At 72.2% G+C, this 112,836-nt stretch carries 102 protein-coding genes and 1 pseudogene (2 of these 103 running past the window's edge); 53 read left to right on the top strand and 50 right to left on the bottom strand.

Annotated features, from left to right (window positions below):
- From ACZ7CH_RS11585 to ACZ7CH_RS11565, 5 genes are all read left to right on the top strand, one after another.
- Window positions 1–619, top strand: partial view of a beta/alpha barrel domain-containing protein gene (locus ACZ7CH_RS11585; RefSeq protein ID WP_470373788.1) — the 3' portion only. Its footprint begins 236 nt before the window's first position; only the last 619 of its 855 coding nucleotides appear in the window; its start codon lies off the left edge, out of view; it ends in the stop codon at window positions 617–619.
- On the top strand, window positions 616–1,407 hold the full coding sequence (locus ACZ7CH_RS11580; RefSeq protein WP_470373787.1) for a creatininase family protein: 792 nt from the start codon (window positions 616–618) through the stop codon (window positions 1,405–1,407). Before ACZ7CH_RS11585 ends, ACZ7CH_RS11580 begins: the two co-directional genes overlap by 4 nt.
- A complete protein-coding gene (locus tag ACZ7CH_RS11575; RefSeq protein ID WP_470373786.1) occupies window positions 1,404–2,714 on the top strand; it encodes an ATP-grasp domain-containing protein in 1,311 nt (436 codons plus the stop codon). The genes ACZ7CH_RS11580 and ACZ7CH_RS11575 overlap by 4 nt, the downstream gene beginning before the upstream one ends.
- Window positions 2,711–4,129 carry an MFS transporter gene (locus tag ACZ7CH_RS11570; protein ID WP_470373785.1) on the top strand — a complete coding sequence of 473 codons (1,419 nt, stop codon included), beginning with the start codon at window positions 2,711–2,713 and terminating at the stop codon, window positions 4,127–4,129. Before ACZ7CH_RS11575 ends, ACZ7CH_RS11570 begins: the two co-directional genes overlap by 4 nt.
- 63 nt (window positions 4,130–4,192) lie before the next feature.
- Window positions 4,193–5,791 carry a PucR family transcriptional regulator gene (locus ACZ7CH_RS11565; protein ID WP_470373784.1) on the top strand — a complete coding sequence of 533 codons (1,599 nt, stop codon included), beginning with the start codon at window positions 4,193–4,195 and terminating at the stop codon, window positions 5,789–5,791.
- A gap of 13 nt (window positions 5,792–5,804) precedes the next feature.
- On the opposite strand, the gene ACZ7CH_RS11560 is transcribed toward ACZ7CH_RS11565, so the two are convergent.
- On the bottom strand, window positions 5,805–6,491 hold the full coding sequence (locus ACZ7CH_RS11560; RefSeq protein WP_360388849.1) for a metallophosphoesterase family protein: 687 nt from the start codon (window positions 6,489–6,491) through the stop codon (window positions 5,805–5,807).
- A gap of 48 nt (window positions 6,492–6,539) precedes the next feature.
- On the opposite strand from ACZ7CH_RS11560, the gene ACZ7CH_RS11555 reads away from it, so the two are divergent.
- From ACZ7CH_RS11555 to ACZ7CH_RS11545, 3 genes are all read left to right on the top strand, one after another.
- Window positions 6,540–7,112 (top strand): CGNR zinc finger domain-containing protein, encoded by a 573-nt coding sequence (locus ACZ7CH_RS11555; protein WP_470373783.1) that lies wholly within the window; start codon window positions 6,540–6,542, stop codon window positions 7,110–7,112.
- A gap of 9 nt (window positions 7,113–7,121) precedes the next feature.
- Complete coding sequence (locus ACZ7CH_RS11550; RefSeq protein ID WP_360388855.1) at window positions 7,122–8,150, top strand: alpha/beta hydrolase-fold protein; 1,029 nt, start codon at window positions 7,122–7,124, stop codon at window positions 8,148–8,150.
- 122 nt (window positions 8,151–8,272) lie between these two features.
- Window positions 8,273–9,988, top strand: a complete 1,716-nt coding sequence (locus ACZ7CH_RS11545) for a S8 family peptidase (RefSeq protein ID WP_470373782.1) — start codon at window positions 8,273–8,275, stop codon at window positions 9,986–9,988.
- 45 nt (window positions 9,989–10,033) lie between these two features.
- On the opposite strand, the gene ACZ7CH_RS11540 is transcribed toward ACZ7CH_RS11545, so the two are convergent.
- On the bottom strand, window positions 10,034–10,369 hold the full coding sequence (locus ACZ7CH_RS11540) for a hypothetical protein (protein ID WP_470373781.1): 336 nt from the start codon (window positions 10,367–10,369) through the stop codon (window positions 10,034–10,036).
- Between the two features lie 248 nt (window positions 10,370–10,617).
- Here ACZ7CH_RS11540 and ACZ7CH_RS11535 point away from each other — a divergent pair, with 248 nt between their 5' ends.
- A complete protein-coding gene (locus tag ACZ7CH_RS11535; protein ID WP_470373780.1) occupies window positions 10,618–11,475 on the top strand; it encodes a helix-turn-helix domain-containing protein in 858 nt (285 codons plus the stop codon).
- On the opposite strand, the gene ACZ7CH_RS11530 is transcribed toward ACZ7CH_RS11535, so the two are convergent.
- Complete coding sequence (locus ACZ7CH_RS11530) at window positions 11,468–12,313, bottom strand: MmyB family transcriptional regulator (protein WP_360388864.1); 846 nt, start codon at window positions 12,311–12,313, stop codon at window positions 11,468–11,470. The two genes, ACZ7CH_RS11535 and ACZ7CH_RS11530, sit on opposite strands and share 8 nt — an antisense overlap.
- A gap of 100 nt (window positions 12,314–12,413) precedes the next feature.
- Here ACZ7CH_RS11530 and ACZ7CH_RS11525 point away from each other — a divergent pair, with 100 nt between their 5' ends.
- Window positions 12,414–13,178 (top strand): SDR family oxidoreductase, encoded by a 765-nt coding sequence (locus ACZ7CH_RS11525; RefSeq protein ID WP_458431962.1) that lies wholly within the window; start codon window positions 12,414–12,416, stop codon window positions 13,176–13,178.
- A gap of 9 nt (window positions 13,179–13,187) precedes the next feature.
- Here ACZ7CH_RS11525 and ACZ7CH_RS11520 read toward each other — a convergent pair whose 3' ends face one another.
- The 3 genes from ACZ7CH_RS11520 to mptB are packed head-to-tail and all read right to left on the bottom strand — an operon-like array spanning window position 13,188 to window position 16,648.
- Window positions 13,188–13,703: a hypothetical protein gene (locus ACZ7CH_RS11520; RefSeq protein WP_458431961.1), complete on the bottom strand. Its 516-nt coding sequence runs from the start codon at window positions 13,701–13,703 to the stop codon at window positions 13,188–13,190.
- A gap of 49 nt (window positions 13,704–13,752) precedes the next feature.
- On the bottom strand, window positions 13,753–15,243 hold the full coding sequence (gene lnt, locus ACZ7CH_RS11515) for an apolipoprotein N-acyltransferase (protein WP_470373779.1): 1,491 nt from the start codon (window positions 15,241–15,243) through the stop codon (window positions 13,753–13,755).
- A complete protein-coding gene (gene mptB / locus ACZ7CH_RS11510; RefSeq protein ID WP_470373778.1) occupies window positions 15,230–16,648 on the bottom strand; it encodes a polyprenol phosphomannose-dependent alpha 1,6 mannosyltransferase MptB in 1,419 nt (472 codons plus the stop codon). The genes lnt and mptB overlap by 14 nt, the downstream gene beginning before the upstream one ends.
- A 421-nt stretch (window positions 16,649–17,069) precedes the next feature.
- On the opposite strand from mptB, the gene ACZ7CH_RS11505 reads away from it, so the two are divergent.
- The 9 genes from ACZ7CH_RS11505 to ACZ7CH_RS11465 all read left to right on the top strand — a co-directional run bounded on the left by ACZ7CH_RS11505 (window position 17,070) and on the right by ACZ7CH_RS11465 (window position 28,525).
- Window positions 17,070–17,870 (top strand): glycoside hydrolase family 20 zincin-like fold domain-containing protein, encoded by an 801-nt coding sequence (locus ACZ7CH_RS11505; RefSeq protein ID WP_470373777.1) that lies wholly within the window; start codon window positions 17,070–17,072, stop codon window positions 17,868–17,870.
- A 65-nt stretch (window positions 17,871–17,935) separates the two neighbouring features.
- Entirely contained in the window at window positions 17,936–18,337 is a 402-nt protein-coding gene (locus ACZ7CH_RS11500) for a hypothetical protein (RefSeq protein ID WP_360388884.1), read from the top strand.
- A 76-nt stretch (window positions 18,338–18,413) separates the two neighbouring features.
- Window positions 18,414–20,249 (top strand): HEAT repeat domain-containing protein, encoded by a 1,836-nt coding sequence (locus tag ACZ7CH_RS11495; protein WP_470373776.1) that lies wholly within the window; start codon window positions 18,414–18,416, stop codon window positions 20,247–20,249.
- A 17-nt stretch (window positions 20,250–20,266) separates the two neighbouring features.
- On the top strand, window positions 20,267–20,800 hold the full coding sequence (locus tag ACZ7CH_RS11490; RefSeq protein WP_360388891.1) for an SMI1/KNR4 family protein: 534 nt from the start codon (window positions 20,267–20,269) through the stop codon (window positions 20,798–20,800).
- 149 nt (window positions 20,801–20,949) lie between these two features.
- Window positions 20,950–21,441, top strand: coding sequence for a hypothetical protein (locus tag ACZ7CH_RS11485; protein ID WP_360388893.1), 492 nt, complete (start codon window positions 20,950–20,952; stop codon window positions 21,439–21,441).
- Window positions 21,441–22,823 (top strand): hypothetical protein, encoded by a 1,383-nt coding sequence (locus ACZ7CH_RS11480; protein WP_470373775.1) that lies wholly within the window; start codon window positions 21,441–21,443, stop codon window positions 22,821–22,823. The genes ACZ7CH_RS11485 and ACZ7CH_RS11480 overlap by 1 nt, the downstream gene beginning before the upstream one ends.
- Entirely contained in the window at window positions 22,820–24,190 is a 1,371-nt protein-coding gene (locus tag ACZ7CH_RS11475) for a VWA domain-containing protein (RefSeq protein WP_360388897.1), read from the top strand. The genes ACZ7CH_RS11480 and ACZ7CH_RS11475 overlap by 4 nt, the downstream gene beginning before the upstream one ends.
- Window positions 24,191–24,206: 16 nt before the next feature.
- Entirely contained in the window at window positions 24,207–25,328 is a 1,122-nt protein-coding gene (locus ACZ7CH_RS11470) for an ATP-binding protein (RefSeq protein WP_470373774.1), read from the top strand.
- Window positions 25,325–28,525, top strand: a complete 3,201-nt coding sequence (locus tag ACZ7CH_RS11465) for a DUF5682 family protein (RefSeq protein WP_470373773.1) — start codon at window positions 25,325–25,327, stop codon at window positions 28,523–28,525. The genes ACZ7CH_RS11470 and ACZ7CH_RS11465 overlap by 4 nt, the downstream gene beginning before the upstream one ends.
- 59 nt (window positions 28,526–28,584) lie before the next feature.
- Here the strand turns inward: ACZ7CH_RS11465 and ACZ7CH_RS11460 are convergent, their stop codons facing one another.
- The 9 genes from ACZ7CH_RS11460 to ACZ7CH_RS11420 form a co-directional block, all read right to left on the bottom strand.
- Window positions 28,585–30,357, bottom strand: coding sequence for a CocE/NonD family hydrolase (locus ACZ7CH_RS11460; RefSeq protein ID WP_470373772.1), 1,773 nt, complete (start codon window positions 30,355–30,357; stop codon window positions 28,585–28,587).
- A gap of 255 nt (window positions 30,358–30,612) precedes the next feature.
- A complete protein-coding gene (locus ACZ7CH_RS11455; protein ID WP_470373771.1) occupies window positions 30,613–32,175 on the bottom strand; it encodes a sigma-70 family RNA polymerase sigma factor in 1,563 nt (520 codons plus the stop codon).
- 108 nt (window positions 32,176–32,283) lie between these two features.
- Window positions 32,284–36,378 (bottom strand): CHAT domain-containing protein, encoded by a 4,095-nt coding sequence (locus tag ACZ7CH_RS11450; RefSeq protein WP_470373770.1) that lies wholly within the window; start codon window positions 36,376–36,378, stop codon window positions 32,284–32,286.
- Complete coding sequence (locus tag ACZ7CH_RS11445) at window positions 36,378–39,041, bottom strand: protein kinase domain-containing protein (protein WP_470373769.1); 2,664 nt, start codon at window positions 39,039–39,041, stop codon at window positions 36,378–36,380. The genes ACZ7CH_RS11450 and ACZ7CH_RS11445 overlap by 1 nt, the downstream gene beginning before the upstream one ends.
- Window positions 39,034–39,771, bottom strand: coding sequence for a PP2C family protein-serine/threonine phosphatase (locus tag ACZ7CH_RS11440; RefSeq protein ID WP_470373768.1), 738 nt, complete (start codon window positions 39,769–39,771; stop codon window positions 39,034–39,036). Before ACZ7CH_RS11440 ends, ACZ7CH_RS11445 begins: the two co-directional genes overlap by 8 nt.
- On the bottom strand, window positions 39,768–40,277 hold the full coding sequence (locus ACZ7CH_RS11435; RefSeq protein WP_360388918.1) for an FHA domain-containing protein: 510 nt from the start codon (window positions 40,275–40,277) through the stop codon (window positions 39,768–39,770). Before ACZ7CH_RS11435 ends, ACZ7CH_RS11440 begins: the two co-directional genes overlap by 4 nt.
- Entirely contained in the window at window positions 40,265–40,927 is a 663-nt protein-coding gene (locus ACZ7CH_RS11430; RefSeq protein ID WP_458431948.1) for a 4Fe-4S single cluster domain-containing protein, read from the bottom strand. The genes ACZ7CH_RS11435 and ACZ7CH_RS11430 overlap by 13 nt, the downstream gene beginning before the upstream one ends.
- Window positions 40,921–42,804: an AAA family ATPase gene (locus ACZ7CH_RS11425; protein WP_470373767.1), complete on the bottom strand. Its 1,884-nt coding sequence runs from the start codon at window positions 42,802–42,804 to the stop codon at window positions 40,921–40,923. The genes ACZ7CH_RS11430 and ACZ7CH_RS11425 overlap by 7 nt, the downstream gene beginning before the upstream one ends.
- Window positions 42,794–43,984: a hypothetical protein gene (locus tag ACZ7CH_RS11420; RefSeq protein WP_360388927.1), complete on the bottom strand. Its 1,191-nt coding sequence runs from the start codon at window positions 43,982–43,984 to the stop codon at window positions 42,794–42,796. Before ACZ7CH_RS11420 ends, ACZ7CH_RS11425 begins: the two co-directional genes overlap by 11 nt.
- A 156-nt stretch (window positions 43,985–44,140) precedes the next feature.
- On the opposite strand from ACZ7CH_RS11420, the gene ACZ7CH_RS11415 reads away from it, so the two are divergent.
- Window positions 44,141–44,773, top strand: coding sequence for a hypothetical protein (locus ACZ7CH_RS11415; RefSeq protein WP_360388930.1), 633 nt, complete (start codon window positions 44,141–44,143; stop codon window positions 44,771–44,773).
- 3 nt (window positions 44,774–44,776) lie between these two features.
- Window positions 44,777–45,880, top strand: coding sequence for an RES family NAD+ phosphorylase (locus ACZ7CH_RS11410; protein WP_470373766.1), 1,104 nt, complete (start codon window positions 44,777–44,779; stop codon window positions 45,878–45,880).
- Between the two features lie 37 nt (window positions 45,881–45,917).
- On the opposite strand, the gene ACZ7CH_RS11405 is transcribed toward ACZ7CH_RS11410, so the two are convergent.
- Entirely contained in the window at window positions 45,918–46,589 is a 672-nt protein-coding gene (locus ACZ7CH_RS11405; protein WP_470373765.1) for a response regulator, read from the bottom strand.
- Complete coding sequence (locus ACZ7CH_RS11400; protein WP_360388938.1) at window positions 46,586–48,157, bottom strand: sensor histidine kinase; 1,572 nt, start codon at window positions 48,155–48,157, stop codon at window positions 46,586–46,588. Before ACZ7CH_RS11400 ends, ACZ7CH_RS11405 begins: the two co-directional genes overlap by 4 nt.
- Before the next feature lie 143 nt (window positions 48,158–48,300).
- Between ACZ7CH_RS11400 and ACZ7CH_RS11395 the strand changes: the two genes are divergently transcribed.
- Genes ACZ7CH_RS11395 through ACZ7CH_RS11385 form a run of 3 tightly spaced genes read left to right on the top strand, consistent with a single transcriptional unit; the run spans window position 48,301 to window position 51,261 of the window.
- The gene (locus ACZ7CH_RS11395; protein ID WP_360388941.1) at window positions 48,301–49,275 is read left to right on the top strand and encodes a Bug family tripartite tricarboxylate transporter substrate binding protein; all 975 of its coding nucleotides are present in this window, start codon (window positions 48,301–48,303) and stop codon (window positions 49,273–49,275) included.
- Window positions 49,272–49,766 (top strand): tripartite tricarboxylate transporter TctB family protein, encoded by a 495-nt coding sequence (locus tag ACZ7CH_RS11390; protein ID WP_360388943.1) that lies wholly within the window; start codon window positions 49,272–49,274, stop codon window positions 49,764–49,766. Before ACZ7CH_RS11395 ends, ACZ7CH_RS11390 begins: the two co-directional genes overlap by 4 nt.
- Window positions 49,759–51,261, top strand: a complete 1,503-nt coding sequence (locus ACZ7CH_RS11385) for a tripartite tricarboxylate transporter permease (protein ID WP_470373764.1) — start codon at window positions 49,759–49,761, stop codon at window positions 51,259–51,261. The genes ACZ7CH_RS11390 and ACZ7CH_RS11385 overlap by 8 nt, the downstream gene beginning before the upstream one ends.
- A gap of 12 nt (window positions 51,262–51,273) precedes the next feature.
- Here ACZ7CH_RS11385 and ACZ7CH_RS11380 read toward each other — a convergent pair whose 3' ends face one another.
- The 3 genes from ACZ7CH_RS11380 to ACZ7CH_RS11370 are packed head-to-tail and all read right to left on the bottom strand — an operon-like array spanning window position 51,274 to window position 54,420.
- A complete protein-coding gene (locus ACZ7CH_RS11380) occupies window positions 51,274–52,038 on the bottom strand; it encodes an HTD2 family dehydratase (protein ID WP_470373763.1) in 765 nt (254 codons plus the stop codon).
- On the bottom strand, window positions 52,035–53,180 hold the full coding sequence (locus ACZ7CH_RS11375; protein ID WP_360388950.1) for an acyl-CoA dehydrogenase family protein: 1,146 nt from the start codon (window positions 53,178–53,180) through the stop codon (window positions 52,035–52,037). Before ACZ7CH_RS11375 ends, ACZ7CH_RS11380 begins: the two co-directional genes overlap by 4 nt.
- Before the next feature lie 10 nt (window positions 53,181–53,190).
- Window positions 53,191–54,420, bottom strand: coding sequence for an aspartate aminotransferase family protein (locus tag ACZ7CH_RS11370; protein WP_360388953.1), 1,230 nt, complete (start codon window positions 54,418–54,420; stop codon window positions 53,191–53,193).
- A 78-nt stretch (window positions 54,421–54,498) separates the two neighbouring features.
- Here ACZ7CH_RS11370 and ACZ7CH_RS11365 point away from each other — a divergent pair, with 78 nt between their 5' ends.
- From ACZ7CH_RS11365 to ACZ7CH_RS11330, 8 genes are all read left to right on the top strand, one after another.
- The gene (locus ACZ7CH_RS11365) at window positions 54,499–55,356 is read left to right on the top strand and encodes a LysR family transcriptional regulator (protein WP_360388956.1); all 858 of its coding nucleotides are present in this window, start codon (window positions 54,499–54,501) and stop codon (window positions 55,354–55,356) included.
- Window positions 55,357–55,379: 23 nt separating this feature from the next.
- On the top strand, window positions 55,380–56,297 hold the full coding sequence (locus tag ACZ7CH_RS11360) for a DUF6891 domain-containing protein (protein WP_470373762.1): 918 nt from the start codon (window positions 55,380–55,382) through the stop codon (window positions 56,295–56,297).
- 23 nt (window positions 56,298–56,320) lie between these two features.
- On the top strand, window positions 56,321–56,524 hold the full coding sequence (locus ACZ7CH_RS11355) for a LacI family DNA-binding transcriptional regulator (RefSeq protein ID WP_470373761.1): 204 nt from the start codon (window positions 56,321–56,323) through the stop codon (window positions 56,522–56,524).
- Window positions 56,490–56,876, top strand: coding sequence for a substrate-binding domain-containing protein (locus ACZ7CH_RS11350; RefSeq protein WP_470373760.1), 387 nt, complete (start codon window positions 56,490–56,492; stop codon window positions 56,874–56,876). Before ACZ7CH_RS11355 ends, ACZ7CH_RS11350 begins: the two co-directional genes overlap by 35 nt.
- Before the next feature lie 150 nt (window positions 56,877–57,026).
- Window positions 57,027–59,861, top strand: a complete 2,835-nt coding sequence (locus ACZ7CH_RS11345; RefSeq protein ID WP_470373759.1) for a glycoside hydrolase family 2 TIM barrel-domain containing protein — start codon at window positions 57,027–57,029, stop codon at window positions 59,859–59,861.
- A 106-nt stretch (window positions 59,862–59,967) separates the two neighbouring features.
- On the top strand, window positions 59,968–61,221 hold the full coding sequence (locus ACZ7CH_RS11340) for an SLC13 family permease (protein WP_470373839.1): 1,254 nt from the start codon (window positions 59,968–59,970) through the stop codon (window positions 61,219–61,221).
- Window positions 61,222–61,653, top strand: a complete 432-nt coding sequence (locus tag ACZ7CH_RS11335; RefSeq protein WP_470373758.1) for a universal stress protein — start codon at window positions 61,222–61,224, stop codon at window positions 61,651–61,653.
- 712 nt (window positions 61,654–62,365) lie between these two features.
- Window positions 62,366–64,192: a cation:proton antiporter gene (locus ACZ7CH_RS11330; protein ID WP_470373757.1), complete on the top strand. Its 1,827-nt coding sequence runs from the start codon at window positions 62,366–62,368 to the stop codon at window positions 64,190–64,192.
- Between the two features lie 176 nt (window positions 64,193–64,368).
- Here ACZ7CH_RS11330 and ACZ7CH_RS11325 read toward each other — a convergent pair whose 3' ends face one another.
- From ACZ7CH_RS11325 to ACZ7CH_RS11305, 5 genes are all read right to left on the bottom strand, one after another.
- Window positions 64,369–65,115 (bottom strand): glucose 1-dehydrogenase, encoded by a 747-nt coding sequence (locus ACZ7CH_RS11325; protein ID WP_360388980.1) that lies wholly within the window; start codon window positions 65,113–65,115, stop codon window positions 64,369–64,371.
- Window positions 65,115–66,620: an aldehyde dehydrogenase family protein gene (locus tag ACZ7CH_RS11320; protein ID WP_470373756.1), complete on the bottom strand. Its 1,506-nt coding sequence runs from the start codon at window positions 66,618–66,620 to the stop codon at window positions 65,115–65,117. The genes ACZ7CH_RS11325 and ACZ7CH_RS11320 overlap by 1 nt, the downstream gene beginning before the upstream one ends.
- A gap of 8 nt (window positions 66,621–66,628) precedes the next feature.
- A complete protein-coding gene (locus tag ACZ7CH_RS11315) occupies window positions 66,629–67,474 on the bottom strand; it encodes an SDR family NAD(P)-dependent oxidoreductase (RefSeq protein WP_470373755.1) in 846 nt (281 codons plus the stop codon).
- A 9-nt stretch (window positions 67,475–67,483) separates the two neighbouring features.
- The gene (locus ACZ7CH_RS11310; protein WP_470373754.1) at window positions 67,484–68,569 is read right to left on the bottom strand and encodes a Zn-dependent alcohol dehydrogenase; all 1,086 of its coding nucleotides are present in this window, start codon (window positions 68,567–68,569) and stop codon (window positions 67,484–67,486) included.
- 78 nt (window positions 68,570–68,647) lie between these two features.
- A complete protein-coding gene (locus ACZ7CH_RS11305) occupies window positions 68,648–68,839 on the bottom strand; it encodes a ferredoxin (protein ID WP_458431930.1) in 192 nt (63 codons plus the stop codon).
- A 45-nt stretch (window positions 68,840–68,884) separates the two neighbouring features.
- On the opposite strand from ACZ7CH_RS11305, the gene ACZ7CH_RS11300 reads away from it, so the two are divergent.
- Window positions 68,885–70,045: an acyl-CoA dehydrogenase family protein gene (locus ACZ7CH_RS11300; protein ID WP_470370534.1), complete on the top strand. Its 1,161-nt coding sequence runs from the start codon at window positions 68,885–68,887 to the stop codon at window positions 70,043–70,045.
- An 8-nt stretch (window positions 70,046–70,053) separates the two neighbouring features.
- Window positions 70,054–70,953, top strand: a complete 900-nt coding sequence (locus tag ACZ7CH_RS11295; RefSeq protein WP_458431929.1) for an acyl-CoA dehydrogenase family protein — start codon at window positions 70,054–70,056, stop codon at window positions 70,951–70,953.
- Between the two features lie 19 nt (window positions 70,954–70,972).
- On the opposite strand, the gene ACZ7CH_RS11290 is transcribed toward ACZ7CH_RS11295, so the two are convergent.
- Together ACZ7CH_RS11290 and ACZ7CH_RS11285 are read right to left on the bottom strand one after the other, a co-directional pair.
- Window positions 70,973–72,064 (bottom strand): NAD(P)H-dependent flavin oxidoreductase, encoded by a 1,092-nt coding sequence (locus ACZ7CH_RS11290; RefSeq protein ID WP_458431928.1) that lies wholly within the window; start codon window positions 72,062–72,064, stop codon window positions 70,973–70,975.
- Entirely contained in the window at window positions 72,045–73,631 is a 1,587-nt protein-coding gene (locus ACZ7CH_RS11285; RefSeq protein WP_470373753.1) for an acyl-CoA synthetase, read from the bottom strand. The genes ACZ7CH_RS11290 and ACZ7CH_RS11285 overlap by 20 nt, the downstream gene beginning before the upstream one ends.
- Window positions 73,632–73,706: 75 nt before the next feature.
- On the opposite strand from ACZ7CH_RS11285, the gene ACZ7CH_RS11280 reads away from it, so the two are divergent.
- Window positions 73,707–74,495: a crotonase/enoyl-CoA hydratase family protein gene (locus tag ACZ7CH_RS11280; protein ID WP_470373752.1), complete on the top strand. Its 789-nt coding sequence runs from the start codon at window positions 73,707–73,709 to the stop codon at window positions 74,493–74,495.
- Between the two features lie 83 nt (window positions 74,496–74,578).
- Here ACZ7CH_RS11280 and kstD read toward each other — a convergent pair whose 3' ends face one another.
- The 4 genes from kstD to ACZ7CH_RS11260 are packed head-to-tail and all read right to left on the bottom strand — an operon-like array spanning window position 74,579 to window position 79,292.
- Window positions 74,579–76,285 carry a 3-oxosteroid 1-dehydrogenase gene (kstD, locus tag ACZ7CH_RS11275; protein WP_470373751.1) on the bottom strand — a complete coding sequence of 569 codons (1,707 nt, stop codon included), beginning with the start codon at window positions 76,283–76,285 and terminating at the stop codon, window positions 74,579–74,581.
- The gene (locus ACZ7CH_RS11270; RefSeq protein ID WP_470373750.1) at window positions 76,282–76,737 is read right to left on the bottom strand and encodes a pyridoxamine 5'-phosphate oxidase family protein; all 456 of its coding nucleotides are present in this window, start codon (window positions 76,735–76,737) and stop codon (window positions 76,282–76,284) included. The genes kstD and ACZ7CH_RS11270 overlap by 4 nt, the downstream gene beginning before the upstream one ends.
- On the bottom strand, window positions 76,730–78,238 hold the full coding sequence (locus ACZ7CH_RS11265) for an acyl-CoA synthetase (protein WP_470373749.1): 1,509 nt from the start codon (window positions 78,236–78,238) through the stop codon (window positions 76,730–76,732). Before ACZ7CH_RS11265 ends, ACZ7CH_RS11270 begins: the two co-directional genes overlap by 8 nt.
- A 25-nt stretch (window positions 78,239–78,263) precedes the next feature.
- Window positions 78,264–79,292, bottom strand: a complete 1,029-nt coding sequence (locus ACZ7CH_RS11260; RefSeq protein WP_470373748.1) for an LLM class F420-dependent oxidoreductase — start codon at window positions 79,290–79,292, stop codon at window positions 78,264–78,266.
- A 45-nt stretch (window positions 79,293–79,337) separates the two neighbouring features.
- On the opposite strand from ACZ7CH_RS11260, the gene ACZ7CH_RS11255 reads away from it, so the two are divergent.
- The 5 genes from ACZ7CH_RS11255 to ACZ7CH_RS11235 are packed head-to-tail and all read left to right on the top strand — an operon-like array spanning window position 79,338 to window position 83,790.
- Window positions 79,338–80,282 carry a Zn-ribbon domain-containing OB-fold protein gene (locus tag ACZ7CH_RS11255; RefSeq protein WP_470373747.1) on the top strand — a complete coding sequence of 315 codons (945 nt, stop codon included), beginning with the start codon at window positions 79,338–79,340 and terminating at the stop codon, window positions 80,280–80,282.
- A gap of 9 nt (window positions 80,283–80,291) precedes the next feature.
- Complete coding sequence (locus ACZ7CH_RS11250) at window positions 80,292–81,344, top strand: thiolase domain-containing protein (RefSeq protein WP_458431920.1); 1,053 nt, start codon at window positions 80,292–80,294, stop codon at window positions 81,342–81,344.
- Window positions 81,345–82,490 carry a thiolase domain-containing protein gene (locus ACZ7CH_RS11245; RefSeq protein WP_360389024.1) on the top strand — a complete coding sequence of 382 codons (1,146 nt, stop codon included), beginning with the start codon at window positions 81,345–81,347 and terminating at the stop codon, window positions 82,488–82,490.
- A complete protein-coding gene (locus ACZ7CH_RS11240) occupies window positions 82,487–83,347 on the top strand; it encodes a TIGR03619 family F420-dependent LLM class oxidoreductase (RefSeq protein WP_470373746.1) in 861 nt (286 codons plus the stop codon). The genes ACZ7CH_RS11245 and ACZ7CH_RS11240 overlap by 4 nt, the downstream gene beginning before the upstream one ends.
- Entirely contained in the window at window positions 83,344–83,790 is a 447-nt protein-coding gene (locus ACZ7CH_RS11235) for a nuclear transport factor 2 family protein (protein ID WP_458431918.1), read from the top strand. The genes ACZ7CH_RS11240 and ACZ7CH_RS11235 overlap by 4 nt, the downstream gene beginning before the upstream one ends.
- On the opposite strand, the gene ACZ7CH_RS11230 is transcribed toward ACZ7CH_RS11235, so the two are convergent.
- From ACZ7CH_RS11230 to ACZ7CH_RS11220, 3 genes are read right to left on the bottom strand one after another with little or no spacing between them, the layout of a single operon-like run.
- Window positions 83,768–84,640: a fructosamine kinase family protein gene (locus ACZ7CH_RS11230; RefSeq protein ID WP_470373745.1), complete on the bottom strand. Its 873-nt coding sequence runs from the start codon at window positions 84,638–84,640 to the stop codon at window positions 83,768–83,770. The two genes, ACZ7CH_RS11235 and ACZ7CH_RS11230, sit on opposite strands and share 23 nt — an antisense overlap.
- Window positions 84,637–85,458 (bottom strand): SCO6745 family protein, encoded by an 822-nt coding sequence (locus ACZ7CH_RS11225; RefSeq protein ID WP_470373744.1) that lies wholly within the window; start codon window positions 85,456–85,458, stop codon window positions 84,637–84,639. Before ACZ7CH_RS11225 ends, ACZ7CH_RS11230 begins: the two co-directional genes overlap by 4 nt.
- 10 nt (window positions 85,459–85,468) lie before the next feature.
- On the bottom strand, window positions 85,469–86,596 hold the full coding sequence (locus ACZ7CH_RS11220) for a steroid 3-ketoacyl-CoA thiolase (RefSeq protein ID WP_470373743.1): 1,128 nt from the start codon (window positions 86,594–86,596) through the stop codon (window positions 85,469–85,471).
- A gap of 128 nt (window positions 86,597–86,724) precedes the next feature.
- Here ACZ7CH_RS11220 and ACZ7CH_RS11215 point away from each other — a divergent pair, with 128 nt between their 5' ends.
- Window positions 86,725–87,951, top strand: coding sequence for a cytochrome P450 (locus ACZ7CH_RS11215; RefSeq protein ID WP_360389039.1), 1,227 nt, complete (start codon window positions 86,725–86,727; stop codon window positions 87,949–87,951).
- Window positions 87,952–87,966: 15 nt separating this feature from the next.
- Here ACZ7CH_RS11215 and ACZ7CH_RS11210 read toward each other — a convergent pair whose 3' ends face one another.
- Genes ACZ7CH_RS11210 through ACZ7CH_RS11200 form a run of 3 tightly spaced genes read right to left on the bottom strand, consistent with a single transcriptional unit; the run spans window position 87,967 to window position 90,102 of the window.
- The gene (locus ACZ7CH_RS11210) at window positions 87,967–88,425 is read right to left on the bottom strand and encodes an Imm1 family immunity protein (protein ID WP_470373742.1); all 459 of its coding nucleotides are present in this window, start codon (window positions 88,423–88,425) and stop codon (window positions 87,967–87,969) included.
- A 58-nt stretch (window positions 88,426–88,483) separates the two neighbouring features.
- The gene (locus tag ACZ7CH_RS11205) at window positions 88,484–89,344 is read right to left on the bottom strand and encodes an SDR family oxidoreductase (protein ID WP_360389044.1); all 861 of its coding nucleotides are present in this window, start codon (window positions 89,342–89,344) and stop codon (window positions 88,484–88,486) included.
- Entirely contained in the window at window positions 89,341–90,102 is a 762-nt protein-coding gene (locus ACZ7CH_RS11200) for an SDR family oxidoreductase (protein ID WP_470370518.1), read from the bottom strand. The genes ACZ7CH_RS11205 and ACZ7CH_RS11200 overlap by 4 nt, the downstream gene beginning before the upstream one ends.
- Before the next feature lie 70 nt (window positions 90,103–90,172).
- Here ACZ7CH_RS11200 and ACZ7CH_RS11195 point away from each other — a divergent pair, with 70 nt between their 5' ends.
- From ACZ7CH_RS11195 to ACZ7CH_RS11180, 4 genes are read left to right on the top strand one after another with little or no spacing between them, the layout of a single operon-like run.
- Window positions 90,173–90,940: an enoyl-CoA hydratase family protein gene (locus tag ACZ7CH_RS11195; protein WP_470373741.1), complete on the top strand. Its 768-nt coding sequence runs from the start codon at window positions 90,173–90,175 to the stop codon at window positions 90,938–90,940.
- Window positions 90,915–91,712, top strand: coding sequence for a CoA transferase subunit A (locus ACZ7CH_RS11190; RefSeq protein WP_470373740.1), 798 nt, complete (start codon window positions 90,915–90,917; stop codon window positions 91,710–91,712). The genes ACZ7CH_RS11195 and ACZ7CH_RS11190 overlap by 26 nt, the downstream gene beginning before the upstream one ends.
- Window positions 91,709–92,419, top strand: coding sequence for a CoA-transferase subunit beta (locus ACZ7CH_RS11185; protein WP_470373739.1), 711 nt, complete (start codon window positions 91,709–91,711; stop codon window positions 92,417–92,419). Before ACZ7CH_RS11190 ends, ACZ7CH_RS11185 begins: the two co-directional genes overlap by 4 nt.
- Window positions 92,416–93,468 carry an NAD(P)H-dependent flavin oxidoreductase gene (locus tag ACZ7CH_RS11180; RefSeq protein ID WP_470373738.1) on the top strand — a complete coding sequence of 351 codons (1,053 nt, stop codon included), beginning with the start codon at window positions 92,416–92,418 and terminating at the stop codon, window positions 93,466–93,468. Before ACZ7CH_RS11185 ends, ACZ7CH_RS11180 begins: the two co-directional genes overlap by 4 nt.
- On the opposite strand, the gene ACZ7CH_RS11175 is transcribed toward ACZ7CH_RS11180, so the two are convergent.
- Genes ACZ7CH_RS11175 through ACZ7CH_RS11160 form a run of 4 tightly spaced genes read right to left on the bottom strand, consistent with a single transcriptional unit; the run spans window position 93,449 to window position 97,028 of the window.
- Window positions 93,449–94,582 (bottom strand): acetyl-CoA C-acetyltransferase, encoded by a 1,134-nt coding sequence (locus tag ACZ7CH_RS11175; RefSeq protein ID WP_470373737.1) that lies wholly within the window; start codon window positions 94,580–94,582, stop codon window positions 93,449–93,451. The genes ACZ7CH_RS11180 and ACZ7CH_RS11175 overlap by 20 nt on opposite strands.
- A 12-nt stretch (window positions 94,583–94,594) precedes the next feature.
- The gene (locus tag ACZ7CH_RS11170) at window positions 94,595–95,188 is read right to left on the bottom strand and encodes a TetR/AcrR family transcriptional regulator (RefSeq protein WP_360389064.1); all 594 of its coding nucleotides are present in this window, start codon (window positions 95,186–95,188) and stop codon (window positions 94,595–94,597) included.
- A 14-nt stretch (window positions 95,189–95,202) separates the two neighbouring features.
- Window positions 95,203–95,946, bottom strand: a complete 744-nt coding sequence (locus tag ACZ7CH_RS11165; RefSeq protein WP_360389067.1) for an SDR family oxidoreductase — start codon at window positions 95,944–95,946, stop codon at window positions 95,203–95,205.
- Entirely contained in the window at window positions 95,943–97,028 is a 1,086-nt protein-coding gene (locus tag ACZ7CH_RS11160) for an acyl-CoA dehydrogenase family protein (protein ID WP_470373736.1), read from the bottom strand. The genes ACZ7CH_RS11165 and ACZ7CH_RS11160 overlap by 4 nt, the downstream gene beginning before the upstream one ends.
- Window positions 97,029–97,070: 42 nt before the next feature.
- On the opposite strand from ACZ7CH_RS11160, the gene ACZ7CH_RS11155 reads away from it, so the two are divergent.
- From ACZ7CH_RS11155 to ACZ7CH_RS11135, 5 genes are read left to right on the top strand one after another with little or no spacing between them, the layout of a single operon-like run.
- Window positions 97,071–98,540 carry a FadD3 family acyl-CoA ligase gene (locus ACZ7CH_RS11155; protein WP_470373735.1) on the top strand — a complete coding sequence of 490 codons (1,470 nt, stop codon included), beginning with the start codon at window positions 97,071–97,073 and terminating at the stop codon, window positions 98,538–98,540.
- Window positions 98,537–99,367 carry an enoyl-CoA hydratase gene (locus tag ACZ7CH_RS11150; RefSeq protein WP_470373734.1) on the top strand — a complete coding sequence of 277 codons (831 nt, stop codon included), beginning with the start codon at window positions 98,537–98,539 and terminating at the stop codon, window positions 99,365–99,367. The genes ACZ7CH_RS11155 and ACZ7CH_RS11150 overlap by 4 nt, the downstream gene beginning before the upstream one ends.
- The gene (locus ACZ7CH_RS11145; RefSeq protein ID WP_470373733.1) at window positions 99,367–100,458 is read left to right on the top strand and encodes an acyl-CoA dehydrogenase family protein; all 1,092 of its coding nucleotides are present in this window, start codon (window positions 99,367–99,369) and stop codon (window positions 100,456–100,458) included. The genes ACZ7CH_RS11150 and ACZ7CH_RS11145 overlap by 1 nt, the downstream gene beginning before the upstream one ends.
- A complete protein-coding gene (locus tag ACZ7CH_RS11140) occupies window positions 100,455–101,255 on the top strand; it encodes an acyl-CoA dehydrogenase family protein (protein WP_470373732.1) in 801 nt (266 codons plus the stop codon). The genes ACZ7CH_RS11145 and ACZ7CH_RS11140 overlap by 4 nt, the downstream gene beginning before the upstream one ends.
- Entirely contained in the window at window positions 101,252–102,322 is a 1,071-nt protein-coding gene (locus ACZ7CH_RS11135; protein ID WP_470373731.1) for an acyl-CoA dehydrogenase family protein, read from the top strand. The genes ACZ7CH_RS11140 and ACZ7CH_RS11135 overlap by 4 nt, the downstream gene beginning before the upstream one ends.
- On the opposite strand, the gene ACZ7CH_RS11130 is transcribed toward ACZ7CH_RS11135, so the two are convergent.
- Window positions 102,204–102,596: a helix-turn-helix domain-containing protein gene (locus ACZ7CH_RS11130; protein WP_360389086.1), complete on the bottom strand. Its 393-nt coding sequence runs from the start codon at window positions 102,594–102,596 to the stop codon at window positions 102,204–102,206. The two genes, ACZ7CH_RS11135 and ACZ7CH_RS11130, sit on opposite strands and share 119 nt — an antisense overlap.
- A 42-nt stretch (window positions 102,597–102,638) precedes the next feature.
- On the opposite strand from ACZ7CH_RS11130, the gene ACZ7CH_RS11125 reads away from it, so the two are divergent.
- A complete protein-coding gene (locus tag ACZ7CH_RS11125) occupies window positions 102,639–103,445 on the top strand; it encodes a class I SAM-dependent methyltransferase (RefSeq protein WP_470373730.1) in 807 nt (268 codons plus the stop codon).
- On the opposite strand, the gene hsaB is transcribed toward ACZ7CH_RS11125, so the two are convergent.
- From hsaB to ACZ7CH_RS11085, 8 genes and pseudogenes are all read right to left on the bottom strand, one after another.
- Window positions 103,431–104,000 (bottom strand): 3-hydroxy-9,10-secoandrosta-1,3,5(10)-triene-9,17-dione monooxygenase reductase subunit, encoded by a 570-nt coding sequence (gene hsaB, locus ACZ7CH_RS11120; protein ID WP_470373729.1) that lies wholly within the window; start codon window positions 103,998–104,000, stop codon window positions 103,431–103,433. The two genes, ACZ7CH_RS11125 and hsaB, sit on opposite strands and share 15 nt — an antisense overlap.
- Window positions 103,964–104,866 (bottom strand): iron-dependent extradiol dioxygenase HsaC, encoded by a 903-nt coding sequence (hsaC, locus tag ACZ7CH_RS11115; protein WP_470373728.1) that lies wholly within the window; start codon window positions 104,864–104,866, stop codon window positions 103,964–103,966. The genes hsaB and hsaC overlap by 37 nt, the downstream gene beginning before the upstream one ends.
- Window positions 104,866–105,699, bottom strand: a pseudogene (gene hsaD, locus ACZ7CH_RS11110) (4,5:9,10-diseco-3-hydroxy-5,9,17-trioxoandrosta-1(10),2-diene-4-oate hydrolase); the annotation flags it as partial. The gene hsaC and the pseudogene hsaD, both read right to left, overlap by 1 nt.
- Window position 105,700: 1 nt before the next feature.
- Window positions 105,701–106,867: a 3-hydroxy-9,10-secoandrosta-1,3,5(10)-triene-9,17-dione monooxygenase oxygenase subunit gene (gene hsaA, locus ACZ7CH_RS11105; RefSeq protein WP_360389099.1), complete on the bottom strand. Its 1,167-nt coding sequence runs from the start codon at window positions 106,865–106,867 to the stop codon at window positions 105,701–105,703.
- Entirely contained in the window at window positions 106,864–107,874 is a 1,011-nt protein-coding gene (gene dmpG / locus ACZ7CH_RS11100) for a 4-hydroxy-2-oxovalerate aldolase (RefSeq protein WP_470373727.1), read from the bottom strand. The genes hsaA and dmpG overlap by 4 nt, the downstream gene beginning before the upstream one ends.
- Window positions 107,840–108,718: an acetaldehyde dehydrogenase (acetylating) gene (locus ACZ7CH_RS11095; RefSeq protein WP_470373726.1), complete on the bottom strand. Its 879-nt coding sequence runs from the start codon at window positions 108,716–108,718 to the stop codon at window positions 107,840–107,842. The genes dmpG and ACZ7CH_RS11095 overlap by 35 nt, the downstream gene beginning before the upstream one ends.
- Before the next feature lie 9 nt (window positions 108,719–108,727).
- Window positions 108,728–109,489 (bottom strand): 2-keto-4-pentenoate hydratase, encoded by a 762-nt coding sequence (locus tag ACZ7CH_RS11090; RefSeq protein ID WP_470373838.1) that lies wholly within the window; start codon window positions 109,487–109,489, stop codon window positions 108,728–108,730.
- A gap of 2 nt (window positions 109,490–109,491) precedes the next feature.
- Window positions 109,492–110,970, bottom strand: coding sequence for an FAD-binding protein (locus ACZ7CH_RS11085; protein WP_470373725.1), 1,479 nt, complete (start codon window positions 110,968–110,970; stop codon window positions 109,492–109,494).
- A gap of 113 nt (window positions 110,971–111,083) precedes the next feature.
- Here ACZ7CH_RS11085 and ACZ7CH_RS11080 point away from each other — a divergent pair, with 113 nt between their 5' ends.
- Together ACZ7CH_RS11080 and ACZ7CH_RS11075 are read left to right on the top strand one after the other, a co-directional pair.
- The gene (locus ACZ7CH_RS11080; protein ID WP_458431892.1) at window positions 111,084–112,661 is read left to right on the top strand and encodes an FAD-dependent oxidoreductase; all 1,578 of its coding nucleotides are present in this window, start codon (window positions 111,084–111,086) and stop codon (window positions 112,659–112,661) included.
- On the top strand, window positions 112,661–112,836 hold the 5' end (the start) of the coding sequence (locus ACZ7CH_RS11075; protein WP_458431891.1) for a Rieske 2Fe-2S domain-containing protein. 955 nt of this gene lie beyond the right edge of the window; the window shows 176 of its 1,131 coding nt (coding positions 1–176); it begins with the start codon at window positions 112,661–112,663; its stop codon lies beyond the right edge, outside the window. Before ACZ7CH_RS11080 ends, ACZ7CH_RS11075 begins: the two co-directional genes overlap by 1 nt.

The raw sequence follows: 112,836 nt of genomic DNA, 5'->3' as shown, positions 1-112,836 counted from the left end.
CGTGCTGCGCGGGATGGCGGCCGACGGCCTGCCGGTGATCGCCTCGCTGCACGCCAACAGCCCCGGGGAGCTCGCCGAGCTGGCCGCCGAGGTCGAGGGCACCGGCTGCCGCGCCCTGGAGCTGGGCATCTCGTGCCTCAACGAGGAGGACGGCCTGGAGGACACCCCGGAACGCGTCCACGCCTACACCGCGGCGGCCCGTGCCGCGACCACGATCCCGTTCGCCGTCAAGCTCGCCAGCGGCGAAGGGCTGCCGGCCAGGGCGGCGGCCGCCGAGGCCGCGGGCGCGGACGCGCTGACGCTCAGCGACACCCTGCCCGCCGCGGCCGTCGATCCCGACACCGGCCTGCTGCGCCTCGGTGGCACGTTCGGGTACTCCGGCCCCGGCATCAAACCGCTGGTGCTCGCCTCGATCTGGCGCCTGCGGCGTGCGGGTTTCACCCTGCCGGTGCTCGGTTCCGGCGGTGTCGAGTGCGGCCGGGACGTGCACGACTACCTGCGGGTCGGCGCGTGCGCCGCCCAGGTCTACACCGCGCTGCACACCGACCTCTACCCGACGCTGACCAGGATCGTCGCCGAGACCGAGGTGCTCGACCGGACCCGGCGGGTGCCGTCGTGACGCCCCGGTCGACCGGGCCCCGGCTCTGCGACGTCAGCAGCGCCGAGGTGGTCGAGGCCACCGCGGGGCGCACGGTCGTGTGGCCGATCGGCTCGATCGAGCAGCACGGGCCGCACCTGCCGCTGTCCGTCGACTTCGTGCTGGCAGAGGCGTTCGCCCAGCAGATCGCCTACGAGCTCACCGCGCTCACGCTGCCGGTGCAGTCCATCGCGGCCCGGTCGCTACCGCAGAGCGGTGGCGGGCTGTCCTTCCCCGGCACCGTCCACGTGCGCGGGCGGTCGTTGCTGGACTTCCTGGTGGACGCGCTGGAATCGCTGTGCGCGTTGCCGTTCAAGAGGTTGCTGGTCGTCAACGGGCACTTCGAGAACGAGCCCTTCGTGTTCGAGGCGCTCGACGACGTCGCCAGGCGCCCGGCCGCCCACGGCAAGGAGTTCATGGCGCTGAGCTGGTGGAGCCTGGTCGACGACAGCTGGCTGGCCGAGCGCTCCCCCGCCTTCCCCGGCTGGCACGCCGAGCACGCCGGGCTCACCGAGACCAGCCTGATGCTGTTCCTGCGCCCCGACCTCGTGTCCGGGCTGCGCCTGGACCACGACCACCCACCACGCGCAGGCGTCTACCTCCACCCCGCGGACGTGACCACCACGACCACCCGCGGCATCCTCTCCAGCACCTCCGGCGCCTCCGCGTCGTTCGGTGAGGAGCTGTTCTGGCACGTGGTGTCGTCCGCGGTCGACCTGGTGTCCCGAGGAGACGGACTGCTGCGCACAACGACCGAGGAGGAACCGTGACCGACCAGCACGTGCCCACCGTCTGCGTGTGCAACGCCGTGGACACCTTGCGCGACTTCGCGATCCGCGCGGACGACGTCGACGCGCTGCTCGCCGAGTGCTACGCCCAGCAGGACCAGGCACTGTTCTGGGGCCCGCTGGACAAGGTGCTCGTCACCTACGAACCGATCGGCGACCTGGCCTGGCACCAGGAGTTCCTGGAGCTCCCGGGGGTGGTGAACCTGTGGCCGTCGCGGTCGACGGGCTCGCTGTTCGCCGACATGATCGCCGACCCGGCGTTGATGGCCGCGCTCGCGGACCACGCCGGCCCCGGTCGCCGGATCCGGATCATCCCGCACACCACCACCGCCGACCTGTGGCTGTTCGCCGAGGTGCTGCGGGAACGGCACGGGGTCACCGCCGAGCTGCCGGAGAGCACTCCCGACCAGTCCCTGCGCGACCTGGCCGACACCAAGACCGGGCTGCGCGACCTCGCCGCGGACCTCGGCATGCTCGAAGGCCCGTTCCGCGTTCCGGCGGGTGAGCACCACGCCGGCCAGGAGGCGGTCACGGCCGCTGTGACGGCGATGCTCGCCGCGGGGACGCCGTGCATCGTGAAGGCCGACCGGGGCGAGGCGAGTCTCGGGCTGCTCATCTTCCAGCCGGGCGACACCGCCGAGCACGTGGCGCGCACGCTGGCCGGCAGCCAGTTCTACGCGGACGAACCGGTCGTGGTCGAGGAGTTCCTCGACGGCGACGTCGAGTTCCCGTCCGTGGAGTACGTGGTGCCCGAAACCGCGGAACCACGCCTTTGCTACACCACCGAGATGCTGTTCGAGGGTGCCACGCACCTGCGCGGCAACGTCACCTCGCGGGAGCTGCGCACGCGCTGGTGGTACCGGGCACTGGTCGACGGCGGGATGCGGCTGGCGCGGGAGCTCCAGCGGCGCGGTTACCGAGGCCACTTCGGCATCGACGCGATCGCCCGCGACGGCGTCGTGTACGCCCACGACCTCAACGCCCGCCGAACCGGGTCCACGCACGTGCACGAGTTCGGGTACGAGCTGATCGGGCCGGACTACCTGGAAACGACGACCATCGCGAACTACGACTTCTACGGTCTGCCGACCGGCTTGACGCTGCCGGAACTGCTGCGGCAGCTCGGAAATTTGGTCGCCTCGCCCAGGCACGCCGACCGCGGGGTGGTTCCGGCTGAGTTGACCGACCTCGGCTGCGGCAGACTGAGCTGCATGTTCTTCGCCCCCGGCATCGCCGAGCTGCACGACCTCATCGCGAAGACCAGGACGGCCCTGGGACTCTTCCGGTGACGTCGGCGACCGGTGTCGGCGCTGCCAGGCGGTGGCTGGTGCTCGCGGTGGTCCTGCTCTGCTTCCTCCCCGCCGCCGTCGACGTCACGATCCTGACCATCGCGGTGCCCACGCTCGCCGAGGCGCTCGACGCCTCCACCACCGAACTGCTGTGGGTGGTGGACGTCTACTCGTTGCTGATGATCGGCCTGGTCCTGGTCACCGGGCCGCTGGGAGACCGCATCGGTCATCGGCGGCTGCTGCTGATCGGGCTGGGTGTGTTCGGGGTGGCTTCCGCGTTCTCCTCACTGGCCGGCACGCCGCTCGCGCTCGTCGCCGGCCGGGCGTTGCTGGCGGTGGGAGCGGCGATGATCATCCCGGCGACGCTGGCGGTGATCCGGCAGACGTTCTCCGATCCGCGCGAGCACGCCGTCGCGATCGGCGGGTGGAGCGCGGTGGCGGCGGGGGCGTCGGCACTGGGGCCGGTGGCCGGCGGGTTCCTGCTGCACCACTTCTGGTGGGGCTCGACGTTCCTGGTCAACCTGCCGGTCGTGGCGGTGGCGGTACCGGCGGTGCTGCTGGTGCTGCGCAACAACCCGGAACCGGAGCCGCGGCCGTGGGAGGCGTTGTCGCCGGTGCTGGCGGTGATCGGTTCGGTGGGGACCGCCTACGCGGTCATCGCTCTCACCCACGACGGGGTGGGGGTGGCGGAGGTGGTCGTACCGGGCGCGGCCGGAGTCCTGGCGATCGTGGTGTTCCTGCGCCGGCAGCGCGTGCTGGAGCACCCTCTGCTCGACCTGTCGCTGTTCCGGCTGCCACCGTTGCGGGCCGGGGTCGTCATCTCGGTGCTGCCGGTGCTGGTGATGGTCGGGTTCGAGCTGCAACTGGTGCAGTACCTGCAACTGGCGCTCGGTCTGTCGCCGGCCGAGGCGGCGTGGCGGCTGCTGCCCATGCCGGTGGCGGCGGTGCTCGCGGGCCCGATCGGAGGATGGCTCCTGCCGCGGCTGGGCGCACGCCTGGCGGTACCGGGTGGCCTGGCCCTCGCCGCGGCGGGCTACGCGCTGGTGGCGTCGGACGTGGTGTTCGCGGGAGGACTCGTGCTTGTCGGGTTCGGCCACGGCCTGGTCCAGATGATCGCGTCCGACCTGGTCATGACGACCGCGCCGGAGCAGCAGGCCGGGGCGGCCGCGGGGATCGAGTCCGTGTCGTACGAGACCGGCGCGGCGGTGGGGATCGCCGTCCTCGGCACCGTGACCGCGGTGTTCTACCGCGAGCGGGCCGGAGGATCGGCCTCGTTGCTGGACGCCCGGAGCTCCACCGCCGCGGCCGAGGCGCTCACCGGGGCTTTTCGCGGCATCACCTGGGTCGCGGCCGCTCTGGTCCTGTCGACCACCGCCGTCGTCGCTCGCTGGAGTGCTGGGCGTGCCGTGCGGTGAGGCAGCGGACGTCGGGCGCGCAAGGGATTCCTCTGTAGACGGTTCCCGTGGCACGGTGGCGGGGTGAGCAACCGAACCGGCCTCGCCCGCGTGCTCGACGACCTCGGCACGACGCTGATCGACCTGGTCCGCGGCGACCCCGCGCGGGCCGGTGGCATCGGCGGCGTGGTGATCGACGACCCGCACGACGACCAGGTGCTGCCGCCGCGCGCGCTGGTGCTCGGCGTCGGCGTGCGGGAACCGGCGGACGTGCGGGCCCGCCTCGATGAGCTGGGCGCGCTCGGCGCGGCCGGGCTCGTCGTGCGCGGCCCGGTCGTGCTGACCGACGAGGTCGCCGCGGCGGCCGACCGCTCCGGTGTGGCGCTGCTCGGGCTCGCGCCGGGGGCGTCGTGGACGCAGCTGGCCGCGCTGCTGCGGTCGTTGCTGGCCGAGGGCGAGGTCACCGACTCGGAGACACTGGGCGGCACCCCGGCCGGTGACCTGTTCGCGCTGGCCAACGCCGTCGCGTCGCTGATCAGCGCGCCGGTGACGATCGAGGACCGCAGCTCGCGGGTGCTCGCGTTCTCCGGGCGGCAGGAGCAGGCGGACGCCTCGCGCGTGCAGACGATCCTGGGGCGGCAGGTGCCCGCGCGGTACTCGCAGCTGCTGGAGGCACGCGGGGTGTTCCGCCGGCTCTACCGCAGCGACCAGCCCGTCTACATCTCGGACCTGCCCGACGACGACGGGGGTGTGTGCCTGCCCAGGGTCGCGGTCGCGGTGCGGGCGGGCGACGAGGTGCTCGGCTCGATCTGGGCGGCCGTGCGGGCGCCGCTGCCCGCGGACCGCGAGCTGGCGTTCTGCGACGCGGCCAAGCTCGTGGCGCTGCACCTGATGCGGCAGCGTGCGGGTGCCGACGTCGAACGCCGGTTGCGCGCGGACCTGGTCAGCACCGCGGTCGAGGGCGGTGCGGGTGCGGCGGAGGCGGTGCGCCGGCTCGGGCTGACCGACCAGGAGTGCGTGGTGCTCGTCCTCGCGCTCGCCGACTCGCACGTGGACGACCCGGCGGAGCACGCCCGGCTGCTGGCCGAACGCCAGCAGGTCGCGGACGCGTTCGCCATGCACCTCACCGCCGTCCACCCGCGTGCGGCCGCCGCGCTCGTCGGTGACGTCGCCTACGCGATCCTGCCCACCGAGTCCGAGGACCGGGCGCTGCGGATCGCCACGGACTTCCGCACCCGCATCGGCGACCGGGTCGTCGTCGGCGTCGGGCCGGTGGCCGACGGGCTGACCCTCGCCCGGTCCAAGGCGGGCGCCGACCTGGCGTTGCGGGTGCTGCGCGCCGGCCGGTCGCAGCGCGCGGTCGCACGGGTGTCCGACGTGCACAGCGAGGGCCTGCTGCTGGAGCTGGCCGACCTGATCGCCGAACGCGGCGACACCCTCACCGGCCCGGTGGCGCGGCTGATCGACTACGACCTCCGGCACAACGGCAACCTCGTGGAGACGCTCAGCGCGTGGCTGGACGCCTTCGGCGACGTCGCCGCCGCCTCGGCCGCCGTCTTCGTGCACCCCAACACGTTCCGCTACCGGCTGCGGCGCCTGGCCGAGGTGGGCGAGCTCGACCTGACCGACCCGGACGCCCGGTTCGCGGCGATGCTGCAGCTGCGGCTGTGGCGTCCCGTGTGACGGACCGGGCCGGTCAGCACGCGTAGTGGAACGTCGTGACGATGCCGTGCCCGGTGAACTGGTGCAGTGCCATGCCCGGCGGGTGCTCGCGGTTCGCGGTCGGGTGGTCGCCGTCGAGGTTCGCCGCGGAGACGATGCCGGGCGCCACGAGCACGGGCACGCCCGCGAACTGCGCCACGCACGCGGTGTGGACGTGTCCGCAGAGGATCGCCGTGACGGTGCCGATGCGGTCGACGAGCGCTGCCAGCGCGTCCGCGTTCAGCAGCCGCATCGGGTCGACGTAGGTGTGGCCGATCTCCATCGGGGGCTGGTGGAACGCGAGCACCGTCCGCTCGGCGCCCGCGGCGAGCGCGGCCACCCGGTCGGCCTCCTCCTCGCGCAGCACGCCGTGGTTCTCCCCCGGCACGACCACGTCGACGCCGATCACCCGCAGCTCGCCCACGTCGAGCACCGGCACGGACGGCACCAGCGCGGGCACGTCGTGGTTGCCCGGCACCGCGAGCCACGGCAGCCGTCCCTCCATCACCGCGCTGAACTGCTCGTACTCGGGCTCGACGCCGTTGTCGGCGATGTCGCCGGTGAGCACGACCGCGTCCGGCTGCCGGTTCGCGGGCAGCAGGTCGAGCACCGCGCGGAGCCGGTCCGCCCGCTCCGGTGAACCGTCGAGGTGGCAGTCGCTGAGGTGCAGGAGAGTCGTCACCCGAGCTAGGCTAACGGTAAATCTGCATTTACCGTTAGCGGAGGCTTGGTGTTCACACTGCCGGACGGCACCGACGGCGTGACGGCGCTGGCGTTGGTCAGCACCATCGCCGACGACGGCAACAGCGGCGTGGCCGACCACCTCGCCACCGACGCGGAGGTGCACAACTGGGTCGCGAACCGCTTCCCCGGCGCACTCGTGGTGCCGGACCGCCTGCGCACCCTGCGGTTCGCCGCGCGTTCGGCGTTCGCCGCCTCCGTGTTCCCGCACCTGCCCAGCCGGGTCGAGCGGACGCGGCGGATGAGCGACACCGAGGCCGCCGTCGTCCTGCACAACGCCGTCAACGCGCTGCGAGCCGAGACCGTCGTGACGATCGAGGACGGCGTCCGGCGCCGGCTGCAGACCGCGGCACAGGGGCCCGCGCTCGTCGAGGGCGCACTGGCCCTCGCGGTCGTCGAGTTCCTCACCGGCCCGCTCGCACCCCGCCTGCGTTCGTGCCAGGCCCCCAGGTGCGTGCGGTACTTCGTGCAGCAGCACGGCCGCCAGCAGTGGTGCAAAGCGTCGTGCGGCAACCGTGCGCGCGTAGCGAGGTTCGCGAGCCAACAGCAAGATCGTGGTTGACTCGGTCGCATGCTTCCGTGGGAGGGCGAACTCGCCGGCCGGCTCGACCGGCACACCGTCGAATCCGAGCTGCTGCGCGGCAACCCGCTCGGCGACCCGCACGAGCGCCCGCTGTGGGTGTACGTGCCGCCGGGCTACGACTCGTCCGACGAGCGCTACCCGGCCGTGTACGTGATCCAGGGCTACACCGGCCACCTGGGCATGTGGGCCAACCGCACGCCGTTCCGCCAGCCGTTCGTCGAGACCGCGGACGCCGTGTTCGCGAACGGCGCCCCGCCGTGCGTCGTCGTCTACGTCGACGCCTGGACCACCTACGGCGGCTCGCAGTTCGTCGACTCCCCCGGCACCGGCCGTTACCACTCGTACCTGTGCGACGAGATCGTGCCGTGGGTCGACGCGCACTACCGCACGATCCCGGCCCCGCAGTCCCGTGCCATCGCCGGCAAGTCCTCCGGCGGCTTCGGCGCGATGATCACCCCGATGCTGCGCCCCGACCTGTTCGGCGCACTGGCCACGCACGCGGGCGACACGCTCTACGAGTACTGCTACCTGCCCGACTTCGCCAAGGCCGTGCGTTTCCTACGCGCCTATGACCACGACATCCGCGCGTGGTGGGCCGATTTCCAGGGTCGTCCGGCCTTCACCAAGCCCGCGGACGCCACCCTCCTGAGCACCCTCGGCGTCGCGGCCTGCTTCTCCGCCCTCGACGACGGCACCCCGGAGCTGCCGTTCGACCCGGTGACCGGCGTCCTGCGCCCCGACGTGTGGCAGCGCTGGCTCGACCGGGACCCGGTCCGCATGGTCGCGACCCACGCCGGCGCGGTGCGCTCGTTGCACGCGGTGTGGATCGACGCGGGCCGCAGCGACGAGTACCACCTCGACCTGGGCGCCGAGGCGTTCCGCGCCGAGCTGGCCGCGGTGGGCGTGCCGGACGAGCGCGTCCACTTCGAGCTGTTCGACGCCGGTCACGCCGCCATCGACTACCGCTACCCGCTCTCGCTGGCCTGGCTGGCTGACCGGCTGGCACGACTTTCGTAGGGTTTCTGAACTCCGCGCGTCCCTGACGCCTGCGATGCTCCTCTTCAGCTCGTGACGGGCCCCTGCGCCCCGCGCACACTGCGCGGGGACAGCCCGCGAGGAGTGTTGGAGGAATCGTGTTCGTGCGTACAAGAACACGCCTGCGTGCCGCGGTCATCGCTGCGGTCGTGGGCGCCGGGGTCCTGGCGGCGGCAACCCCGGCAGCGGCGGCACCCGCGGCGGGCAACCGGTCGTACCTGGTCATCACCGCACCCGGTGACACGGCGGGCGCCAAGTCCGCGGTCGCGAGCAACAGCGGCACGGTCTGGGCCTCCTACGACGCGATCGGCGTCGTCGTCGCCCACTCCGGTTCCGCGGACTTCGCGACCCGGATGCGGTCGGTGAGCGGCGTGCAGAAGGTCGGCGCGACCCGCACCTCCGACGTGCCCGCCGAGGCGGCGAACCCGGCCGTCCCGGCCGCCCCGGCGCAGGCCACACCCGCCGCCGGTGAGCCGGTGCGCACGGACATGAGCCAGATCGGCGCCGACCGCGCGTGGGCGGTCAACCAGGGCTCGCCCACCGTCACCGTCGGTGTGCTCGACACCGGTGTCGACGACCAGCACGCCGACCTCAAGGCCAACTTCGACGCGGCCAACTCGGCGTCGTGCGCCTACGGCAAGCTCGACACGCGCACGGGCTCGTGGCGTGACACGGACACGCACGGCACGCACGTCGCAGGCACGATCGCGGCCGCCAAGAATGGCGTGGGCATGGTCGGCGTGGCGCCGGGCGTGAAGATCGCGTCGGTGCGCATCGCGGAGAAGCCGAGCGGGTTGTTCTTCGCGGAGAACACCATCTGCGCCATGGTCTTCTCCGGTGACCGCGGCTTCGAGGTGACCAACAACAGCTACTACACCGATCCCTGGTTGTTCAACTGCCCGAGCAACGCCGACCAGGACGCGATCCTGGAGGGCGTGAAGCGCGCCGTCGCCTACGCCGAGGGCAAGGGCGTGCTCACCGTCGCCGCCGCCGGCAACGAGAACTACAACCTGGCGGCCAAGTCCACGGACACGACCAGCCCCAACGACTCCACGCCCGCGACCCGCACGATCAGCAACGCCTGCCTGAGCGTGCCCGGTGAGCTCTCCGGCGTCGTCAGCGTCTCGTCGATCACCTCCTCGAACGCCAAGTCGTCGTTCTCGAACTTCGGCACCGACAAGATCCACGTCGCCGCCCCCGGTGACAGCGTCTACTCGACCGTCCCCGGCGGCCGGTTCGGTTCGAAGTCCGGCACGTCGATGGCCTCCCCGCACGTCGCGGGCGTCGCCGCACTCCTGAAGTCGGTCAACCCGACGGCCACCCCCGCGCAGCTGCGCACGCTGCTCGCGACCCAGGCCGACGACCTGTCCTGCTCCGACACCCGGTGCAGCGGCACCACCGCCAAGAACAACTTCTTCGGCGAGGGCCGCGTCGACGCGTTCGCCGCGGTCGACACCGGCACCACCCCGCCCGGCCAGACCTTCGAGAACACCGCCGACGTCGCCATCCCCGACGCCGGCTCGGCCGTGACCAGCTCGATCACCGTCTCCGGCCTCACCGGCAACGCCCCGGCCACGCTCAAGGTCGGCGTCGACGTCGTGCACACCTACCGCGGCGACCTGGTGATCGACCTCATCGCCCCGGACGGCACGGCGTACCGCCTGAAGGACTCCAGCACCTCCGACTCCGCGGACAACGTGGTGGAGACCTACACGACCAACGCCTCCAGCGAGGTCGCGAACGGCGTGTGGAAGCTGCAGGTGCGGGACACGTACCGCAGCGACACCGGCTACATCAACGCCTGGAAGCTGACCTTCTAGGCACAGCCGGGGGTGGGCCCGCGGCCACGGGCCCACCTCTCGCCGTCAGAAGCAGCAGCTCGCCTGCCGCCAACCGACCGGGCCGTTGACCGGCTGGTAGGCGAGCCCCCCGTAGGCGCACACGACCTGGTTGGAGCTCCCGTTGAGCTGTCCGGAGAAGGCGGACGACGCGTAGTAGGGGCCGGGGTTGCAGGCGTGGCCCCACGTGCTGGTGCCGTCGCCGGGGCGCACCGCCCACACCCGGATGCCGAGCGAGGGCACGGCGTACGCGGCACCGGAGTTCATCCGCACCCTGGCCCAGTTGATCTGGCAGCCGGTGCTCCACCGCAGGTCCACCCAGCCGAGGACGTTGCCGCTGATCTCCGGGTGGAGGATCGGCACGGTGCTCGCCGTGCCGTTCGCGGGACCACCGCTGCCGGCACAGCCACACCGCGGACAAGACTTCTCATCGTCGGTCCTTTCCTCCGTCAGTGGAATCGCTGGCCCGTCCGGGTGTTGCGCGTAATGCGCCGTGCTGTCGGACATGTGGACCAGTGAAGGGAATCGCCATTCAGGTCTAAGCGCGGACCGGGTTGGCCAACACGCTGTCCAGGCGTGGACAACAGGTCCGGACAACCGGAGGGATGCGCATGCCTCGTCCCGAACGGCCGATCGACGGGTCCACCGGTCCGGCCCAGCTGTTCGCCGCCGAGCTCAGGAAGCTGAGGGACGCGGCCGGTGGCGAGTCCTACCGCTCCATGGCGGCCAGGGTCCACTTATCCAAAGCGACCCTGTCGTCCGCTGCCAGCGGTCACCGCCTCCCCACCTGGGACGTCACGAAGGCGTACGTCCAGGCGTGCGGCGGTGAGGTGGACGAGTGGCGGCGCCGCTGGGTCCAGGCCCGCGCGGACCTCGGCCTGCCGCCGGACGAACCGGCCCCGGCCGCTCCCCGCGAACCCGAGCGGGCCGCCGGGAAGGCCGGCGCCGGACCGGCCATCGTCGCGGTGGTCGCCGTCCTGGTCGCGGCGGCGTTCGGAACAGCCCGGTGGTGGGGCGCGAACCGCACTCCACCGGAGACCTCGCCCCCGTCGGCGGACACGACGCCGAGGTTCGCCGGAACCGCGGCTCCGGTCGCCGACGGCGCCGACCCGAAGGAGTCCGGGTGCGCCTACGACCCGGAGGTCACCACGCTGGACAGCGTCGAGATCAACACCGCCCAGCGCAACTTCCTGGGCACCGCCGAGCTGCGCTACTCCCCGCGCTGCCGGGTCGCGTGGGGCCGGTTCACGCCGAGCGACCGGGTCACGTTCCTGAGGAGCGCGACCGTCACGATCGCGGCCGAGCGTCCGCGGACGGCGACGAAGGGGCTTTCCTACAGCACCGAGTTCGACGGGCAGGCCGTGTTCGGCAACATCCTGCTGACCGCGGAGGGCTGCGTGCAGGTCACCGTCACCGTGGCCGCACCGTCCGGCGGTGGCACCAGCACGACCGGGTGCCGGCCTACCTGACGTCCTCGAACGTCTCGTGCCCCAGCACGCCCAGCAGCTGGATCTTGTCGAACGCCTCCGTGCGCGGCGGTGCGGTCAGCACCAGCAGCGCCTGCGACTGGTCCTCGGTGAACAGCGCCTGGCAGTCGACCTCGATCTCGCCCAGTTGCGGGTGCACCAGCACCTTGTGGTCCTCGAACCGCTTCGCGACCTCGTGGCGTTCCCACAGTTCCGCGAACTCGGCACTCTCTCGCGACAGCACACGCACCAGCTCGCCTGCACGTGAACGTGCGCCCATAGCGCCGTACGCAGCTCGTAGGTTCGCGACTTGGGCGCGGGACTGGCGGTCGCGGTCGTGCTCGGGGTAGATCAGGCGTTCGTCCGGGTCGGTGAACCAGCGGTAGATGCCGCTGCGCGCCAGGCCGGTGAACTTCGACGAGTCGCCGTAGAGCGCGGCCGCGTGCCGGTTCTGCAGCAGCACCTCGCCGAGGTTGGAGAGGATCAGCGCCGGGGTGTCGGTGAGGCGGTCCAGCACGCGTTGCAGCGCGGGGGCGACGTGGGTGCTGGTGACCGACGGGGACGGCGCGTTGCGGCCGGCGATGCGGAACAGGTAGTCGCGGGCGTCGTCGGTCAGGCGCAGCGCGCGGGCCAGTGCCGCCAGCATCTGCTCGCTCGGTTGCGGGCCGCGTTGTTGTTCAAGGCGCGTGTAGTAGTCCGTGGACATCGCAGCCAGCGCTGCGACCTCCTCGCGCCTGAGGCCTGCCGCTCGCCGACGTGCGCCCACGGGCAGACCGACGTCCTCCGGCCGGAGCTCTTCGCGTCGGCGGCGGAGGAAGGCTGCGAGTTCCACACGGTCCATGGCTTCAGTATCGGCGTGTGTGCGCCGTGAGCCAGGGATCGCCGATCCCCCGATAAGCGCTCTCTGCCGCGTGCGACGGCAACGGCAGAAGCTTTCACTCATGGACATCACCGGAAACACCGTCTTCATCCCCGGCGCCACCAGCGGCATCGGCCTGGCGCTCGCGCTGGCCCTGCACGAACGCGGCAACACCGTGGTCGTCGGTGGCCGCCGCACCGAGCTGCTGGAGCGCATCGCGGCCGAGCACCCCGGTGTCGAGACCGTGCGGATCGACACGGCCGACGCGGACAGCGTCAAGGACGCGGCCAAGGACGTGCTGGCGCGCTTCCCCGAGCTGAACGTCCTCATCACCATGGCGGGTGTCATGCGCGTGGAGGACTGGCGCCGGCCGGAGACCTTCCTGGAGTCGGCGGAGACGACCGTGACGACGAACCTCCTCGGGCCGATCCGCCTCATCGCGGCGTTCGTGGAGCACCTGCAGACGCGACCGGACGCCACCATCATGACCGTGTCGTCCGGGCTCGCGTTCGCGCCGCTCAAGGTGACGCCCAGCTACAACGCCACCAAGGCCGCGATCCACATGCTCAGCGAGACGCTGCGGCTGCAGCTGGCCGGCACCTCCGTGCAGGTGACCGAGCTGGAGCCGCCGTCGGTGCAGACGGACCTGCTGCCGGGCCAGGCCGACAACGACCACGCCATGCCGCTCGACGAGTACGTCGCCGAGGTCATGGGGATCATCGAGGCCCGGCCCGACGTGCGGGAGATCCAGGTGGAGCGGGTCAAGTTCCTGCGCTACGGCGAGGCCCGCGGCGACTACGACCAGGTCGTGGCCGCCCTCAACGCCGAGGACCCGCACGGCGACTGAACCAGGGGACTACCCGCGCAGGTAGGTGATGTAGGAGTCGGCGGCGGCGCGGGCCCGCTCGCGCAGTCCCTGCGGATCGGTCTTGGCCACCGCCTCGAACCCGTCGCAGGATTCCGAGAGCGTGGTCGCGCTCAGCGTCGCCGCCGCGATGTCGGGCAACTCGGACTTGATGCACCGCACGGCCCGGCCCACCGCGTCCGGGCTGCAGAAGTCCTGCGGCGAGTAGCACTTCTCCACCAGGCCGTCGAGGACCGGCTTGGACCGCTCGAAGATCAGCTTCATGCCGGCGAGGTTGTTGATCGCCTGCGGGATCACGACCTCCCGCAGCTGTGTCACGTCCTGGCGCTCTGCTCCCGGTTGCAGCTGCGCCTGGCAGACGGGCTTGATGAACTCGTCGCGCACGATCGTGGCCATGGTCCCGACCGAGCTGGAGAGGTTGTCGTAGCAGGCGATCGCACTCGACGCGGTGGGCGCGAGCATGAGGGGAACCGTCGCGAACACTGCGGCCAAAGCGGTCTTGTTCATCATCGCCGTCCTTTGTGGAGTGTGCAGACGGCCGTCAGGTACCCGTTTCTCAGGAGGGGACGCCGGTTTCCGGCAACGGCGACCTCATCGGGTGATCCTCGGTCACTCCGCGTCGACGACGGCGCTGCCACAGCCCGGCGAGACAGGCCACGAAAGCGGCACCGGTGAACACGACGTGCAACGCGCCGCCGAACCTGGTGGCGATCGTCAGGGACGAGCGCAACGGCACGGTGTCCACCATCAGGTCGTCGGTGAACATCCCGGTCGACCGCACGACGCTGCCGTCCGGGCGCACGACCGCGCTCACGCCGCTGATGGCCGCGACGACGACCGCGCGGCCGTGCTCGACCGCCCGCAGCCGGGCCATGCCGAGCTGCTGGTAGGTCATCTCGCCGCGGCCGTACCAGGCGTTGTTCGTCGGCACGACCAGCAGTTGCGCGCCCTCGGCCGCGGACTCGCGCAGCACGTAGTCGTAGGCCACCTCGTAGCAGATGCCGACGCCCACGCGGGTGCCCGCGACGTCCAGCAGTCCGGGTTCGCTGCCCGCCTTCAGGTCCTGCTGGTCGGCGAACGGCGTGACCAGCCGGGCGAGCGGGCGCAGCGGGATGTGCTCGGCGAACGGCACCAGCTCCTGCTTCGCGTAGGACTCCCCCTGCCCGCTGCCGGGACGCCACGCGATCACCGAGTTCTCGCCGTTCTTCAACGCGCTCACGAGCACCGGCACGCCGAGGTCGTCGACCATCCGGTCGAGCACCGGGTCGCGGTCGCCGGTGCGGGTCGCGCTCTCCGGCCACACCACCAGGTCGGGCTTCGGTCCCGGTCGTGCGGCCAGCTCCGCGGTCTTGCGCAGGTGGTTGGCGCGCAGCTCGGCGCCGGCGTCGAGCAGGCCGAGGCCGATGTCGGGTGCGTTGCCCTGCACGACGGCGACGGTGCGGGTGCCGTTCTCGGCGGCGACGGGCACGGTGACCAGCAGCGCGGCCAGCACCGGCAGCAGCGCCCACGACCGGCGCCACTCACGCGGCCGGCGCAGCCATGCGCCCAGCCCGAACCCGGTCACCACTACGGCGAACGTCACCAGCGGTGCGCCACCGAGGGACGCCAGCCGCCCGAACGGCCCGTCGACCTGCCCGAACGCGACCCGGCCCCACGGGAAGCCGTTGAACGGGATGAGCCCGCGCGCTGTCTCCTGGAGCACGAACAGCAGCGCCGCCCACACCGGTGCTCCCGGCAGCCGGGCGACCAGCGGGTACAGCGCGAACGCGGCCGAGACGAACAGCGCCATCAACGCCGAGAGCACGAGCCACGGCCACGGGCCGAACTCGGTGCCGAGGAAGTGCTGGATCCACCACAGGTGGGGCAGGAAGAACGCCAGCCCGAAGACGAAGCCCAGGCGGCCGGGACGCCCGTTCCGCAGGGTCAGCCACAGCACGAGGAACGCGGGCACCGCCAGCCACCACAGGGTGCGCGGCGGGAAGCTCGACGCCAGTGCGCCGCCGGCCAGTGCCGCGGCGCCGTACCGGCCCAGGTCAGCCCCGCGCACCGGGCACCCGGCTCGCGACGAGGCGGCGCAGGACGAGGAACGCGCAGGCCACGAGCGCGAGGCCGGCGCCGTAGCCGACCACCAGCTCGCCCACCCGGCCGGTGAAGTCCCCGGCCAGCGGCGGCACGAGCAGGGCGAACACCGTCACGGCCGCGGTGAGGCTGGTCCGCCACAACCCCGCGGCCGCGAGCGGCACCACCGCCCACAGCAGGTACCACGGCTGCACCACCGGGCCCAGCACCACGATCACGCCCATCACCAGCCCCAGCGCCCACACCTCGGAGATCCCGCCGCGCAGCTGGCGCGTCAGCACCACCGCGACGCCGCACAGGACCAGCACGAGCCCCGCGACCCGTCCCGCGGAGATCATCGCCTGACCACTCTCCGCACCGGACACCGCACCGGCCAGGAAGCCCGGCCAGTTGCTCGGCGCCATCCAGCTGGGCACCTTCGACGGCGTCCCGAGGGCCTGCACCCAGCCGAATCCGGCCCGACCGGCCAGTGAGGTCGCCACGGACACCAGGACGGCGGCGGCGACCATGGCGGCACCACTGAGCGTGAACCTCAGCAGCCCGCCGCCGAACCGGCGGGCCAGCGCCGTGCCGACGATCGCGAGTGCGGCCAGTGCCGGCAGCTTGACCTGCGCACCGAGCGCGATGAGCACGATCCCGGCCGTGACCGACCACCAGCGGGCGTCGTCAAGTGCGTCGAGCGCGACCACGGTGCCCGCGAGCATGAGACCGAGCATCAGGGCGTCGTTGTGCATGCCGCCGATGAGGTGCCACAGCACCAATGGGTTCAGCACGCCCAGCCACAACGCCGTGCGCTGCGACGCGCCCGCACGCGCGGCCAGCCGCGGCACCGCCCACACGACGAGCAGCAGGCCCAGCACCGCGGCGAGCCGGTGCAGGACGATGCCCGCGACCGGATCTCCGCCGGTGATCTCGGCGATGCCGCGCTCGACCGTGCCGAACAGCGGCCCGTACGGCGACGGCGTCTCCCGCCAGTGGCCGCTGACCCGTGCGACGGCCTCGGCGCTTGCACCGGCCGCGGGGCTGACGACGTTCGGGTCGAACCCGCGGGCAGCTACCTCACCCTGCGCGAGGTAGCTGTACACGTCGAGGCTGAACAGCGGCGGTGCCGGCACCAACGGGGCACACCACCACGCGAGCGTGCGGCGCAGCCACGTGGCCGGGCGCTTCGTGCGGCCGAGCAGCACCCACGCCAGCACGACCAGCCCCGCGCCCGCGATGGCGGCGGCCAGCCCGGCGGCGCCCGCTCCCGCCGTGACCGCCCACGCTCCGCCGGTCAGCAGCACCGCACCGCCGGCACCGGTCCAGCGCAGCAGCTCCGCCTCGGGAGCGGGTGCCAGTGAGCGGGGAAGGGCCGCCGTTGCCGTCTGCACGGAACAGACAGTGCTTTCCGGACAGATCGTCCCGCGTCACCCCGCGGTCGCTGCCGGGCGTACGACCTGAGGATGACGTTGATCATCCGGTGGTCGCGCAACCTCCTGCCGGGCCGCCGCCACCAGGGCCGACACCGGTTCACCCGGCGGCGCCTCGACGTCGACCCCGGAGATCAGTCAGCCCCCGCCGCTCAGGGGGCCGCCGAGCGGGTGATCTCGATCACCGACACCACCGTGGGCATCGCCGCGAGGGCCTGCCGTGCGCACACTGGAAGAGGTGCACCGCGGTTCCGTCGACGTGACCGCCGCACCTGGTCGAGGCACCACCGTGCGGCTGCCGGGTCACGTGGAACTCACCTGAGCCGTGCCGCGTTGAGCGGGTGCAGGCAGTCCGCCGGAGAGGAACGCGGTGATCGTCCCCATGCCCTCGAACGCACCCCGTCGCACGGGTGCGTTCGCACTGACCGAGGACGTCACGATCAGGGTGACCGGTCAGGCCCGCACGGCGGCCGCGCTGCTGCGCGAGCACATCTTCCGCCACACCGGCCACACGCTGGCCGAGTCGCCCGACGGCAGGCTCATGGTGACGCTCGACCCGGCCCTGCGCGGACTCGGTCCCGAGGGCTACGCGCTGCTGGTCAGCCCGAGCGCCGTGATGCTGCGGGCGCGGACCCAGGCCGGTCTGCGGCACGGCGTGCAGTCGTTCCGCCAGCTGATGACCCCGGACGGCACCGTGCGCGCCGCCGACGTGCAGGACTCCCCCGCGTTCGCGTGGCGCGGTGTGACCAGCCCGCTGCTGCCGGCCGCCGAGATGCGCGCGACCATCGACCGGATGGCCGCCTACAAGCTCAACGTCCTGCACCTGCGCCCGGACGGCGACCAGCACGAGCTGCGCGAGCTCGTGGAGTACGCGCTGGCCAACGGCGTGACGATCGTGCCCGAGATCGGCAGGTCGCTCGCCGAGGTGCTCGACGTGTTCCCCAGCCGCTGGGTGCACATCGGCCGGGCCAAGCTGACCAGCGGTCTTGCCGGTCTGCTGCAGAGCCACGACCGGGTGCCGGTGCGCTGGCACGAGGGTGACGCGCCCGCCGACGTCCTCGGCCCGCACGGCCAGCTCAGCGAGGGCGACGCAGGGCTGCGCGCCGTCGCGGTGGCCGGCTGGGTGGGCGGCCACGGGGTGCTGCAGCGGTCCGCCGCACTGGCCTCACCCGCACTGGGCTGACCGAACCAGGTTTAACCGGCCTTCTCCGGGGTACAGACGCGTCCCCGGGAAAGGAAGTTCCGACCATGCCCTCGTCCAGGCCCCTGCGCCGGATGGCCGCGCTGCCACTGGTCCTGCTCGTGGTGGCGGCCTGCCTCGACCTGCTGCACGTCCTGAGCGGCAGCACCACCGCGGCCGCGCTCGCGTGGCACCTGATCACCGCCGGTCTGCTGCTCGGCATCGCCGTCGCCGCCGCCCAGTGGCTCGACCGGATCTTCGCCGAGCCGGCCGAGCACACGTCCGCGCGCGACGTCGGGATCGCCTTCGTGCTCCTGCTCTTCGGCACCAGCTGGGCGTTGCGGCTCGGCGAGGTCGGCTGGCAGCCGAGCTGGGGCGCGACCCTCGCGGCGTGGGCGGGCGCGCTCGGGGTGCTCGCCGTGACCTACCGCGGCCCGCTCCGGCGGAACGCGGCTGTCAGCACGTCCTGAACACCTGCGCGGCGTACTGGCGATGACGTAGGGTTCGGGCACCTCGTCGGTTCTGATCCGAAAAGAAGTCGCCTGGATGTCCCAGGACCTCGTTCCCGCCGTCGCGTGGGACCGGCTGCACCACCACTACGGCACCGCGGAGGACGTTCCCGCCCTGCTGCGCGCCGCCGCCACCGACGCCCGCGCGTTCGGCGAGCTGGACAACAGGATCTCCCACCAGGGCGGCTGCGTCCTGTCCGCCGCGCCCCCGGTGCTGCCGGCACTTCTGCGCTGTGCCGCCGATCCGGCGGTCGGGCACCGTGCCGCCGTGGTCGACCTCGTCGGCCGGTTGGCGGAGGCCGGGCGGACGGCGGAACCCCGGTACGTCACACCGACCTGGCCGGCGGCGTGGGCGGCGGCCGTCCCGCGGTTGCTCGACCTGATCACCGACCCCGACCCGGTGGTCCGCCGGCGGGTCGCGTTCCCCCTCGCCCAGGCGCACGAGCACGCCTGCCTGGTGCTGCCCGCGCTGGTGAACGGCTGGCACCGCGACACCGACGAGGCCGCTCGGGTCGGGTTCGTGTGCGCGGCAGCGGAGTTGTTGCGCGACATGGCCACCGAGTGGCCGGCGCCGGTCGTCGACTGGCTCTCGGACCTCCGCTCGCACCCCGACGTGGTGCACCGCTTCGCCGGTGCGATGGCCCACCGCAGGTCCGGTCTCGGCGGACGCGACCCACGGCACGTCGATGAGGCCATCGCCTACCTGCCGACGGCCGATCCCTTGCTGTGGCACCACGTTTGGGCCGCGCGCCGACCGATCGCCCGGCTGGTGCGGTGGACCGCCGACGTGCTCGACGACGACCGGGACGGCCGGACCCGTCTGGCCGCGGCACTGCTGCGCCTCGGCCACGAGCAGGCTTTGACCGCGGCCTGGGACGTGCTGAGCCGCTGGCGCTCCCCGGCCGCCACCCTGCTGCCGCTCGTCGCGGAACGGCTGTCCGATCCGGACCCGGCTCGACGCGAGCAGGCCGCCGAGGTGCTCGGCGCCACCGGCCGCGCCGCCGAACCGTGGCATCCAGACCTCGTCGCCGCGGCCCGGGACGAGGTGCCCGCGGTGCGCAAGGCGGCCGTGCTGGCGCTGGCCGGAGCGCCGGAATCCGTTGCCCTGGTGGCAGATCTGCTCGACCACGGCCCGGTGGACCGCGACCTCCGCCGGTTGTTGCGCCCGCTGCGGCCCTTCGCCGCGACGCTGCTGCCGCTGCTGCGCCGCCGCCTTGCCGAGGCAGACGACTTCGCGGAACGGCGCGACTACCTCCTCGTGCTCGCACACTGGGGCCCCGACGCCGTGGAGGCGGCACCGGAGGTCACCGCCCAGATCGGCACGGACGTCGAGGAGTGGGCTCTCGACGCGCTGGTCTCGTTCGGGCTGAGCGACATCTGCGAACGGCCCGAACCAGACGCGCCGGTCAGGTCGGCCGTGCGGTACTGGCGCGCGACCGGCGACACCGAGCTCCTCCTCGACCGCCTCCGCGCCGACGACCCCACACTCGTCCGGCACCTCGACGTCCTGGCGGAGCTCGGCCCCGCGGCAGCCGATCTGGCCGCCGTGCTGCGCACCACCCGCACCTCCGGATGGGACGACGCACGCCGGCTGCGCACCCTGTGGCGCATCACCGGCGACCCGGCCGACGCCACCGGCGCGGCCATGGCGGTGTGGCGGGCGCTCACCACCGGCGGACCGTTCGGCCGGTACCTGATCGAGTGCATCGGCCGGCTGGCCGAACTCGGTCCGCTCGCGGAGCCCGCGGTGCCGGTGCTGCGCGAGCTGCTGGAGCAGGACACCCGGCCGGGACGACCCGACCGGCGGTGCGGCATCCGCGACGACGACCTGCTGTGCGACGCGATCAGGGCCGTGCTGGCCGGTGCGGCCTGAAGAAGTACCGTGCGCGCGTGGAGATCACCGACAGAACGTTCCCGCCCGCCCTCGTCGCCCTGTCGGGCATCGAGTTCCCCTGGAGCCACGACGAGGAGCCGGCGCCGACGAACATCGACTACGAGCCCTACGACGAGTTCGACCCCGCCGACGAGACCACCGACTGGATCCGCGCCTGGACGGGCAACGACGAGCTCGACGGCGCCGCATTCCGGGTGTTCGCGCAGGACGGCACCGGCGGCCTGGTCACCAGCTGGCTCGTGCGACCCGGCCGACCGCTGACCGAGCAACCGGTGGCGTTCTTCGGTTCCGAGGGCGAGGTCGGCGTGGTCGCCACGGACCTGGGCTCGTTCCTGTGGCTGCTGGCCGGCGGCGTCGGACCGCAGGAGGCGGTCGAGTTCGGCACGGACACCGGCGTGCCGCACCCGGAGCTGCGCGCGGTGGCCGAACAGCACTCCGGCACCGCACCGCGCACGCCCGCCGAGGTGCTGGCGGCGGCGCGGGCGGAGTTCCCGGACTTCGCCGAAACCGTCCAGTCCTGGTGCCGCTGAGCCCCTCCCCGACCGCCCACCCAGCGTGGTGATGTGCTCACCACCTGCAGGGTTGTGGTGATCGTCAGAAATTGTCAGTGGTCGTCGCTAACGTCTCCCCTGTCGGGCCGGACCGGTCGGATCGGGCCCCGGGGTGAGGAGATGACGCGTTGTCAGGTTGGGAAAGTTCGAGCACGGCGCGGGTGCTGTGGCCCGCGCGGCCGCGCAAGCTGGCCAAGGTCCCGTTCGTCGAACTGGCGGACGGGCGGCTGCAGGGCGTGGTCTCCAGCGGCTCGGACGTCGAGCGGGTGTACGTGTCGTCGGTCGCGGCCGGCTCGTACGACTTCTCCTGCAGCACCAACAACAATCGGCCGTGTGGTGGGGCGCGGGGCGGGTTCTGCAACCACGTCCTCGGGCTGATCGGCGAGGCCGTGCTGCAGTACGGAGCCGAGCGGGTCGCGCGGTACCTGCGCGTCGAGGGCGAGGACGGCCACCAGATCGCCGCGAACATGCGGGCGGCCGGACCGTCCCAGGGGGACAGTGCCGCGGCGGCCCAGGTGTTCAGCCGGTTCCTGCGTCATCTGGCCTATTTGGAGCTGTCGCCGACGACGGCGCCGTTGCCGGAGATGCAGTGGTTCCCGCCGACCAGGGCGGTGGTGTGATGCGCGCCGACCTGTTGGCGGACGAGGTCGAGGGCCTCGACGAGGCGCTGGCGGCCGTGGCCGGTGCCGACCAGGCGCTGGCGGCGGGGTTGCTGCGCCCGCAGGCCGCCCAGGTGGCCGGGGTGACCGCGCTGGCCGAGGCCGTGGCGGGGTCGCCGCTGGCGGAGCGGGTGGCGGAGGCGGCCGAGAAGGTCGCGGCCGGTGCGGCGGGCGAGGACCACTTCGTGTCCCTTGCCGCGGCACGGGTTGCGCTGTTCGGCTCGGTGCACGACGCGGTGGTGCACCGGCTCGACCAGGCGACCGGGCGGGCTCGTGCGGAGGAGTTGGTTCCCGCGGGCACCGCCGAGGTGCCGGTGAACCTGTTGCTGGCGGCGCGGTCCTGGCTGTCCGACCTCGCGCGGGCCGGGTGGCAGGGCATCGACCACGACCTCGTCGCCGGTGCCGCGCCGGTGGTGTCGGCGTTGCTGCCGGTGCCGGAGCTGCGCAGGCTGGCCGCGCTGCTGGACGGGTTCGCGGCGGAGCTGGCGGCGTCCTGCCCCGGCTCGGCGCTGGAGCGGGTTCCCGCGCGGCGCTGGGGAGACCTGTGGTCGCGGGCGATGCTGCTGACGTTGCCCGGCGCGCTGCGGACGGGGACGACGACGGTGAGCGGCCGCCTGCTGCCGCTCGGCGTGGACCTGCAGGAGCACGCCACGGCCGCGCAGGCGCAGGTGCACGCGGTGCTGGAGCCCGCGGACGGCGGCGCGCCGGTGCTGGTGCGGGCCAGCGTGTCCGCGCCGAAGCCGGACACCGTGGTGGGCGCGGGGATCTGGCAGCTGCTGCGGCCCCACCTGAGCCTGCTGAACGCCGTGAGCGAGGGCAGGGCGGTGGAGCTGACCGACATGCCGATGACCGGTGAGGGCGACCTGCTGTGGGTCGAGTCGTGCGCACGGCCGGCCGAGGCCGCAGACCCGTTCACGACCGCGCGGGTGGTCCTGCCGACCGCGGCCGCGCTGCCGACGGCGGCGCTGGACCGGCACCCGGCCCGCATCGCCGCGCCGGTGTTCCTGGAGGGGTACGGCGTGGAGCCCGACCCGTTGGCGTTCGTCGTGTCCGGGCAGCAGGTCGCGGTGGACGCCGACCGCATCCCGGCGGCCGGGCCGCTGACGCCGGAGGCGGTGGCCGCCTCCGCTGAGTGCATCGGCCTGGTGCGCTGGGACGACGGGGCGTTCCGCGTGCAGCCGCTGGCCGTGCTCACGGTGGCGCGCAAGAAGTCCGTGGCGCTGCACGCGGGTGCGTGGGCCGGTGGCGCGGGCACCGACAAGGCCGGGGTCAAGGCGGAGAAGGCCGCCACGGACGCCGTGGCCGTGTTGCGCGAGCGCGCTGGAAGGCTGCTGCGCAAATGACCGACGAGACCACGTCGGCGAACGACGAGAACCGCAGGCAGGTCCTGTACTGGCGGTTGCTGTCGCGCCTGTTCGACCACGAGGAGCAGTCCTCGCTGGAGGCCGCGAGCCTCGCCGTGCTGCAGGACGTCGGCCTGCCGCCCGCACTGCTGGACCCGCACACCGGTGTCGACAACGTGGTGCAGCGCCACCCCGGCCTGGAGGCGGAGTTCGACGGGCTGATGGCCCGCTCCCCCGACGAGGAAAGGGACTCCGCGGCCGAGGTGCGCCGCGCGGCCCTGGTGTCGAAGGTGCTGCTGAACGTCTTCGGCACCGGCTCCGGCACGGTCACGGCCGGGCAGCTGGCCCGCTGGCAGTCCGACGCCGGCTGGCTGGAACGCGCTCTGGGCTGCCGGCCTGGTGAGCTGCGCGGTGGCCGCAGCGGCCACGGCACCAGCGGCGGCGCGCCGACACCGGACCTGAGCACGCTGCTGCCCGGCATCGGGCCCGAGCTGGGTGCGCTCGAAGCGGACCTGGTGAAGCGCATGCACCTGCGCGAGGTGCTCGCCGACCCGGCGCTGGCCGCCCAGCTGACGCCGAGCATGTCGCTGATCGAGCAGCTGCTGCGGGACAAGAACAACCTGTCCGGGGTCGCGCTGGCCAACGCCAAGTCGCTGATCCGCCGGTACGTCGACGAGGTCGCCGAGGTGCTGCGCACCGAGGTCGAGAAGGCCTCGGTCGGCAGGATCGACCGGTCGGTGCCGCCCAAGCGGGTGTTCCGCAACCTCGACCTCGACCGCACCATCTGGAAGAACCTGACGAACTGGAGCCCGGAGGAGGAACGGCTCTACGTCGACCGCCTCTACTACCGGCAGACGGCGCGCAAGACCACGCCGCAGCGGTTGATCGCGGTGGTCGACCAGTCCGGTTCGATGGTCGACTCCATGGTCAACTGCGCGATCCTGGCGTCGATCTTCGCCGGGCTGCCCAAGGTGGACGTGCACCTCATCGCGTACGACACCCAGGCGCTGGACCTCACGCCGTGGGTGGGTGACCCGTTCGAGACGCTGCTGCGCACGAACCTGGGCGGCGGCAACGACGGCATGGTCGCCATGGCGCTGGCGCAGGCGAAGATCGCCGAGCCGGCGAACACCGTGGTGGTCTGGATCTCCGACTTCTACGAGACCCGCATCGAGCAGCTCTTCGACAACATGGCGGCCATCCACCGCTCCGGCGCGAAGTTCATCCCGGTCGGCTCCGTCACGAGCTCCGGGCGCGGCAGCGTGAACCCGTGGTTCCGCGAACGCTTCAAGGACCTCGGCACCCCGGTGATCTCGGGCCACGTCCGCAAGCTCGTCCACGAACTCAAGACCTTCCTGACCTTCTGAAAGGCACCACATCACCATGTCCGACCTGTTGCGCGCCCCCGCCGAGATCAAGTACGCCGAGGAGCTCGACTGGCTCGAGTCGATCGACGCGAACCCCAAGCCGTTCGCGTGGCGGTTGTCGCCCAAGATGATCCGGCTGTTCGTGCTCGGTGCCGAGCGGTCCGACGGCCTCGACCGCGAGGTGGTTCAGAAGTGGTTCGGCGACCGCAGCATCGTCGAGCGGGCCATCGTCACGCTCGCCTCCGACCGCGGTCTGCTGCTGATCGGCGACCCCGGCACCGGCAAGAGCTGGCTGGCCGAGCTGCTGGCCGCCGCGATCTCGCGCAACTCCACCCAGGTCGTGCAGGGCACGGCGGGCACGACCGAGGACCACATCAAGTACTCGTGGAACGTGTCGATGGTGATCGCGAAGGGGCAGTCGCGGCAGTCGATGATCCCGTCGCCGATCATGACGGCGATGGAGACCGGCACGATCGGCCGGTTCGAGGAGCTCACCCGCTCGACCAGCGACGTGCAGGACGCCCTCATCTCGATCCTGTCGGAGAAGTACATCTCGGTGCCGGAGCTCGACAGCGCCGGCGGCGAGAACATCGTGTTCGCCAAGCCCGGCTTCTCGATCATCGCCACCGCGAACAGCCGCGACCGGGGCGTCAACGACCTGTCGTCGGCGTTGAAGCGCCGGTTCAACTTCGTGCGCATCCCGGTGGTGACGAACAAGAAGAGCGAGACCGAGATCGTCCGCTTCCGCACCGAGGAGCTGCTGCACCGCCACCAGATCGAGCTGGACGTGCCGCCCACGCTGCTCGACGTGCTGCTGCGCAGCTTCGCCGACCTGCGCGCCGCCTCCGCCTCAGCAGCCAGCGAGGACGAGAAGCTCGAGTCCGCCCTGTCCACGGCCGAGCAGATCGGTGTGCTGGAGGACGCGATCCTGCACAGCAACTTCTTCGGCGAGCGCGCGCTCACCGCGCACACACTGGGGGCGTCGCTGGTCGGCTCGCTCTCCCGGCGGGCACCGGAGGACCTGGCGATCATGAACAAGTACCTGCACGGTGTCGTCGAGCCGCGCAGCAAGGACGAGGGCGGGCACTGGCCCGAGTTCCTGACCGGTGGCCGCGACACGATCGCCACCCTCTCGTGAGCGGCGCCCCCATGCCCGCGCCGGACACCCCGCCCGCGGCCCCTGCAATGGACAGCGCGCCCACCGGTCCCGCCGCGGCCAGCGCTCTCCCCCGCCCCGCACCGACGAGCGGCAGCCCGGAGGACCACGCACCCGTCAGCACTACCGCGGAGCGCACGCTCACCAGCCCCACCGCGGACAACGCCCCGACTACCGCCGGAGCGGCCCGCACGCCCGCCAACCCCGCCGGGGACAACGCGCCAGCGACCGTCAGGGCGGCCCGCACGTCCTCCAGCCCCACCCCGGCCAACGCGCTGGCCACCGCCGGAGCGGCCCACACGTCCGCCAGCCCCACCGCACACAACGCGCCAGCGACCGTCAGGGCGGAGCGCACGCTCACCAGTCCAACTGCGGACAATGCCCCGGCCACCGCCAGAGCGGCCCGCACGTCCGCGAGCCCCTCCACGACCAGCGCGCCCGCAAAGAGCGCCACCGCCGGCATCTTCGAAGCGCTGCGCACGCAGCTGCACGAGGCGGCGACGGAGTTCGCCGACGGGCCCGGCGCGTTGGAGGGCATCCTGCGCGGCATGGTCGACGACGTCGACCGCGCCGTGCGGGAGCCGCTGGAGATCTTCCCGGTGTGCCACCACTCCCCCGCCTCGGCCGTGGCGATGGCGCGGCGGCTGCGGGAGAAGCAGCCGAAGGTCGTGTACCTGGAGCTGTGCGAGGACATGGCGCCGTTGCTGACGGAGCTGCGCAACTGCCGCCTGCCCGTCGCGGTGCAGGCGTTCGCGAGCGAGGTCGATGGCTTCCCGGCGGAGTGGGCACCGCTGTCGGTGGTCGCGCCGATCACCGAGGCGTCCGCGGAGTACCAGGCGATCTCGTACGCGCTCGACACCCCCGGCGTCGAGCTGGTGCTGGTCGACCGGTCGTCCGACCACGTGTTCCAGTGGCAGGCACCGGTAGCGGGGCCGGCCGACGAGGAAGCGCTGCACGGCGACGCCGTGGGCGTGGAGATCGGCGACCTGCGCCCGCGCTTCGCCGAGCTGGAGGAGCACCTGCTGCACCACGGCAAGGTGCGGCACTGGTCGGAGTGGTGGCACCAGTACGTCGAGCAGCCGCTGGGCGGCAGCGACCACGACACCTACCGCCAGGTGATGTTCCTGATCGGCAGCCTCTTCCGGCGACTCGCACCCGGCGACCCGCACCGGGTCACCGTGGACGAGGACCGCGAGCGCTACATGTGGACCCGGATGCGCGAGCACCTGGCCGCCAGCGGCGCGGACCCGGCGGACTGCCTGTACGTCTGCGGTGCCTTCCACGCGGCGAGCCACGTCGCGGAGTTCGGCGTCGAGGGCTCCGGCGACTTCGAGATCAGCCCGCGCAGCGCGAGCAGGTGGCAGTACGGCCTGATCCCGTCCAGCCACGCCGCGATCGAGGCGCAGTTCGGCCTCGCGTCGGGCTCGGTGTCGATCGCGGCCACCGAGTGGGCGAAGAACCTCAAGCGCACCAAGGTGAAGCCGTTCGCGCTGGAGGGTCAGGCCGGCGCGAAGAAGCCGAGGAAACCGCTGCCGGAGCCGGTGGCCGAGCTGGCGGCGGCCGACCAGCTCTCCGGCTTCCTGCAGCGCCCGCCGGTCCTCGACCGGCTGGACGAGGCCGAGCTGCTGGGCTGGTCGGTGGAGGTGGTCCGCGCGGCCCGCCGCAACGGCTACCTGTCCTCCACCGCCGACGCGATCGCCGTGTTCGAGACGTCGATCCTGCTGGCCGGGATGCGCGACCGGGCCCGGCCCACGCCGTACGACTTCCAGGACGCGGCGGTCACGTGCATCGAGAAGGACGTCGTGCCCGGCCGCCGCGACGTGCGCCGCATCGTCGAGATCATGATGGGCGGCGACCGGATCGGCCAGGTCGGCTACGACGCGCTGCCGCCGCTGGCCCGCGACGTGCACGACCGGCTCGCGCCGCTCGACCTCAAGCTGGGTCAGCGCGGCGTGCAGCGGGCCCTGCTCGACATCGCCGGCCGGCCGGAGCTCGAAGCGTGCTCCGATCTGCTGTGGATGCTGCGCTACCTGATGCCGCACGGCGCCGCCCGCCCGATCATGGGCGAGCGCAGCCTCGGTGAACGCCCGATCCAGGAGTCCTGGGACCTCGCCCTCGGCACCCACCAGCGCTCGCTGATCGAGCTCGGCTACGAGGGCGTGAGCGTCGAACAGGTGGTGGAGCAACGCCTGCGCCGCGCCGCCCACGACCCGCAGGCCACGACGGCCCGCGTCCTCGAAGCCGTCGAGGACGCCATCCGCTACCTGCACAGCCCGCGCCTGGCCGCCGAGCTGGGCACCCGCGCCCTGGAGGTCCTGGCCGGCGAGCGCACGGTCGACAGCGCCCCCGAGGTCCTGCGCCGCGCCCGCCGCCTGCTCGCCTACTACCGCACCAACGACCCGGCCCTGCCGCCGTGGATCGAGTCGTTCGTCCGCACCGGCTACGCCCACTACTGCACGCTGCTGCCGACCGCGTTCACCGAGGAGGACGCCACCGTCGACCAGGTCGCCGCCACCCTGGGCTTCCTGTTCAGCATGGAGTCGCTGGCGCTGTCGCTGGGCTGCGACCGCACCCAGCTGGAGCTGGCCGTCGCCCAGTCCCACCCGGAGGAACCCGCCAAGGTCGCACTGCTGTGGGCCGCCCAGGTCCAGCTGGGCCGCCTGACCCGCGCCGACCTCCGCACCCGGTGCCACGACCTGCTCACCAACCCGCTGACCCTGCCGAGCTACCCCCGCTACCTCAGCGGTTTCGTCCACGCCCTGGAACCGGCCCCGTCGCTGGTGGACTTCGTGGTGGAGACCATCTCCACCGCCTTCGCCCACCTCCCCGACCACCTGCTCCTGCCGTGGCTGCCCAGCCTCATCACCACCCTGCGCACCAAGGGCGCGCAGCACGTCCCGACCCTGATCCGCGAGGCCGCCCGCCTCTTCCCGGCCCGCCTCCCGGCCCTCGACGCCTGGACCCCGCCCTGGCTCGCCGAGCCGACCCCCACCGCGCCCCGGCGCACGTCCGCACCCCGGGGCGTGGCGCTGCTGGCCGCCCACCCGGCGACCTGCGACGCGGTGGCGGACCTGCTGGGCTGCACGGGCTCCTGGCAGGCGGCCGCTCCGTCCGGCGTGGCCCTGCTGGCCAAGCACCCGGACACGGCGTTGGCACTGGAGGCGCTGTTGGTGCCCTGAAACGAGCGTTGCCCGTCCCCACCGCTCAGGGCGGCCGGGACGGGCAACGGTTCAGCCGGTCAGGTGCTGATCGTGCCGCCCACCACGGGCAGCACGACCTTGCTGACACCGAGCGACACGGCGATCGAGATGCCGCTCGACCCGGTGTCCGTGCCGATGTAGCCGCTGTGGTTGGTCACGAGCACGATCCCGATCCGGTGCCCGGCCGGGATGACCGCGTCGCGGGCGTGCAGCTTCCACGTCACGTCGACGGCGGTGCCGGTCGGCAACGGGGTCGCGGTCTCCAGCGAGTTGCGGTTCTTCGTGTCGATGGCGCCCTTGGTGAGCATGGTCGCGGAGACCGCCTGGGTCGACACGGCCGGCGGCTGGGCGCAGCCGGTGCGGTTGCGCAGGTCGTCGCGGGAGCACTTCTCGGTCGACAGCTGCAGCGGGGTGCGTTCGGTGAGGACGGCCTGGGTGGCCGGGCCGTAGTCGACGAGCAGTGCCGTGAGCGGGGTGGAGGTGCGGTTGGCCGCGATGCGGGCGGTCACCTGGACCTCGCCGGAGAGCCGGGCCTCGCGGGTCAGGGGTGCGGTGACGTAGGCGAGGCGGCGGGTGTCGGCGACCTCGGGGTTGGCCATCATGGCGGACTCGCTGAGGTTGGTGTTGTCCGCGAGGCGCTGGGTCTGGCCGGTGCCGGTCGGCGACGCGGTCAGCGAGCCGGTGAAGCCGCCGGCCGCGGGGCCGAGGTGGAGGGTGGTGGTCGCCGTGCCGGGCTGAGGCCAGGACGCGTGCTGCTCCCAGGAGCCGTCGGGGCGCTGGATGTCGGCCATCGGCTCGCTCATGATGCCGTTGTCGATCCCCTTGAGCCAGTGGTCCATCCACAGGCCCATGACCCGCTGCCACTCGGCCTGGCGGAACGAGATCGGGTCGAGGTGGCCGCCGCGGTGCAGCCACAGCTTGCGGGGCACGCCCTGTGCGGCGAGCGCGTCCCACCAGCGGCCGAACTGGGAGGGCTTGACGTTCCAGTCCGCCTGGCCGTGGACGACGAACACGGACGCGCTCACGTTGCCGGCCGAGGGCCGGTAGTCGCGGGTGCGCCAGAACGAGGTGTAGTCGTAGGACTCGTCGCCGTCGTTGCGGGCCATGGCGTCGAGCACCGCGCGGCACTTCGCCTTCTGCGCGGAGCTGATCACGTAGTTGGCGAGCACGGTCGGGTAGTCGGTGGTGTAGCCGCGGTAACCGATGCCCTGGTCACGCGCGTACTCGTACCAGCTGGAGATCGCGGCGATGGGCACGATCGTCTTGACGCCGGGGATGTTCGCGGCTGCGGCGGCGTTGGGCAGCGTGCCGTTGTAGGAGACGCCGAGCATGCCGACGTTGCCGGTGCTCCACGACGCGACGGCGGCACGGCCGTCGGCGTACCGCGCGGTGGCGCGGCCGTTCAGCCAGTCGACGACGGCACGCACGCTGGCGGTGTCCTCCGGCCCGCCGGTGGTCGGGCAGCCGGTCGAGCGCGAGGTGCCTTGCATCTCCACCTCGACCACGGCGTAACCGCGCGGCACGAAGTACTCGTCGTACCACCGCCCGAAACCGCGCGGTACGCCGGCCGCGGCGGTCGCGCCGAGCCCGTAGTAGGGGCTGGCCTCCATGACCACCGGGACCTTGCCCGCCTGGCCGGGGCGCTTGACGTCGGCGGCGATGCGGTCGCGCACACCGTCGCCATCACTGTCCACTGACGACTCGACGTAGACGGTCTCGGTGATGTCGGCCGCGACAGGGGCGGCGGCGACGCTCACGGGTACGCCGGCCGACAGCAGTGCTGCCAGCACGGCGGGGACAAGGGTTCGCATGGGTTCCTCCGGTGCGAGCCCGGCCGAGCAGGGGTGACCGGGCACACCGGAATCTCACCGATGCGGGAACGTGCGGCGGTACCGTCGAAGGATCTTGACGGTTGCCGGAACTCGGCCCACCGGCCCAGCCCAGAACCGCGGGTCTTCGGGCGCCGACGGCTTCGCCACCGCCTCCACGGGGCTACCGGCGTGCACCCGGTTGTACCTGGCGGCGAGGCGGTGCCCCGGCGAACGTGAGCCCGGCGGCCCGGGACCTCAGCCGGCGAAGTCCTGGGTCATCCACACCGTCCCCTTGGCGTCGCGGGTGACCACGATGCCGACGCGGGTGAACGAGCGGCTCAGGATGTTCTTGCGGTGGCCGTCGTTCGGCGGCTTCTCGTCGATCATGCCCTGGTTGAGCTTGATGGCCATGGCCGCGATCGGGTCGGCGGCGTTCGCGACCGGGCCGCCCATGCCGACGTTCTCGCCGACCGAGCTCCACCGCGCGCCCGCCGCGGTGATGCGGTCGCCCAGGTCGGCCTCGCCGGAGCAGCGGTGTGAAAGCCCGCAGCCCGCGGTCATCGCCTGGTTGTGCCGTTCGCCTGCCGTGACCAGCGCGGGGTCCATGGTCAACGGCGGCAGGCCTTCCTCCGCCCGTGCGGCGTTGAGGTGGGCGAGCACGCGTTCGGCCGGGGTTGCGGGAGGCGGGGGTGGCGGAGGTGGGGCGGCGGACGTCGTGGTCGGGGCGGAGCTGGTCGGCGTGGCGGAGCCGCTGGGAGCCGCAGAGGTGCTGGGAGCCGCGGAAGTGCCGGGAGAGACCTCGGACGTCGTCACCGCGGGCGTCAGCGCGGCCGGCGCCTGTGCCGCCGGTGGCGCGGGTGGGTTGCCGGGTGTGAAGACCCAGGCGCCCGTGACGCCGGCCGCGGCGCAGACCACGACGGCGGCCGCGACGGTGAGGGCGGGCTTGGCCGAGAGGAAACCACCGATCCGTTGCAGCACGGTCATCTCCAGCAGGTGCGCCGCGGGCTCGACGGCCGGTCGGCTGAGGTTGTCCAGCAGCAGCGGCAGATAGCCCGCCGGAACCACCAGCAGGGCCGCGCCCGTCAGGATCCGCTCGACCGGCATGGCGTCTGCGACTCCGCGCCGGCACCGGCCGCACTCGTCGACGTGCCGCAGCAACCTCTTGCGCCACAACGGGTTCGGCTGCCCGTTCCACTCCTCGGCCGCCCGCGCGAGGCCCGCGCAGCGCGGGTCGTGCTGCACCGCCCGCACCAGCAGCCGGATCGTCTCCAGCCGGCCCTTCAACCGGCTCACCCGCACCGTCACGGCGTGCGCGTTGAGGTCCAGCGCGTCGGCGACCTCGGCGCGGCTGAGCTGCCCCGACCGCTCCAGCGCCCACACCGCCAGCAGCTCGCGGTCGGCCGGGTCCAGCCACCGCGCCGCCTCGTCGACCTCCCGCCGCTGCTCCAGCAGGTGCAGCCGGGACAACGCCACCTCGACGAACTCCGCCTCCGGGTCCGCCCGGTCGTACTCCTCCAGCGGCGCGGGTGCCGTCTCCCGGCGCCGGTAGTGCTCGCGGAGCTGGTTGACCGTCACCGCCACCAGCCACGACCGCAGCCGCTCCGGCTCACGCAGGCCGCCGATGCCGCGAATGACCCGCACCATCGTCTCCTGCACCACGTCGTCGACGTCGGCGTCCGAGGACAGCGCGCGACCAGCGATGTTGTAGACCAGCGGCAGGTAGGCCTCGACCACCGCGTCCAGCGCCGCGCGGTCCCCCTCCCGCGCAGCCACCACCAGTTCCGGGGACACCTGCCCCAGCCACTCCCGCACCGTCACGACCAACACCCTCACTTCGCCGACGCCACCCGTTCGGAAACGGAGACCGGCGCATCTCACCCCAAGTCACACAAAGCACGAAACAAAGTGATCCATGTCACAGCTGGTTCACCAGCCGTGGTGAGCGAACGCGGCCCACTTGACCGGGTCGGCGAGCGCGCGGTCACGGGCCCGCCCGCGCAGCAGGGTGTCGACCCCCTCCGGCGCCTCCCGGTCCTCGTCCAACGCCCAGAGCTGGGCCGACCTGAGCGCGTCCCGCGGGCGGGCGCCCGATCGGAGGAAGTCGTAAAACACGCACATGAGCAGCGCGGACTCGATGTCGTCGACCTTCCACCTCGTACCGACCACGCCGGCCGCGCCGATCGCCACGTACGCGGCTGCCAGGGTCAGCGCCTCGTCGTGCAGGCCCGCGGTCAGGTCGCTCTCGCACGCCGCCAGCACCACCAGTCCGCCCGCGCGGTCGTCGTCACGGCCGGCCGCGTGCCGCAGCACGCGTTCGACCGACAGCTCGGCGCGGGCGAGCACGAGCGCGGACCGGGCGGGAGTCGCCCCTGCGCGGGCGTGGCAGCCCAGGTGCAGCAACGACACGCCGCCGTCCCAGGCCGCGAGCACCTCGTCGGGCGTTCCCGGACCGCTCACCGGCACGCCCGGTCCCGGCTGGCCGTAGAACCGGCCTCCGGGGTGCAGCCGGTGCAGGAACTGGGCCTCGTACTGGCCCGCGACCAGCGTGCCGTCCGGGTTGCTCACGACCACCGGGTCCGCGTCGAACGGCAGGCGCCGCCGTGCCGCCAGGTCGCACAGCTGCCGCGCCGAGGTGGCGTAGGTGAAGCCGGCCTCCCGGACCGCGGTCCGGCCTGATCCCGCTGCCGCGTGCCACGGGACGACGCCGAGCACGCCCGTCGGCACGAGCACGATCCAGGGCTGGTGCCAGCCGATCTCCCGCAGCAGCGGCTCGACGACCGCACGCCAGGCCCACGCGCACAACGACGGCAGTGCCGCCCGCCGCGCCTGGTCGTCCATCGCGAGATAGCGCCCCACCTCGCCGTCCTCCTCGGCGCGCAGCAGCGGCAGCAGCACCTCCCGCACGACGCCCTCCGACGTCGTCACCAGGGCACGTCCGTCGTGCTTGTCCAGTCCCGGCACGAGGTGCACGAGCACGTCGGCCTCCAGCGCCCGCAACGCCTTCGCGACGTCGGCCACCGGCGGCGGCCGGAGCAGCTCCAGCTCGCCGCCCAGCGCCGCCACCGCACGCCTGCGCAGGTCGCTGGGCTGCAGCTCCATCGACGCGATCGGCACCGGCGGCTGCGGCTTGGCGAGGTCCGCGGCGAGGTCGTCGTGCCCGAGCGCGCGCAGCCGGGGGCCGATGCCGGAGAACGCCGTCGTGCTGTGCAGCACCAGACCGCGACCCCACTCGACCGCTTCGACGGCCCGCTCCCAGTCGCCGGAGTCCGCACAGCGCAACGCGACCCGCCGGGCACGGGCGGCGGCGTCCGCTGCGCGTTCCACGGCGTGCCCGCTGTCGCTCTGCAGCAGGACGTCGCTCGCCCGCCGCCGCAGGGAGTCGAACCCGATCGCGATGGCGTCGTCCCCGTAGCCCAGCAGGGCGAGCTTCCAGCAGCTGTCCGCGAAACCGTCGAGCACCCCGGTGACGTCCCTGCCACCGATCGGGGCGAGCTCCACGTGCGCGTAACGGCGCAGCGCCTCGTCGAGGTCCGCGCTGGTCCTCGTCGTCAGGTGGCGGCCGTGCCAGAACATCGCCAGGCCGAACACGGCGGCGGCGCGGTGGACGTCGAGGACGTCCGCGTCGTCCCTGAGCGCCTCGAGCTCGGCGATGGCGGCGTCGAACAGGGCCCAGTCGCGGCGCAGCAGTGCCACCCCCATGCGCCCGTGCGCGGAGGTCAGGGCGAGCGGGGCGAACATGGCCGAGCTGCGGTCGATCCCCTCCACCGCGTCGACGAGCAACTGCAGGGCCTCGTCCAGCACGGCCTGGTCGATCTTCCCCGCGCCGAGGTTGAGCAGCCGCTGGGCGAGCACGGCTCTCTCCCCCGCCAGCGCCACCGCGTCCACGTGCTCGTCAGCTCGGGCGAGCCGGTCGAGCTGCGCCCGGATGGCGGCGAGGTCGTCGGTCCCGTCGGTTCCGCCGGTCAGGACGTTCATCCGGTCTCGCATGTCGTCGATCTCGGACACGCCAGCGCCCCTCGCGACGCGTGCGGCACGCAGCGCCTCCAGGTGGCTCAGCCCGGCCTGCCGGTCGCGCAGGTCCCCGGTCTGCTGGAACCGGGTCAGCAGCACGGCGGCGAACGCCTGCCAGGCCAGGTCGTGCTCCTCGGTGCCCGGTTCGACCAGGTTCATGGCCTGCCGGCAGTGCCCGGCGGCGGACTCGTAGAGGTCCACCCGCTCCTGCGTGCTCTGCAGGATCTCGGCCTGGGACAGCATCACCAGGAACCTGGCCCTGATGTCCGGGTCCTGGTCCTCGTCCGCCACGGCCGCGGTCAGAGCGGCGACGGCGTGACGGCTCGGTGTCGCCTCACAGCCGACCAGGTGGGCGTGCGACAGCGTCGTGCCGTACAGCCCGAGCGCGGTCGACCGCAGCGGGTGCGGCTCCCCCGCGACCGCGAAGAACTCGTCCAGGAGCCCGACCGCGGCCTCCACCCGCCGCTGGTCGTTGGAGTCCAGGGCCAGGTTGCACGCCGCCACCGCCTGCTGGAACAGCAGCACCACCGCCACGTCGTCCGTGCGGTCCAGCTCCCGGCGCACGGCGTCCAGCTCGGTCAACGCCGTCAGCTGCTCGCTCGGCCCCTGCGCGAGCAGCCTCCGCAGCAACGCGATCGCGCACCGCTGGTCCACACCGCCCGTCCCGTGCTCGACGAGCCACGTCAGCAGCGCTGTCGCCGCGTCCTGGCCGAACCCGTCGGACATCCCGATGTCGGCGATGTCGCCCAGCACCGCACCGGGGTTCGCACGGACCACCTCGACCACCGCGAGGAGCCCGATGACCAGGTGCTTCGTCCAGCCGGAGACGGTGGGTTCGCCGGCAGCGGCCCTGAGCACGCGCTCGGCCTCCACCAGGTCGTCCCGCCCGCGCATGGCCCTGGTCGCGAGGGCGAGCGCCCGGTACGGCAGCAGCAGCACGGGGTCCGGCGCGTCCTCGCCGGCGGCGGCCAGCTGCTCGACGGCGCGGAGCATGCCGTCGACGTCGTCGTGCAGGTAGTAGGCCTCCAGCAGCTCGGAGGCCAGCTGTGCGTTCCCCGGCGCGGCGGCGACGGCCCCGGTCAGGTAGCCGATCAGCGCCGGCAGCTCGTCGCGCGCCTTCCTGGCCCGGTCGAGCAGCAGGTCTCCGCGCAGCGCCGCGACCTCCGCCGGGTCCCGCTCCAGCCGCGGGTCGCCTTCGATCCTGGTCAGCCAGCGCAGGGCGCCGTTGCGTTCCCGCAGGTCACCGGAGGCAGCGAACCGGGAGATCATCATCTCCGCGAGCTCGAACGCCGCGTTCGGGTCGTTCGGCGCCACCTGCTCGTAGAGCGGGATCGCCTCTTCCTCCTCGGCGGCGGCGTCCAGCACGTAGGGCGTGCCGCCCATGACCGACCGGAACGACCGCAGGCGGGCCAGTTCCAGCATCGTCTCGACGCGCAGGCCGTCGTCCATGCCGGGCAGGTCGAGGCTGTTGTCGAGGTAGCGCTGGGCCTCGTCGAGCAGTTCCGGCGGCGGTTCCTCGGCATCGGCGCGAGCTCGGCGGAACTGCTCCCGCAGGGACATCCCCATGACCGCCTCGGCCAGGGCGCGGTCCTCCTCGTCGAGCTCCATGGCGACCAGCAGGCGGAGCTCGTGGACGGAGGCTTCGAGCAGCTCCCGGTCACCGACGTCGGTCGAGGCGTACCGCAGCTGGATGAGGTCGACCAGCTCGATGCGGAAGCCGGGTGTGGCGTCGAGCCGGTCGACGACGATCCGCATCGCCTCGATCGCCTCGTCCAGCCGCGACGGGTCGGCGAGCGCCCTGCCCTGGCAGCGGAACCACGCCGCGCTCAGGTACTGCGCCCACACCCAGTCGAACGACGACCGGTCCGCGACCGCGAGCACCCAGTCGAGGTAGTAGCGGATGTCCTCGACCACGGCCACGTCGACCGGCGCCGCGTCGTCCAGGCCGGCCTCGAACTGGGCCAGCAGGACCTCGGCCGCCTCCAGGCGGTCGCGGAACTCACCCTCCATCAGGCGTCAACGAGACGGCGCATCGTGCGCAGGCACACCACGGCGAGCGGCACGTGCACGAGCAGGGCGGCCCAGAACGCGGCGGCGCCCCAGAGACCGGCTGCCCAGAGCAGCGGGTCCTGCAGGAACGGCAGCCACAGCGCCTTCGTCTGCGGCACGACCTGGGCGAAGCCGCCCGCCACGAGGACCGCGAGCATCCCGATCGTGACGACGCCGAAGGTGTTCGCCCGCCACATCGCCGCGATGGCCGCGACGACGCCGAGGAGCAGGAGGTAGCCGCTCAGCAGCGCGGCCGCCCGCAGACCGAACTCCGGTGCCGTGACGAACAGGTCCTCGGAGTGGACCGTCAGCCGCAGCACCGTCGCGGCCCAGTACACGAGTCCCAGCGCGGCCCAGGCCAGGCCGAACACGGCGACGCGGCGCAAAGGGGTGGGCGGCAGTGCGCGCCGGGTGCTCCTCTGCGCGGTCTGCGGCAGCCAGGACCGCGCCCACAGGCACAGGCCGAGGCTGGCCAGTGCCGTGACGACGAGTCCGACGACCAGGCCGTCGGCCCACTTGCCCGCCAGCGAGAACACCAGGTCGGCGACGAGGTCCGGTGACGTCACCGCGGTGAAGAGCGGCAGGTCGGACGCGAAGAACGCCAGCACGACGGCGAGCAGCACGCCGCCGGCCACGGCGCCCTTGGTGCGCACCAGGAGCACCAGCTCGGTCGCGAGCAGGGCGAACGGGGGCAGCAGGCCCAGCTGCGCTGCGGCTGCCAGGGTGACCGCCGCACGCGCGCCGTCCGGTCCGCCCTCGAACGCCACCGCACCGTTCTGCAGCACCACCACGACCCACGCGACTCCGGTCATGGCGAGGGTCAGCAGCACGATCGTGCCGGCGGTCGTGCCCACGGCCCGCAACGACACCGGTGCGCGCTTCGGCCGGCGTTCGCGGACCACCCGTTCCTGCAACACCCCCTGTGCCAGCAGGAGAACGCGGCCTTCGCGGGTGTCGGCGTTCGCGAGCTGCTTGGCCAGCGGACGCCACCACGGCACGTCGGCGAGCCGCAGCCGGACCGGGGGCTGCAGGGCGCGCGCCGCCTGCCGCCGGTTGAGCACCAGCAGCAACGCCATGCCGTGCAGCCGTTGCCGTTCGCCCGCGGTCAACCCGCCGGAGCCGGTCGAGTGCACGAGCTGTTCGGCGTTCTGCACCAGCACCGGCAGCTCGGCCGCCGCCTGGTCGAGCACCCCGCACCGCGGCCCGCAGCCGCCGTGGCCGCAGTGGTAGCCGGCGGCGGTGCCGAGCAGGTCGCCCTGCACGACCTCGCCCGCGAACTCGAAGCCGTCCGGCTGGGCGAGCGCGGCGACGAGCCCGTCGGTGTCGACCGGGCGACCGCGGTACCGGGGCGTCACGTCGGGCGCGAAGGCCTGGCCGAACGCGAGCACGGCGCTGTGCAGTCGTGCCGAGCTGCCGTGCAGGCCGGTCAGCCGCATCGTGTCGAACCGGTTGTGCAGCTTCTCCTTGCGGATCCACGTGCTCAGCGCGTCCGCGCCGGTGCCGGTCAGCCAGCGTTCGGCGGCGTGCGGGTCGTCGAGCATCGCCACGGCCAGCTCGGCGGGGTCGGTGAACGACCGGCCGTTGACGAACGTGATCGGCGAGTGCTCCGGCTGCGCCGCCTGCGCGGGAGCGTGCGCCGCCACGGGCGGGCTGCCGCCGCCGAGCCAGCTCTCGACCTGCGGCCACCCCCACCGGTCGCGCGGGTCCTTCGTGAGCAGGCCGCTGACCAGCAGCCGCCAGCGCTCGTCGGTGATCTCGGTCAGGTCCAGCTCGTCGAGCGTGCGCATCCGCCGGATCGCCTGGTCGGACAGCATCTCGCCGGTGCGCCGCTGGAACCGGCCGTGGCCGGTGACGAGCAGGTAGGCGATCTCACCGAGGCTCCACCACGGCCACGGCCAGCCCTTCTCCTCCCAGTGCTGCTCCGGCGGGGTGTAGGCGACGGCGGCCATGATCGTGCCGCCGATCTGCTTGCTCGCGGTGAGCCCGGTGACACCGCCGAAGTCCGCGATGACGAACTCGCCGTTGGCCCGGTACATCAGGTTGTCCGGCTTGAAGTCGATGGGGTTGCGGCCGACGACCTGCTGCCAGAAGTTCAGCCCGCCGGCCAGCTCCCGCAGCACCTCCTCCGCCTTGCGCACGGAGGCCGGCCTGCGGGCGACGACCTGGTCGAGCGTGGCCTCCAGCAGCTCCATCGCCACCCAGCCGACTCGGCCGTGCGGGCCGATGAACGAGTCGTAGCCGAACAACCGCGGCACGTGCCGGTGGAAGCGCTCGTCGTCGAGGTGCCGCAACAGGTCCACGTCGATCGGGTGCCCCGCCCAGTGCACCTTGACCGCGACCTCGTCGCCCTCGGCCGTGCGGCGGCAGCACCACACGACGCCCTCGGTGCCGGTGCCCAGCACCCGCAGCGGCTCGAAGCGGTTCCGCAGCTGGTCGGGGAACACCGGCCCGCCGTCGTCCGCCGCCGGCGGTGGCGCCTCGCCCTGCTGCACGGTGGGGTTCGACCCCTGCTGCCTGGTCGGCACGGACTCGCGGCGGGCGCCCTGCTGCACCGTCGGCGCCGACTTGCGCGTGGCGTCCTGCTGCACCGTCGGGGTGCTCGGTCGTCGCACGGGTTCAGTCATCGTTCTCTCCCTCGCGCCACACGTCCACGACGCACAACGACACGTTGTCGGGCGCACCGGCCGCTATCGCCGCGGCGAGCAGGGCCTCGGCGGCGTCGTGCACCGAGTCCAGCACCACGGCGTCCTTCAGCACGTCCTCGTCCACATAGGAGTGCAGGCCGTCGGTGCACAGCAGGAACCGTTGCCGCGCAGCCGGTTCGACCACCCGCACGTGCGGATCGACACGGCGGCCCTGCACCCCGCCGAGCACCTGGGTCAGCGCGCCCGCGGCGTCCTCGTCGACGTCGTCGACGGTCAGCGGCATGACCAGCCCTGGTTCGGCGTAGTAGGCGCGGCTGTCGCCCACGTGGCACAGGTAGCTCCGGTCGGGGCGCACGAGCAGCGCGGTCGCGGTCGTCGCGGTCCCCTCCAGCTCCGGGTTCCGCCGTCCGAGCTCCAGCAGCTCCTCGTGGGCGTCCACGAACGCACGGGCGAGCGACTCGCCGTCCGCCGGCTCGGGCAGCGCAGTCGTCAGCCGGGTGACGACGTGCCGGCTCGCGACCTCGCCCGCCCGGTGCCCGCCGAGCCCGTCGGCCACCACGACCAGTGCCGCCGCGGGGTCCTTGCACGCCAGCACGACCGGTGCGGGCATCTCCACCGGCGCCAGCCAGCCGAGGACGCCCATCCTGTCCTCGTTGTGCTCGCGGACCAGCCCCCTGCACGTCACCGCCGCGACGTGGACCCGCGTCACAGCGGCAACCCGAACTCGTCGAACCCGGCCGCCTCCACCCGCAGCTCGACGTCCTGGCCCAGCCGCAGCACCTGGCCCGCCCGCAGGCGTTGCGGCGTCACCACCATCCGGCCGTCCACGTAGGTGTGGTTCGTCGAGTCGTCGTCCCGGACGTACAGGTGGCCGTTCAGCGGGTACAGCGTGGCGTGCTGCCGCGAGACCTGGGTCAGCTCGGCCATGCCCGGCAGGTCCGCCAGCGGGCCGCACTCCCGGCCCAGCCGCATGCCCAGCGCGGGGATGGGCACGACCCGGTCGAGGAAGCGCAGGTGCAGCTGTTCCTGCGGGAGGGGCATCTCCACCGTCACCGGCGGGCGCCCCGCCTCCGGCCGGTCGGCGGGCGCGTCCGCGAACGCCGTGGCGCGCACCGCTTCCAGCTCGGCCGCGGGGTGGACGGCGCAGAAACCGGGCGACGTGGTCCGCGGGCAGCCGTCCGGGTCGTCGGGGCACTGGTAGGTCACGGTCGCCATGCGGCCTCCTCGAAGACGATCCCCTGGTCGCGCAGGTTCCGCTCGACCTTGGGCAACGTGCCGGCCGGCGGTACCCCGACGACCCACAGCACCCCGTCGTCCACCCGCACCTGCACCGGTGCCCGCACAGGTGCGAGGTCGACGAAGTGCCGGTAGCGCTGCTCGCCGAGCGGGGTGAGCGGGACCAGCCGCTGGTTGGCCGAGCCACGCCAGATCAACCTGGTCGGCTCGCCAGCCGAGTACCGCCCGGTGACCACCGCGTCGACCCGGTGCAGGACGTCGGCCTGCTGCCCGTTCAGCTCGTCGAGCTCATAGCCGGTGTAGAGCAGGACATCGCGGTCCGCGACGGAGGCGGCGTCGAGGAACTCCGCCAGCGCCGCGGCCTGCTGCAGGGGCTCCCCGCCGCTGATCGTCAGCCCTTCCGCACCCGCGCGCACCGCCCCGTGCCACGTGCGCAGCAGGTCGTCGACGGTGACCTCGGTGCCGCCGGCGGCGTCCCAGGTGTCCCGCGACATGCAGCCCCGGCAGGCCAGCGTGCAGCCCTGCAACCAGATCCCGAGCCGCCGGCCCGGTCCCAGCGCGGTGATCGGGTAGAGGACCCTGCTGGTCCTCAGCACCCCGTCCGTCCTCGGCCCGCGGTCGCTCAGCACCGGGTCACCTCGGCCCGCCAGCCGTCCGGTTCGGCGACGACCTGGTCGACCCGCCACGTCTCGCCCTGGCGCGGCGGGTCGCGCAGCAGCATCTCGGACAACGGGTTGATCAGCGCCGACTCCACGGCGTTGTTCACGCCGCGACCGCCGTGGTCGAGGTTCTCGACGGCCCGGTCGTACAACGTCCGGCGCGCCGCCTGCGCGACCTCCAGCCGGACCCGGTGCACCACGTCCATCCGGCGGGCCACCGACCGCAGCGCCTTGTCCAGCAGCTCCGGCACGACCTCCGGCTGGATGAAGTCCATGGCGATGAACGCGTCACCGAGCCGGTTGCGCAGCTCCGGCCGGCCGATCCGGTGGTCGAAGAAGTGCTCGAACGACTGCTGCAGCACCTTGCGCACCTCGGCGACGTCGGTGCGGTAGCTGAGCCGCGGTGCGGTGCCGGCGGGGGCGTCCGGGTCGACGACGCCGAGGTTCGAGGTGAAGATCAGCACGCACTCGGTGAAGTAGACGGTCGAGCCGCGGCCGTCGGTGAGCCGGCCGTCCTCCAGCACCTGCAGGAAGAAGTCGAACACCAGCCGGTGTGCCTTGTCGATCTCGTCGAACAGCAGCACGCTCATCGGGTTGGACCGCACCGCGTTGGTCAGCTCACCGCCGGCGTCGAAGCCGACGTAGCCCGGTGGCGCGCCGATGAGCCGTTCCCGCGCGTGCTCCTGGGCGAACTCGCTCATGTCGAACCGGATCGGCTCCGCGTCCCGCCCGAAGATCATCCGGGCGATGCCCTTGGCCAGCTCGGTCTTGCCCACGCCCGTCGGCCCTGCCAGGAACAGCACGCCCCGCGGGCGGTTCGGGGAGCTCGACGACTGCGCGCCGGTCAGCCCGGCGGCCGACCGCATGAAGATCTCCACCGCCTTGCGCACGGCGTGGTCCTGCCCGAACACCCCGATCGACGCCGGACCCGCCGACGCGATCGTGTCCCGCAGGGACGCGACCGCCCACGGGTTGTCGCGCACGCCGACGCGGTACAGCCGGGCCGCCTCGTCGAGGCGGTTCACCGGGATGGCCCGGTCGACCGCCACGCTGCCGACGGCGAGCACCTCGCCGTTGCTCATCCCGTGCGTGACCGAGACGAGGTTCTGCGCCGCGGCCTCGCGGGCGTTGTCATCGATGGCGGCGTCGGGGCGTTTGCTGATGACCACCCGCACGGCGTGGCGGGCGGCGGCGAGCCGCTGGTCGGCGGACGCGGGCGGCACGGTGATCACCTTGACCGTGCGCGGGGACATCGCGAACTCGACCGGCAGCTGCTCCTGCTTCTCCACCACCCAGAACACCGTGTTGAACGGCATCACCGGCGCCGTTCCGGGCACCGGGCGGGCTTCGTGGCCGAGCACCTCCGCCGTCGCCATCAGCAGCTTGCCCTCACCGGTGAGCTCCGAGCGCGGCGAGCCCAGCCGTGCCGCGAACGGGATCAGCAGGCCGATGGGGGCACCGCGCGACATCACGATCTCCCGCAGCGCCCGGCGGGCCCTGCGCAGCACCAGGTCGTCGGGCGCGCTGCCGTCGTCGCGCTCCGGCCTCGACAACGCGTCGTCGGCGACGAACTCCCGCAACGCCTGCGGTATCGCCGAGCCGTCCTCGCTCAACGGCCACACCTCGAGGCGGTCGCGGGCGATGTCGAGCACCGCCAGCGCCCCGAACCCGCGGGCCCGGCACGCGCGTTCGACCACCTGCGGCAGTCCCAGCGGCACCAGCACGTCGCTCCCCGCGCCCGCGGGCAGGAAGTAGCGGTCGCGGACGTTGCCCACGAACAGCAGCTGCGGGTGGGTGACGAGGGAGAGGTCGAGCTCGCGGACCCACGCAGGCTCCTCAGCGCTCACGCTGCCTCACCCCCGGCACCTCGGTCGCCCGGCGGCGGACGGCGGGTCTGGTCTTGCGCCGCGACGGCGGCAACGGGGCCGGTGCCGCCGGCACCGGACGGCCCGGCTCGAGCCGCAGGAACGGTGCCGGGTCGAGCTCGACGCCGCGCTCGCGCAGCGCGGAGTCGAGCTGGGGCAGCGTCTCGTCGCAGTAGTGCGACTGCACGGCCTTCGCGTGCTCGCCCTCCGCGTCCTGGTCTGCGGCGCGGACCACGGCGGTGAGCAGGGCGGTCCCGTCGCCCGGCAGGCGCACCAGCAGCCCGTACCCCCGCTGTGCGCCGTCGAAGGCGACCACGGCCTGCGTCTCCTCGACCAGCAGCGACTCGAACTCCTCCCCCACGACGCAGTCGAGCTCGCTCAGCGCCTCCGCCGCCGCGGCGGCGACCCGCCTGCGGTGCCGGGCGAGGTCGGCGCGTTCGACGGCGCGGTGCACGGCGTCCTCGGCCTCGTCCGGATCGGCCGCACCGGCCACGAGCGCCAGCAGCGCCGGCTGCTCCTCCTCCAGCACGTCGGCGAGCAGCTGGCGCAGCCTGGCGCGCTGTTCCTCCTGCGCCACCAGCCGCTTGCGGCGCTCGATCGACTCGCGGACGAGCACGGCGACCTCCAGCGAGTACGTCCTGGCCCGCTGCAGCGACGTCACCGCCTTCATCTCCTCGTACACGGCCTGCGCCGCCGCGAGGCCGTCCGCGTCGCAGCGGTGGCCGTTGCCCGCCAGCAGCGTCTCGGCGTCGGCCAGCGCGGCGGCCACCGCGTCGCCCTCCCGCCGGGCCGGCGTGTGCTGGGCCGGTACCCGGCGGGCAGCCAGCTCCTGGGCGGCCGACGCGGTGGTCGCGGCGGTCCCGCCGGTGGCCTTGCCGATGGTCGCGCGCCACCGCTGCGACCACCCCGCGTCGACCGCCTCGGTCGCGTCGGCCACCGCGGCGGAGGCCCGCGCCCGCAGCTCTTCGAGCTCGGTGAGGTCGGTGACGCCGTCCGCCCGGTGCTCGCCGGCGACGGCCGGGACCTTCACCCCGACCGCACGGGCGTGTGCGCGCATTTCCGCCAGCCGCGCCAGCGTGCCCGCGATGTCGGCGCGCAATTGGCGCCGGCGCTGGGCCTCCAAGTCAGCGGGCGAGAGGTAGTACCCGACGGAGGAGCTCATCAGACCTCACGGCTGTCTACTGTCATCGGACCGTGCAGGAAAAATACGTGCGCGACCGGCAATTCAGAGCGATGAACAGGAATTGACCTCTTTTTGTCCACTTCCGCAGCGACTTTTACGGCAAGAATTGTCGGCCTACGGATTCGGAGTGGTCGCGTGGCGGTGCAGCACCTCATCTACGCGCTCGTCGAGGACTGGGCTCGGGTCAACGACCTGCTCGGGCACGACGGGCGCACGCGGTTGCGCTCACTGGTCGACAAGATGCGCGGCGCGGTCACCCCGGTGGAACGGGCGGCGGCCGCGCACGAGGTGACGAAGCTGCTCGGCGACCTGCTGCCGCACGACGACCGGATCTTCGCCGACGCCGGCGTCCGGTACGCGAGCAGCGCCGAGCTGGCCGACCTCGACCTCGCGCTGGTCCACCTCTCCGACGACGTCAGGCTCGGCGGACGGCCGCGCAGCGCCAGGGAGCGGATTCTGACCAACGAGTGGGAGTCGGCGGCCGACCTGCGCGAACGCGGTCACAACCCGGACGTGGCGGGGGTGATCAAGCTGCACCGCGACGACGGCAGCGCCTCCGTGCCGACGTTCCAGTTCGACGCCGCGGGTGAACCGCTCGACGTGGTGCTGCGGATCAACCTGCTGCTGCAGGCCCAGCAGGACCCCTGGGGTGCCGCCGACTGGTGGTTCAGCGCGAACGCCTGGCTGCGCGACCGGCCGGTCCGGTTGCTCGGCCGCACCCCCGACGACCGGCTCGTGGCCGCCGCCGCGGCCGTGGTGGAGGGCTGAACCGTGATCCACCACGCGCCTCCCGCGACCCTCACCGGCACGCCGTCACGCGCGACCGTTCCCGCCGGCACGGTGCTGCACCGGGTGCACGCCGCTGCCCACGACCCGCTGCTGTTCGACCGGCCGCAGACCAGCCTGTTCGCCGGTGGCGGCCGGTTCGACGCGACCGCTGCCTGCGGCTACCGCACGCTGTGCCTGTCGGCCGCGCCGGAGACGACCGTCGCGGAGCGGTTCCTGCGCGAGTTCGCGCTGACGCCGGGCACCGAACGGGTGCTGCCCCGGGCCGCGCTGGCCGGTCAGGTGCTGACCGAGGTGCGCACCTCCCGTGACCTGGCCCTGGTCCGGCTGTACAGCGCCCACGACCTCGCCGAGGTGCACCAGGACAGCCGGCTCGTCACCGGTCCTCCGGAGCACTTCCCGTTCACCAGGGAGTGGGCGACGTGGCTGCACGACCAGGTCCCGTGGGCGGACGGCATCCTCTGGCAGTCCATCGCGGACATGCCCCGCGACACCCTGGTGCTCTTCGACGACCGCTGCGCCGCGCCCGTGCCGACCGGTGTCCGGCACGTCCTCGACGACGACGCCGAGCTCCCCTGGCTGCGCGACCTGCTGAGCCCCTACCGGGTGCAGGTGGAGGAGCCGGCGCCCTGGCCGCGGTTCTTCATCAACTACCGCACCGGCGACGGCCAGGAGGCGCCGGAGCTGCTGCACCGGGAGCTCAGCCGCCGGCTCGGTGAGAAGGCGGTCTTCCGGGACGTGCGCTCGATCCGGCCCGGCACACCGGACTTCGCCACCGCCCTGGAGGACAACGTGCGCCGCTGCGAGACGGTCCTCGCGGTGATCGGGCGCCGCTGGGAGAACGAGGCCGACGAGAACGGCGTGCCGTTGCTGGAGAACCCCGCCGACTGGGTGCGCAGAGAGCTCGTCCTGGCGCACGAGAGCGGTGTACCGGTGGTTCCGGTGCTGCTCGGCGCCCGGTTGAAGCTCACAGCCGCGACACTTCCGCCCGAGCTGGAGCACCTCGCCGCGGCGCAGTACGTGCAACTCCCGCGCGGTTTCGGCGAACCCGACGTGAAGCTGCTGGTCGACCGGTTGCTGCACGATTAGCGGAATCATCCGGCTTCGCCGCGGCACCGCAATTTCCTCAGGTCAGGCGGTAACCGTGCGAAGGCCGGTTCGCCATTCCGTACCGCGGCTGCACCTCGGCCTTGCCGATGCTCACCAGGTGTTCCAGGTACCGCCGCGCGCTCACCCGCGACAACCCGGCCCGTTCGCCGACCTCCTGCGCCGACAGGTCGCTCTCGCAGTCGCGCAACGCGGCGATGACCAGCTTCAGGGTCAGTGCGGACAGGCCCTTCGGCACACCGGCCGAGCGCGGGCGGTGTTGCAGCAGCTGGTCGACCTCGTCCTGGTCGAGCCACTGGCCGAGGCGCTGCACCTCGGTGCGGCGCACCGCGTACTGCTGCATGCGGTCGAGGAACGCCGTGCGGGTGAACGGCTTCACGAGGTAGTGGTCGACGCCGCGGGACATCGCCTGGCGCACGGTCTCCAGCTCGCGGGCGGCCGTCACCGCGATGACGTCCACCGGCGGGCCGGAGCGGGCGCGCAGGCGGGCCAGCACCTCCAGGCCGGAGATGTCGGGGAGGTGGATGTCGAGCAGCACCAGGTCCGGGCGCAGCGCCTCGACCGCGCGCAGGGCCTCGCCGCCGCCGTGGGCCTCGCCGACCACCTCGAACTCGGGCAGGGCCGTGAGGAACTCGCGGTGGATGGCGGCGACGGCGAAGTCGTCGTCGACCACGAGCGTGCGGACGGTCATCTGTTCCCCGTTTCCGGTAGCCACACGTCGAACGACGCGCCGCCGAGCGAAGAGTCCGTGACGTCGACCCTGCCGTTGCGGCGGGTGACCACGCGGGAGACCAGTGCGAGGCCGATGCCCCTGCCGTGCGCGCCGGCCACCGCCTTGGAGCTGACACCGAGGTCGAAGACGCGGTTGCGGTCGGGTTCGGCGATGCCGGGGCCGTCGTCGTCGACCACGACCCGCACACCGGCGTCGGACGACCGGACCAGCACCCGGACGGTGCCGCCGGTGTCCACGGCGTCGACGGCGTTGTCGAGGAGGTTGCCGAGCACGGTCAGCGCGTCGTCGCCAGCCCGGACGTCGACCGACGAGGTGGCGTCCAGGCGCAGGGCCACGCCGCGTTCGTGGGCCGTGGAGGACTTCGCGAGCAGCAACGCCGCCAGCGCGGGGTCTGCGCCCGCGCCGGTGACGATGTCGGAGGTGAGCGAGCCGGCGCCGCCGACGCGTTCGATGTAGGCGACGGCGTCGTCGCGGCGGTCGAGCTCCACGAGGCCGCCGATGACGTGCAGGTGGTTGGAGAACTCGTGGGCCTGCGCGCGGAGCACCTCGGTGACGGTGCGCTGGCCGTCGAGCTGGCGCAGGGCGTCGTGCAGCTCGGTGCGGTCGCGCAGGGTGAGGACCACGCCGACGGCACGGCCCGCGGTCTTCGCGGTCATCCGGTTGGCGACCAGGACCCGTTCGCCCGCGAGGACGAGGCGGTCGGAGACGTCGTCGCCGCGGGCGAGGTCGAGGACGCCGGAGTCGAGCACCTCGTCGGCGGGGCGGCCGGTGGGGTCGGCGCCCAGGCCGAGCAGGCGCATGGCCTCGTCGTTGACCAGCGCGAGGCGGCCGTGTTCGTCGACGGCCACGACGCCCTCGCGGATGCCGTGCAGCATCGCGTCGCGGGTCTCCAGCAGCTGGGCGATCTCGGCGGGTTCGAGCCGGAACGTGCGGCGGCGCACCAGCTGGGTGACCAGGGCGGCGCCCAGCACGCCGACCAGGGCGGCCAGTGCGAGCCAGCCGATCAGCTCGGGCAGGTCCTCCGCGAGGTCGGCGGACAGCTGGCTCTCCAGGATGCCGACCGAGGCCATGCCGATGATCCTGCCGTCCTCGGAGCGGATCGGGACCTTCGCCCGCAGCGAGGTGCCCAGGGTGCCGGTCTCGGTGCCGACGAAGACGTTGCCCGACAGGGCCGTGGACGGGTCGGTGGAGACGCGCTCGCCGATGCGGCGCGGGTCGGGGTGCGCGTAGCGGACGCCCCTGTCGTTCGTGACCACCACGTACGTCACGCCGGAGGCGGTGCGGATCAGCTCGGCCAGCGGCTGGATGGTCGCCGCCGGATCGGGGCTGCCGAACGCGCCGACCACGGTCGGCAGCCGGGCGACGCTCTCGGCGACGGCCAGCATCCGGTCCTGGTAGGAGTCGCGGATGCGGTCGCTCTGCAGCTTGGCCGCGAGCAGGCCGGCGGCGCACGTGGTCACCAGGACGATGACCACCTGCAGTACCAGCAGGGAGACGCCCAGTGAGACGCGGCGACGGCTGCGCATGGCTGACGTTTCTAATGCAAGAGCTGTGGTCGGCGCCACAAACTAAACGACCAATACGAGTCTTACGACCGTTTGCTTACGTGTGAACGCACCCCTCCTTAGCGTTCCCGCCCAACGTCGCCGAGGGAACGGGTGTGTGGACGATGAGCAGGAAATGGGTCGCGGTGGTGGCCGCAGCGGGATTGTTGGTCACCGGGTGCGGCCAGAAGGGGCAGAGCGGCTCCGACGCGCTCGCCAAGCTGGAGATCATGGCGCCCGCCGACCCCGGCGGTGGCTGGGACCAGACGGCGCGGGCGATGCAGACGGCCATGAACGGCGCGAACCTGGTGAGATCGATCCAGGTCAGCAACGTCGGCGGCGCGGGCGGCACGGTCGGGCTGAAGAAGCTCGCGAACGAGCGCTCCGAGCAGTACCTGATGGTCACCGGTCTGGTGATGGTCGGCGCGGTGGAGACCAACAACGTCGACACCCGCTTGGAGGACACCACCCCGATCGCGCGGCTCACCGCGGAGGACGAGGTCGTCGTCGTGCCGGCCGACTCGCCGCACAAGACGATCGACGACCTGCTCAACGCCGTGAACGAGAAGGGCAAGGGCGTCTCGATCACCGGCGGTTCGGCGGGCGGCACCGACCACCTGCTCGCGGCCATGCTGCTGGCCGCCAAGGAGATCGACCCGCTCAAGCTCAACTACATCCCGTACTCCGGCGGTGGTGAGTCGCTGGCCGCGCTGCTGGGCAAGAAGGTCGACGCGGGCATCTCCGGCATCGGCGAGTACCGCGAGCAGATCAAGGCGGGCAAGCTGCGCGCGCTCGGCACGTCCGGTCCGAAGGAGCACACGGACCTCGGCGGCAGCGTGCCCACGCTCAAGGGCGTCGGCAAGGGCGTCGAGCTGATCAACTGGCGCGGTGTGGTGGCGCCCGGCTCGATCTCGCCCGCGGCCAAGGAGCGGCTGATCACGCTGGTCACCGACATGCGCAACAGCCCGCAGTGGCAGGAGGAGCTCAAGAAGAAGGGCTGGACGGACACGTTCCTCACCGGTCACGAGTTCTCGACGTTCCTCACCAAGGAGATCGGCCGGATCAAGCCCGCGCTCGAGGAGATGGGCCTCGCGAAGTGAGTGCGGAGAAGGCCGAGGAGTACGGCTTCGGCGGGCTGGTCGTGGCGATCGGGGCGTTCGTCCTGGTCGACGCGACCACCATCGCCTCGCGCGGCACCGACACCTCCGTCGGGCCGCGTGCCTTCCCCTACGCCGTGGGTGCGTTGCTGGTCGTCACCGGCATCGCGGCGATCATCGCCACCGCACGCGGCAAGCTCGGCCAGGCCGAGGACGGTGAGGACGTCGACACCGGCGTCCGCACCGACTGGGCGACGGTGGCCAAGCTGGTGGTCGTGCTGGTGGCGCACCTGGCGCTGATCGACATCGCCGGGTGGCCGGTGGCCGCGACCGTGCTGTTCTTCGGCGCCGCCTGGGCGCTGGGTGCCGTGTGGTGGCGCGCGCTGATCGTCGCCGTGGTGCTGGCACTGGTGGTGCAGGTCGTGTTCGCGTCCGGGCTAGGCCTGTCGCTGCCCGCCGGGATCTTCGAGGGGGTGCCCCTCCTCGATGGGTGACATCACCGCGCTGATCGACGGTTTCGCGACCGCCGCGCAGCCCCTCTACCTGCTCTACGCGCTGCTGGGCGTCACGCTCGGCACCGCGGTCGGCGTGCTGCCGGGCATCGGGCCCGCGATGACGGTGGCGTTGCTGCTGCCGCTGACCTACACGCTCGAACCGACGGCCGCGCTGATCATCTTCGCGGGCATCTACTACGGCGGCATGTACGGCGGGTCGACCACGTCGATCCTGCTGAACACGCCCGGCGAGTCCGCGTCGATCGTGACCGCGCTGGAGGGCAACAAGATGGCCCGCGCGGGCAGGGGCGCGGCGGCACTCGCGACGGCGGCGATCGGGTCGTTCGTGGCGGGCACCATCGCCACCGTCCTGCTGACCGCGCTGGCCCCCACGATCGCGGACGTCGCGGTCACCCTCGGCCCGGCCGACTACTTCGCGCTGATGGTCGTGGCGTTCACGACGGTCGCCGCGCTGCTCGGGTCCTCCCCCGTGCGCGGTCTCGCGTCGCTGGCGCTCGGGTTGTTCATCGGCCTGATCGGCACGGACACGCTGTCCGGGCAGTCCCGGTTCACGCTGGGCATCCCGACGCTGGCCGACGGCGTCGACGTGGTCGTGGTGGCGGTCGGCGTGTTCGCGGTGGGCGAGGCGTTCTACGTCGCCTCCCGGCTGCGGCACGGCCCGATCGAGGTCATCCCGGTCGGCGGCAAGTGGTTCACCCGCGAGTTCTGGTCGCGGTCGTGGAAGCCGTGGCTGCGCGGCACGGTGATCGGCTTCCCGATCGGCACCGTGCCCGCCGGTGGCGCGGACGTGTCGACGTTCCTGTCGTACGCGGCGGAGAAGAAGCTCTCCACGCGGCCGGAGGAGTTCGGCAAGGGCGCGATCGAGGGCGTGGCGGGCCCGGAGGCGGCGAACAACGCGGCCGCGGCGGGCGTGCTGGTGCCGTTGCTGACGCTGGGCCTGCCGACGACGGCGACGGCCGCGGTGATCGTGGCGGCGTTCCAGAGCTACGGCATCCAGCCGGGACCGCTGCTGTTCACGAACAACAGCGAGATGGTGTGGGCGCTGATCGCGTCGCTGTACATCGGCAACGTGATGCTGCTCGTGCTGAACCTGCCGCTGGTCAGGATCTGGGTGAAGGTGCTGCAGATCCCCCGCCCGTACCTGTACGCGGGCATCCTGCTGTTCGCCGCGCTGGGCACCTACGCGGTGAACTTCGTGGTGGACGACCTGGTCGTGCTGCTGGTGATCGGCGTGGTCGGCTTCTTCATGCGCCGCCACGGCTACCCGGTGGCACCGCTGGTGGTCGGCATGGTCCTCGGCCCGCTGGCGGAGGAGCAGCTGCGCCGGACCCTCCAGATCAGCGAGGGCGACCTGACCGCGCTGGTGGCGAGCCCGTTCGCGGCCGTCTGCTACGCGGTGCTGGCCGTCCTGCTCGCGGTGGCGGTGGTGTTGCGGCTGCGGCGCCGCAGGACCGCGGAGCTCACCGCCGTCTGAGGACCGGCGGGTTCACCGGGGCGCTCCGGTGAACCCGCCGGTCGCGGTGCGCCGGCCGTACCGGTCGCGCACCGACGTCGGCGTCACCACCATCCCCTGGTGGTCGAACAACGGGGCCACGAGCCGGTACTCGAAGTCACCGGCGAGCCCCGCCCTCCTCCCCGCCTCGGCCATCGCGAGCGCCTGCAACGGCCCGTGCGTCAGCAGGCCCGGATACCCCTCCACGTCCCGCGCGTAGTCGCGGTCGTAGTGGATGCGGTGGGCGTTGTAGGTCAGCGCGGAGAACCGGAACAGCAGCGTCGGGGTCACGTCGACGGCCCACTCGTGCTCCGCGGCGGGCACCTCCGGTGTCTCCGGGAGGTCCGGGGTCGTTCCGGGTTCGCGGTAGACGAGGTCCTGCTCCTCCTCGACCACGACCTCCCCGCGTTGCCAGATCTGGTGCCGCACCACGACGAACGTCAACGGCCCCGACCGGCCCTGTTTGTCCTCGGTGGACAGCACGGTCGTCTCCCGCGTGGCCGTCTCGCCGCAGCGCAGCGGCCCCGAGCGGCGCACGCGGCCACCCGCCCACATCCGGCGCCGTCCGGGTGGCGGGACCGGGACGGTGTTGCGGAACGGGTGCCCGTCCGGCCCGAGGTCGGCCTGCGCCGGGCGGTCGAGCAGGTAGAGCCAGTGCCACAGCAGCGGCAGGCCCTCCTCGGCGAGGTCGGGCACCGGCACGTCGAGCAGCGCGCCCAGTGCGTGCGCGGGGTCGGGGAGCAGCAGGTCGGTGGTCACTTCGCCCTCTTCACCAGCTGGCGGGCGATGACGGTCCGCTGGATCTCGTTGGTGCCCTCACCGACGATCATCAGCGGTGCGTCGCGGAAGTAGCGCTCGACGTCGAACTCCGTGGAGTAGCCGTAGCCGCCGTGGATGCGCACGGCGGTGAGCGCCACCTCCATCGCGGTCTCCGAGGCGAACAGCTTCGCCATGCCGGCCTCCAGGTCCGCGCGCTCCCCCGAGTCGTACCGGCGGGCGGCGTGCAGGGTGAGCTGGCGGGCGGCTTCGAGCTTCGTGGCCATGTCCGCGAGGTAGTTGCCGATGGACTGGTGCTGCCAGATGGGTTTGCCGAAGCTCTCGCGCTCCTGGGCGTACCTGAGCGAGTCGTCCAGCGCCGCCTGCGCGACGCCGAGGGCCCGGCACGCGACCTGGATGCGCCCGATCTCAAGGCCGCGCATCATCTGCGCGAACCCCTGGCCCTCCACACCGCCGAGGACCGCGGTCGCGGGCACGCGGAAGTCGTCGAAGGACAGCTCGCAGCTCTCCACGCCCTTGTAGCCGAGCTTGGGCAGGTCGCGCGACACCGTGAGCCCCGGCCCCTTCTCGACCAGCAGCACGGACACGCCCTTGTGCGGCGGCGACGCCGACGGGTCCGTCTTGCACAGCAACGCGATCAGCCCCGACCTGCGCGCGTTGGTGATCCACGTCTTGGAACCGTTGACCACGTAGTCCGCGCCGTCCCTGCGCGCCGTGGTGCGGATGGCCTGGAGGTCGGAGCCGCCGCCGGGTTCGGTCAGCGCCATCGTCGCCCGCAGCTCACCGGTGGCCATCCGCGGCAGGTAGGCGTCCTGCTGCTCGCGGGTGCCGAACGCCACCAGCAGCTTGGCGACGACCGTGTGCCCGCCCATCGCACCGGCCAGCGACATCCACCCGCGGGCCAGCTCCGAGGTCACCATCGCGTAGCACTCGGCCGACACCGCCACCGACCCCCACGGCTCCGGCACCGCCAGCCCGAAGACGCCCATCTCCTTCATCTGGTCGATGAGCGCCTCGGGGTAGGTGTCGGTGTGGTCGAGCTCCCGTGCCACCGGCCGCACCTCGCGGTCGACGAACTCGCCGGCCAGTGCGACGATCGCGGTCTCGTCCTCGGTGAGCGCCATGCCCTCCAACCTAGGCCGTCGTCGATCCGATCGCCTCGTCGAGGATGCTCAAGCCGAGGTCCAGCTCCTCCTCCGTCGTGGTCAACGCCGGTGCGATCCGGAACACCCCGCCCATCCCGGGCGTCTGCACGATGTTCATGTGCAGCCCCAGCTCCAGGCACCTCCGCGTGATCGGCGCGTGCAGCGACTCGTCCCCGATCTCCACCCCGACCAGCAACCCGCGTCCGCGCACGTCGGTCACCAGGTCGTGCCGCGCGGCGATGTCGTCCAGCCCGGTGCGCAGGTGCGCCCCGAGCTTCACCACCCGCTCGTCCAGCTGTTCCTCGACCAGCACGTCCAGCACCGTGTTGCCGACGGCGGCGACCAGCGGGTCGGAGACGTGGGTGGTGAAGAACAGGTAGCCGCGGGCGTGCGCCTCCTCCTCGATCTCGGCGGAGGTGATCACGGCGGCCAGCGGCAGGCCGGCGCCCAGGGTCTTGGACAGCGTCAGGATGTCGGGCACCACGCCGTCGCGTTCGAACGCGTACCAGGTGCCGGTGCGGCACAGGCCGGTCTGCGCCTCGTCGAAGATCAGCAGCATGCCGCGCTCGCGGCACTTGGCCTGCAAGGCCGCGAAGTAGCCCAGTGGCGGTTCGATGATGCCGCCGGAGCTCAGGACCGGCTCGACGATGCACGCGGCCAGCGAGCCCACCGACTGGGCGTCGATCAGGTCGAACGCCAGGTCGAGCTGCGCCTGCCAGTCGGCGGTCGGCACCGGGATCGCGAAGTTGCCGCCCACCGGCCCGTAGCCCTTGCGGCCCGCGCTGTAGGTGGCGGCCGCGGCACCGGCGGTCATGCCGTGCCAGGACCGGGCGAAGGCCACGACCTCGTGCTTGCCGGTGACCAGCTTGGCCATGCGCAGCGCGGCCTCGTTCGACTCGGCACCGGTGGTGAGCAGCTGCACCTTCCGCAACGGGTCCGGCAGCGTCCCGGCGAGCCGGCGGGCCAGGTCGACGACCGGGCGGCTGAGCATGCCGCTGAAGAGGTGGTCGAGGTTCGCGATCTGGCGCTGCACGGTCGCGACGATCCGCGGGTGCGAGTGGCCGAGGATCGCGCTCATCTGACCGGAGGTGAAGTCCAGGATGCGGCGGCCGTCCTCGGTGAACAGGAAGCTGCCCGCGGCGCTGTCGATGATCTCTCGCGTGAAGGTGCCGCCGTAGCGCACGAGGTGGCGGTCCACGTCCTCCCAGAAGGTCTCCATGGACCGGGACGCTACGAGCGCGCGAGCATCAGGTCCATCTCACAATCCCACGCTCGCTGTTCGGAAATACTGCACAGCATGACGTTGAACCCGTGGCGGCTGAAGCTGCTGAGCCAGCTGGACGCGCTGGGCACCGTGCGCGCGGTGGCGCAGGCCGCGAACATGAGTGCGTCGAGCGTGTCGCAGCAGCTGGCGGTGCTGGAGGCGGAGACGCGCACGCAGCTGCTGGAACGCACCGGGCGGCGGGTGCGGCTCACGTCGGCCGGGTTGATCCTGGCGCGGCGGGCGCGGGCGGTCCTCGACCACATGGACGCCGTCGAGGCCGAGCTGCGCGGGCTCAACGCCGAACCGTCCGGGCGGGTGCGGCTCGGGGCGTTCCAGAGCTCGATCCACACGCTGGCCGTGCCCGCGATCGGGCAGCTGGACCACCCGCACCTGGACGTGCAGCTGGTCGAGCTGGAACCGCACGCGAGCATGCCCGCGCTGCTGGCCGGCGAGGTCGACGTGATCATCACGACCACCGACTTCGTGGAGCTGCCGGTGCCGCCGGACGTCGACGTCGTGCCGCTCGGCGAGGACCCGGTGGTGCTGCTGACCCCGCCTGGTCACCCCGCGACGGACCTGAAGGCGTGCAAGGACGAGCGGTGGGTGTTCGACGTGCCCGGCTCGTACATGGCGAACCTGGCCACGCGGCTGTGCCGGCAGGCCGGGTTCGAGCCGCGGGTGGTGGCCCGCTTCAGCAACTACGTGCTGACGTTGCAGCACGTCGAGGCCGGGCTGGCGGTCGCGCTGCTGCCCGCGCTGGCCGTCCACCCGCGCTTCGACGTGGTGGCGCGCGAGCTGCCGGTGACCCGCCGGATCACGGCGGCCGTGCGGCGGGGTTCGCGCGCCCCGATCACAACCGTGCTCGACGCGCTGGCCTCCGCGGCGGGCTGAGAGGCGTGTGCCAGAGTCTGCGCATGCTGGAGATCACGGTGCAGGTGGAGAACGGTGAACGGCACGTCCGCGTGTCCGAGCAGGAGCTGGCCGGGCTGGTCCACCGGATCGGCGGCGCCGGTGACCGGTTCCTCGTCGTGCAGCGGGTGCCCGACCTGCCCGGGGTGTTCGCCCAGGTCTGGCACGAGAACGGCGGCAACTACTCCGTGGAGCACCGCGACGGCGCCGCGGACCGGCACTTCACGGCGACCGCCGGCGAGCCGGACGCCGTGGCCGCGACCCTCGTCGGCTGGGCCCGGAAGGAAAGCGGCTGGGACCGCGGCCTGGCCTGGTCACCCCTGGACCTGCCGCCCGCGGCGCAGGTGCCGTCGCTCGACCTCACCGAGGAGGAGCGCACGTCGCTGGAGCAGCGCGTCCGCGAGGTGCTGGCCGGCGGCTACGCCTCCCGCGCGGACCTGGCCGAGCTCGCTGAGGACCACCTGGCCACGAAGGACCGCAGGCCCGTCTCACCCGAGCAGGCGCGGGCACTGGCCGACCGGCTGTGGCAGGAACGGGTCGAGGAACAGGCGACCTGGGAGGGCGAGACCGACCCGGAACGACTCACCCGCGCGTTCGCCGCGCTCGACGAGGCGGGCATCACCGCCCGCGAGAACTTCACCTGCTGCCGCACCTGCGGCAACGCCGAGATCGGCGACGAGGCCGCTCCGGGCGCCCGCGGGTTCGTCTACTTCCACGCCCAGTCCACGGACGCCGCCGCGGCCGGCCACGGGCTGACGCTGTACTACGGCGGCTTCGACGGCACGGCCGAGACCACCGCCGCGGTCGGCGCCGAGATCGTCGCCGCGGTCGAGGCGGCCGGTCTGCGCACCGAGTGGAACGGCGACCCCGGCCGGGCCATCTCCGTCACCGCGCTGGACTGGCGCCGCCGCCTGGTCGGCTAGGACGGGCGGCACACTCGGTCGTCATGAAGCGCGCAACGATCAACGACGTCGCGAGCGCCGCGGGCGTGTCGCGGCAGACCGTGTCGCGCGCGCTCAACGACAAGGGCGAGATCGACAGCGCCACCAAACGGCGCGTCCTCGACGCGACGCCGCTGTCGACCACCTCGTCGCGGCCGGCACCGGCACGTCGGCATGCTCGACCACGCCAACCGCGCCGACCCCGGTGACCGGCACGCGTGGTTCTGCGCGGCGATGGCCACGCACGGGCTCGACTCGCGTGCCGTCACGGGCGCGCACCAGTCCGTCGACGGCGGCGCCGAGGCCCTCACCGCGCTGCTGGACCGGCATCCCGGTGTCACCGCGGTGTTCGCGTTCAACGACATCATCGCGATCGGGGCGCTGCGCTCCGCCCGCAGGCGCGGTCTGAAGGTGCCGGACGACCTCGCCGTGGTCGGGTTCGACGGGTTGCAGCTCGGCACCGTCGTCGAGCAGGCCGCCCTGCTGCTGGCCGGCGGGCAACCGCTGTCGGGTGCCGAGCTGGTCGTGACGGCGGCGCTCATCCTTCGCACCAATCCGTGAACGCTCACGGGAGCGCTCACGGATATTCGTCACGACGTGGAACACCCGTCCTCCAGTGGCGGTCGTGCCGCTGGTGGTCATGTTCCTCGATCAGCGCACGTGATCTCATCCGCAACATCGCCGCAGGCGCTGTCGAGGGCTAAGGAACACATGTCTCAGCCGACCTACCTCGAAGACCCCCGTCCCGGCCACGGCGCGCTGCCCCCGCGCGCGCACTTCTCCTCCGACGCGGCCGCACTGCCGCTCGACGGGGCGTGGCGGTTCCGCCTGTCCCCCACCGCCGTGCTGTCCGACGACGTGGCCGCGGAGGACTTCGACGACAGCTCCTGGGACACGATCACCGTTCCCGGCCACTGGCAGCTGCAGGGACACGGGTCGCCCGCGTACACGAACGTCCGGTACCCGTTCCCCGTCGACCCGCCGCGCGTGCCGTCGGAGAACCCGACCGGCGACCACCGGCTCGTGTTCGACCTGCCGGTGTTCTGGCCGGACGAGCCGGCGGTGCTGCGGTTCGACGGAGTCGACTCGTGCGGGCGGGTGTGGCTCAACGGCGTCGAGCTGGGCGTGACGCGCGGCAGCCGGCTGCCGGCGGAGTTCGACGTGAGCGCGATGCTCCGCCCCCACCGCAACGTCCTCGTCGTGCGGGTGCACCAGTGGTCCTCCGGCAGCTACCTGGAGGACCAGGACATGTGGTGGCTGTCCGGCATCTTCCGCGGCGTCGCGCTGCTGTCCCGCCCGCGCGGCGGCGTCGCGGACTACCGGCTCAACGCCTCCTACGACCACCTCACGGGACTGGGCACGCTGTCGGTGGAGGGTGACGGGCTGCTGGTCACCGTGCCGGAGCTGGACGTGCACGACCTGCCCGCCGGTGAGAGCGCGGCGGTCGCGGTGGAACCGTGGAGCGCCGAGCAGCCGCGGTTGTACGACGGTGTCGTGCACACCGCCGCGGAACGGGTGCCGGTGCGGATCGGGTTCCGCACGGTCGCGATCGTCGACGGGGTGCTGACGGTCAACGGGTCGCGGATCGAGTTCCGCGGCGTGAACCGGCACGAGCACCACCCGGCGCTGGGCCGTGCGGTGCCGCACGCGTTCGCGGTGGCGGATGTCGAGCTGATGAAGCGCCACAACGTCAACGCCGTCCGCACGAGCCACTACCCGCCCGACCCGTTCTTCCTGTCGCTGTGCGACGAGTACGGGCTGTGGGTGGTCGACGAGTGCGACCTGGAGACGCACGGGTTCACCGAGCTCGGCTGGTCCGGGAACCCGAGCGCCGACCCGGTGTGGCTCGAGTCCTGCCTGGACCGGATGCGGCGCATGGTCGAGCGGGACAAGAACCACCCGTCGATCGTGCTGTGGTCGCTCGGCAACGAGTCGCACACGGGCCAGAACCTGGCGGCGATGGCGGCCTGGACCCGTGACCGCGACCCGTCCCGGCCGGTGCACTACGAGGGCGACCTCGACTGCGAGTACGTGGACGTCCACAGCCGCATGTACGCCTCGCACGCCGAGGTCGAGCAGATCGGGCGGCGCGAGGACGCGAACGAACGCCGCCGGGCGCTGCCGTTCGTGCTGTGCGAGTTCGCGCACGCCATGGGCAACGGGCCGGGCGGGATGCTGGAGTACCGGGAGCTGTTCGAGCGGTACCCGCACGTGCAGGGCGGGTTCGTCTGGGAGTGGATCGACCACGGGATCGCCGGTGACGGGCGGTTCTCCTACGGCGGCGACTTCGGCGAACCGCTGCACGACGGGAACTTCGTCATCGACGGGCTCGTGTTCCCCGACCGGGTGCCCTCGCCGGGGCTGGTGGAGTTCGCTGCGGTGTTCGCGCCGGTGCGGATCTCGGCCGGTGCCGACGGCGGTGTGCGGGTGGTGAACCGCTACGACCTCGTGTCGCTGGAGCACCTGCGGTTCGAGTGGGTGTACGAGGACGACGGGGGCGCGGTGGCGTCCGGGGTGCTGGCGGTGCCGGCGACCGGGCCGGGGCAGGACGCCGAGGTGCCGTTGCCGGAGCTGCCGGACGTCGCCGGCGAGGGGTGGCTGACCGTGCGGGCCGTGCTGGCGGCGGGCACGCGGTGGGCAGCGGCCGGGCACGTGGTGGCGGTGGGGCAGGTCGCGGTCGCCGGTGCGCGCGGTCGAGAGGTGGCCGGTGGCGCCGTGCCTGCCGCGGTCGTGCGAAGCGGTGGGGTCCTGCGGCTCGGTCCCGGCGTGTTCTCCCCGGTCACCGGCCTGCTGACCCGGCTCGGCCCGCTGCAGCTGGACGGCCCCCGCCTCGACCTGTGGCGGGCGCCGACCGACAACGACCGCGGCGGCGACCAGGCCTCCGACGAGCGGGCGTGGCGCGCGGCCGGGTTGCACCGGGTGCAGCACCGGGTGGCCGCCGTGGAGGTGGCGGAGCACTCGATCACCGTGCGGACGCGGGTGGCGCCGCCCGCGTGGGGGTTCGGGATGCGCGCCGACTACCGGTGGACCGCCGAGGGCGACCGGCTGCGGCTGCGGGTGGACGTGGAACCGGACGGCGAGTGGCCGTGCACGCTGCCCCGGCTCGGGCTGCGGCTGGCGCTGCCGGGGGCGCTGGACGCCGTGTCGTGGTTCGGCTGCGGGCCCGGCGAGGCCTACGCCGACAGCCGGCAGGCGGTGCGGGTCGGGCGGTTCGCGTCCACCGTGGACGGTCTGCAGACGCCGTACGTGTTCCCGCAGGAGAACGGCAACCGCGCCGACGCCCGGTGGCTGGAGCTGAGCGACGGCGTGCGCCGGGTGCGGGTGGAGGGCGAGCCGGTGTTCGACTTCGCCGCGCGCCGGTGGACGTCCGAGGACCTCGACGCGGCCACGCACACCACCGACCTGCGGGCACGGGACCGGGTGCACCTGAACCTCGACGTGGCGCAGCACGGCCTGGGAACGGCGTCGTGCGGGCCCGGTGTCCTCCCCCGGCACCGGCTGCACGCGGAGAAGACGAGCTTCACGCTGACGTTCACGGCGTCCTGATCCGGCCCTCGCGCCCGTGGTCAAGGCCACGGGCGCTCGTCCGGCGGCGGCCCGTTCGCGCGTGGTTCGATTGCGGCGAACGGGTGCGAGACGGGAGTGCCGGGTGTTGAGCGGGTGGCTGGCGGAGGGCGTGTCGGTCGTCCTGCTCGTGCTGGTGCTGGTGTGCGCGGTGGTGCGCCCCCGTGGACTGCCCGAGGCGGTGGTGGCGGTGCCCGCGGCGGCGGTCGCGGTGCTGACCGGGGCGATCGGGCTGCCGCACGCGTGGGACGAGGTGGTGCGGCTGGCGCCGGTCGTGTGGTTCCTGGCGGCGGTGCTGGTGCTGGCGCAGCTGTGCGCGGACGAGGGTCTGTTCCGGGCCTGCGGTGCCTGGCTGGGGCGGTGGGCGGCGGGACGGCCGCAGCGGTTGCTGGCCGGGGTGTTCGGGCTCGCGTCGGTGATCACGGCGGTGCTCAGTCTCGATGCGACGGTCGTGCTGCTGACCCCGGTGGTGTTCGCGACGGCGGCACGGGCCGGGGTGCGGCCCAAGGCGCCGGTCTACGCGTGCACGCACCTGTCGAACACGGCCTCGACGTTGCTGCCGGTGTCGAACCTGACGAACCTGCTGGCGTTCACGGCGAGCGGCCTGTCGTTCACGCGGTTCGCCGGGCTGATGGCGGGCCCGTGGGTGGTGGCGGTGCTGGCCGAGTACCTGGTGTTCCGGCGGTTCTTCGCGCACGAGCTCGCCACCAGCGCCGAACCGCGGCACGAGGAGGCGCCCGAGATGCCGGTGTTCGCGCTGGCGACGGTCGTGGCCACGCTCGCCGGGTTCGTGCTGACCTCGGCGGTCGGCGTGGACCCGGCCTGGGCGGCGACGACGGGCGCCGCGGTGCTGGCGGTCCGGGCGCTGGCGCGGCGGCGAACGACGGTCCGCAAGGTCGTGGCCTCGGTGTCGCTGCCGTTCCTGGCGTTCGTGCTGGCGCTCGGGATCATCGTGAAGGCGGTCGTGGACAACGGTCTCGGCGCCGCGCTGGCCCGCGTCATCCCCGACGGGAACGGCCTGGTGGCCCTGCTCGCGATCGCGGCGCTGGCGGCGGTGCTGGCGAACCTGATCAACAACCTGCCCGCGGTCCTGGTGCTGCTGCCGCTGGTGGCGGCCACCGGCCCCGGCGGTGTGCTGGCGGTGCTGCTCGGGGTGAACATCGGCCCGAACCTGACGTACGCGGGCTCGCTGGCGACGTTGCTGTGGCGGCGGATCGTCCACCAGCACGACCACGACGTGGACCTCGGCGAGTTCACCAGGCTCGGCCTGCTGACCGTGCCGGCGAGCCTGGTCGCCGCGGTGGTGGCACTGTGGGGTTCCCTGCTGCTGATCGGAGGCTGAGTGGCCGTCCTGGTCTGGGTCGTCGAGGGCACCTGGCCCGCGTGCGTCGACGCGGCGAAGGCCTACCCGAACGCCGACATCACCCTCCTGCACGTCAGCGGTCACGACGTGCCGCACGCGGCCCACGGCGCGTTCGCCGGCCTCCTCGGCCGCCGCGGCCTCGACCCCGGCACGACCCTGGAGTCGCTGGCGTCGACCTCAGGCTCGGACCTGCTCGCCTCGGCTGCTTCGCGACTCGGGCGGCCGTGCACCCGGCTGGAGCGGTCGGGCCGGGTCGAGCGGGAGGTCGTCGCGGCGGCGGAGGGGGCGGAGCTGCTGGTCGTGGCGCGGGACGGGGACCACGGGCATCCGGGGCCGAAGAGCCTCGGGCCGGCGAGCCGGTACGTCGTGGACCACGCACCCTGCCCGGTGCTGCTGGTGTGGGCGGGGTGAGAGCGGGCACGGCGGCTGGGGGTGAGCGTGGCGTGGCGACGGGTGCCGGGCGGGGGTGGACGCCACGGTTGCGAACGGGTCAGCGGCCCGACGCGGTGAGGCGAGCGGCGCGGCGGCGGACGCCGGGCCTGAGTGGACGTTGCGGCTGCGGACCGGGCAGCGGTCCGTCGGGCGCGGTGAGGTGCGGGCGGTCGTGTCGGCGGACGGCGGGCGGGGGTGGACGCTGCGGTTGCGAACCGGGCAGCGACCTGTCAGGACGCGGTGAGGTGCGGGCGGTCGTGTCGGCGGACGGCGGGCGGGGTGGACACTGCGGTTGCGAACCGGCCAGCGACCCGTCAGGACGCGGTGGGGTGCGAGTGGACGTGCCGGCGGGCGCTGGGCCGGAGTGGACGCCGCGGTTGCGAACGGGCCAGCGGCCCGGCCTGACTCGGTGAGGCGAGCGCGGCGGCTGGGGTGAGCGGGTCGTGGTGGCGGATGCCGGATGGGGGGAGGCTGCGGCTGCGGACCGGCCAGCAGCCCGTCAGGGCGCGATGGGGCACGAGCGGATGTGCCGACGCCCACCAGGGCCCGGAGGAACGCTGCGGTCGTGAACCGGCCGACGCCCACCAGGGCTCGGTGGGACGCGGGCGCGTGCCGGCGGACGCCGGGCCAGAGTGGACGCTTGGGCTGCGAACCGGCCGGCGGCCCGTCAGAGCGCGGGGCGCGAGCGGGCGTGGCGGCCGCGAATCGGCCGACGCCCCGCCGGGGCGCAGTGGAGCGGGCGTGCCGGTTGCCGAGCCGCGCCGCAGTGCGGCTCGCGTGGCCGGACGCGGCGTGGGCGGCCAGACTGACGATCATGCAGGAGCTGGCGTTGCTCGCCGTCGTCGCGGTGCTGATCATCGTCGTGGTGTCGTACGTCGCGCCGCGGGTCGGGGTGGCGGCGCCGGTGCTGCTCGTCGTGGTCGGGATGGTGTGCAGCCAGGTGCCCGGTGCGCCGCACGTGGTCGTGGAGCCCGAGTGGATCCTCGTGGTGGTGCTGCCGCCGATCCTCTACTCGGCGGCGGTGAACGTGCCGGTGATGGACTTCCGGCGCAACTTCCGCGCGATCGGCGCGTTGTCGGTGTTGCTGGTCGTCGGGTCGGCGTTCGGCACCGGGTTGCTGATCTGGTGGTTGTTGCCCGAGATCGGGTTCCCGGCCGCGGTCGCGCTCGGTGCGGTGATCAGTCCGCCGGACGCGGTGGCGGCCACGTCGATCGGCAAGCGGCTGGGGTTGCCGCCGCGGCTCGTCACCATCCTGGAGGGTGAGGGGCTGGTCAACGACGCGACGGCGCTCGTGCTGTTGCGCACGGCCGTGGCGGCGATCGCGGGCACGGTCAGCTTCTGGGGCGCGCTCGGCGACTTCGGGCGGGCGGTCCTCATCGGCGTGGTCGTGGGTGCGGTGGTCGGGGTGGTGTCGGTCTGGGCCCGGTCGCGGATCCAGGGGCAGCCGGTGCTGACGACCGCGATCTCGTTCGTCGTGCCGTTCCTCGCCTTCATCCCGGCAGAGGAGCTGCACGCGTCCGGCGTGATCGCCGTCGTGACGGCGGGGCTGATCACCGGTCATCAGAGCGCGAAGCGGTTCACCGCGCACGACCGGATCTCCGAGCGCACCAACTGGCGCACCATTCAGTTGTTGCTGGAGAACGGTGTCTTCCTCCTGATGGGGTTCGAGATCACGGCGGTCGTCAGCGACGTGCGGGCATCGGGTGAGAGCGTGTGGGCCGCGTTCACCCTCGGCCTGCTGGCGACGGCGCTGCTGATCGTCCTGCGGGTGGTGTTCGTGGTGCCGCTGATCGCGTTGCTGCGCCGCCAGCAGCGCCGTGCCGACCGGCTCACCGGGCGGATCGAGGCGGTGCTCGACCGGATCTCCGAGCACGGCCCGCAACCCGGCAGGCGCTACGAGCGCGCCACCAGGGCGTTGCAGCGCAAGCACGCGGACGCCACGTTCTTCGCCAGCGAAGGGCTCGGCTGGCGTGGCGGTGCGGTGCTCGCGTGGTCGGGCATGCGCGGCGTCGTCACGCTCGCCGCCGCCCAGTCGCTGCCCACCGACGTGCCCCACCGCGCGGAGCTCGTGCTGATCGCGTTCACCGTCGCGATCGTCACGCTGCTCCTGCAGGGCGGCACCCTGCCCGCGCTCATCCGGCTGCTCGGCATCCGCGGCAACGACGAGGAGCACGAGCGCCGCGAGTACGCCCGCCTCGCCGCCGAGATGATGACCGCGACCCAGGCCGTGCTCGAGAACACCGCGCTCGAACGCCAGAACGGCAAGCCGTTCGACGAGGCGGTGCTGGAGCAGGCTCGGGCACGAGGTCTCGCCCTGGCGGAGATCCTCGACAAGATGCTGACCGCGGACCGCGATCCGGACAGCCCCCTGCACCAGCAGGGGGAACTTCAACGCCTCCTCCTGGACGCCCAGCAGAACGCCCTGCTCGATGCCCGCGCAGGAGGGACGTACAGCTCGCACACCCTCGAACGCGCGCAGAACTTCATCGACGGCCAAGCCGCTCGCTTCACCGCCTGACGCCGCCCGGCAGCGGCGCAGACCGGATCGGCACCGGGGCCCGGCCGCGACGAGCACGACCGGGGCATCCACCCCCGACGACGAGGACACGACCAGTGCTCGGGGACTGCCGCCCCTCGTTCCGACCGTGCACCGACAACGGTAGCGACGAGGTCTGACAATTTCGGAAGCCCAGGTCAGCGGCCCAGGGCGTGCGTCGCCGTCGCTCCACCGTCCACCGCGAACTCCCCGCCGGTGCAGTACGCGCTCTCGTCGCTGGCCAGGAACAGCACGACGTTCGCCACGTCCTCCGGCTGCCCGATCCGCCGCAGCGCCAGCCGCCTGCCGATCGGCGACACGTCGATCTCGCGGCCCAGCGCCGTGCTGACCATGGGCGTGTCGATCGCGCCGGGGTGCACCGAGTTCACCCGGATCCCGTGCTCCCCCAGCTCCAGCGCCGCCACCTTCGTCATGCCGCGGATCGCGAACTTCGACGCCGTGTACGCGGTCAGCATTGGCATTCCGGCGAGCCCCTCGACCGACGACACGTTCACGATGGACCCGCCGCCGGCTCGCTTCATCGACGGCACGACGGCGCGCATCCCGAGGAACGTCCCGACCTGGTTGATCGAGACGACCCGCTGGTAGTCGGCCAGGGTGGTGTCCGCGAGCGGCGAGAAGTGCAGCACGCCCGCGTTGTTCACCAGCACGGAGATCTCCCCCAGCTCGCCCGCCGCCGACACCGCCGCCGCCCAGTCGTCCTCCGACGACACGTCCAGGTGGAAGTAGGGCGCACCGAGCGACGCGGCCAGCTCCTTGCCCGGTTCGTCGAGCACGTCGGTCAGCAGCACCGACGCGCCCTCGGCGACGAACCGGCTGGCCGCTGCCGCACCCTGGCCGCGGGCCGCGCCGGTGATCAGGGCGACCTTGCCGGACAGCCGCATCACATCAGCTCGTCGGTCAGCGGCATCATCACGGTCTTGAGCTCGGTGTAGGCCTCGTAGGCGCTCTGCCCGCCCTCACGGCCGAGCCCGGACTGCTTGTACCCGCCGAACGGCACGTGCGGCTCCAGCTGGAACCCGTTGACGCCGATCATCCCGGCGCGCAACGACTTCGCGACCCGGAACGCCCGCTTCACGTCGTTGGTGTAGATGCCGGCACCGAGCCCGTAGTCGGTGTCGTTGGCCAGCCGGACCGCCTCGTCCTCGTCGTCGAACGGCACCACGGTCAGCACCGGCCCGAAGATCTCGTCGCGCGCCACCGCCATGTCGTTGGAGACGTCCGCGAAGATCGTCGGCGCCACGAAGTTGCCGGACGCGAACTCGCCGTCCAGCCGGGTGCCGCCGGTGACCAGCCGGGCGCCTTCCTCCTGGCCGCGGTCGATGTAGCCGAGCACGCGCTCCAGCTGCCGCTCGTTGATCAACGGGCTCGCCAGCACCGCCGGGTCGAACGGGTCGCCGAACGTCACGGCCCCGGCCATCATCGTGGCCATCGTGACGAACTCCTCCTGCACCTCGCGCGCGACCAGCGCACGGGTGTGGGCCACGCACGCCTGCCCCGACAACCCCATGGTGACCATGCCCATGCACGTCATCGCGGCGAGGCCCACGTTCGGCGCGTCGGCGAACACCAGCGCCGGGCTCTTGCCGCCCAGCTCCAGCGACACCCGCTTCATCGTCCTCGCCGACGCCTCGACGATCTTGCGGCCGACCGCCCGCGACCCGGTGAAGCTGATCTTGTCCACCAGCGGGTGCGCGATCAGCGCCTGCCCGGTCGGCTCGCCCGGTCCGGTGACCAGGTTGACCACTCCGTCGGGCAGCCCGGCCTCGGTCAGCAGCTCCACCATCCGGATCACGCAGAACGACGCGAACTCCGACGGCTTCACCACGACCGTGCAGCCGGCGGCCAGCGCGGGCGCGAGCTTCTGCGCGAAGAGCACGAACGGCGCGTTCCACGGCAGGATCGCCGCGACCACGCCGACCGGCTCGCGGAACGTCATCGCCAGGTGGTCACCGCCCTGGTACGGCGGCAGGGTCTGGCCGCCGGCCTTGTCGATCCAGCCCGCGTGGTGCTCGAAGATGTCCGCCGCGATCCCCACCGAGGTCGCGTAGATCTGCCCGAACGACAGCGGCACCCCGTTGTCCAGCGCCTGCAGTCCACGCAGCTCGTCGGCGTTCTCCCGCAACAGGTTCGCGTACCGCAGCAGCACCCGGACGCGTTCCTGCACCCGAGCGCGCGACCACACGCCGTCGTCGAACGCCTTGCGCGCGGCCAGCACCGCGTCGTCGACGTCCCCCGGCGTGGCGACGGCGAACCGGCCGATCTCCTCGCCGGTCGCGGGGTGGCGGTGCGTCCAGGTCTCCTCCGCGTCGCGGAACTGACCTCCCACGAAGAGCCGGCCGTCCTTCAACCCCAGCGTCTCGCGGTGCGGTTGCACGGTGAGCGTCACAGCTCCTCCTACAGGGCGAGCGTTTCGGTACAGGAGAAAGTCCTCTGCGGATCACGCGCGGCGAAGTACCCCGCGACGTCCTCCAGCGCGTCGAAGCGCTGTTCCACGGCCGGGGGCGCCATCAGGGCGACCATCCCGCCGTGCACCACGAACACCTGCCCGCTGATCTCCGCGGCCGCGGGCGAGGCCAGGTACGCCACGAACCGCGCGACGTGCACGGGGTCCAGCGGGTCGGCGCCGCTGGGCGCGTCACCGAAGACGTGCGCGGTCATGCCGGTGCGCGCACGGGGGCAGATCGCGTTGGCGCGCACGCCGTACCGGCCGGTGCCGCGGGCGGTCGCGACGGTCAGCGCGGTGATCCCCGCCTTGGCCGCCGCGTAGTTCGCCTGGCCCTCCGACCCGAGCAGGAACGCCTCGGAGGAGGTGTTGACGATCCGCGCGTACACCGGTCCGCCCGAAGCCTTCGACTGCTGCCGCCACAGTGCGACCGCGTTGCGCGACAACAGGAAGTGGCCGCGCAGGTGCACACGGACCACGAGGTCCCAGTCCTCGTCGGACATGTTGACGAGCATCCGGTCGCGCAGCACGCCCGCGTTGTTCACCACGACGTGCAGCCCGCCGAGCTCCACCGCCGCGGCCACCAGGGCGTCGGCGGTGTCGCGCTCCCCCATGTCGCCCTCGACCACCGCGCACTTCGCGCCGCGCTCCTCGACCTCGGCCACGACCGCGTCGGCCGCTCCCGGCAGGTCGTTCAGCACCACCGACGCGCCGGCCCCGGCCAACGCGAGCGCTTCTGCCCGGCCCAGCCCGGCACCGGCGCCCGTGACGACGGCGACCTTCCCCGCAAGGTCCACAAGAGACTCCTAGTCGAACAGCACTACCTGCCGGATCAGCGATCCGCCGCCGCGCAACGCCTGCAGGCCCTCGTTGAGGTCCTCGAACCGGATCCGCTTGCTGATCATGCCCTCCAGGTCGAGCCGCCCCTGCCGCCACAGCGCCAGCATGCGCGGCACGTCCCGCCGGAAGTTGGCCGTCCCGTAGAACGACCCGTGCAGCGTCTTGTCGTGCAGGAACAGCTCCTGCGCGCTGAACGACACCATCGCGTCGGCCTTGCCCGCGCCCACGACCACCGTGTGGCCGCCACGCCGGGTCAGGTCCCACGCCTGGCGGATCGTCGCCGGCAGCCCCACCACGTCGAAGACGTAGTCGAAGCCCATGCCCGTGTTCAGCTGGTTGTTCAGCTCGGCGATGCCGTCCGGTGTCGTCGCGTGCGTCGCACCGAAGTGTTGTGCCACCTCGTGCTTCTCCGTCACCGGGTCGACGGCGACGATCTTGGCGGCTGCGGCGAGCCGCGCGCCCTGGATCACCGCGATGCCGACGCCACCGCAGCCGATCACCGCGACGCTCGCGCCCGGTTCGACTCTCGCGGTGTTGAGCACCGCGCCGACGCCGGTCAGGATGCCGCACGACAGCAGCGCGGCGACGTCGAACGGGATGTCGTCGTCGATCTTCAGCGCCGCGTCCGCCGGCACCACCATCTCCTCGGCGAACGCACCGAGTCCCGCGTACCCGAACGCCGGGTTCCCACCCACCACGAACCGCGGTGACGTGAACGCGGAGAGCGTGTGGACGAGGCACAGATGTGGTTGGGAGCTCACGCATTGCGCGCACTTCCCGCACGGCGGCACGAACGTGATCACGACGTGGTCGCCCACCGCGAGCGACGTCACGGCGCTGCCGACCTCGACGACCTCCCCCGCGCCCTCGTGCCCGACCACCCCCGGCACGAGGGCCGGCAGCGTTCCGTCCATGGCGGACAGGTCGCTGTGGCACACCCCGCACGCCTTGATCCTGATGCGGACTTCCTGCGGCCCCGGCGCGGTGGTGGTCACGTCGTCGCGGAGCTCGAGCTTGTCGTCGCCGACCTGGTTGAGCACGGCAGCCTTCACCGGTATCACTCCTCGCTGAGCTCACGGCCGAGGTACCCGTCGCACACTAGAATCTGTTCCTGTTCGTGACAAGGTCCATCAGCGTGAGAGCCGGAGCGCACTCTTGGGGCACGACGCCACCGCCCGCTCGGCCACCGGCTCCTCCGCCGACGTCACGACACCGGGCCGGATCTGCAGAACTTCGTCATCGTCGAGATCGAATACCTCGGGCAGGATTGTCGTGCACACGCCGTGCGCCTCGCACAGCGACGGGTCGACGTCGACCTTCATCGCGGCCTCCTGACAGAAAATAGAACTTGTTCTAGAGTAGCGGGCATGCGCATCGGTTTCACGCCCGAGCAGGAGAGCCTGCGCGACGAGCTGCGGGCGTACTTCGCGGCGCTCATGACACCGGAGCGCAGGGCCGCGCTGAGCTCCGGCGGTGACTACGGCGACGCCGAGGTGTACAAGGACACCGTCCGCCAGATGGGGAAGGACGGCTGGCTCACCATCGGCTGGCCGCGGGAGTACGGCGGCCGCGACCGCCCCATGATCGAGCAGCTGGTCTTCCTCGACGAGGCCTCCGCGGCGGGCGCGCCGGTGCCGTTCCTGACGCTGAACTCCATCGGACCGACGATCATGGCGTACGGCACCGAGGAGCAGAAGGCGTTCTACCTGCCGAGGATCGCCGGCGGTGAGATCCACTTCGCGATCGGCTACAGCGAGCCGGAGGCGGGCACCGACCTGGCGGCACTGCGCACGCGGGCCGTCCGCGACGGCGACGACTACGTGGTCACCGGCCAGAAGATGTGGACCAGCCTCGTCCAGTACGCCGACTACGTGTGGCTCGCGTGCCGCACCGACCAGGGGTCCGAACGGCACCGGGGCCTGAGCATCATCATCGTGCCGACGGCGTCCGAGGGCTTCTCCTGGACACCGGTGCCCACGATGTCCGGCCCCACCACCAGCGCGACCTTCTACGACGACGTGCGCGTGCCCGCCGCGAACCTCATCGGCACCGAGCACCAGGGCTGGAAGCTCATCACCAACCAGCTCAACCACGAACGCGTCGCGCTCTGCTCGGCCGCTCCGTTGCAGACCGCGCTGCGCGAGGTCCGCCAGTGGGCTCGGGAAACCGGTGCCGACCGGCAGGAGTGGGTCCGGCTGCACCTCGCGCGCGTGCACGCCAAGACCGAGTACCTCAAGCTCATCAACTGGAAGCTCGCGTCCGGCGGCGATGAGGCGCCCTCACCCGCGGAGGCCTCCGCCACCAAGGTGTTCGGCACCGAGTTCGCGACCGAGGGCTACCGGTTGCTGATGGAGGTGCTGGGGGCCGGCGGCATCGTCCGTGCGGGCTCCCCCGGCGCCCTGCTGCACGGCCGGGTCGAGCGCATGCACCGCTCCGCGCTGATCCTGACGTTCGGCGGCGGCACCAACGAGATCCAGCGCGACATCATCGCGCGGGCCGGCCTCGGGCTGCCCGCCGTACCTCGGTAGGAGGAGACGTGGACTTCACGCTGACCGAGGCGCAACGGGAGCTGGCCGCGCTGACCCGCGAGATCGTCGAGTCCTCCGGCGCACCGTGGGCCGACCTCGTGAAGGCGGGCGTGGTGCCGGAGGACCCGGCCGAGCTCGGCGTGCTGGAGCACTGCGCGGTGCTGGTCGAGCTGGGGCGCGCGGTCGCCGCCGTCCCGTACCTGCCGACGACGCTGGCGCAGACCGCCCTGGCCCTGTCCGGCCGGCGCGTCGACCCCGCGACCGTGCTGTCGGTGGCGCTCGCCGAGGACCCCGCGGGCGCGAAGACCGCGGTGCCGTTCGCGACATCGGCCGAGGCGTTCCTGGTGGCGTCGGGCGACGAGGTGTTCCTCGTGCAGGCCGCGGACCTCGACATCGCACCGCAGGTGCTCCTCGACGGGTCGGAGGCGGGCACGTTCGCGTTCACCGGCGGCGGCGAGCCGGTCGAGGGCGTCACCCCCGGCTGGCTCACCACCCGCTACGCGCTCGGGTTGTGCGCCTACCAGCTCGGCGTCACCGAACGCGCGCTGGAGCTCACCGCCGAGCACGCCCGCACGCGGGTGCAGTTCGGGCGGCCGATCGGGGCTTTCCAGGCGGTGGCCCAACGCCTGGCCGACGCCTACGTCGACGTCTCCGCGATCCGGCTGACGTTGTGGCAGGCTGCCTGGCGGCTGGCGGAGGGCTTGCCCGCCGAGGCCGAGGTGGCGACCGCCAAGTTCTGGGCCGCGGACGCCGGTCACCGGGTGGCGCACACCGCCGTGCACGTCCACGGCGGGACGGGCATCGACATGGGCCACGGGGTGCACCGGTACTTCACGGCGGCCAAGCGCGCCGAGTTCGAGCTGGGCGGGGCGACCGCCCAGCTCCTCAGGCTCAGCGCGGCCATGTGACCGGCAGGCCCCGACCCGCTCACCGCGCGAGCTCGCCCAGCCGCTTCACCGTGTCCTCGAACTCGGCGAGCAGGTCGGCGATCACCTCGGCGACCGGCCGCACCTCGTTCATCCGCCCCACGACCTGCCCGACCGGCATCGACACCACCGACGGGTCCGAGGACCGCGCGATCCGCTGGTGCGCCTCGCTGACCAGGATGTTCTGCAACGGCATGGGCAACGGGTCGGGTGCGTGGGCCGACGCCCACGCCTCGGTCCAGCGCGTCCTGAGCAGCCGCGCGGGTTTGCCGGTGTAGATCCGGGTCCGCACGGTGTCACCGGACCCGGCCGCCAGCAACGCCTCCTGCGTGGAGGAGTTGCCCAGCGCGTACTCGGCGGTCGTGAGCCAGCAGGAGCCCATCCACACGCCGGAGGCGCCCAGCGCCAGCGCGGCGGCGGCTTGCCGGCCGGAGCCGATGCCTCCCGCGGCCAGCACCGGGACGTCCACGGCGTCCACGACCTCCGGCACGAGCACCATCGTGGCGACCTCGCCGGTGTGCCCGCCGGCCTCGTAGCCTTGCGCCACCACGACGTCCACGCCGTTCTCGACGTGCCTGCGGGCGTGTTCGGCCTTGCCCGCGAGGGCGGCGACCGGGACACCGGCGGCGTGCACGCGTTCGATCACGTCCACCGGCGGGGAGCCCAGCGCGTTGGCGACGAGCCGGACGGGGTGCTCCAGCGCCACGTCCACGTGCGACCGGGCCACCGAGTGCAGCCAGCCGAGCACGCCCTCGCCGCCGGCGCCCTCGGGGAGCGGTGGCACGCCGAGGGAGAGCAGGGTGCGGTCCACGAAGTCCCGGTGGCCCTGCGGGATGAGCTTGTCCAGGTCGACCTGCGTGCCCTCGGTCGGCACCTTGGCGGGCATCACGATGTCGACGCCGTACGGTTTGCCGTCGGTGTTCTGGTCCATCCACGTCAGCGCGCGGTCGAGGTCCTCGGCGTCGTTGAACCGCACGCAGCCCAGCACGCCGAGACCACCGGCGCGGCTGATCGCGGCGGCCACGTGCTCGGACGGTGTGAAGCCGAAGACCGGGTGTTCGATGCCGAACGTGTCACACAGGTTGGTGCGCATGCTCCTCCACGTGGCGCCGGGCCCACTGGTAGTCGGGTTTGCCGCTGGGGGTGCGGCCGATCTCGTCGACCAGCCAGAGCGAGCGCGGCACCTTGTAGCCGGCCAGCGTCTCGCGGACGTGAGCGTCCAGTTCGGACAGTGTCGGGGTGGCGCCGTCACGCGGCTGGACCAGCGCGCCGACCCGTTGGCCGAGCAGGTCGTCGGGGATGCCGATCACGAGCGCGTCGAACACGCCGGGGTGCGACTTCAGCACCCCTTCGACCTCTTCGGGGAACACCTTCTCGCCGCCGGTGTTCACGCACGTGTTGCCGCGGCCCAGCAACGTGATGTCGCCGTCGGCCTCGAACCGGGCGAAGTCACCGGGAACCGTGTAGCGCTTGCCGTCGACCTCGATGAACATCTTCGCGGTCTTCTCGGGGTCCTTGTAGTAGCCCAGCGGGATGTGGCCGCCGCGGGCGAGCTTGCCGACGGCACCGGGTTCCGGTTCGAGCCTGGTGCCGTTCTCGTCGACGACGATGGTGTCCTCGTTCAGCTTCACCTTCGTGCCGTCGGTCTTCACCATCTCCTTGGGGACCGCGCCGATGCCGGTGGACCCGGTCTCGCTCGACCCGATCGACTCCAGCAGCGTCGTGTGCGGCAGCAGCTCGTGGTACTGCTTCTTCACGGTGTAGGAGAAGAGCGCGGCGCTGCTGTTGATGATGAACAACGACGACCCGTCGTACTCGCCGCGCTGGAACTCCTCGATCAGCGGCCGGCCCATGGCGTCGCCGGTGATCACGGCGACCTGCACCTTCTCCCTGCCGATCACCCGCCAGACCTCGGCCGGGTCGAACTTCGGCACCAGCACGACGGTGCTGCCGCCGAACAACGCGCCGAGCACGGCCCACTGCGCGGCACCGTGGATCAGCGGCGGCAGGCACAGCCGCACCAGCCCGTGGTCCTTGCCGGAGTTGGCCTGCTGCCACTCGTCGGTGACGCGCTCGCCGGTCACGAAGTCGATGCCGCCGCCGAGCGTGCGCCACACGTCCTCGTGCCGCCACATCACGCCCTTGGGCATGCCGGTCGTGCCGCCGGTGTAGAGGATGTAGAGGTCGTCGGCGCTGCGCGGGCCGAAGTCCCGGTCGCCGGACTGGGCGGCCAGCGCGGCCTCGTACTCGGTGCCGCCGAAGTCCTCAGAGGACTCGTCGTCGATCACGACCCTGAGCTCCGGCGCGTCGACCTCGGCCACGAGCGGTGAGTAGCGGCGCTCGTGCACCAGCGCGACCAGGTCCGCCTCACCGAACAGGTACTGCAACTCGTTCTTGGTGTAGCGGTAGTTCACGTTGATCGCGACGGCCCGCAGCTTGTAGACCGCGAGCATCGCCTCGACCAGCTCGATGGAGTTGCGCGCGTACAGGCCGACGTGCTGACCCGCTGTCACGCCGTTGCTTGCCAGGTGGTGCGCCAGCTTGTTGGCGCGCGCCTCGAGCTCGGCGTAGGTGACCCGCTTGGCACCGCAGATGAGCGCGGTGCGTTCGGGCACGGTGTCGGCGGCGTGTTCAACGAGGTCTGCGACGTTGAGGGCCATGTCCTGCAAAGTAGAACGTGTTACTGTTCTGGACAATCCCCCGTGCGGTCAGACTCGATCCAGGAGGCACCCCGGATGACGACCACTGCAGAGCCGCATTGCCTGGTGGAGCGCAGCGGGCACGTCCTCGTGGTCACGATGAACCGGCCGGAGGCGCGCAACGCGTTGTCCGGCCCGATGATGGCCATCATGCGCGAGGCGTGGGACCGCGTGGACACCGATCCCGACGTGCGCGTGTGCGTCCTGACCGGTGCGGGCGGGGCGTTCTGCGCGGGTGCGGACCTCAAGGCGATGACGCAGAACCACCCCGGCGAGACCACGGGGTACGACTTCTCGGTGATCGAGCCGCTGCTGAAGGGTCGCCGGTTGACGAAACCGCTCATCGCGGCCGTGGAGGGTCCGGCCATCGCGGGGGGAACGGAGATCCTCCAGGCGACGGACATCCGGGTGGCCGGCGAGAGCGCGCGCTTCGGCGTCTCCGAACCGCGCTGGGGCCTGTTCCCACTGGGCGGTTCGGCGGTCCGGCTGCCCCGGCAGATCCCGTACACGGTCGCGGCCGACCTGCTGCTGACCGGGCGGCACATCACGGCACCGGAGGCCAAGGAGATCGGCCTGATCGGTCACGTCGTGCCGGACGGCCAGGCGTTGACCAAGGCGATGGAGCTGGCCGCCCTGATCGCGGCGAACGGTCCGGTGGCGATCAGGGCGATCCTGCGGACCATCCGCGAGACCGAGGGCATGCACGAGAACGACGCGTTCACAGTGGACGCCCGGCTGGGCATGGAGGTGTTCCGCAGCGAGGACGCCAAGGAGGGACCGCGGGCGTTCGCGGCGAAGCGGAAGCCGGACTTCCAAGGCCGCTGACGCTCACCTCCTCGCAAGCCCCCTTGCTGCTCTGGCATCTGCAAGTAGTACTTGCAGATGCCAGAACAGCAAGGAAGGTCGGGTTAGATGTCGTTTGCGGCGATGTAGGCGAACGTCATGGCCGGGCCGATCGTCGAACCCGCGCCGGCGTAGCTGCGGCCCATCACCGCGGAGCTCACGTTGCCCGCCGCGTACAGGCCCGGGATCACCGAGCCGTCCGGCCGCAGCACCCGAGCGCGCGCGTCGGTGACCATGCCGCCCTTGGTGCCGAGGTCGCCAGGAACGATCTTGAACGCGTAGAACGGCGGCGCCCACAACGGTGCCAGGCACGAGTTCGGGATGACCGCCGGGTCGGTGTAGTAGTGGTCGTAGGCGCTGTCGCCGCGGTGGAAGTCGGTGTCACGGCCGGAGAACGCCTGGTTGTTGAACCGGCTCACGGTCGCCTTCAACGCGGCCGCGGGCACGCCGATCGCCGATGCCAGGCCGTCCAGCGACCAGTTCCTCACCACCGCGCCGTTCTGGTACCAGCCGTCCGGCAACGGCAGCGCGGGCGCGACGTCGGCGAACAGGTAGCGGTTGCGGTAGTTCTGGTCGACCACCAGCCACGCCGGGATGCACGGCGCGGAGGGGTTCTTGTCGTACATGACGTGCACGACGTCGCTGTAGGGCGCGGCCTCGTTGACGAACCGCTGCCCGAGCTGGTTGATCATCAACCCGCCCGGCAGCGTGCGCTCGGCGAGGCAGAAGTACGGCGAGCCGGGTACCGGGATCGCGGGGCCCCACCAGGCGTCGTCCATGAGGTCGAACGCGGCACCGAGGCGTTGGCCGGCGCGGTGGCCGTCGCCGGTGTTCTCCTTGGCGCCCACGGTCCACTGGGTGCCGATCGGCTGTTGCTGGTACTGCGCGCGCATGGCCGCGTTGTGCTCGAAACCGCCCGAACCCATGATCACGCCACGACGGGCGCGCACGAGTCCACGTGAGGTCACGACGCCACGCACGGCACCACCGACCACGTGCAGGTCGACCAACGGCGTGTTCAGCCACACCGGCACACCGGCCTGCATCAGCCCCAGCCGCAACGCACCGGCCAGCGACTGGCCCATGGTCAACGGCTTCTGCCCGGCCAGCGCGGCAGCGGTACCGCGGGCCAGCGCGGCGGCGGCCACCGCGGCGCCCTTCGCGTTCACCAGGGCCAGCGCCAGCCACTTGTAGTCGGCGCTGAAGATGACCATGCCCGGCGGCACGGCGAGGTACGGCGGGTTGAGGTTCGCGAGCTCGGCGCCGAGGAGGGTGCCGTCGAACACGTCCGGCTCGATGGAACGACCGCGCGCGATGCCGCCGGGGTACTCCGGGTAGTAGTCGCTGTAGCCGTCCATGTACCGGAACCGCAGCGGGCTGTTGCGCAGCAAGAACGAGATCATCCGCGGCCCGGCGCTCAGGTAGGCCTGCTGTCGTGCCGGCGGGATGTCGCCCACCACGGCCGACAGGTACTGCGCGGCCTTCGCCGGGGTGTCCTGGACGCCCGCGGCGAGGATCACCTCGTTGTTCGGGATCCAGATGCCCGCGCCGGAGCGTGCGGCGGAACCACCGAACGTCGGCGCCTTCTCCACCACCACGACGCTCAGCCCGCGTTTGGCGGCGGTCAGCGCGGCGGTCATGCCGGCGGCGCCCGACCCGACCACCACCACGTCGTACTCACCGAGGTCCGCCTCGGCGGTACCGGTGTGCACGAGGCCGGAGGCCAGCGCGAGGCCTGCTCCGGCGAGCACCTGACGGCGGTTCAGGGTCATGGGGTCACTCCCGACATCAGCTTCCGGTGGTCCCAGCTGGCCGTCCTGGCCGGACGGAAGATCACGGCCACGCGCCGCGCCATGGCCTTGCGCAGGGCGTCCCGCTCGGCGTCGGACGAGCCGACCTCGCCGAAGTTGCGCGCCACCACCGCGTCGACCACGCGGCCGAGGTCGGGTGTGAACTCGGTGACGCCCTCCATGTGCACGCCGCGCAGCTGGTCGTAGGTCTCCCCCGCCTCGGCGAGCACGCTGCACCGCGGTTCGCGGCGCAGGTTCACGACCTTCTGCGACTTGCGGTCGGTGCAGAACACGATCTCGCCGTCCAGCCACGCGAACCACATCGGCGCCAGGTGCGGCAGGCCGTCGCGCCCGATGGTCGCCACGACCAACGTCTTCTGCCCGGCGAGGAACGCGTCGACCTCGGCCGGGGTCATCCTGATGCGGTCACGCATCGCGCAGTTTCCGCTTGTACAGCTTGCCGTTCGGGTCGCGCGGCAGCTCGGCCAGGTACTCGATCGTGCGCGGCAGCTTGAACTTCGCGAGCCGGGTGCGGGCGAACTCCAGCAGCTCGTCGGTCAGCTCCTGGCCGGGTTCGACGCCGTCGACCGGCTGCACGACCGCCTTGACCTGCTCGCCCCAGTCCGGGTGCGGGATGCCGAAGACGGCCACGTCGGCGACCTTCGGGTGGCACACCAGCTCGCCCTCGACCTCGGCCGGGTAGATGTTGACCCCGCCGGAGATGATCATGTCGTTCTTCCGGTCGCACAGGAACAGGTAGCCGTCCTCGTCGAGGTACCCGACGTCCTGCAACGTGAACAGCTTGCCGACGCGGGCAGCGCGGGTCTTCTCGGCGTCCTTGTGGTACTCGAACGTCGCGTCGCCCATCCGCAGGTAGACCAAGCCGCGCTCACCGGCGCGCAGCTCGTTCCCGTCCTCGTCCAGAACCTTGATCTCCGACGTGGGCCACGGCAGTCCGACCGATCCGGGCTTGCGCAGCCACTCCTGCGCGCTGATCACCGTGCCGCCGCCCTCGGTCGCCGCGTAGTACTCGATCACGACCGGTCCCCACCAGTCGAGCATCCTGCGCTTGACCTCGACCGGGCACGGCGCGGCGCCGTGGATCATCGCGCGCAACGACGACAGGTCGTACCTGCCCTTCACCTCGTCGGGCAGCGCGAGCAGGCGGTGGAACTGGGTCGGCACCATGTGGCTGTGGGTGACCTTGTGCCGTTCGATCAGCCGCAGCATGTCCTCGGGGTCCCAGTGGTCCATCAGCACGGTGGTGTGCCCGAGCTGGATGGAGATGACGACGAAGTTGAGCACCGCCGTGTGGTAGAGCGGCGACCCGCACAGGTGCACGTGCCCGTCGAACGGCCGCAGGCCGAAGATGCCGAAGAACCACGGCGCCGAGCCGGGTACGACGTCCGGGTCGGCGCCGGTCAACGGCCTGCGCACGCCCTTGGGCCGCCCGGTGGTGCCGGAGGTGTAGAGCATCGGCGACCCGGTCGTGCGAACGTCGGGCCGGCCCTCTTCGCCCTCGCCGAGACTCCCCAACGGCCGGAAGCCGTCGATCTCGCCCACCGCGAACTTCGCTTCGGACGGCAGACCCGCCGCTGCTTCGGCCACTGCGGCGGCGAAGCGTTCATGACCGACGAACGCCTTGGCACCGCTGTCCTGCACGAGGTAGGCCACCTCGGCGCCGGTCAGGTGCCAGTTCGCCATCACGACGTAGAGACCGGTCTGGTAGGCGGCGAAGTACACCGCCACGAGCTCGGCGCTGTTGGGCAGCATCAGCACGATGCTGTCGCCGGGTGTCAGCCCCAGGGCCTGGAACCCCCGGCCGTACCGGTTCGCCTCCGCCGCCAGCTCCCGGTAGGTGGTCCCACGGCCGCCGGGGTCGACCAACGCGGTCAGGTCCGGCTGCTCCGACGCGGTGTTCCAGAGTCCTGCCACTCCCTCAAAGTAGAACGTGTTTCATCTACTGACAAGCCTCGGAGACGGCCTTGATCGAGTCGGTGTCGCGGCAGCCGACGAGCAACTGGGTGACCCCGGCGGCCTCCCACCGGGCGACCTCCGCGCGCACCTCCTCGGCGCTGCCGACGATGCTGATCTCGCGCACCAGCTCGTCCGGGACCACCTGCGCCGCCTCGTCCTTGCGTCCCGCCCGGTAGAGCTTGCCGATGTCGGCGACGACCTCGCCGTATCCCATGCGGGTGAACACCTCGGCGTGGAAGTTCATCCCGGGCGCACCCATCCCGCCGATGTACAGGGCGACGAACGGCTTCAGGAACCCGCGCACGCCAACGGGATCGTCGGTCACGACCACCTGGCAGGTGGCGGCAACCTCGAAGTCCGCCCGCGTGCGCCCCGCTTTCGCCAGTCCCTCCTCCAGCCATTCGTCGTACATGCCGGCCAGGCGCGGCGCGTAGTAGATCGCGAGCCACCCGTCGGCGATCTCCGCTGCCAGCGCCACGTTCTTCGGCCCCTCGGCACCCAGCCAGATCGGCAGGCCGGCGCGCAGCGGGTGGGTGATCGGCTTGAGCGGCTTGCCCAGCCCCAGCGCACCCGGCCCCCGGTACGGCAACGGGTAGTGCGGACCGGCGTTGGTCACCGGCGCCTCGCGGGCCAGCACCTGCCGCAGCACCGACAGGTACTCCCTGGTCCTGGCCAGCGGTTTCGCGAACGGCTGCCCGTACCAGCCCTCCACCACCTGAGGGCCGGAGACGCCCAGCCCGAGGACGAACCGCCCGCCGGACAGGTGGTCCAGCGTCAACGCGTGCATCGCGCACGCGGCCGGTGTGCGCGCGGACATCTGCACGACCGACGTGCCGAGCCGGACCCGTCGGGTGGCAGATCCCCACCACGCCAACGGGGTGAAGGCGTCGGAGCCCCAGGCCTCCGCGGCGAACACCGCGTCGAACCCGCACTCCTCCGCCGCCGCCACGAGTTCGGGGGCGTTCGCGGGCGGCGCAGCGCCCCAGTAGCCGAGCTGCAGACCGAGCTTCATGCCGCCATCTTGCCACCATTTCGAGAACCTGTTTCACTTTGATCTGTGCCTAGGCCCCTGAGTGCTTCGCTGGACGTGGGCTTCGACTACACGCGCTCGACCGGACCCACGCTCGGCCGCTTCCTCTCCGACCTCCGCCGCAGGAAGGTCACCGGCATCCGCGGCGCGGACGGCCGTGTGCACGTGCCGCCGCTGGAGTACGACCCGGTGACCGCCGAGCGGCTGACGGAGTTCGTGGACGTGGCCTCGACCGGTGTCGTGCGCGGGTGGTCGTGGATTCCCGAACCGCTGGAAGGCCAGCCGCTGGACCGCCCGTTCGCGTGGGCGCTGGTCCAGCTCGACGGCGCCGACACGTCGATGCTGCACGCCGTTGACGCGGGATCACCCGACCGGATCTCCACCGGCGCCCGCGTCCGGGTGCGCTGGCGCGACGACCGGGTCGGCGCGATCACCGACATCGAGTGCTTCGAGCTGTCCGGCGAACCGGGCGACGAGCCGGTCGAGGCCGACGACGTCACCATGGTCACGACCCCGGTGCACCTGCACTACACGCACACCGCGTCGCCGACCGAGGACCCGTTCCTGCGCGGGCTCATGGAGGGGCGGCTGGTCGCGCAACGCTGCCCCGCGTGCGAGAAGGTGTACTTCCCGCCACGGCCGGCCTGCCCGACCGACGGTGTGCCCACAGCCGATCCGGTCGAGCTGTCCGACCGCGGCACGATCACGACGTTCTGCGTGGTCAACGTGCCTTTCCTGGGCCAGCGCATCCCGCCGCCGTACGTCTCGGCGTACGTGCTGCTCGACGGCGCGGACATCCCGTTCCTGCACCTGCTCCTGGGCGTCGCGCCCGAGGACGTGCGGATGGGCATGCGCGTCGAGGCGGTGTGGAAGCCGCGTGCGGAGTGGGGCCCGACGATGCAGAACATCGACCACTTCACGCCCTCCGGTGAGCCGGACGCGCCGTTCGACTCCTACTCCCAGCACCTGTGAGGGGCCCGCATGCGTGACGTCGCTGTGGTCGGTTTCGCGCAGACGCCCTGCGTGCGCGAGACCGACGGCACCACCAACGGTGTCGAGATGCTGGTGCCGATCTTCCACGAGGTGCTCGGCGGGCTCGGCCTCACGAAGTCCGACATCGGGTTCTGGTGCTCGGGCTCGTCGGACTACCTGGCGGGGCGGGCGTTCTCGTTCGTGTCCGCCGTGGACGCCATCGGCGCGTTCCCGCCGATCATGGAGTCGCACGTCGAGATGGACGCGGCGTGGGCGTTGTACGAGGCGTGGGTGAAGCTGCGGTGCGGTGAGGTGGACACGGCCCTGGTGTACGGGTTCGGCAAGTCGTCGGCCGGACAGCTGCGGCGGGTCATGGCGATGCAGCTCGACCCGTACGTCGTGACGCCGCTGTGGCCGGACTCCCTGGGTCTGGCGGGCATCCAGGCGCGGATGGGCATCGAGAACGGCCTGTGGAGCGAACGCGCGATGGCCGAGGTGGCCGCGCGGTCGCGTGCGGCGGCGATGTCGAACCCGCTGGCGCAGCTGTCCGGACCGGTGTCACCGGAGGACCTGCTCGACGAGCCGTACGTGGCGGATCCGTTGCGGCGGCACGACTGCGCGCCGATCACCGACGGTGCCTCGACGATCGTGCTGGCCGCCGGTGACCGGGCACGCGAACTGTGCGAGCGACCGGCGTGGATCACCGGGTTCGAGCACCGGGTCGACTCGCCGTCGTTCGGCACGCGCGACCTCACGGCGTCCCCGTCTGCGGTGGCCGCGGGCAAGGCGGCCGGTGCGGACGGGGTCGAGGTCGCCGAGCTGCACGCGCCGTTCACGCACCAGGAGCTGCTGCTGAGCCAGGCGCTCGGGCTCGGCGACAGCACGGTCAACCCGTCCGGCGGGGTGCTCGCCGGCAACCCGATGTTCGCGGCGGGCCTGTCGCGGATCGGCGAGGCGGCCCGCCGGGTGCACGACGGCACGGCCGCGAAGGTGCTCGGGCACGCCACCAGCGGGCCGCTGCTGCAGCAGAACCTGGTCTGCGTGATGGAAGGGCGGGACTAGATGCGACCGGCAGCTGTGGTCGGCACCGGCCAGACGCACCACGCCGCGAAACGGCTCGACGTGTCGATGGCGGGCCTGTGCCGCGAGGCGGTCGACCGCGCGATGGCCGACGCCGGCGTGGACTGGCCGGACATCGACGCCGTGGTGCTCGGCAAGGCACCGGACCTGTTCGAGGGCGTGATGATGCCCGAGCTGTTCCTCGCGGACGCGCTGGGAGCGGTCGGGAAACCGCTGCTGCGCGTGCACACCGCGGGCTCGGTCGGCGGCAGCACGGCGAACGTGGCCGCGTCGCTGGTCCAGGCCGGGGTGCACGAGCGCGTGCTGGCCGTGGCGTTCGAGAAGCAGTCGGAGTCGAACGCGATGTGGGCGCTGTCGGTGCCGACGCCGTTCACGATGCCGGTGCACGCGGGCGCGGGCGGGTACTTCGCGCCGCACGTGCGCTCCTACATCCGCCGTTCCGGCGCACCCGAGCACGTCGGCGCGATGGTCGCCGCCAAGGACCGCCGCAACGGTGCCATGAACCCGTACGCGCACCTGAAGCAACCCGGCATCACGGTCGAGTCGGTGCGGGCGTCGCAGATGCTGTGGGACCCGATCCGCTACGACGAGACGTGCCCGTCCTCGGACGGCGCCTGCGCGGTCGTGATCTCCGCCGAGCCGACGTCGTCGCGCGCGGCCTGGGTTCACGCCACCGCGATGCGCACCGAGCCCACGACGTTCGCCGGGCGCGACCAGGTCAACCCGCGGGCCGGTCAGGACGCGGCACGGGCGTTGTGGCGGCAGGCAGGCATCACCGACCCGCTGTCCGAAGTGGACGCGGCCGAGATCTACGTGCCGTTCTCCTGGTTCGAGCCGATGTGGCTGGAGAACCTGGGCTTCACCGAGGCCGGGCAGGGCTGGAAGCTCACCGAGGCCGGCGAGACCGAGATCGGCGGGCGGCTGCCGGTGAACCCGAGCGGCGGCGTGCTGTCGTCGAACCCGATCGGCGCGTCCGGGCTGCTGCGGTTCGCCGAGGCCGCGATGCAGGTCATGGGCACGGCCGGCGATCACCAGGTCGACGGGGCGCGGCGTGCGCTGGGGCACGCGTACGGCGGTGGGTCGCAGTTCTTCGCCATGTGGGTCGTCGGATCGGAGAAGCCAGCATGAAGTTCACCGTCGGCATCGCCATGAGCCCGCTCGACCAGCTGACCGAGCTGGCCCGGTGCGCCGAGGAGTGCGGGTACGCCTCGATCGCGTTGCCGGACTCGCTGTTCTTCTCGGAGGAGGTGTCCGCGGACTACCCGTACACCCCGGACGGCTCGCGGATGTGGAACGCCGAGACGCCGTGGGTGGACCCGTTCGTGGCCGCGGCGGCGATGGGCGCGGTGACCTCGCGCATCCGCTTCTACACGCAGGTGCTGAAGCTCGGCTCGCGCAACCCGTTGCTGCTGGCCCGCCAGATCGGTTCGGTCGCGCACCTGACCGGCAACCGGTTCGGGCTCGGTCTCGGGCTCGGCTGGTCCCCGGAGGAGTTCGAGTGGTGCGGTGTGCCCTTCAAGAACCGGGGACCGCGGGTCGACGAGATGATCGACGTGCTCAAGCTGGTGCTGGGCGGTGGGATGGTCGAGTACCACGGCGACTACTTCGACTTCGACCGGTTGCAGATGTCGCCGGCACCGACCGCGCCCGTGCCGTTCTACGTCGGCGGCCACTCCCCCGCGGCGTTGAAGCGCGCCGCACGCGTCGGCGACGGCTGGACCTCGGCGATGATCAGGTTCGAGGAGCTGAGGTCGGTGATCGCGCAGCTCGGGGACCTCGGGGCGTTCGAGCGGCCGTTCGAGGTCCAGGCGGTGTGCGTCGACCGGTTCGGGCTCGACGGGTACCGGCAGCTGGAGGAGATCGGCGTGACCGACGTGATCGTGCTGCCGTGGCTGTTCCACGGCGTCGGGTTCGACGGGTCGGTGGAGGCGAAGAAGGACGGGTTGCGGCGGTTCGCCGACGAGGTGCTGAAGGAGTTCTCATGACCGCGGTGAGCTGGAACGCCTCGAAGGCGGAGACCCCGGCGCGGGTGGCGTCGTGGAGGTCTATGGACGCCGTGACGCGCGGGGCGAAGGACGAGTGGCTCGCGCTGTTCGCCGAGGACGCGGTGGTCGAGGACCCGGTCGGCCCGTCGATGTTCGACGCGGAGGGCAAGGGCCACCACGGCAAGGAGGCCATCTCCGCGTTCTGGGACCTCGCCATCGCCAACGTCGAGCGGTTCGAGTTCACGGTGCACGACTCGTTCGCGGCGGGATCGGAGTGCGCGAACGTCGGCGTGATCTCCGCGTTCCTGCCCGGTGGCGCGCGCGTCGACACCGAGGGTGTGTTCGTCTACAACGCCGGCGAGGACGGGTTGATCAGGTCGGTGCGCGCGTTCTGGGAGACCGAGCGCGCGATGGCCACGTTCACCCAGCCCGGAACGGCTTGAGCAGGGCGCGGACCTGGTCCGCGGCGCCCCAGCCGTGGTCGAACATGGCGATGAGGGCGAGGCTCTGGCGCAGCTGGACCACCGGCATCCGGCTGCGCCAGTCGTCGTCCAGGCCGGTCAGCTCCGCGTAGACGGCGAAGAACCGCTTCGCCTCCGGCGGGTGCGGGGAGCACCACAGGTGGGCCAGGTCGACCTCGGCCCAGGTGTACGACACCGCCGGGTCGATCACCGCGGGCCGGCCGTCCGCGGTGGCCAGGACGTTCTGGGCCCACAGGTCGCCGTGGGTCAGGCAGGCCGGGTTCGCCGGCAGCAGCTCGGGCAGCCGGTCGCAGAGCCGTTCCAGGGCGCGCCGGTCGCGTTCGTCGAGCGCCGCCCTGACCCGCCGCTCCGGCAGCCAGCGCAGCAGGCGGTGCCGCGCGAAGAACTCGTGCCCGTCGGCGGTCCAGGTGTTGACCTGCCGGTAGCGGCCGAGCCAGTTGTCGTGCTCCCAGCCGAACCGGTCGTGCACCGTCGAGGTGTGCAGCCGGGCGAGCGCGTGGGCGAGCTGCTCCCAGAACGCTTCCTCGGTCGGCCGTTCGCGCAGCACCGACAGCGCCAGCAGGTCGCGGGTCACGAGGACGACCTCGGGCGTGGTGAGCCCGCCGCGTTCCCGCAGCGCCCGCAGCCCGTCCGCCTCGGCCGCGAACAGGTCGGCCGCGGGCACGTCGGCGAACGACTTCACGAACAGCGGCGGGCCCGGGTCCCTGACGGCGATGCCCGCGACCGCCGCGAGGCCGCCCTCGACCGGTTCCACGGCCGTGACGTCGGTCAGTCCGGCGGTGTGGAGGCGGTCGAGCAGCAGGGCGGTCACCGCGACCCGGCAGCCGCGAGCACCGCGCTGATCGGTTCCAGCTCGGTGACCAGCTCGTCGAGCTCGTCCGGGGTGAGGGCCTCGTAGGGCGCCTCGGCGAGCTCGTCGGTGAGGGCCTCGATGCTCTGCTGCAGCGCGCGACCGGCGTCGGTGAACCGGCCGTCCTCGACCAGGCCCCGGTCGCGCAGGCCCGCCATGACCGCCGCCAGCCGGTCCTGCGGCAGGTGGTGGATGCGGCCGAACGACTCGGGCGGGTGGACGCCCATCGCGATGGCACTGACGACGTGCGCCTCCGTGCCGCCGACGCGGTGGGTGACGAGGGCCGCGACGTGCCCGTCGCCGCGGTGCTCGCGCAGCACGGTCGCGGAGTGCCACAGCCGGGTGAGCGGGTCGGCCGGAATCGGCAGCGCGCGCATCCCGGCGTACATCACCCGGCCGTCGGTGGGCGCGCTCGTGGCGGCCTTCGTGGTGAGGTCGGCGGCCCGGTGCACGCCCTCCGCGCCGGCCAGGTCGCCCAGGATTCGGCGCAGCGAGGCCACGCTGCCGCGTTCCCGTGCGACGAGGGACTCCTCAGCCGGGATCTTCTCCCACGCGCTCGGGATGTGCCGTGCGGCCTCGCCGGGGCCGAAGTTGTAGAACGCCGCGTGCACGACCTCCGCCGGCACGCGCCCCAGCGGTGCGGCACGGCTGGCGAAGTAGCCGCTCCAGTAGTTGCGGTGGCCGAGAGCGGCGTACTCCTCGCCAACCTCGTCCTCCATGTACGTGACGAGGCAGATCGGTTCGAGGAGCTCGTGCATGCGACGGGCGGTTCGGGCCATGCGCTCCAATCTAGAGCCGTTCGATGATCGTCCCGGTCGCCAGCGCACCACCCGCGCACATCGTGACCAACGCCGTCGTGCCGTCCCTGCGCTCCAGCTCGTGCAACGCCGTGGTGATCAGCCGGGTGCCGGTGCTGCCGACGGGGTGGCCGAGCGCGATGGCGCCGCCGTTGACGTTGACCCGGTCGAGGGTGGGCCGGTGCACCGCCGCCCACGACAGCACGACGGACGCGAACGCCTCGTTGACCTCGAACAGGTCGATGTCGCCGATCTTCATGCCGCTGCGGTCGAGCAGCCGGTTCGTGGCGTCCACCGGCCCGTCCAGGTGGTAGTACGGGTCCGACCCGACCAGGCACTGCGTGACGATGCGGGCCCGCGGCCGCAGCCCGTGGGCCCGCGCCCAGGCCTCGTCGACGACCATCACCGCGCTGGCGCCGTCGGAGATCTGCGAGGACGTGCCCGCCGTGTGCACGCCGCCGGGGACCACCGGTTTCAACGCCGCCAGCTTCTCGAGGCTGGTCTCGCGCAGGCCCTGGTCGGTGTCGACGAGCTCCTGCCCGACCTTGACCGGCACCACCTCGGCGGCGAACCGCCCCTCTGCCCACGCCCGGCGAGCCTTGGTCTGCGAGGCGACGCCGAACCGGTCGACCTCCTCGCGCCCGATGCCGCGGCGGGCGGCCACCCGTTCGGCCGCCACGAACTGGTCGGGCAGGTCGATGCTCCACGACTCGGGCCGCGGCATCCCGGAGTCGCCGATGTTGGCCCGCAGCGGCACCCGGCTCATCGCCTCGACCCCGCAGGCGATGCCCACGTCGATCGCGCCGGTGGCGACCAGGCCGGCGACCAGGTGGGTGGACTGCTGCGCCGACCCGCACTGGCAGTCGACGGTGGTGCAGCCCGTCGTCCGCGGCAGTCCGGCGTGCAGCCAGGCCGTGCGCGTGATGTTGTTGGACTGTTCACCCGCCTGGGTGACCGTGCCGCCGATGACCTGTTCTACAGCGGACGGGTCGACTCCGGTCCGGTCGAGCAGACCCCGCTGTGCCGCACCGAGGAGCTCGGCGGCGTGCAGACCGGACAACCAGCCGTCACGCTTGCCGATGGGCGTGCGCACCGCTCCCACGATCACCGGACTCCCCACGCGGGCCTCCCCTCGCCAAAGAACTAGAACACGTTCCTTTTGCTGACCAGCTTGGCCGCATGGGGGCTTCACCACAAGCTACAACCGTGTTTGAATCGGTTAGAACGCGTTACAGCTAGGAGGTGCTCGTGAGCAAGCCGCGCATCCCGGAGGGCTTCGACTTCACCGACCCAGACATGTACGCGACCCGCCTGCCGTTCGAGGAGTTCGCCGAGCTCAGGCAGACCGCGCCGATCTGGTGGAACGCCCACCCGCACGGTCAGGGCGGGTTCGCCGACGACGGGTTCTGGGTCGTGTCGAAGCACGCCGACGTCAAGGAGGTGTCGCGCAACAGCGAGCTCTTCTCGAGCTGGGAGAACACCGCGATCATCCGGTTCGCCGACGACCTGCCGCGCGACCGCATCGAGATGCAGCGGCTCCTGCTGCTGAACATGGACCCGCCGGTGCACACCAAACAGCGCGGCATCATCTCCCGCGGCTTCACGCCCAGGGCGATCAACGGTCTGCGCGCGGCCCTGAGCGCGAGGGCCGAGCAGATCGTGACCGAGGCGAAGGAGAAGGGCTCCGGCAACTTCGTCACCGACGTCGCGTGCGAACTGCCCCTGCAGGCGATCGCGGAGCTGATCGGCGTCCCGCAGGAGGACCGCCGCAAGATCTTCGACTGGTCGAACCAGATGATCTCCTACGACGACCCGGAGATCGACGACGACCCGCTGACCGCCGCGACCGAGCTGCTCGGCTACTCCTGGACCATGGCCGAGGACCGCCGTTCGTGCCCGCGCGAGGACATCGTCACGAAGCTCGTCCAGGCCGATGTGGACGGTGCGGGCCTCAAGTCGGAGGAGTTCGGCTTCTTCGTGCTGCTGCTGGCCGTCGCCGGCAACGAGACCACCCGCAACGCCATCACGCACGGCATGAAGGCGTTCTTCGACCACCCCGACCAGTGGGAGCTCTTCAAGGCCGAACGCCCGGCCACCGCCGCCGACGAGATCGTCCGCTACGCCACGCCGGTGGTCGTGTTCCAGCGCACCGCGACCCAGGACACCTCGCTCAGCGGCGTGGAGATCAAGAAGGGCCAGCGGGTCGGCCTGTTCTACTCGTCCGCGAACTTCGACGAGGAGGTCTTCGACCACCCGGAGCGGTTCGACATCACCCGCGACCCCAACCCGCACCTGGGGTTCGGCGGCAACGGCGCCCACTTCTGCATCGGGGCCAACCTGGCGCGGCTGGAGATCGACCTGATCTTCAACGCCATCGCGGACCACATGCCGGACATCCGGGAGGCCGGGGCACCGCGGCGGCTGCGGTCGGGGTGGTTGAACGGGATCAAGGAGTTCCAGGTCGAGTACGACTGAGGCCGGAGCCGCCGGTCAGGAGACCTGGGTCTCCTGCCACTCCACGCACGTCGGGCGCTCGCCGGTCTGGCGGAACTCCTCCAGGGCGGCGAGCAGGTGCGGGACGGGCAGGGCCGCGTCGGCCGGGAACGGCGTCTTGGTGTCGGTGTCGACGTAGAGCGTCGGGGCGCCGGGAACGGGCGCTTCGGCGCGGGTCGCGTACACGCCGGTGGAGGTGTCATCAGCGGGGCGAGGCGCACGGGACTTGGGGCTGTGGAACAGCAGGGCCCCGACCTGCTCCAGCGGGGCGACCACGAGCTCGACCAGCGCGTCCGGGCGTTCCCGGGCGGTGATCCGCACCGTGTGCGGCTGCGCGAGGTTGAGGACGTGGGTCAGCACGGCTTCGAGTTCGGGGCCGGAGGTGACCTCCACCGGGTCGTCCTGACCATCGGCGTCATCGGCTCGGTGGTACCGGACGTCCAGCGTGTGAGTCATTCGGCGCACCTCCCAGGCGTTGCGGAGGACGCTACCGGATCTTGTACCCGCGCGCGGGTCAGGCGCCGTACACCGGCACCGGCCGGTGGCCGGCCACCAGGTCGCGCACCACCGGCCCGAGCTCCTCCGGCGCCCACCGCTCCCCCTTGTCGGCCTCCCGCCCCCGCTGCCACCCGTCGACCAGGCAGATCCGCCCGCCGTCGACCTCGAACATCTTCCCGGTGACGTCACCGGACTCCGCGCTGCCCAGCCACACCACCAGCGGTGACACGTTCTCCGGGGCCATCGCGTCGAAGCCGTGGTCCGGCGCGGCCATCGTGTCGAACACGTGCTCGGTCATGCGGGTGCGGGCGGCGGGGGCGATCGAGTTCACCGTGACCCCGTAGCGGGCCAGTTCCGCCGCCGCCACCAGGGTCAGCGCCGCGATGCCCGCCTTGGCGGCCGAGTAGTTCGCTTGGCCGACGCTGCCGAACAGGCCCGCGCCCGAGGACGTGTTGATCACCCGGCCGGACACCGTGCCGCCGTCCTTCGCCACGGCGCGCCAGTGCGCCGCCGCGTGGTGCAGGGGTGCGAAGTGGCCCTTGAGGTGCACGCGGACGACCTCGTCCCACTCGTCCTCGGCGCAGCTCACGATCATGCGGTCGCGCACGACGCCCGCGTTGTTCACGAGCACGTCCACGCCGCCGAACGCGTCCACAGCCGCCTCTACCACCCGGCGAGCGCCCGCCCAGGTGCCCACGTCGTCGGTGTTCACCACCGCCCGCGGACCGATCTGAGCCGCCACCTCGCCGGCCACCTCAGCCGACAGGTCGTTCACCACGACCCGCGCACCGGCTTCGGCGAACGCCAAGGCGTGCGCGCGGCCGATGCCGCGGCCCGCACCCGTGACGACCACGACCCGGTCCTCGCACAACGTCATGACGAACCCCCATCGGTCTGGGCGGCGGCCAGGAAGGCGGGCACCTCTCCCCCGCCGTGCACCGGCAGGGTCGCGCCCGTGACGTAAGAAGCAAGCGGTGAAGCGAGGAACACGGCACACGCGCCGACCTCGTCCGGTGACGCGAGACGGCCCAACGGCACGGTGCGCGCGACCGCCGCGATACCGGCTTCATCGCCATAGTGCAGGTGGGACTGTTCGGTGCGTACGAGACCCACGGCCAGAGCGTTCACACGGACCCGTGGCGCCCATTCGACGGCAAGCGAGGCGGTCAGGTTCTCCAGACCGGCCTTGGCGGCACCGTAAGCCGCGGTGCCGGGAGAGGGACGGCGGCCGCTGATGCTGCTGACCATCACGATCGAGCCGCCACCCTCCTGGTCGCGCATCACGGCGTACGCGGCCTGCGAGACCAGCAGCGGCGCCAGGAGGTTCAGCTCGACGACCTTTTCGTGGAACCGCGGCGAGGCCTGGTCCGCGAGGGCGAACGGCGCACCGCCCGCGTTGTTCACCACCGCGTCCAGCCGGCCGTGCCGCGCGACGATCGAGGACACCAGCGCGGCGACCTGGTCTGCGTCCCGGACGTCGCACGGGACAAAAGACGCGCCCGGTACCTCGGCGGGACGGCGGGCGCAGGTCACCACCACGGCACCGGCCGCCAGGAACGCGCGGGTGATGCCGGCGCCGACACCCCGCACGCCGCCCGTCACCAGGACCACTGATCCGTCGAGGTCGAGTTCCACTCCGCACCTACCCCGGTTGCTCCGGCACTGCTAAGTTACCAAGCAATCGCTTGGTTTGGAAGGCGGCGCGATGGGGATCTCCAGCAGCCACACCGAAAGCGGCGTCGTCGAAGTGACCATCGACTTCCCCCCGGTCAACGCACTGCCGGCGCGCGGGTGGTTCGAGCTGGCCGAGACGATCACGTCCGCGGGCGAGGACGAGGACGCGCGGGTGGTGGTCCTGCGGGCCGAGAACCGCGGGTTCTGCGCCGGGGTCGACCTCAAGGAGATGCAGCGGACGCCGGGGTACGACGCGCTGGTCGCGGCGAACCGGGGCTGCGCCAAGGCGTTCGGGGCGGTGTACGAGTGCGCGGTGCCGGTCATCGCGGCGGTGCACGGGTTCTGCCTCGGCGGCGGGGTCGGGCTGGTGGGCAACGCGGACGTCGTCATCGCCTCCGACGACGCCTACTTCGGCCTGCCCGAGGTCGACCGGGGTGCGCTCGGTGCGGCGACGCACCTGGCCCGGCTCGTGCCGCAGCACCTCATGCGCGCGCTCTACTACACGGCGTCCACCGTCACCGCCGCCCAGCTGCACCACCACGGCAGCGTGTACCGGGTGGTACCCGGAGACGCACTTGGCGCCGCCGCTCGCGAGCTGGCGCGGGAGATCGCGCGGAAGGACACCGCGGTGATCCGCAGGGCCAAGGAGGCGATCAACGGCATCGACCCGCAACGGGTGCACACGAGCTACCGCTTCGAGCAGGGCTTCACCTTCGAGCTGAACCTCACCGGCGCGTCCGACCGCGCCCGGCAGGCCTTCGTGGACGGGAACCATGCGCGACAAGCGAATGACGGCTGACGAGGTCGTCGGCGAGATCGAGGACGGGATGACCGTCGGCATCGGCGGCTGGGGCTCGCGGCGCAAACCGATGGCCCTGGTCAAGGCGCTCCTCACAACACCGGCCAAGGACCTGACGATCGTCTCCTACGGCGGCCCGGACGTCGGTCTGCTGTGCGCGGCCGGCAAGGTCCGCAAGCTGGTCTACGGGTTCGTCTCGCTCGACACCATCGCCTACGACCCGTGGTTCAAACGGGCGCGCGAGACCGGTGCGATCGCGGTGCTGGAGCTGGACGAGGGCATGTTCCAGGTCGGGCTCAGGGCGGCAGCGCACCGGTTGCCGTTCCTGCCGATCCGCGCCGGGCTGGGGTCGGACGTGCTCAGGTACGCGCCCGAGATCCGCACGGTCCGCTCCCCCTACGACGACGGCGAGGAACTCGTCGCCATGCCCGCCATCAAGCTGGACGTGGCGCTCGTGCACCTCAACCGCGCGGACCGGCACGGCAACGCCCAGTACCTCGGGCCGGACCCGTACTTCGACGACCTGTTCTGCCTGGCCGCCGACCGCCGGTACGTCTCGTGCGAGCGGATCGTCGAGCGGTTCGACGGAGCACCGCAGACCCTGCTGCTCAACCGGATGATGGTCGACGGCGTCGTCGAGGCACCGGGCGGCGCGGGGTTCACGAGCTGCGTGCCCGACTACCCCCGTGACGAGGCCGCGCAACGCGAGTACGCCGCCGCAGCGGCCGATCCACAGCAGTGGCCGGACTTCTACCGGAGGTTTCTGGGATGAGCGACGTCACGCGTGCCGAGGTCTGCGTCGTGGCCTGCGCCGACCTGTTCGCCGGTGCCGGGGAGGTGCTCGCCAGCCCGATGGGCCTCATCCCCTCGCTCGGTGCCCGCCTCGCGCGGCTTACCACCGAACCGGACCTGCTGCTGAGCGACGGTGAGGCGTTCCTGCTCACACCGGAGTCCACTGTGGAGGGATGGCTGCCGTACCGGAAGGTGTTCGACGTCGTCGCGCACGGCCGCCGGCACGTCGTGATGGGCGCGAACCAGGTCGACCGGTTCGGCAACCAGAACATCTCCGCGATCGGCGACCACGCCAGGCCCACGCGGCAGCTGCTCGGGTTCCGCGGCGCACCCGGCAACACGATCAACCACCGCACCAGCTACTGGGTGCCCAAGCACAGCACCCGGGTGTTCGTCGACAAGGTCGACGTGGTCTCCGGCGTGGGCTACGACCGCGCGGTCGGCCCGTTCCACGACGTCCACCGGGTGGTCACGAACCTCGCCGTGCTCGACTTCGCCACCCCGGACCACTCGATGCGGCTGGTCTCCGTGCACCCCGGCGCCTCCGTGGACGAGGTGCGGCAGCAGACGTCGTTCCCGCTCACCGCCGGCGACGTCACCGAGACCCGCCTGCCCACCGGCGAGGAGCTGGAGCTGATCCGCACCCGGCTCGACCCGGACGCCGAGCGGGAGAGGGAGGTCCGGTGAAGACCGCGCTGACCGAGCTCGTCGGCGTGCGCCACCCGGTCGTGCAGACCGGGATGGGCTGGGTCGCCGGACCGCGGCTGGTGTCCGCCACGGCCGAAGCGGGCGGCCTCGGCATCCTCGCCTCGGCGACCATGACGTGCACCGAGCTCGAAGCCGCCATCAAGGAGACCCGCGCCCGCACCGCGCAACCGTTCGGCGTCAACCTCCGCGCCGACGCGCACGACGCGGGCGAACGCGTCGACCTGCTGATCCGCGAACGGGTGAGGGTCGCCTCCTTCGCGCTCGCCCCGAAACCCGACATGATCGCCAAGCTCGCCGACGCCGGCGCGGTCGTCATCCCGTCGGTCGGCGCGGCCCGGCACGCCGAGAAGGTCGCGCGGTGGGGTGCGCACGCCGTGGTCGTGCAGGGCGGGGAGGGCGGCGGGCACACCGGCGGCGTCGCCACGACGTTGCTGCTGCCCAGCGTCCTGGACGCCGTCGACATCCCGGTGGTCGCCGCCGGTGGCTTCTTCGACGGCCGGGGCCTCGCCGCCGCCCTCGCGTACGGCGCGGCGGGCATCGCCATGGGCACCCGGTTCCTGCTCACGCGGGAAAGCACCGTGCCGGACGCCGTCAAGCAGGCCTACCTGCACCGGGACCTGGGCGGCACGGTCGTCACCACCCGCGTCGACGGCCTGCCCCACCGCGTCCTGCGCACCGACCTCGTCGACCACCTCGAACGGTCCGGCCGCGTCAGCAGCCTGGTCAGAGCGCTGACCAACGCGGCCAGGTTCCACTCCCACACCGGCCTGTCCTGGCGCGCGATGCTCCGCGAAGGCCTCGCGCTGAAGCACGGCAGGGACCTCACCTGGTCCCAGGTCGTCATGGCCGCGAACACGCCGATGCTGCTGCGCGCCGGTCTCGTCGAGGGCCGGACCGGTGCGGGCGTGCTCGCGGCCGGTCAGGTCGTCGGGCTGCTCGACGACCTGCCGACCTGCGCCGAGCTGATCTCCGGCATCGTCACCGACGCCGAGGAGATCATCGGCGACCTCACCCGAGTCGTTCGATGATCGTCACGTTCGCCTGACCGCCGCCCTCGCACATCGTCTGCAACCCGAACCGGCCGCCGGTGCGCTCCAGCTCGTGCAGCAACGTCGTGAACAGCTTCGTGCCGGTCGCGCCGATCGGGTGGCCCAGCGCGAGCGCTCCCCCGTTGACGTTGACCTTCGCCAGGTCGACGCCCAGCTCCTTGGCCCATGCCAGCGGCACCGACGCGAACGCCTCGTTGACCTCGAACAGGTCGATGTCCGCAATGGACATGCCGGTCCGTTGCAGCGCGTACCTCGTCGCCCTGATCGGCGCGGTCAACATGTAGATCGGGTCGGACCCGCGCGCCGACAGGTGGTGCACGCGGGCCCGCGGGGTCAACCGGCGTTCGCGCACGGCCCGTTCCGACGCCACCAGCACCGCCGAGGCACCGTCGGAGATCTGGCTCGACAACGCCGCCGTCGTCCGCCCGTCGGGCCGCAGCGGTTTGAGCGCCGCCATCTTCTCCACGCTCGTGTCCGGTCGCGGGCACTCGTCGTGCACCACCCCGTCGACCGGTGCGATCTCCCGGTCGAACCGGCCCTCCTTGATCGCCGTCAACGCCCGCAGGTGGCTCCGCAGCGCGAACTCCTCCATCTCCCGGCGCGACAGGTCCCACCGCACCGCGATCAGGTCGGCCGAGCGGAACTGGTTGACCTCCTCGTCGCCGTAGCGGTGCTCCCAGCCCTGGCAGCCGGCGTGCGGGTTGACCGTCATGGCCGACCCGATCGGCACCTGCGACATGTTCTGCACGCCGCCCGCGACCACGAAGTCGGCCGTCCCGCTCATCACCGCCTGCGCCGCGAAGTGCACGGCCTGCTGGCTGGAACCGCACTGCCGGTCGACCGTCACCCCCGGCACCTGCTCGGGGAACCCGGCCGCGAGCCACGCCGTGCGCGCGATGTCCCCCGCCTGCGGCCCGACCGTGTCGACGCAGCCGAACACCACGTCGTCCACGTCGGTCGGGTCGACGTCGACCCGGTTGAGCAGCGCGGTGATCACGTGCGCGCCGAGATCGGCCGGGTGCACGTGGCTCAGCACGCCGCCGCGCCGTCCCGCCGGGGTCCGCACAGCTTCGATGATGTACGCCTCGGCCACGAGGGCCCTCCTCTACGTCTTCGCCCTCCGGCGCCCTGTTGCAATTCCGTCGAGCAAGATCGCCAGGTACTCCTCGGCGACGGTCTCCGCGGACAGCTCGCCGTCGGGCCGGTACCAGCGCACGGCCACCCACACGGTGTCGCGGATGAAGCGGTAGGCCAGGTCCACGTCGAGGTCGGCGCGGAACACCCCGGCCCGGATGCCGTCCTCCAGCAGCACGGTCCACAGCTTGCGGAACTCGACGCTGCGGTCGTCCACGTACGAGAACCGCTCCAGGCCGGCCAGGTGCTTCGACTCGTTCTGGTAGATCGCGACCTCGGCGTGCCGGGTGTCGATCGCCTCGAACGACGCCACGACCAGCGCCTTCAGCGTCTGCTTCGGCCCGAGTCCCGCGTCGACGACCTCGCGGTAGCGGGTGAACAGCTCGTCGAGGAACGACCGCAGGATCTCGTCCACCATCGACTCCTTCGAGTCGAAGTGGTGGTAGAGACTGCCGGACAGGATGCCCGCCGCGTCCGCGATGTCGCGCACCGTCGTCTGCCCGTACCCGCGTTCGGCGAACATCCTCGCCGCCAACGCGAGCAGCTCCTGGCGCCGCCCACTCATCGTTCGTTCCTCTCTCACGGGTGCTGACTGCTCACCGAGACGACCTCGCCCGTCAGGTAGGCCGAGTAGTCGCTCGCGAGGAACACGATCACATTCGCGACCTCCCACGGCTCGGCGGCGCGCCCGAACGCCTCCCTGGACGCGAGCTCCGTCAGCAACTCCTCACTGGTGACCTTGCTCAGGAACGGGTGCGCGGCCAAGCTCGGAGCGACCGCGTTCACCCGGATGCCGTGCTCGGCGACGTCCATCGCGGCGCACCGCGTCAACGCCATCACACCCGCTTTCGCTGCGGCGTAATGGGCTTGACCCCTCTGCGCCCGCCAGCCGATCACACTCGCGTTGTTGACGACGACACCGCTTCGTTGGGCGACCATTCGGCGCAACGCCGCCCTCGTGCAGCGGAAGGTGCCGTTCAGCGTCACGTCCAGCACGCGCGACCACTCGTCGTCGGTCATGTCCACGACCGACCTCTCGCCGCCGAGGCCGGCGTTGTTGACCATGACGTCGATCCGGCCGAACCGCTCGACGGTCTGGTCGACCAGCGCCCGCACCTGGTCCTCGTTCGTGACGTCGCACGGGACCGCGTGGTGGGCGCCGAGCGACTCGTGGGTTTCCCTGAGCCGGCGCTCGTGCCAGTCGCTGATCACGACGGTCGCGCCCTCTTCCAGGCACCGGCGCGCGGTGGCCGAGCCGATGCCCGTGCCCGCCGCCGCGGTGACCACGACGACCTTGCCCACGAGCAGGTCGTGGCCCTTCACCGGGGCAGTCCCAGCACGCGGTGGGCGATGACCTCGCGCTGGACCTCGTCGGAGCCGCCGTAGATCGTCTCCGCGCGGCTGAACAGGAACAGCGCCTGGTGCGGGTTGCCGTCGAGCATCGAGGCCGGGCCGAGGACGTCCATGGCGAGCTCTCCGAGCCTCCTGTGCCAGCCGGACCAGAACAGCTTCAGCACCGACGCCTCGGGGCCGGGCTCGTCGCCGAGGGTCCGCAGCGTGTGCGAGCGCATGACGTGCAGGTCGACCCACGCCCTGGTGAGCCGGTCCTGCAGCACCGGCTCACCGGGTGCCTGCGCGATCAGCTCGTCCAGCTCGCGCCGGAACGCGACCTGGTGGCCGAGCATGGCGACACCGCGTTCGAACCCGAGGGTCGCCATCGCGATCTTCCAGCCCTCACCGGGTTCACCGACGACGTTCTCCCCGGCGGTCACGGCGCCGTTGAAGAACACCTCGTTGAACTCCGAGGTGCCGGTGAGCTGGCGGATCGGGCGGACCTCTACGCCGGGCTGGTCCATCGGCACGAGCAGGTACGACAGGCCGTGGTGGCGTCGCGAGCCCGGTTCGGTCCGCGCGAGCACGAAGCACCAGTCGGCGACGTGCGCGAGCGAGGTCCAGACCTTCTGGCCGGTGACCACCCACCGGCCGTTCACGAGCTCGGCCCGCGTGCTGACCGACGCGAGGTCGGAGCCGGCGCCGGGTTCGGAGTAGCCCTGGCACCACAGCTCCTCCACCGCGCGGATCTTCGGCAGGAACCGCCGCTGCTGCTCCGGTGTGCCGAACGCGCACAGCGTCGGACCCAGCAGGCCCTCGCCGACGACGTTCACCCGCGCCGGCGCGTTCGCCCTCGCGTACTCCTCGTGGAACACGACCTGTTCGTCGATCGTGCGCTCGCCGGGCCAGCTGAGCGCCGTCCACCCGTGGGCCGCCAGGTGCCGGTCCCACCTCAACCGCTGCTCGAACGCCTCGTGCTCACGACCCGGCCCGCCCAGGCCGCGCAGTTCGGCGAACTCGCCGACGAGGTTGGCGGACAACCATTCCCGCACCTCGCGCCGGAAGTGCTCCATGCGCCATACTCTAACCTACCAAGCACTTGCTTTGGAGGCGCGATGGCGATCGATCCAAGCAGGCACACGGTTTCAGCGGTGCTCGACCGGGCGGCGGCACTGCACGGTGAAGCGGAAGCGTTGGTGGACGGGGAAGTCCGGCTCACCTTCACCGAGCTTCGTTCGGCGGTTGACGTCGCAGCGCGCTCGCTCGCGGGGATGGGTGTGCGGCCGGGCGACCGGGTGGCGTTGTGCGCGCCGAACAGCCACCGCTGGGTCGTGGCGGCGCTGGGGGCGTTGTGCGCGGGCGCGGCGCTGGTGCCGATCAACACCCGGTTCACCGCTGCCGAGACGCTGGACGTGCTGGTGCGCGGCAAGGTGCGCGCGTTCGTCGTCGAGGGGTCGTTCCTGGGGCGGGACCGGCTGGCCGAGTTGACGGGGTCGCCGCTGCCGGAGGTGGTGGTGCGGCTGCCGTTCGAGTGGCCGGGCGCTGCGGTGGAGCTGCCTGCGATCGAGCCCGACCAGGTCTGCGACATCATGTTCACCTCGGGCACGACCGGGCGCAGCAAGGGCGCGATGAGCGCGCACCGGCAGTCGCTCGGGGTGGCGCAGGCGTGGGCGGACTGCGGGGCGTTGTCGGCGGGTGACCGGTACCTGGTCGTCAACCCCTTCTTCCACACCTTCGGGTACAAGGCCGGAATCCTCGCCTGCCTGCTGACGGGTGCGACGATCGTGCCGCAGCCGGTGTTCGACGTCGTCGAGACGATGCGGCTGGTCGAACGGGAGCGGATCACCGTGCTGCCGGGGGCTCCGACGATCTTCCAGTCGGTGCTCGACCACCCCGAGCGGTCGTCGTTCGACCTGTCGTCGCTGCGGCTCGCCGTGACCGGGGCCGCGGTGGTACCCGTGGTGCTGGTCGAACGGATGCGGGAGCTGTTCGAGACCGTGCTGACGGCCTACGGGCTGACCGAGGCCGTGGTGGCGACGATGTGCCGGCCGGACGACTCGCCGCAGACCGTGGCGACCACGTGCGGGGCGCCGGTGGCCGGGTTCGAACTGCGGCTGGGCGAGCGGGACGAGGTGCTGCTGCGCGGGCCGAACGTGATGCTCGGGTACCTGGACGACGAGGAGGCGACGGCGCTGGCGGTCGACGCCGGCGGCTGGCTGCACACCGGCGACGTGGGGCGCGTCGACTCGCGCGGGTACCTGTCGATCACGGACCGGCTGAAGGACATGTACATCTGCGGCGGGTTCAACGTCTACCCGGCCGAGGTCGAGCAGGCGCTGGCCCGGTTGCCGGGGGTGGCCGAGTCGGCGGTCGTGGGCATGCCCGACGGGCGGCTCGGCGAGGTCGGGAAGGCGTTCGTGGTGACCGCACCCGGCCGGTCGCTCACCGAGCCGGCGGTGGTCGAGCACTGCCGGTCGCTGCTCGCGAACTACAAGGTGCCGCGTGCGGTCGAGTTCGTGCCCGCACTCCCCCGCAACGCCGGCGGCAAGGTCCTGAAGAGCCTACTGCGCAAGGAGAACGCGTGACTGTCTCGTACGAGCGGCGGGGCGCGGTCGCCGTCGTGACCATGAACCGGCCGGAGTACCGCAACGCGCAGAACTCGGCGATGACCTACGCGTTGGACGAGGCCTTCACGCGCGCGGTGGACGACGCCGAGGTCAAGGTCATCGTGCTGGCCGGTGCCGGTGACCACTTCTCCGCGGGCCACGACATCGGCTCGCCCGGCCGGGACGTGGACCGGTCGTTCGAGCGACGCGCGGTGATGTGGTGGGACCACGTCGGCCGTCCCGGCGGTGACCTCAGGTACGCGCGGGAGATGGAGGTCTACCTGGGCATGTGCCGGCGGTGGCGGGAGATCCCGAAGCCGATGATCGCGATGGTGCAGGGGGCGTGCGTCGCGGGCGGGCTGATGCTGGCGTGGGTGTGCGACCTGGTCGTGGCGGCCGAGGACGCGTTCTTCGCCGACCCGGTGGTGCGGATGGGGATTCCCGGCGTCGAGTACTTCGCGCACCCGTGGGTGCTGGGGCCGCGGGCGGCCAAGGAGGTGCTGTTCACGGGTGACCGCTTCTCCGCCGCACGCGCCTACGAGTGGGGCATGGTGTCACGGGTCGTGCCGCGCGCGGAGCTGGAAGAAGCGGCTTTCGCGTTGGCCGGGCGGATCTCGGCGATGCCGCAGTTCGGCCTGGCGCTCGCGAAACGGGCGGTGAACCAGTCGGAGGACCTGATGGGGATGCGCGCCGGCATGGACTCGGTGTTCGGGCTGCACCACTTCGCGCACGCCCACAACGCCGAGGTCGGCGCGGACGCCCTGGCGGGGATGGACGCGCGGTCGATGAAGGAGGCGTCGAGCTGATGGACCTCGACCTGGACCACGCGACGACCGAGTTCCGCGACGAGGTGCGGTCGTGGTTGCGCTCGCACGTCCGGCCGTTGTCCTCCATGGACACCGCGGCCGGGTTCGAGGAGCACCGGGCGTGGGAACGGGAGCTGGCCGCCGAGCGGTTGTCGGTGGTGTCGTGGCCGGCGGAGTTCGGCGGCCGGGACGCGTCACTGCTGCAGTGGCTGGTGTTCGAGGAGGAGTACCACGCCGCGGGCGCGCCGGGCCGGGTGTCGCAGAACGGGATCTTCCTGCTGGCGCCGACGCTGTTCGCGTTCGGCACCGACGAGCAGCGCGAGCGGCTGCTGCCCGCGATGGCCCGCGCGGACGAGGTGTGGGCGCAGGCGTGGTCGGAACCGGAGTCCGGCAGCGACCTGGCGTCGTTGCGCAGCACGGCGGTGCGTTGTGACGGCGGCTGGTCGGTGCGCGGGCAGAAGACGTGGAGCTCGCGGGCGGCGTTCGCGGACCGGGCGTTCGGCCTGTTCCGCACCGGTCCCGAGGGCCGTCATCGCGGGCTGACGTACCTGATGTTCTCGTTGCGCGCGCCCGGGGTCACCGTGCGGCCGATCCGGCAGCTCGGCGGTGAGCCGGGGTTCGCGGAGGTCTTCCTGGACGACGTGTTCGTGCCCGACGAGGACGTGATCGGCGAGCCCGGCGACGGGTGGCGGGTCGCGATGAGCACGGCGAGCAGCGAACGCGGGCTGACGTTGCGCAGTCCGGGGCGGTTCGTCGCGGCGGCGGCGCGGTTGGTCCAGCTGTACCGGGAACGGCCGGACCCGGCGGTGCGCGACCGGGTGGTGGACGCGTGGATCGGGGCGCAGGCGTACCGGCTGCACACGTTCGGCGCGGTGGAGGCCCCGCCGTCGGGGCCGCAGGTGAGCGTGACGAAGGTGTTCTGGTCGGAGTTGGACGTCGCGATCCACGAGACGGCGCTGGACCTGCTCGGCGAGGTGGCGCCGGACTGGCGGGACGGGTGGGTGTTCTCGTTGTCGGGCCCGATCTACGCGGGCACCAACGAGGTCCAGCGCAACGTGGTCGCCGAGCGGATCTTGGGGCTGCCGCGATGAGGTTCGCGCTCTCGGCCGAGCAGGCCGACTTCGGGGCGGTGCTGCACGGGTTCCTGGCGCAGGGGCGGCGGGACCTCGCGGCGGTGGGGGTCGGGGACGTCTCGGACCCGGTGGACCTGGTGGTGGTGTTCGAGGAGCTGGGCCACCACGCGGTGGACGGGCCGGTGGTGGAGACGTACGCGGTGGGACCGGCGCTCGGGATCGGTGGTTCGGTGGCGTTCCCGCCGCACGTGCCGCACGCCGTCGAGGCGGACCGGTACCACCTGGTCGAGGGCACCACCCTGCGCGAGGCCACGCCCGTGACCACCCATGCGTCCGTCGACCCGGCGCGGACGCTCGTCGAGGTGACGGGCGGCCCGGTGGTCGCCACCGACGTCCCCGCCGCTCGTGCGTTCGACCTCGGCGTCCTGGCGTGCTCGGCCCAGCTGCTGGGCCTGGGCCGTGCGATGCTCGAGCTCACGACCGCGCACGCCAAGACCCGCGTCCAGTTCGGCAGGCCGATCGGGTCGTTCCAGGCGGTCAAGCACCACCTCGCGGACGTCCTCATCGGACTGGAGCTGGCCCGGCCGCTGGTGTTCGGCGCGGCGGTCACGATGGCCCCGCGGGACGTGTCGGCCGCCAAGGTCGCCACCTCCGAGGCGGCCTGGCGGGCGGCACGGACCGCGTTGCAGGTGCACGGCGCGATCGGCTACACCGCCGAGTACGAGCTGAGCCGGTTCCTGATGCGGACCCGGGCCCTGCGCACCGCGTGGGGCAGCCTGTCGTTCCACCGGAACCGCGTGCTGGAGGCGTTGTGACACCGGAACAGGTCGCGTTGCGGGACTCCGTGCGCGCGTTGCTGGCCAAGCACTCCGATGTGCGGTCGGCGATCGAGGAACCGGCCGGGTACGACACGGCGTTGTGGGCGAAGCTGTGCGGGGAGGTCGGCGTCGCGGGGCTCGCCGTGCCCGAGGACTACGGCGGGGCCGGGGCGGGGCTCGCCGAGACGCACGTGGTGCTGGCGGAGCTCGGGCGCACGCTGACCCCGGCGCCGCTGCTGTCCTCGACGCTGGCGAGCCAGGCACTGCTGGCCACCGGCAACGCCAAGGCGTGCGCCCGGTTGCTGCCGCGCATCGCCGGCGGGGCGGTCGCGGCGCTCGTGTGGCCGTGGGAAGCGGAGATCCGCGACCTGACCGGGACGGCGAACCACGTCGTGGACGGTGACCTCGCCGAGGTGCTGCTGGTCGTCAACGGCACTTCGCTCTACGAGGTCGATCCCTGCCAGCCGCGCGTGACCCGGCGGCACACCCCGGCGATGGACCCGACCCGGCGGCTCGCGGCCGTCCACCTCGCCGATGCCGAAGGCGCGCGGCTCGGGCCGTGGGACCCGCGTGTGCAGGACGTCGCGTACGCGGCGTTGGCCGCGGAGCAGGTCGGTGCGGCGCAACGGGCGCTGGAGCTCACCGTCGAGCACACCAGGACCCGCGTCCAGTTCGGCAAGCCGATCGGCTCGTTCCAGGCGCTCAAGCACCGGATGGCCGACCTGCACGTCCTCGTCGAGACCGCCCGGTCGGCGGCGGAGGCGGCGTCCGACGAGGTCTCGGCCGCGGTCGCGAAGGTCTACTGCTCGGAGGCGTTCCAGAAGGTCGCCGCCGAGATGATCCAGCTGCACGGCGGTATCGCGATCACCTGGGAGCACGACGCGCACCTGTACTTCAAGCGGGCGCACGGCAGCGCTCAGCTGTTCGGCAGCCCGCAGCAGCACCTCACGCGCCTGGGCCGGCTTCGCGCAGCATCCGCTGGAACGCGGGGCACTCCGCGTGGCTGGGAGCGGGGCAGGCGGCGGCGTGGCGGAGCCGGTCGCGCATCACCGTCATCCGGGTGATCATCGCGTCCAGCTCGTCGGCCTTGCCCGACAGCATCGCCCGGTCGAGGTTCGACACGTCGCGGGCCAGCATCCGGGCGATCTCGTCGAGCGAGAACCCGACGTTGCGGCACACGGCGATCAGCGCGAGCTGCCCGAGCACCGACGCCGGGAACACGCGGGTCAGGCCGCGACGGCCGGTCGAGGCGATCAGGCCGCGCTCCTCGTAGTAGCGCAGGGTGGAGGCGGGCACGCCGGAGCGGCGCACCACCTCGCCGATGGCGATCTCGTCCACGACACTTGACCTCAAGTCGGCTTGAAGTAGGACGGTAGGAGCATGGCAGAGGTCAACGCCGAGCAGGCGGCGCTGTGGAACACGTCGGGGCAGGGCTGGGCGCGGGTGCAGGACACCGTGGGCCAACTCATGCGGCCGTTCGAGGAACTGCTGGTCGAGAAGGCGGCGGAGCGGCCGCGCAGGAGGGTGCTCGACGTCGGGTGCGGCACCGGCGGGGTGACGCGGGCGATCGCCGCGGCCACCGGTGCGGAGTGCGTCGGGGTCGACATCGCCGAGTCGATGGTCGCGGCGGCGCGGGAGCACGGGCAGGCGGAGTTCCTGCTGGCCGACGCGCAGACGCACGTGTTCGAGCAGCGGTTCGACCTGGTCGTGTCGCGGTTCGGCGTGATGTTCTTCGCCGACCCCGGCGCGGCGTTCACGAACCTGCGCACGGCCGTCGAGCCGGGTGGTGAGCTGTGCTTCATCACGTGGCGGGCGCAGGAGGAGAACCCGTTCATGCTCACCGGCGACCGCGTGGCGAGGGAGATCCTGCCCGGCATGCCCGCGCGTGACCTGGACGGGCCGGGGCCGTTCTCGCTCGCCGATCCGGCGCGGGTCCGCGAGGTCCTCGACGGCTGGGCGGACGTCGAGGTCACGCCGATCGACCGCACCACCCGGCTGCCCGAGGAGGTGCTGCTGCCGTACCTGACGAACATGGGCCCGGTCAGCCGCGCCCTGCGGGAGGCACCCGAGCAGGACCGCGACCGGGTTCTCGACCGGGTGCGCGGCGCGTTCGACGAGTTCGTGCACGACGGCGAGGTCAGCTTCCCGACGGCGACCTGGCGGGTCACGGCGTCAGCTCCACTCTGACTGGCGCTGCCAGGTCAGGAGGGTGTCGAGCACCTCGCCGGACCGGCCGCGCGGGTCGAGGTCGGCCTGCGCGGCGTACCGGCCGCGGTAGAACAGCAGCGGTCGTGCGTCGCGTTGCGGTCCGAGCTCGACGACCTCGCCGATCACGACGTAGTGGTCACCGGCCTCGTGCACGGTCGTGACCCGGCAGTCGACCCACGTGAGCGCCCCGCCGAGCACCGGAGCACCGGTGCCCGACGGGGACCACGGGACGCCGGCGAACTTGTCCGCCCCTGCCCGGCCGAACACCGCCGACAGCTCCCGCTGGTCCTCGGCGAGCACGTTCACGCAGAACGCCCCGGCCGGGGACATCGCCGCCCAGCTGCCCGACGTGCGCTGCGGGCAGAACAGCACGAGCGGCGGGTCCAGTGACAACGCCGCGAACGACTGGCAGGCGAACCCCACCGGGCCGGTCGCGGACATGCCCGTCACCACGGTCACGCCGGTGCAGAAGTGCCCCAGGACCGACCGGAAGTGCGCTATCCCCGGTGCCCCACGCTGAAGTCGTGACCCCACAGGCTCACCGCCGTGCTCTCTCGCGCGATCCAGTCCTCATCGGACACCTGCCGTCCCTCGCAGCCGAACTCGACGTCGAACCCGCCGGGTGTCTTCAGGTAGAACGACAGCATCAGGTCGTTGACGTGCCGGCCGAGCGTCGCCGACATCGGCACCTTGCGCCGCAACGCCCGGTCCAGCGTCAGGCCCACGTCGTCGGTGTTCTCCACCTCGATCATCAGGTGCACGATCCCGGACGGGGTGGGCATCGGCAGGAACGCGAGGCTGTGGTGGCGCGGGTTGCAGCCGAAGAACCGCAGCCACGCCGGTGGCCCGTCGGCGGGCCTGCCGACGAACTGCGGGGGCAGCCGCATCGAGTCGCGCAGCCGGAACCCGAGCACGTCGCGGTAGAAGTGCAGCGCGGCCTCGTCGTCCGAGGTGGACAGCACGACGTGACCGAGGCCCTGGTCCTCGGTGACGAACCGGTGCCCGTACGGGGACACCACCCGCCGGTGCTCCAGGGCGGCGCCGTGGAACACCTCCAGCGTGTTGCCGGACGGGTCCTCGAACTTGACCATCCCGGTGACCCGGCGTTCGGCGAGCTCCTCGGCCGTGCCCTCGACGACCGCGACGCCCGCGGACGCCAGGCGTTTCGCGACCTCGTCCAGCTCGGCCTCGGTCGCGACCTCCCAGCCGGAGGCGAGCAACCGGTCGGCCGCACCGGGCACGATCACCAGCCGGGCCGGGAAGTCGTCCATCCGGAAGTACAGCGCGCCCTCGGTCGAGCCCTTGCCCTCCACGAGCCCGAGCACCTTCAGCCCGAACTCGCGCCACCGGCCGATGTCGGTGGCCTCGATCCGCAGGTAGCCCAGCGATCGGATGCCCATCACGTCTCCAGGAGGAAGTCTGCCGCGAGCCGGTTGAACTCGTCGAACTTCTCCAGCTGCGCCCAGTGCCCGCAGCCGCCGAACACGTGCAGCTGTGCGCGTGGGATCAGCTTCAACGCGACAAGGGCGCCGTCGAGCGGGTTGACCCGGTCCTCGCGGCCCCACACGAGCAGCACCCGTTGGCGCAGCCTGTGGGCCTCGCGCCAGAGCATGCCCTGCTCGAAGTCCGGTCCGGAGAACGACTTCCCCATCGCGACCATGGCTTTCAGCGACTCCGGCCGGGACGCGGCGGCGAACCGTTCGTCGATCAGCTCGTCGGTGATCAGCGACTGGTCGAACACCATGATCCGCAGGAACTCCTCGATCCGCTCCCGCGTCGGGTCCTTGGCGAACGCGCTGAGCTTGCGCACGCCCTCGGTCGGGTCGGGTGCGAAGACGTTGAGCGACAGGCCACCCGGTCCCATCAGGACCAGCCGTCCGGCGCGTTGCGGGTGGTCCAGTGCGAACCGCACGGCCGTGCCGCCGCCGAGTGAGTTGCCGAGGAGGTGTGCCTTCTCCACCCCGAGGTCGTCGAGCAGCCCGCGCAGCGCCTCGGCGGCGTGGGTGAAGTACTGGCCGTGCTCGGTCGGCTTCTCCGACTCGCCGAACCCCGGCTGGTCCACCGCCAGCACCCGGAACGACTTGGCGAGCACCGGGATGGTGCGGCCGAAGTTGCTCAGCGCCGACGCACCCGGCCCGCCGCCGTGCAGCAGCACCAGCGTCTCGGCGTGGTCGGCGCCGGCCTCGTGGTAGTGCAACCGAACCATGTCTCTCCTCTGCAGCTTCCCGTTGCGGTCAGAACAGGCCGTCGCGGACTGGGATGCCGAGCTCGTTCTTGCCGAACATCACCAGCGAGCGCTCCGGGTCGTTGGCCGCGTGCACCCGTGCGGCGTGGGCGTCACGCCAGAACCGGGGCAACGGCAGGTTCGCGTTGATCGCCTTGCCGCCCGCGCTCTCGAAGAGCCGGTCGATCGCGGAGAGGGCCCGCGCGCTGCCCAGCACCTGGTCCCTGCGCGCCCGCAGGCGCAGCTCGACCGGAATCCTCGTGCCGGCGACGGCGTGCTCCCACTCGTCGTCGACGTCCTTCTCGAGCTGCCACCACGCGGTGTCGATGTCGTTGGCCGCCGTGGCGATCCGGACCTGCGCGAACGGGTCGTCGACGGCCTTCTCGCCCAGGTAGGCGGCACGGACGCGCTCGCGCGTGGCGTTGACGTGCAGCTCGTACGCGCCGGCCGCCATGCCGATCATCGGCGCGGTGATCGCGTACGGGTGGATCGTCCCGTACGGCATGCGGAACAACGGTCCGGGGTTGACCTCCTGGCCGGGGCACTGGCACCGCGCGGTGTGCGCCATGCTCAGCGTGCGGTGCTCGGGCACGAACACGTCGGACACCACGATGTCGTTGCTGCCCGTGCCGCGCAGGCCGACCGTGTCCCACACGTCGTTGATCGTGTAGTCGGCGATCGGCAGCAGGAACGTGCGGAAGTCGACGGGCTTTCCCTCGTCGTTCATCACCAGTCCGCCGAGCAGCACCCACGTGGCGTGGTCGCAGCCCGAGGAGAAGCTCCACCTGCCGCTGAACCGGAACCCGCCCTCCACGGCGGTCGCCCTGCCGGTCGGTGCGTAGGAGGAGGAGATGCGGGTGTCCTGGTCCTCGCCGAACACCTCGTCCTGCGCCTTCACGTCGAACAGCCCGACGTGCCAAGGGTGCACGCCCAGCACGGACGAGACCCAGCCCGTGGACCCGCAGGCGCTCGCGATCATCTTGACCGCGGTGTAGAACGCGACCGGGTGCGTCTCGAACCCGCCGCAGCGCACGGGTTGCAGCATCCGGAAGAACCCGGTCTCCTGCAACGCCTTCACCGACTCCGGCGGCACCCTGCGCAGCTGTTCGGCCTCCGCCGCGCGCTCGCGCAGCGCGGGCAGCAGCTCCCGCACCTTGCCGAGGATCTCCTCGCTCATCGGACCTCCTCCCTGCTCAGCTCCAGTGCGATGTCGATCAGCTGGTCCTCCTGGCCACCCACGAGCTTGCGCCGACCGGCGCGCACGAGCAGCTCCGCGCCGGACACGCCGTAGCGCTGCGCCTGGGTGTAGGCGTGCTTGAGGAAGCTGGAGTAGACGCCCGCGTAGCCCATCATCAGCGCCATCCGGTCGAGCAGGCACTCCTCGGGCATCACCGGCCGCACGACGTCCTCGGCCGCGTCGACGATCTTGAAGAAGTCGACGCCGGTGGTGAACCCGAGCTTGTCGCAGACGCCGACGAACGCCTCCAGCGGCGTGTTGCCCGCTCCCGCGCCGAACCCGCGCACGCTGCCGTCGATCTGCTTCGCGCCCGCCCGTGCCGCGGCGACCGAGTTCGCGACGCTCAGCCCGAGGTTCTCGTGCCCGTGGAACCCGACCTGCGCGTCGTCCCCCAGCTCCGCCACCAGCGCGGCCACCCGGTCGGACACCTGTTCCAGCACCAGCGCGCCGGCCGAGTCCACCACGTAGACGCACTGGCACCCGGCGTCGGCCATGATCCTCGCTTGACGTGCCAACGCCTCCGGTGGCCGCGAGTGCGCCATCATCAGGAACCCGACGGTCTCCAGCCCGCGTTCGCGGGCGAGCTGGAAGTGCTGCACGGAGACGTCGGCCTCGGTGCAGTGGGTGGCGATCCGCACGATCGACGCGCCGTTGTCCTGCGACACCAGGATGTCGTCCTTGACGCCGACGCCCGGCAGCATCAGCACGGCGATCCTGGCCTGCCGGGCCGTGGCCACCGCGGTCTTGATCAGCTCCTGCTCCGGTGTGCGGCTGAAGCCGTAGGTGAACGACGACCCGCCCAGCCCGTCGCCGTGGGTGACCTCGATGACCGGCACCCCGGCGTCGTCGAGCGCGCCGACGATCGAGCGCACGTCGTCGACGGTGAACCGGTGGCGCTTGTGGTGCGAGCCGTCACGCAGAGACGTGTCGGTCAGCCGCAACTGCATCGGCGATCTCCTCCCCCACCTTGGTCGCGGCGGCCGTCATGACGTCGAGGTTCCCGGCGTAGGGCGGCAGGAAGTCGCCCGCTCCCGCGACCTCGACGAAGATCGCGACGCGGCCGGGGTCGTACTGCGGCTCGCGCAGCAGCCGGAACCCCGGGACGTACGCGCGGAGGTCGGTCTCCATCCGGGTGATCGAGTCGGTGATCGGGTCCGGATCGGCGTCCTCGGGGATCGCGCAGAAGACGGTGTCGCGCATGATCATCGGCGGGTCGGCCGGGTTGAGCACGATGATCGCCTTGCCGCGGCCGGCGCCGCCGATCGTCTCGATGCCGCGGCTGGTGGTGCGGGTGAACTCGTCGATGTTCGCGCGTGTGCCCGGTCCGGCCGACACCGACGCGACGCTGGCGACGATCTCCGCGTACTCGACCGGCACGACCCGCGACACGGCGTGCACCACCGGGATCGTGGCCTGGCCGCCGCAGGTGATCAGGTTGACGTTCGGTGCGCCGAGGTGTTCGCGCAGGTTGACCGGCGGCACCACGTGCGGGCCGACCGCGGCGGGGGTCAGGTCGACGGCCCGGATGCCGGCCTCGGCGTAGCGCGGGGCGTTGGCCCGGTGCACCGCGGCCGAGGTCGCCTCGAACACGACGTCGGGCAGCTCGTCCTGGCGCAGCAACCAGTCCACGCCCTCGGCCGTGGCCTCCAGACCCGCCTCGCGCGCTCGCCGCAGGCCCTCGCTGGACGGGTCGACGCCCACCATCCAGCGGGGTTCCAGCGCCGGTGAGCGCAGGAGCTTGTAGAGCAGGTCGGTGCCGATGTTGCCGGACCCGACGATGGCCGCCTTCACCCGTTCACCTCACTCGAACTTCAGGTCGGCAGAACCGAGTCCGGCGAACTCGGCGCGGAACTCGTCTCCCGGTTTCGCGTCGAACGCCCGCGTGCACGAGCCGGGCAGCACGATGTCGCCGGCCAGCAGCCGCACGCCGAACGTGGCCACTTTCTGCGCGAGCCACGCCACCGCGATCGCCGGATCACCCAGCACCGCGTCACCACGGCCTTGGGCAACCGGCTCCCCGTTGCGCGCCAGGGTCGCCTCGACGCCGCGGATGTCCACATCGGACGGCCGCACGCGTTCGCCGCCCAGGACGAACGCCGCGGAGGAGGCGTTGTCGGCGATGGTGTCGGGGAGCGTGATCCGCCAGTCGGCGATGCGGCTGTCGATCAGCTCGATCGCGGGTGCCACGAACTCGGTGGCGGCGAGCACGTCCGCGACCGTGCAGCCCTCGCCGGGCAGGTCGTGGCCGAGCAGGAACGCGATCTCCACCTCGACCCGCGGGTACAGGTACGCCGAGGCGTCCGCGGTGCCGTGCAGCTGCATGTCGTCGAGCAGGTGCCCGTAGTCGGGTTCGTCCACGCCCATCATCTGCTGCATCGCCGGCGACGACAGGCCGACCTTGTGGCCGATGACGTCGCGGTTGCGGTGCCGCACGTTGAGCAGCTGGATCTCGTAGGCGTCGACCACGTCGATGTCCGGGTACAGCTCCACCAGCGGTGTGATCGGCACGCGCTCGCGTTCGGCGGTGCGCAGCAGCTGCGCGGCCGCCGCCCTCTTCTCCATCGTCAGCACCGGTCCTCCTTCGCCACGTGGTGGCCGGCGCGCCGGCCGGAGAAGACGCAGTCGGCGAGCGCGAGGCCGCTGACGTACGACTCCGAGCACACCCCGACCGCGGATCGGCCCGCCGCGTACAGGCCGCGCACCCCCCGCACCGCACCGGTCTGCTCGTCGACGACCAAGCCGCCGAGGGTGAGCATCGGGCAGGGGTAACCGAAGCCGCGCCGGAAGGAGTCGAACCGCACCGAGACGTCGATCAGCGAGTACGGTGGCCGCCCGAACGGTTCGACCTGCGGTGCCCTGATGCCCGCCTTCTCGGCGGCGGCCTCGATCGTCGGCGCGGTGACGAGGCCGCGGAAGAGCAGGTAGCGGGCCTGGAAGCGCTGGAAGCGCGCGGTCTGCGTGCCGACCTGGGCCTTGGCGACGCTCAGCGTGTCATCGTCGACGAGCAGCCACGCCTTGCCGCCGCGCCGGATGATCTCGTCGCCGATCGCCGCGCCGTAGCGGGTGGCGTCGCCGAACGGCTGACCGTCGATGTCGACGAGGATGCCGCGTTGCAACGCGCTGGGCGGCGTGACGAACCGCCACACCGAGATCTTGTCCAGCCGGTCGGTCGTGCCACCGGCGGCGGTGCCGAGGCGGATGCCGCTGCCGTCGTCACCGGGGGTGCCCAGGGCGAGACCGCCGCGGTGGGCCGGTGCGTGGTCGCGCAGCATCGCCCGGTTCGCGATGAACCCGCCGGCGGCGATGACGACACCGCGCCGGGCGTGCACCGTCAGCTCACGGCCGAACCGGCGTTCCACGGCCGCCGCGACCCGGTGCAGTGCGCGCCCGAGCGGTGGGAGGTAGAGCCACGGCTTGGCCGCGGCCCTCGACAACGCCCGGTGCAGCGCTCGGGGCAGGCCGGTCAGCGTCCGGCACCGCACGCCGGTCACCCGGTCGGCCACGACGAGCTCCACGGCCCGCGTCTGGGTCATCACCCGCACCCCCGCGCGCCGGGTGGCCTCGGCGAGCCGGGCGAAGAAGACGCTCCCGGACGTGCCCTTCGCCCTGGTCCGGTGCCCGCGCGGCACCGGGTCGGGCCAGGCGGTCTCGCTACCGGAGAAGTAGAGGTGGTAGTCGTCGGTCGGGTAGGAGGTCTTGAACGGGCACAGCCGCGCGCCGAACGGCACGCCCTGGTCCTCCAGCCAGGCCAGCATCTTCGCGCTGTTCCGGCAGAACCGGCGCAGTGTCTCGTCCGACACCGCGTCGCGGACCTCGTGCCTGAGGTAGGCGTGCATCGACTCGGGCGTGTCGGCGACCCCGGCCTCGACCTGCTGGCGCGTGCCACCACCGGCGTAGACGACCCCGCCGGACAACGCCGTCGCGCCACCGCCGGCGAACCGGTCCAGCACCACCACGGACGCACCGGAGGCCGCGGCTTCGAGCGCGGCGCACGCACCGGCGGCGCCGAAGCCGGCGACGACCACGTCAGCGGTGACCTCCACGCAACCCTCCCGGAACACGTTCTTGGTGATCCGAACCGCCTGGAACTCCTACACCATAGCGCCAAACCACTCCAGAACTATAACCTGTTCTAGTCTCGACTCCGGAGGTGCGGATGTACGACGTGATCGTCGTCGGCAGCGGCGCGGCGGGCATGACCACCGCCCTGTGCACGGCCCACCGGGGACTGCGCACCCTGGTCGTCGAGAAGGCGGCGCGCTTCGGCGGCTCGACCGCCCGGTCCGGCGGCGGCATCTGGGTGCCGAACAACCCCGTACTCGCCGAGGCCGGTGTGCGGGACACGCCCGAGGACGCCTCCGCCTACCTCGCGCACATCGCCGGTGACGTGCCGGCCGAGCTGCGGGAGGCGTTCCTCGACGCCGGTCCCGCGATGCTCGGGTTCGTGTGCGCGCACACGCCGTTGCGGTTCCGCTGGGTGCGCGGCTATCCCGACTACTACCCGGAGGCACCCGGCGGCCGTCCGCGCGGGCGGTCGGTCGAGCCGGTGCCGATGAGGGCGGACGTCCTCGGCGCCGAGCTGGAGCACCTCGAACCGCCGTACGTGCCGACCCCGGCCGGAATCGTGATCACCCAGGTCGACTACCGGTGGCTCACCCTGGCCGCCCGCCACCCGCGCGGGGTGCTCACCGCGGCCAAACTGGTCGCGCAGCGGTTCACACCGGGCCGGAGGCTCGCGATGGGCCAGGCGCTGGCCGCCGGGCTGCGTGCGGGCCTGACGGCGTTGGACGTCGAGGTCAGGCTCAACACCGCGCTGACCGACCTGCACTTCGAGAACGGCCGGGTCGCCGGCATCCGGGTGGGCGACGAGCTGATTCAGGCTCCGCATGTCGTACTCGCCTCCGGTGGGTTCGAGCACAACGAGCAGCTGCGCAAGCAGCACCAGGACATCGGTACCGAGTGGACGGTCGGCGCGCGGGCCAACACCGGTGACGGCATCGAGGCCGGGCTGCGCGCGGGCGCGGCCGTGGATCTGATGGACGACGCCTGGTGGGGGCCGGCGGTCCCGTTGCCGCGCGGGCCGTTCTTCCTGCTCGCCGAACGCGCGCTGCCGGGGTGTGTGCTGGTCGACGGATCCGGCCGGCGCTTCGTCAACGAGGCGGCGCCCTACATCGACGTGGTCAAGGCGATGACCGGGACGACCTGGCTGGTGTTCGACCAGACCTACCGCAACCGCTACCCGTTCGCGGGCTTCCCGCCCCGCCGGCCGTTGCCCCGGCGGTGGGACGAGGTCGTGCTCAATGCCCCCAGCCTCGAAGAGCTGGGTGCGAAAGCGGGACTCCCCGGCCTCGCCGACACGGTCACGCGGTTCAACACCTTCAACGGCACCGACCCCGACTTCGGCTGCGGTGACAGCGCCTACGACCGCTACTACGGCGACCCGCGCGTCCACCCGAACCCGTGCCTCGCGCCGCTGCTCACGCCGCCGTTCCACGCGGCCAGGATCGTCCCCGGCGACCTGGGCACCAAGGGCGGGCTGCGCACCGACGCGCACGCGCGGGTGCTGCGCGAGGACGGTTCGGTGATCGACGGCCTGTACGCGGCGGGCAACGCGAGCGCGTCGGTCATGGGCCACACCTACGCGGGCGCGGGCGCCACCCTCGGACCGGCGATGACCTTCGGGTACCTGGCCGGACTCGACATCTCCAGCCAAGACCACCGTGGAGGCATGTGATGACGCAGGACTCCGTGCGTTCGATCGACACCGGCGCGCCTCCCGCGCGGTTCGCGCGCGGCTGGCACTGCCTGGGCCTGGCCGACACCTTCCGCGACGGGCAGCCGCACGCCGTCGAGGCGTTCGGCACGAAGCTCGTGGTGTTCCAGGGCGAGGACGGCACGCTCAACGTGCT

It is taken from the genome of Lentzea sp. NPDC037011, assembly GCF_055607425.1.
This window is presented reverse-complemented; position numbering and strand designations above follow the sequence as displayed.

Bases quoted from the DNA above. Each gene is read 5' to 3' on its own strand.
- dmpG (WP_470373727.1), bottom strand. From the start codon at position 107,874: ATGCAGTTGCGGCTGACCGACACGTCTCTGCGTGACGGCTCGCACCAC.
- ACZ7CH_RS11420 (WP_360388927.1), bottom strand. From the start codon at position 43,984: ATGAGCTCCTCCGTCGGGTACTACCTCTCGCCCGCTGACTTGGAGGCC.
- ACZ7CH_RS11475 (WP_360388897.1), top strand. From the start codon at position 22,820: ATGACCGACGAGACCACGTCGGCGAACGACGAGAACCGCAGGCAGGTC.
- ACZ7CH_RS11305 (WP_458431930.1), bottom strand. From the start codon at position 68,839: ATGAAGGTCGACGTCGACCCGTCGCTGTGCGAGGCGCACGGCGTGTGC.
- ACZ7CH_RS11500 (WP_360388884.1), top strand. From the start codon at position 17,936: ATGCCCTCGTCCAGGCCCCTGCGCCGGATGGCCGCGCTGCCACTGGTC.
- ACZ7CH_RS11480 (WP_470373775.1), top strand. From the start codon at position 21,441: ATGCGCGCCGACCTGTTGGCGGACGAGGTCGAGGGCCTCGACGAGGCG.
- ACZ7CH_RS11530 (WP_360388864.1), bottom strand. From the start codon at position 12,313: ATGGACCGTGTGGAACTCGCAGCCTTCCTCCGCCGCCGACGCGAAGAG.
- ACZ7CH_RS11195 (WP_470373741.1), top strand. From the start codon at position 90,173: ATGGGGATCTCCAGCAGCCACACCGAAAGCGGCGTCGTCGAAGTGACC.
- ACZ7CH_RS11300 (WP_470370534.1), top strand. From the start codon at position 68,885: ATGCGCATCGGTTTCACGCCCGAGCAGGAGAGCCTGCGCGACGAGCTG.
- ACZ7CH_RS11170 (WP_360389064.1), bottom strand. From the start codon at position 95,188: ATGAGTGGGCGGCGCCAGGAGCTGCTCGCGTTGGCGGCGAGGATGTTC.
- ACZ7CH_RS11250 (WP_458431920.1), top strand. From the start codon at position 80,292: ATGCGTGACGTCGCTGTGGTCGGTTTCGCGCAGACGCCCTGCGTGCGC.
- ACZ7CH_RS11225 (WP_470373744.1), bottom strand. From the start codon at position 85,458: ATGGCCCGAACCGCCCGTCGCATGCACGAGCTCCTCGAACCGATCTGC.
- ACZ7CH_RS11405 (WP_470373765.1), bottom strand. From the start codon at position 46,589: ATGACCGTCCGCACGCTCGTGGTCGACGACGACTTCGCCGTCGCCGCC.
- ACZ7CH_RS11470 (WP_470373774.1), top strand. From the start codon at position 24,207: ATGTCCGACCTGTTGCGCGCCCCCGCCGAGATCAAGTACGCCGAGGAG.
- ACZ7CH_RS11155 (WP_470373735.1), top strand. From the start codon at position 97,071: ATGGCGATCGATCCAAGCAGGCACACGGTTTCAGCGGTGCTCGACCGG.
- ACZ7CH_RS11385 (WP_470373764.1), top strand. From the start codon at position 49,759: ATGGGTGACATCACCGCGCTGATCGACGGTTTCGCGACCGCCGCGCAG.
- ACZ7CH_RS11350 (WP_470373760.1), top strand. From the start codon at position 56,490: ATGCTCGACCACGCCAACCGCGCCGACCCCGGTGACCGGCACGCGTGG.
- hsaA (WP_360389099.1), bottom strand. From the start codon at position 106,867: ATGAGCGAGGAGATCCTCGGCAAGGTGCGGGAGCTGCTGCCCGCGCTG.
- ACZ7CH_RS11360 (WP_470373762.1), top strand. From the start codon at position 55,380: ATGCTGGAGATCACGGTGCAGGTGGAGAACGGTGAACGGCACGTCCGC.
- ACZ7CH_RS11345 (WP_470373759.1), top strand. From the start codon at position 57,027: ATGTCTCAGCCGACCTACCTCGAAGACCCCCGTCCCGGCCACGGCGCG.
- ACZ7CH_RS11395 (WP_360388941.1), top strand. From the start codon at position 48,301: ATGAGCAGGAAATGGGTCGCGGTGGTGGCCGCAGCGGGATTGTTGGTC.
- ACZ7CH_RS11435 (WP_360388918.1), bottom strand. From the start codon at position 40,277: ATGGCGACCGTGACCTACCAGTGCCCCGACGACCCGGACGGCTGCCCG.
- ACZ7CH_RS11520 (WP_458431961.1), bottom strand. From the start codon at position 13,703: ATGAACAAGACCGCTTTGGCCGCAGTGTTCGCGACGGTTCCCCTCATG.
- ACZ7CH_RS11245 (WP_360389024.1), top strand. From the start codon at position 81,345: ATGCGACCGGCAGCTGTGGTCGGCACCGGCCAGACGCACCACGCCGCG.
- ACZ7CH_RS11460 (WP_470373772.1), bottom strand. From the start codon at position 30,357: ATGCGAACCCTTGTCCCCGCCGTGCTGGCAGCACTGCTGTCGGCCGGC.
- ACZ7CH_RS11080 (WP_458431892.1), top strand. From the start codon at position 111,084: ATGTACGACGTGATCGTCGTCGGCAGCGGCGCGGCGGGCATGACCACC.
- ACZ7CH_RS11450 (WP_470373770.1), bottom strand. From the start codon at position 36,378: ATGGAGGGTGAGTTCCGCGACCGCCTGGAGGCGGCCGAGGTCCTGCTG.
- ACZ7CH_RS11145 (WP_470373733.1), top strand. From the start codon at position 99,367: ATGGACCTCGACCTGGACCACGCGACGACCGAGTTCCGCGACGAGGTG.
- ACZ7CH_RS11370 (WP_360388953.1), bottom strand. From the start codon at position 54,420: ATGGAGACCTTCTGGGAGGACGTGGACCGCCACCTCGTGCGCTACGGC.
- ACZ7CH_RS11285 (WP_470373753.1), bottom strand. From the start codon at position 73,631: ATGGCCCTCAACGTCGCAGACCTCGTTGAACACGCCGCCGACACCGTG.
- ACZ7CH_RS11400 (WP_360388938.1), bottom strand. From the start codon at position 48,157: ATGCGCAGCCGTCGCCGCGTCTCACTGGGCGTCTCCCTGCTGGTACTG.
- ACZ7CH_RS11270 (WP_470373750.1), bottom strand. From the start codon at position 76,737: ATGCGTGACCGCATCAGGATGACCCCGGCCGAGGTCGACGCGTTCCTC.
- ACZ7CH_RS11495 (WP_470373776.1), top strand. From the start codon at position 18,414: ATGTCCCAGGACCTCGTTCCCGCCGTCGCGTGGGACCGGCTGCACCAC.
- ACZ7CH_RS11355 (WP_470373761.1), top strand. From the start codon at position 56,321: ATGAAGCGCGCAACGATCAACGACGTCGCGAGCGCCGCGGGCGTGTCG.
- ACZ7CH_RS11125 (WP_470373730.1), top strand. From the start codon at position 102,639: ATGGCAGAGGTCAACGCCGAGCAGGCGGCGCTGTGGAACACGTCGGGG.
- ACZ7CH_RS11205 (WP_360389044.1), bottom strand. From the start codon at position 89,344: ATGACGTTGTGCGAGGACCGGGTCGTGGTCGTCACGGGTGCGGGCCGC.
- ACZ7CH_RS11290 (WP_458431928.1), bottom strand. From the start codon at position 72,064: ATGCGCACCAACCTGTGTGACACGTTCGGCATCGAACACCCGGTCTTC.
- ACZ7CH_RS11090 (WP_470373838.1), bottom strand. From the start codon at position 109,489: ATGGAGAAGAGGGCGGCGGCCGCGCAGCTGCTGCGCACCGCCGAACGC.
- ACZ7CH_RS11325 (WP_360388980.1), bottom strand. From the start codon at position 65,115: ATGCGGCTGTCCGGCAAGGTCGCCCTGATCACCGGCGCGGCCCGCGGC.
- hsaC (WP_470373728.1), bottom strand. From the start codon at position 104,866: ATGGGCATCCGATCGCTGGGCTACCTGCGGATCGAGGCCACCGACATC.
- ACZ7CH_RS11260 (WP_470373748.1), bottom strand. From the start codon at position 79,292: ATGAAGCTCGGTCTGCAGCTCGGCTACTGGGGCGCTGCGCCGCCCGCG.
- ACZ7CH_RS11240 (WP_470373746.1), top strand. From the start codon at position 82,487: ATGAAGTTCACCGTCGGCATCGCCATGAGCCCGCTCGACCAGCTGACC.
- ACZ7CH_RS11280 (WP_470373752.1), top strand. From the start codon at position 73,707: ATGACGACCACTGCAGAGCCGCATTGCCTGGTGGAGCGCAGCGGGCAC.
- ACZ7CH_RS11140 (WP_470373732.1), top strand. From the start codon at position 100,455: ATGAGGTTCGCGCTCTCGGCCGAGCAGGCCGACTTCGGGGCGGTGCTG.
- ACZ7CH_RS11550 (WP_360388855.1), top strand. From the start codon at position 7,122: ATGCTTCCGTGGGAGGGCGAACTCGCCGGCCGGCTCGACCGGCACACC.
- kstD (WP_470373751.1), bottom strand. From the start codon at position 76,285: ATGACCCTGAACCGCCGTCAGGTGCTCGCCGGAGCAGGCCTCGCGCTG.
- ACZ7CH_RS11505 (WP_470373777.1), top strand. From the start codon at position 17,070: ATGCCCTCGAACGCACCCCGTCGCACGGGTGCGTTCGCACTGACCGAG.
- ACZ7CH_RS11190 (WP_470373740.1), top strand. From the start codon at position 90,915: ATGCGCGACAAGCGAATGACGGCTGACGAGGTCGTCGGCGAGATCGAG.
- ACZ7CH_RS11210 (WP_470373742.1), bottom strand. From the start codon at position 88,425: ATGACTCACACGCTGGACGTCCGGTACCACCGAGCCGATGACGCCGAT.
- ACZ7CH_RS11445 (WP_470373769.1), bottom strand. From the start codon at position 39,041: ATGACTGAACCCGTGCGACGACCGAGCACCCCGACGGTGCAGCAGGAC.
- ACZ7CH_RS11535 (WP_470373780.1), top strand. From the start codon at position 10,618: ATGCCTCGTCCCGAACGGCCGATCGACGGGTCCACCGGTCCGGCCCAG.
- ACZ7CH_RS11375 (WP_360388950.1), bottom strand. From the start codon at position 53,180: ATGGCGCTCACCGAGGACGAGACCGCGATCGTCGCACTGGCCGGCGAG.
- ACZ7CH_RS11365 (WP_360388956.1), top strand. From the start codon at position 54,499: ATGACGTTGAACCCGTGGCGGCTGAAGCTGCTGAGCCAGCTGGACGCG.
- ACZ7CH_RS11185 (WP_470373739.1), top strand. From the start codon at position 91,709: ATGAGCGACGTCACGCGTGCCGAGGTCTGCGTCGTGGCCTGCGCCGAC.
- ACZ7CH_RS11160 (WP_470373736.1), bottom strand. From the start codon at position 97,028: ATGGAGCACTTCCGGCGCGAGGTGCGGGAATGGTTGTCCGCCAACCTC.
- ACZ7CH_RS11525 (WP_458431962.1), top strand. From the start codon at position 12,414: ATGGACATCACCGGAAACACCGTCTTCATCCCCGGCGCCACCAGCGGC.
- ACZ7CH_RS11235 (WP_458431918.1), top strand. From the start codon at position 83,344: ATGACCGCGGTGAGCTGGAACGCCTCGAAGGCGGAGACCCCGGCGCGG.